The sequence below is a fragment of the Mesorhizobium sp. GW821-FHT07A06 genome, from assembly GCF_059419085.1.
The window spans coordinates 915,584-1,029,206 of record NZ_JBWKRC010000001.1; the positions used below are offsets into that span (position 1 = coordinate 915,584).

Consider the following 113,623-nt stretch of genomic DNA (forward strand, 5'->3'; position numbering starts at 1 on the left):
ACACAGGGCACTGGGTCTCCATCCTTGGTGGCGACGAACAACTGGTCAGCGCTGTCAAATAGTCTGGTCGGCTCCGCCGCGCCCCTGGGCATGAACCTCGGCCCGATCCTTTCGTGCCGGTCTTCCATGGTGCCAGCAAGTGGTGATAACCACGAAAGCTGATTGAATCTGGCATCCGCAGGCGCATGGACTTTCTGACACTTCTCAATTCCGCGCCTCTGCTGGTGGCCCTGGTCAAGGCCGCGCTGCCGCAGGCCGTCGCCACGACGATGGTGTTCGGCCAGTGGTTCGCGTCTGCGCCGCCGTGCCGCGATCTCGCCTTCGAGGCGACCAGCTATCTGGTCTGCGAGGTGGACCCGAAACTCTATTCGATCGAACTGTTCTGGAAGGATCCGGCCGGCAAGCCCTTCCAATCGCTGCACAATCTCGACAACGCCCAGCGCGCGGCCGGCCGCACCATGCTGTTTGCCATCAACGCCGGCATGTATCACCCAGATCTCAGGCCGGTTGGTCTCTATGTCGAGCGTGGCCAGGAAATGGCCGGTGTGAAGACGGGATCGGGGAGCGGCAATTTTTCGCTGCAACCGAACGGCATCTTCTACATCAGCGGCGGCAAGGCCGCGGTTCGCGCGACTTGGGATTTCGTCAGGAAGCGGCCGTCCACCGAATATGCGACGCAATCGGGACCGATGCTGGTGATCGACGGCCAGCTGCATCCGAAGTTCCAGTCCGACGGCACCTCGCGCAAGACCCGCGACGGTGTCGGGGTGCGCAAGGATGGTGTCGCGGTCTTTGCCATTTCGAACGGCACGGTAAATTTCCATGCATTCGCCCGGCTGTTTCGCGATGCGCTAGGCTGCGACAATGCGCTTTTTCTCGACGGCACGATTTCGAGCCTGTTCGCGCCTGCCATCGGCCGCAGCGACGATTACTGGAATCTGGGGCCGATGATCGGCGTGTTCAGGAAACGTGGCTAGGCTTAGACGGTTCGCCTGCTTCGCAGCTTGAGGGCAATCACCGCCATGATGATCAGGACAACGACGCCGATCGCCGCCAACCCGAACAGGCTGGTCGCATCGAGTTCGGGGATGCTGCCGGCGCCCTTGGCCACCAGCCATCCTGGCGACAGCACGACCGGAGCCCAGATGATCGCCGACAGGATGTTGGCGATCTGGAAGCGGCGCCGGTGCATGCCCATCATGCCCGCGACCAGCGGCACCGTTGCGCGGACTGGGCCGAAGAAGCGGCCGATGAAAACCGCCGCGAAACCATAACGATGGAAGAACAGCCGCGCCCTGGCGACCTCGCGGCGATAGCGGTTGAGCGGCCATTTATGGACGACGCCGCGCCCCAGCCATCTGCCGAGGAGATAGGAGATGGTGTCGCCGAGCGCCGCCCCGATCATCGCCGCCAGGAGAACGGGCAAAGGCTGGACGATGCCGGCCCCGACCAGGCCGCCGACGATGATAAGCACCGTGGTGCCCGGCAACAGGATGCCGACCAGCACCAGCGACTCGCCAAAAGCCAGCAGCCCGACCACGAGGCCGGCCCACGCCTGATGGTTCTCGATGAAAAAAACGCTCTGGTCGATGAACGACTGCACGCAAGCTCCTGTTAAAAATGTTTCAGCTGCCGCTGTCGAGCAGGCTCCTGAGTTCGCCGAGCTTGTCGTTGACGAGCCAGCCGTAATAATTCTCGACCGGCAGCTTGCGGCCCTTGCCGCTGGTGAGCGCCGCGCGCAGATCCGCCGCCCGCTGCCGGGGCTGGCCGACATTGTAGAGCGTGGCCGTGATGCCTGGATTGCTCGATATGTCGAAGCCCTGTTCCTTGTAGGCGTCGATGGCGTCACGCACGATCGCGGCGATGTAAACGATGCTGCGGTCGGGATCCATGACATCGCGATAGATGGCCTGCGGATGATCCGGTGTGAGCTTGTCGTAGCCGCTGACCTTGTTGACCAGGTCGGTGACCTCCAGCGCGGTCAGCGGGCTGATCTGGCCGAGGCCGAATGTCTGGCCGGCGAAGAAGGGCTGGAAAAACGCCTGCTGGAAGGTCATCGCGTCATAGGTGACGCCGTCGACCGTCTTGCCGCGGAAATGGTCGACCCAGACCCTGTCGCGGCAGCTCCACAGGGCGGCACTGTCCCGGGCCCCGGCGCAGGCCGCGAACTCCGGCCGCTGGACAAAGCTCTGCACCGGCACGCCCTTGTAGCGGAAGGAGAAATCGAGGCCGGAATAGGACAGCGCTTTCACATAGTAGGTCTGGACCGAGCCGACGGCGGTCACGTTGTAGGTGTGTTCGCCGACCAGCGCGCCGACGATATGGATGGGGTCGATATCGTAAGCCGCGGCCGCCTGCTTGATATGCGCCACCAGTTTCTTCTCGCGCTTCAGGAGCGCGACGATCTTCTCGTATTTTTCCGCGTAGGTGGTCTTGAAGGCGCGGGTCCGCGTCGCCGATGCATCCGGGATCGGCGGTTGCGTCTCGGAGCGATTGCCGGCGGGGACGACGACCAGCCCGCCGGCATGCGCTGACCCGGCCAAGGGCACGCCTCCGCAGGAAAGCGCCGCGAGCAGGAGGATCGGGAGAAGCCGCTGCAACACAGTCATCGGGTGCCTTTTTCAAATAGCGGGAAATGCCGGCGCGAGAGCCGCCTCCCGTCTCAACAGCCACATCATGGCGCTGTCAAGGCTTGGCCGGCCGTCGCTGGCGAGTGTCTGAAACGGGTCACAGTCATGGTAAAAACTTGATTCAAACTTTATTGGTAATTTCTCGTTCATAACTAGCGCTGGTTGTCCGTGGGCCGTCGCCCTCGGTCTGTTGTGTTTTGAGTACAGGTCCAGATGCGGTTACCAGGCGTCATCAGTTTCGTGATCGCATCGCTGTGCCTTGCCGGCTGTTCGTCGACATCGGGCATGGACGCGCTCGACATGCAGAAGCCGTCGAATGAAACCACCAGTTCGGTGGTGCGGCCAAGCGCGCCGATCGCATCCGTTCCCGCAACCAAGGCCGGCAAAGCGCGCAAGCTGGCCGAGGCGGCGCCGGCGCAAGACACTGATCGGCCCTTCGGCCTGGCGGAAGAAGAGACGGTGGCGTTTCCGGCGCCCGAATTGCCGGACAATGTCGATCCACCCATCGAGCCCGCGGCTCTGGTCTCGCCGCCAAGGCTGTTGTCGCGGGCAGCACCGCCGATGCTTGCCGGGCCGGTCACGCGCTACGGTTTTCGCGATGCCAAGCCGATCAATTTCGGCCGCTCCTCGCCCCGTCACCTTGCCGTGCACGGGGTCGACGTCTCGCGCTGGCAGGGCGACGTGAACTGGGAAAAGCTGCGCGCCCAGGGCGCCAACTTCGCCTACATCAAGGCGACCGATGGTGGCGACCATCTTGATCCGATGTTCATGAAGAACTGGCGCAATGCCGACGCCGCCGGGCTGAAGCGTGGTGCCTATCATTTCTTCTACTGGTGCCGCACCGCCGGCGAACAGGCCGACTGGTTCATCCGCAACGTGCCGAAGGTGGATGGCGCCTTGCCGCCGGTGATCGACGTCGAATGGAACGGCGATTCCAGCTGCAAGCGGCGCCCGTCACGCGAAAAGGTGCTGGAGAAGATGCAGGTGTTCATGGACAAGCTGGAGCGTCACTACGGCCAGCGTCCCATCATCTACACCGCGCCGGATTTCTATCGCGACAATCTGCAGGGCGCTTTCCTTGACTACCCGTTCTGGCTGCGCGCGGTGGCACGGCACCCGTCCAAGGTCTATCCCGGCCGCAAATGGCTGTTCTGGCAGTATTCCGGCTCGGGCCTGTCCCATGGCGTGACCGGCCGCATCGACCTCAACGTCTTCCACGGCGACGAGCGGCAATGGCGCGCCTGGGCTGGCGGCGGCGGTCGTCAGATGATGGCCGACGCGGACTAATGCATGTCGCCCAAAAGTGAACTCGGTTTTGGGAGAACGACATGCATAAGACAAAGACCTAAAGCGCGTCGCATGAATCCGTTCCGGTGCGACGCGCTTTAGGGGTTCGCGTCGCCTTCGCTCTGGTGCTGCCGCCTACTGGAGCTGGTTGCTCCCCGCATTCTTGTCCTCGCTCAGCCGCAACTTTCTCCTCAACGCCATGATCTCGGCAATCGCGGCATCGATCATGGTGAGAAGTGTGAGCGTATCGTGCTGGGTTGGATCGGCTCTGACGTAGGCGAGTTGGTTGACGATGTCGGTGTCGTCCTCGGGGTCGTCGCTCATGGCCACTTTCCGGTTGCTATCTACCAGACGTTCTCATTCGATCCGATCCGCCGTCAAATTGAACCTATATCACTTCGTCGTGTGGATGGCCGCGGAACGCCCATCCGCCTGGTCCGATCCCCTAACCCTATCTCGCGCGACGGCGACGCGATTCGTCGAAAGTGGCAAAGGCCAGGACCCCGGAAAATGACGCGAAGCTGAGCAGGACTGCTGTGACAACCATGAGGTCGTAGGTCGACATGTTCGTTCTCCTTGGGATGATATCCGAAGAGACAGCACTGGCGATGCATCTGCGTTGATCTGGATCAACTTGCAGGGGCCGTGCGCGGAACGAGGTGATTGTGGCAGAGTCGGTGGCCGGGAGAGGCGAGGTGCATATAGCCCCTCATCCTCGGCTCTTCATGGGGGCTGCTGTCTAGGATGGAGCCGAGTGCTCGTTGATCATCGCCTCGATGTTGTATCCGTCGGGGTCCAGCACGAAGCAGGCGTAGTAATTCTCCGCATAGTTTGGACGGGGGCCGGGTACGCCATTGTCTTCGGCGCCGGCCGCCAGCGCCGACTGATGGAACGCATCGACCTCTGCCTTGCTGCCGACGCGGAAAGCGACGTGCAGATGGGTAAGCGGCGGCGTCTCGCCGGTCCGCTGGATCTCGAACAGGCAGCCATTGCCGACATCGAAGGCCCAGAACACGCCCTCCTTGCCGAAGGACAGGGAATATCCCAAGGGCGCGAAAGCGCGTTCATAGAAGAGCTTGCTCTTTTCCAGGTCGCTCACTTCGATGGTGATGTGATCGATCATGTTGTGGTTCCGCCTAGTATGTAATGCGGGCAGGATGACGGTCGCCGTGGCCGATGTCGAGGACCGGATGCTCGAGAACGGCCGCGGGGCGGTGATGCGTCTGGAAGCCTGTGTTCGCGTCATGGCGATCGATGACCGAGACGCCGGCGGACGCGCCGAGCTGTCTGCATTCGCAGGGCAGGTCGCTTCGGCGCCTTTGCGAATAAACGAGACATTGCCGCCGCCGTGCTGTCTAGTGCCGGTTCCTGCAATCCGGGGGGATCAGGGTGGAGCTGGAACTCAAATTTCTACTGATCGGATTTGCCGGCGTGGTCGCTGGCAGTCTGTCGCTCATCACCTTCGTGAAGTGGCGAGAGGTGCGACTCCGCCTGGGCGAAAGAACTGAACGCGCTGGCCAACCCCGACGAGGTTCCAGAACCGCCCTGTGGCGACTGGGGCGAAATGCCTGATGGCATCCAGTATTTCGAGGTGCCGGCGGGTGAGGGGCGGAAAGTGCTGTTGTCCGGGTGGGGCAGGACGGGCCGCTGTTTGATGAGCAGACGTTGCGGGCGTTGCCGGCGAATTGAATGACCTTTCCAGCCAAGGGGGAGGTTGCGAAAACGCCGTCATCATAACCGACCTTGATCGACAGCAGGCGCTCAAAAGGTCACGAGATCCGTGTGGCCGAAACCTTTCGAGTAGTCGAGCACGGAGATGACGGAAGGCACCACACGGAAAATACGCACCTGCTCCGGCGTCGGCATCGCGAATGGCATCGAGGCTTGTGGCGGATATTTCATCGGCATCATCCTCAAAACCTTCTCGGCCTCGGCCCTGTCCGTGACCGGCTGTGCCCGTGCCGCCATGGAAAGGCCAGTGATCTCCATCACCTGAGGCGCGTCGTGATCGATGGTCAGCGACACGCGATCGTCCCGCGCCAGATTCGCCGCCTTCTGGCTGTCGAGCCCGCAAAGAAAGTAGAGGGAAAGGCCGTCATTGACGTAACCCACGGTGGTCGCCTGGGGCCAGCCGTCCGGCCTCAGTGTTGCGACCGTCATGATGCGGTGCTGATCAAGGAGCGTCTGAATCTTGTCTCTGCTCTCTGCGTCCATCGCTCGTCTCCAAGGCCGTTCCTGACGGTGACGATAGGGAGGCGTGGATCGCCTGGCCTTGACGCACATCAAACGTATGGAGGAAAGACGCCGCTCTGCCCGGCGGACTGAGCCTCGCCTTATGCCACCCGGCGTCAAGCGCTACACGTTCAGCCCCGACGCCGCCTACGCGAAAGAACTGAAAGCACTTGCCGACCCCAACGAGGTTCCCGAGCCGCGCTACGGCGCCTGTAGCGAAATGCCTGACGGCATCCAATATTTCGAGGTGTCGGCGGGTGAGGGGCGGAAGGTGCTGTTTGTCCGGGTGGGCAGGGCGAGCCGTTGTTTGACGAGCAGACATTGCGGGTGGAGTAGGCGGGAGAATAGAGGCGCACGGCTAGCGCCAACTGACCCCCAAAATAAATCGGCCCGATCTTTTAATCGGGCCGATTATGTTGAGCTTTTTTTTGGTGCGCCACGCAAAGTTGTGTACCTGACCCCTTCGGATCTAATTGAAATTGCAGGCATATTTTTTAGGAAGATATTCCACACCCAAAGTTGTGTACCTGCCAGACCCAAAGTTGTATACCTGAGTGGGCGCTACAGGTTTTCCTGGGCGGTTTTCGGCCTTCAAGATCAAGTCCGGCGCGTTTCGGCCGGAGAAGTCTATCTCGGGTCGGACGAGGTATTCCTGGGGAACCAAGGCGCCGCCTCCGACACTGTCTATCGATCTGCGCGAGCGCCCAGAGTTAGGAAGACTTGCTCACATGAGAAGCGGTTGACGCCTTGGTAGCCTCACTCGATCCTTTCCAGATGGCATTTCTCTGGATGGGTTTCGGATGTCGCGGTACGTCATAATCAGCACAGGTAAATTACCTTCAGAAGCGGCCTTTGAGGTGGCCCGCGAGGCAGGACTGGTGAAGAACGGCGACTTGCCAGACCCGGCGCGTCAACATGTCCGCGACACGAACAAGCTCTTCGATGCATTCCAGGATGCGGCCAATGCCTTCCTTCAGGACTGGGACACCGGACATCCAGAGGACGGCGCGAGGTCTGTCGACGCGCTAGACCCGCTCTTTAGGCGCCTTGCAGAGTGGGCGGATACCCTGAACCTTCAGTGCTGGGCTTTAGAGCCTGGGCCCTATGACTACAAAGCGATGAAGAAGCATCCATTATGGAAGGATGTCTTCGTCAATCAGGGACGGTTCTCGGCATCGTTTATGAGAATCAATCACGCAGTCAACAGACTCAAGCACCATGGCGGCGAGCTCATGCCGATACGAGTCGAGACGCCGGGCGGCCGAGCCTTTGCGCATTACGCGGTCAGAATACTCAAAGGAGATATCTTTGTTCCCGATCGCCTCAGAGGGACGACGCAGTACGAAAACGGCATCATCTCCCACGAACTCAAAGAGATATTCTTCCTAGTGCACTATCTGTCGAGCCGAATTGCCGAGAAGCTTGCCTCCAAAAATGGATTCCGTCTTCTCGACCTGCCCACATCCCGTCAAAGGGTCGACATGGGGGCAGTAGGAAAACTCTTCGACATCCCGGACTTGTTTTTCGACACCTCCAAACAAGTTTATGGCAACACTTACTATGTCTTGGATGACAAAAGGAGCAGGGTCACGCAGGACCGGAGGCGAGCAGCCGGGCAGGCGCCTTCGTTCCGGGTCAGCTTCACCCACAAATCGGTGGCAAAGGGGGACAAAATCTTCATTCCTTATGCCAACGACCCTCGCAGATACGAATCCTGAGTACGACAGTCGGAGGATGAATCCCGTGATGACCCGACGACTTGTGCACACGGTCAGTGGATACGACGGAGAAGGCTCGATCACATTCGACTTATCCCATTCACCATGATGTTCTGCGGCTCCTAGGCGGGCAGGACGCCCTCTGTTAACCGTATCCTCCTCTGCTTCTTGCGAGATCCTCCGGAGCCGGCTACTCGACTAGGGCAGAACTGTCGGCTCGGCCCTATTGTGAGTTAAGGGGCAGGAGACCAAGGCACATGAATCCTCGCACATTCCATTAGGAATTCTGCAGGTATACAACTTTGGCTTCCAGGTACACAACTTTGAGTGTGGCACCATTTTTTGGTGCGCCACCCAAAGTTCTATACCTGCCCCCTCTGGAAGCCATTGAAATCATTGGTACATTTTTTAGGAAGATATTCCACACCCAAAGTTGTGTACCTGCCAGACCCAAAGTTTTATACCTGAGTGAGCGGTGCAGGTTTTTCTGGGGGCTTTCTGACCTTCAGGGACAGTGCGGTCGCCGTTTCGGTCGAAGGTTATTTCAAGCCGGACGAGGTATTCGAACTCGCACGGCGCTGTCCCGTAGAGCGTACGGCCATCGTGTTCACCCAGTCTTGGGATGATCCAGCCCCCGCGACGGGCCTTGGGTGCTGCAGGTAAGCCGGTCTTCCTAAATCGATTCTGTTTCGCTCCCGCAGGAGCGGGGTGCAGAAGTGTGAAGTCGCACGTGCTCTCCCCATTCTCACGCACCCACGCCTGGATTTCAGGCTCGCAGCTATCAGGGAAGGCGACCTTACCAGGCACCTTGCAATAGGAGGTCCCAGCTAGTCATAGCCGCTTCCTTTGCTCACTTTCCGCCGGGCGCTTAACTTCCGGTCAAGTCCAAATGTCTTACATCCGGGGAAATAGGAATCCAAAATGATGGCACCAAATCAATAGAGTCGATCGAACGCCTACTCAGCAGTCATTTCTGGGCTTGAAATCTGGTGCTCAAGAGATTGCTTCGGCCGGATCTCGGGACTTTTCCTAAGCGAAGCCGACGCTGTGGCCGCCGCCGATTTCTATAGCGCGCAGATCACGGTCACCCAGGGCGACGAACCGAATACAGGACTATGGATATTCCAAGCCGTGTATGTCGTGGCTTATCCGAACGGTACGGTTGTGACGCAGCAACGATTCACGGCCGTCGATCCACAGACCGAGGAAATCATCGAGCAAGTCTATGAGACGTTGCAGGAGCTGACATTCCAATTGATGGGCCGTCCGGCGCCGTGAGGCCTGATTGGATATCTGAACTGCTCCGGAACTGGTCTGCCGGCCTCCTTCGTGACGAAGGCCCTCACGTATGTCGGGTGTTCTTTATTCAGCAGGCTGCCCTTGCCGTGAACCATTTCGTGCAGCCTCGCCGAAGCTAGCCACGACTGCGCCTCCTCAAGGACGCGGACTGCCTCAGGGATTTCCGAGGAACGCATTCTTTCGCCGCTGAACTTAATCATCCTCTCCACGGAATCGGGCATGCCGATTTCCATGAAGAGCTTTATTGTCGGCAGTAGGTCCTGTTCGACGTTCGGAAGGCGGTGGAATTTGGTCATCTCTGTTACCCTGACAGTCTTTTCGATGAATGAATCTTGAGCGCGGAAACCTGCCGGCGCAATCGCGGTTTCAAAGATTAGAACTGCGGCGAGAGCGAACGGCCCTCGGCTATCTCGACCTCGAATTGCCTAAGGAGGGCCTCTTTCCGCTTTTCGTTCGCGACCTTGTCAGCTTTCGGGGCCGCAACAGGACGGCTCAGATCGGCGTCGGCGAAGCTTTGCCCCTTGCTGTAGGGCGATCCCGCCGGGGCGGCCAAGACCCTGTAGACGAGAACCGGAAGGACCGTCTCACCGCAGAGCCGCCTGATGTCCGGAGGCAGGGTAACTTCCACAAGAGTCCGACCGAACATGACGCCATGCCTATCAGCGTTGGGCTCTGGCAGGCGTTGGATGATCACATCCAGTTCGCCGGAAAGCGTGCCGACGATGACGGAGTATTCGTTGTGAGAACCCTTTACATCGAGTTCCCAGATGTTCGGGTTGCCCTCCACCCAATCCGGTCTGCGGCGGAAGTCTACAAGAAAGCCCGGGCCGCGTTTGGTGCCCTGTTCCCCCAATGCCTCCCGTTCTTGCCGGAAGGCTTCCTGCTTTCGGTTTCTCATGTCGGGTCTCCCGCTATCCGGGAGACAGGTTCGGGGGCGCTCTTGCAACAATCAAATGTGGTCGCACGCCAGTGCAGTCCAGGCGCGCCGAAGAAGACAAACATCAAGGTTGCGCAGCATCGCACAGTGGATGCAGCTCGGGACGAGCTGCATCCAGACGCCTAACGTCGTCCGCGGAGGTCTTCCTTTAGCAGGATGCCGATGGGTTTCCCGGTCGCGGTTCCGTCGGATGTCACGAGCATTGCCGTGGGCTTGCTTTTCGACGGGACATTTCGCTCGAAGAACCTAGCGCCGGCCTCCGAAACCGTTGTGCCTGAAGTGACAGCGATGGTCCGATGACGTGACCCCGCGCGCTCGATCATCTGCGTCAACGGCGCGTCCAGATCGACGATGCCTTGATCAGTCCAACTCGCCAGCCACCGCGCGATGTCGGGTTGGCCGAAGAGGGTAATCTCGCCATTCTGCCTCAGGATGCCCAAAGTGTCTGAGTTTGACAGCGGCCCAAGAATTTCCCTGATGGCGACTGATGGATCTGTCGCTTCCAAAACTGGATGCAGCATGCCGTTGATGGATTGGTCACCGGGTGCCTTCCAAGTTCCTGGCATCTGCTTGAAGACACTCTGGAAGGTGGAGAAGTGCTGAAGCCAGGTTTTTGTCGTCGTGCACCGGAGTCCCGTGAGTCTCAGTATCTCAGCATGGATGTCCTGGAGATCGGCGAGCTGGAAGATCGGTTCGTGGTGGGCGACCCGATTCCGAAAGTCCTTAATCCGCATGACACCGCTCCAGATTGAGCGGCGAGTGACCCTGGGATCATTTGAAAAAACGGTATGAACGGTACCATGCCACTGTGATTCAAATTGGGGACCCAGCAGACGAGCCCAGAAATCAAAGGACATGTTCGCGATCACGTCGTTGGTGGTGATGCGCCCGTAAGATGCGATATCCTGCGCGTCTGGGATTGCCCGAAGTTGCGTGACCTCCCGCCGAGGCAGCGTTTTGGAGAGGAGCTGCCGCTTGCTTTTGTTAAGAAGGTCCCGGATTCCGGGGTCGGACTTTTCAAGCCGGTCAATGGTTGGCTGATCGAACGCCCACTCCTCAGGAGCGCCTCCCCGGTGTAGATGCTCGACTACGGCGTTTCTGAGGGTGACCTCGAGAACTTGGAGCGGGTACTGAAATGCCTTTGCTAAGCGGGCATTCCAGAGGTACCACTGCATCGTAAAGTGGAACTTGTGTCCGCTTCGGGTTAGATATTTCCCTAGCCGAGGCTCAGTCAGCGATTTCCGGATCGCGGCCTCTTGGGCGTGGGCATAGTCGAATGCGGATTGACTTTCAGCCATCGGTCCTACATTATCCTTTCAATTGCGTATCCCTGCCGCCTCTGTCCGTCCCTGACGGTTATGCGCTGCGGTGAGCACTAGGAAACCCCCGGACCTGACGTCGCGTCGGCCGGGGGTTCTGCTTTTCTGGAGAGGAGTACAGAATTGGCCCTCCGCACGTCCGCCTTTTCCTTCCTGATCATTTTCAGAACTGCTGCCTTATCGTAGACCCAAGCGTCCGCACTTTGGGCCTCGAAATGCTCGACGGATTGTCTGTCGTAGAAGAACGCGCCGACCGTTTCCGGGAGCAGCGTAGGAACGATTCCGGCGAGCCTAAGAAGGGCACGGACTTGCTTGTGATGCATCAAAGCCTTTTGGCAGAGCTCGCCAAGCGAAACGAAGCGCGCCCTGAACGTCTCCGCGCTCTCCAGTGAAACGACCGGGATCATCCGCCTCGCGTCAGGGCTGAATTCCTCAACCAGCGTCAGGTAGTCCGACGCGATCAACGCGTTCACGACGCGATCATGCGTCCCCGGAAGGAAAGCTTCTGTCTCCTCCTTGGTAAGATTTGTGCGCGTCTCGCGCGAACGCACGATCCGCGTCATCTCGTCGGCGTCCAGCAGCAGTGCCATGTAGTCCATCCTGCCAACAAGCCTGCCTTTCCAGCTCAGCTTCCCCGTGAAGACCATGTCGAGAAGGTCTGGAATGCCGCAGGAGGACGCACGCCGCGCGCCGATAACATTGACCTGGCGCTCGGTTGGCTCTGACACTTCGCAGGCGCCGTCGAAAAGGCGGAGCCGAAGCTCTTCGACTGCTTCTGTTGAAAAACGTCGCTTCGCATTCCTTCGAGAGCCTGTATCTGCCAATGCAGAAAGGTGTCCGCCGGCGACCAACGCCTTCAGGTGCAGGCGGGGAACGCCGAGAAGCTTCTCGACCTGCGGAGCAGTGATCGCATCCTTGAGCTCCGAAACGACACGATGGACCTCGTCGGACGTGACGAGGATGCGATGGTCCATGACCCCGGATCGCTCTCCCGCGCCGTCGACGCCCATCCGTTTGAACAGCCGACGGATGGTGAGGGCATGCACGCCGGAGTCACGGGCCGCGGTGCGAACCGTGTGGACCTTGCGGCCGCCCGCTGGTTCTCCGAGCACGTCGGTCCCAGGTTCGATCGGCATGGTCTCCAGGGCGAACCTACGCACAGCGTCGCGTAGCTTGGCGTAGGCCGGATCGTCCACTGTCTTTTGGAGCAGCCCGTATGCATAGCCGTAAGTGTCCCGCGGACCCCAGAAACCGCGCGTCGAAGACTGCGCGTCGTTGAGCCTTCCGAGAAACGTGCGAAGGGATACCTCACCGGCGCTGGCAATGCGGAATCCTTCATCGGCGGCCGCGGCCCAGTCGGAGGCGATGAACTGCGCGACCTTGACCTTGGGCTCATGCAGCGACGAAACGCCGAGGGCCTCGCAGAATGGCCCCGACACGGACAGCGGGAGGTCGTCAAGCCAATTCTCCTCAGACCGAACTCCGCGCAGCCGATTCTGAAGCCAAGCCTGGAAAGGGGAGGCGCGCGCAGGGATCGCCGCGTCAGCAATCTGGTGAAGGCTCGGAATCAGCCCATGCATCGTGCCGCTGAAATCGAATGGAGCGAAGGGCGTTCGGATGGGGTTCGTCGCGGTAAGAAGGACATTGTGGCGGTCGCAGGACCGAAAATGAGACAGGGTCCATTGAAGCCGGAGCCACGGTCTACTGGACGACGGACCATCATAGTGATCCATGTCTTCCCGTGCGCAGCGGGCACAGAACCGGAAATACGTCCGGTTGACCGCAAGCCGGACGACTGTCTCGTCGGCTACCTCGTAAAATCTGCCGCTCTTGGGAATAGGCGTAAATCTCAACAGGGTTTCCGGGTCTGCCCGACCAAGCGTGGCGATGTCTCGCACTGCCGACGGGACACCCTTGTCGAGGCTCCGCTGATGGATGCTCATGTCGCGGAGGAGATCCTTCAGCGAGCGGCCATTCAGGGCCGCCAGGCGGGACGCGAAGCCCGCCGCCGGTTCCTGAGCCTCGAGCGGATAGGCAAACGCAAGCGGTTCGAGAATCCGCCCGTTCGTTCTCATGATCAGTGGTCCTCGATCATGAATAGGCCGGGCTCCAATCGAATCCAGTCGTCTACGAGGAAGGGGTTCATTTCGTCATGGCCACGGGCCTGGGAATGTTCGATGTAGGCTAGGGCGAAATGATCTCGTGTCAGAATGGCAGCGTTTTGCGGCGCCGCTTGCTCAATTGCGGCAAGGATCACCTGAGCGATGCGTCCGTACCGATACCTGGCCGCATGCGCGATACGGTCCGGGAGGTCGCTTTCCAGCACCTTGCTGGGGTTCAGCCCGGCCGCTTCGCACATAGCGGCCACGACATTGAGGATGAGGATGCGCTCCTCTGGAAGAACAACATCCGGCAGGTGCAAGTGCCGCGCTCGCCGCTCGATCTGCTCGTCAAGCTTCGCGAGGGAGGTGATGCTCGGCATGCCGGACATGATAAAGCTGACAGGCCAGGGCGTGTAGTTCATGACGCCCTTGAGCGCCTTCCTGACGGAGTCCCGCTCCTTGTCGGATTCGGTCAGTTTCAACAGGTGCTGCGTTTCGTCGATATGAATGACAAGAACCTTCCGCAGATGGAGCTGCTCGGGGAGGATGTCCCACACCTCGCCTTGCTCGTACTTGCGGGTGATCTTGTAACCCGCCTTCCGCAGGATATTCAGCCCCAGGAACTTGAGGGTCGAAGGCCCCATCAGCGTAAGGGAAATCACGGGTTCGATGGTGCCATACGACTTCTTGATCGGGGCCAGCGTGAGGTTTTCCTCAAGCATGCGCTCCACCAAGGTGGTTTTTCCCGCGCCGCTTTCGCCGGTGACGAACAGGATGCGGCCGTCGTCTCTCCGATTGTTTTTCTTCGCTAGCATCATCGCGACAAAGCGGGAGAGAGTCTTTTTGGCGACGTCGTCCCGTCCGCAGCGCACGTAAACGCTCTTCGCGCGTTCCAGCATCTCCTTGACGCGTTTGTCCTTCTCGCTCAGTCGGCCCTCGATCGTATCGAGAAAGTCGTCGTCGGACATGGCATCGTCCCAGTCCGTCGGGAGCGTACCGCCGGCACGCTCGTGATCTGCACGGAGCCCCTGATCGGCAAGTTGACGCGTCATTCGTCGTCTCCGTCGTAAAGGTTCATGCTTCCGCCGAACGGCTTCGGCTTTGGTGAGCTTTGTTCGTGGGGCGATTCCGGAGACGGGAGGGCCTTCTGCCCGGCATCGACACGGCGTCGTGTCGAGAGCGCGACGATTGTACCCAAACCGTCGCCCTCGGGTTCCTCGGCCGCATGTTCAACAGACCCAAGTCCTGCCCTGCCGGAGAACGCGATCCGAGCTTCGATCAGATCCAGCGTCTTTTCCGTGATTTCGTGGGTCGCGATGGCGGCCCTCCTGCGGACGTTTTCGGCCAGATCTAGGAAGTGCCGATGGGCATCGATGCGGATCGTTCGCCCTGCTGCCTGCTCGGCTTTAACGAACTCGCGGACCGCCTGCTTCGCCAGGAGCGTTTCAGCGAGCGTCTTCCCGTTGCCTGTGCCATCCACACTGGGAACCGTGAGGAACGCATGGTCTTCGGGGACACCTTTGATCCGCCCCCTGAACTCCTTGGGAATCCGGACGAATACGTAGCCGAGGTCCTCAGGCTCGATGATGACGTCGACCTTCCTCTGACCCAAGAGAGCGAAGAGACGGGCAAGTTCCAGCGAGTTGTATGAAATTCCCAGGAACTCGACGCCGTGCTTGCTGATGCTGCGGTCTTTGCGTCGCAGCCCGAAGGCAATTGCCAGTTGTTGCGCAGCCGGCGCAGGCGGCAGGCCAGCTTTTTCAAGCTCCATCCATTTGCCGTACGGCGTCCGGCCCTCGAGGCCACGATGAGGGCGGAGATGGTAATAGTCGACGATGAACACGATCAGGGTCTTGTAGAATTCTCCGACCGTCAACGCCGCGAGCTGTTCCGCCGAATAGTCTCCCCGTTCGACAACGTTCGCGAACGCTCGTCCAGCGAAGTAGCGGCAAAGACGCTTCATGTAGCGGAAAAAGGCTTCGACCGTGCCGCGCATACGGGGGTCTTGCTCCGGGATCAAACGACCAACGTTGGCACGTGCCGCTGCGTCATCGAATTCGCTGCCGTACGCCGGTCCCCCGTCAGTCGCCACATAGGTGGGGCGGCCATGCATATGCCAAGAAGCTTTTGCTCCCGCCGCAGCCGCTAGTTCGGTCTTGTCGACCATGACCGATCTGAGCGCGGGCTTCGTCGTTGCAGTCGAGGGACTGTTGATGGAGAGGTTGAAGCCTACGATGCATCGGGAAGCGCAGTCGATGGCCGCAGTGAACGCCATCCTGACGCGCGGCACGAGGCTCCGCTGCTTGGGCGTCAGGGCCTTCCAGATCGCGGACCGCTCGATGAGTGTGTGGAGGTCAACTTCCCAGTCGTCCATTTCGACCCGGCCCAACGCCGTGGTGACCAAAAGCCCCTTGCCGACCGGCGTGTATTTCCGAAGAGCGTAGTCACTGTCCTCACGGCCGGCGTCGACCATAAAGGGATCGAGCGCATGAATCCTGCGACGAATGGCGTTGTGGCTGGCGTAGACAGGCTGGTGATCCGGGAACCTCTTGTTGATTTCGTGGAAGGCCAGCTCAACGTTCTCGCAGATGTCCGCCATCTTGGGCTTCAGGATGCTGGCGAATTTTTGGACTTCGACTGCAATCACCTCGGCGGCGCGCGGATCGAGCTGGTTCCGATTTCCGCTGTTCGAATAGCGCGGACGGAAGCTGTTCATGCGGCAGTTCCCCGCTACGAACTGTGCCATCCAATTCTTTAGAGAAGCAGGGCTTGGGTAGTCGAACGCCTTGCGCACCTCTCCAGGGAGCCGTCGGCCGGGCCGCCTCCGTTCCTGGAATGTGTCGAGGTACCAGCGATCCATGCGGTCAGCGCTCTCCTCAATGAAACGCGCGCAGTCGTCGAGAGTGCGGCGAGGCCGCCAACGCCCTTCGACATTTGCCGCGGCGTCCAAGAAACGAACGCACCACTCCTTCTTCCAGGCGACGGTCTTGAGATCCGCTTCCGAAAGATCGCTGAGGTCGGAGTCGTCGAACCGTACCCGCAGGATGCCGAGGGCCTTAGAATAGTAGCCTTCGTCGATGCGAATGCGCTTCGAACGGATCAGGCCGTTGATCTCCTTGTCCGTCTTTACGACGAAGAAGTCCTCGGCGATCAGGTCGCCGGTCACGGGCTGCAGCACGTGCGAGTCCTTGACTTTGCGCTCGACCCTAAAGGACTGACCGTCGATGACGAGCCTGTCGTGGCGGCCAAATAGGTGAGATCTTTCGTAGCTTCCCGCCAACACCGCCGGATTCATCAGTTTCAAGCACGCCCCCATTCTCTTGTTTTCCTTTGCCTTTACTGGGTTCCCGTAAGGATTGAATTAACGGAGTACTTCGCGCGCCGCGATATTGACGAGGAGTGCATTGCTAGCCAGCCGGACGTTTGCCGGAACCTTCAGGAGTCCTTTCTGGACAAGGGTCACGGCGGCGCGTCGCCCGCGGTCGCCCAAGCCTGTTGCCCGGACAATGTGCGAGAGCAGGACGCGCGCGGGAAGCCCTTGCAGCGCGGCGGCCACGAGCGCCTGGCCTTCGAAGTCGAAGTCGGACGCATACGCCAAGATTTCCTTGGCGTTCTCGATCTGCGTCAGCGTCAGGTCCTTCTCGGTCAGGATCCGGAACTCGTCGGCGAACCGGTCGCCCTGCTGTTCAGAGGTGAGCCGGAGCGTTTCTCGGAGGTCGTCATCCACGTCCTGCTCGTACTTGACGGCGTAGGCGATCCTGCTTGATGCCGTTTGCTGCACGAAGTCGAAGTAGTGTTTTCGCTTCTCGCCGTGCTGGATGTACTCCGCTTTCTGCTGTTCGCGGACTTCCACGGTTTGGGGCAGGGTGACGAGGACCATAAGTACGGACTCTTCCAGGCCGCTGTCGAACCGAATGGTCCTGCAACGGAATGGATCGACCACGGCGCCCACCTTGGAGCCGCGCTTCCTTGGTCGCGGAACCCGGTTGGCCACGCTGTCCTCGACATCTACCGCTGGGGCGTTCCGGCCCCAATCACGTGGAGCGGCATCGGTATAGACCAGCCCCCAGACGAGCTGCGGATCTTGGCCACCTGATGGTTGGCGAGCGTGTCAGAACGGAAGTCGAACGCGGTGGCGGACGCCTTCAAAGCTTCGGCGAGCAGGAGGTTGTGGCAGCGCATGTTCGTTTCCCTTTGCGACAACTGCAGCGCATCGCCGACAGGCGATGAAATGCATCGATAGGCCGAGCAGGAGACGGGAAGGTTTCGGACAGCAGGCGGGAACGAAGCCAACCTTTCGGTCGCGGACCCGTTCACGCGTGCCGTCGCGGGTAACCCCCACGTCATCCATCGATCAGGGAAGGGTCGAAAAGCCGGATTTGAATCCCCGGCGGAACATACCGGGGCCTCAGCCCTGAGCTTCGCGGACTTCCCGCACAGCTATCGATATGCACTTCATTGTTATTCTCGTTCGGTCCTCTGTGCCCGGTGTTAGTCGGGGAAGGCCGCATTTACCCGGGAGGTCCTGCGATATAGTGAACAGGACTCGTAAAATTGTTCAGATCTGAAGAATCCGATCGCAGTCCGGTAACCATTTGCCGATGCCAAGGCTGGCAAGACGGCGTCGGCGGAATAAGGATTCAGCCAAAGCTTCGCTAGCCGATGGATCGAAGGCCCTGCGGCGGCGTAGATGCGATTCCTGGAATGAATCTAGATGGGGTTGACGACATGACGCTTTCGGTCACCGCGAACATGCTTCCCAACAACAAAGCAACCAAGCTCACTAATGTTACCTGCGTCTACTGTGGCTGCGAGGAAACCGCCGAGAGCCTGCTCACCGACGAGCACGTGGTTGGTCGCCGGTTCGTGCCCAAGGGCTCCTTTGCAACCGGGTGGTCGTTGATCGTGCGTTCCTGCACAGGCTGCAACGGCGAGAAGGCTGACCTTGAGGACGAGATTTCGGCAATTACGTTGCTTCCCGATCTTGGCACAGTGCACGAAAGAACGGACTTGGCAGAGATCGCCGCAAGAAAAGCGGCCAAATCGCGAAGTCGGCGAACGAAGAAGATGATCGGGGACAGCTACGAAGAGAGCAGGATTGAGGGCAAGCTGATGTCAGTCGCCGACGTCAGTTTCGGCTTCGTGGCTCCGCCCCAACTCGTTCCTGAGCGCGTACGTCGATTAGCTTGGTTTCATATCCAAGGCTTCTTTTATTTGATCACCTATGACGAGGCGAAACAGGCGGGAAGTTTTCTCCCAGGCGAGTACCGCTGGGTAAACGATGCTCGGCGCCCCGACTGGGGCAACCCGCTTCAGCGCAGCTTCGCCGACCTCACCGCAGGCTGGAATACGCGAGTCGAAGGCGAGGGGGCAGACGGGTACTTTAAGATCGCTATCCGCCGGGACCCATCTGGCGCCGAGACCTGGTCGTTTGCCTTGGAGTGGAACCGATGCCTGCGGAGCATCGGCTTCTTCGGAGATATTGATGCAGCCCAACGTCACGTCGATGGGCTGCATCCGCTTCAGTTCAAACGAATCGATGCAACTCGAAGAATGCGCCTGGAGACAGCGCTTGAAGAGAGTGAAGATCACTTATTCAAAAGAAATATTGTCGAATAGCGAGCGTGGTTTGGATAAGCTTGATCTGGATTTCATGAGCTTGTTGGTGATCGCGCGGCTCCGCGAGAACATTGTCTGCCTGACGCCAAGAATCCGATCTTCACCGTCAGATTTCCGCCGAATCCATGGCCTTGCGCGCAGCTGGCGCGCTGGCCTGCATAGGACAGGCTGAGCATCGCGGCGGGCCGATGGAGAGATCAAGCCCGATCATGGGCCAGCAGAATCTGGCCATCCCAAGGGGGTTGGAAGAGGATCGCGTCGGGTCACAGGCGGCCGGCGTCGAGAGACGCAGCAAGAAGGTGGCGGAGTCCGTTCGCGTCGGGCTGCGCTTGCGATCGTGTGAAGAGCGAGAAGCGATAACCCAGCTGTTCCTTGACAACGGACCCGATCCAGATTTTCGTCAGATGGCCGTTTCGCAGATCAATGTCGCTCGCCCACATGCGAAGTGCGAACTGGACCCGCCAAATTCGCCATGCGGATGGGAAGCGCGAGGCTCGGTAAGCGCCCGCGCTCCATGTAGGGCGATGTCGGAAGGTCCATCGGACCAGGCGCGGCGTGAACCAAGCGAGAGCGCCGGCCAAGCGGCATTTGCAAGCCCAATTTCGGGACCGTGATCATCGGCCACACGAACATTGGGAACAAGCGCAAGGCGAAGATCGGTCAGAATCTCGGCACCGTGCGTACGGAGGACCGCGCCTCGGACTTTGGTGGCGCTGGACGAAAGCTTCGTGGCGAAGATAGGGTCACCCTCGATGAAACCGTATTTTCGGTGCGGCACCGCAAGACTCTCATTTGACATATCTGAACGCCGGCAGAAGGACAACCGAGCGGCCGCTTCCCACCTCATCCATGCCAAGAGTGACCTCGGTGCCCGCCCATTTGCTGCGTATCGTTCTCGCCATCGCCATGATCGCGTGAGCCGTTAGAGGGCCGTCTTGCGTGCGGCCAATTTGTCTTCGCGCCGACGGCGTTCAGCGAGAATCTGTCGGCGTCTGTGGTCGGTGAATTTCCGCCATTGTCGGATTTCGACCGTCGTGCGGAAGCACCCGACACACAGGTCGGCCTTGCGGTCGAATTTGCAGATATCGAGACAAGGCGATTCCAGAGCCACGGCTTATGCCTTCGTGGGTTCGGGTTTGAGTTCGGGCGCCACCGCGACCGTCTTTTCGGGCGTCGGCAAGAGGCGGGCCGAGTTGAGGATGAACACCAGTTCCGAGACGACATGGATGCCAGCGGCGAGCAACGGATTGAGGAATCCGAAAGCGGCAAGCGCGATGCCTAGCGCATCGACGCCGATGGTGCCTGCGAAGTTCTGCCAAATGATGCCTCGCGTTCGTCTGGCGACCTTGAGCGTTTCGACGAAGCGCGCAAGGTCGTTGCCAAGCAGGACGACGTCTGCGCTCTCCTGCGCCACGTCGGTACCCGAGCCCATGGCGACGCCAACGCTGGCTTCAGCAAGCGCCGGTGCGTCATTCACGCCATCGCCCACCATGGCAACGATGCGCTTTTGCGCCACCAGCGCCTGGATGCGGGTGAGCTTGTCCTCTGGCAGCAGTTCCGCCTCGATCTCCTTGATGCCTAGCGCTCCGCCGACGGCGGCTGCGATAGGGCGTGCGTCTCCTGTAAGCAGGACGGTTTTGATACCCATCCGGTGCAAAGCATCAATCGCGCGCTTGGCTTCAGGCCGGACGGTGTCAGCCACCGCAATCGAGCCAAGCAGCCGTCCGTCGCGGGCGGCAAAAACCTCGGAACCGCCCGCAACGTTCTGGCCGGAGGCCGGTACCCCGATCCCGTTGTCCGTCATCCAGGCCCGGTTGCCGACGAGGATAGCGCTTCCGCCCACGTAGGTCGCGATGCCACGGCCCGGTGTGTAGGCGAAACTTGTCGGCTCGACAATCTCGCGTCCCTGGCTGCGGGCGTAGGCAACGATCGCTTTGCCGAGCGGATGCTCGGAGCGAAGCTCTGCCGCCGCGGCGGCGCCGAGAAGTTCATCGTCGGTCGTGCCGGGAGAAGGCACGACCTGCTGTACCTCCGGGCGGCCGAAGGTCAGCGTGCCGGTCTTGTCTAGCACGACGGTATCGACCTTGCCCAAGGTCTCGAGGTGCACGCCGCCTTTGACGATAGCGCCCAGGCGCGCGGATCGGCCGATGCCCCCGAGAATGGCAAGTGGCGTGCCCGCGGCAATGCCGCAGGCGCCAGCGACGATGATGACCGAGATCGTTGAGTAGATGTCGCGTGTGATCAGGAATGTCAGGACGGCGGCGCCGAGCGCGAAATAGACGAGGTAGCCGGCCAGGCGGTCGGCGAGACGCTGCACCGGGGCGCGTGATTTCTCGGCCCGTTCGACCGCCTCGATGATCTTGCCGTAGCTCGTGTCACGGCCGATCCGCTCTGCGGCGACCTCCAATGCGCCGGACTGGTTGATGGAGCCGGCGAAGACTTGGGTGCCCGCCGTCTTCTCGACTGGCATGGATTCGCCAGTGATGCGGGACTCGTCGACGAAGGAATGACCGGATAGCACCGCCCCGTCGACCGGGATTCTTCCGCCGGGCGCCACAAGTATGGCGTCGCCAACCGACAGTTCCTCCGCAGGGACGGACCGGATCGAGCCGGATCGGCGGACCGAGACCTCGCGCGGCAGGAATTCGAGCAGGTCGCTGATCGCCTTGCGGCCACGGCCGACGGTCAATCCTTCCAGCACCTCGGCCACAAGAACGAACAAGGTGATGACCAGCGCCGTGAAGAACTCGCCGATAGCGGCCGCCGCAGCGATGGCGATCGTCATCGACAGCTCCATGGTCATGCGGCGCTCGACGACGTTCTCGAAGGCCTCCTTGAGGATCGGCCAGCCGCCGATCAGAAGGCCGGCGACGCCGATGATGCTGACCGCCGGGAACGGCTCCCAGATGCGGAACCACACTGCGGCCGCCGCAACCGCGACAAGGGCGATACGTGCGGCCTCCGTCCATTCAAAGGGGTGGTCGTGGTCATGCCCGTGTTCATGGTCTTCGTGGTCATGCTCATGGGGATCATGATCGTGATGAGCAGGCGCGGGGGCTGGGGCGACGGTGCGAGCTTCTGCATTGTCGGCCAGCGTCCGGCGATGGGTGGCGTCCTGGGTAGCCATGACGGCGAACTCCGTTGTTACTTAAGGTAGGCGCGCACGACATCGATGAGTTCGGCGGCGCCTTCATTGCGTTCCTCCTGCGCCAGGTCGCCGTCAGCGACGTGCAGCAGGATGTGATCCTCGACCACTTCGGCCATCAGGCCGTTGATGGCGCCGCGCACGCCGGCGATCAGTTGCAGCACGTCGGCGCAGCCCTTTTCGTCTTCGAGTGCCCGCTCGACGGCCTCCATCTGCCCGCGGATGCGGCGCACGCGGTTGATGAGCTTCGTTTTCTTCCGGGTCGTGTGCGACATACGGGTCTCCTCTCTACAATCAGCGTAATATAGGGGGGTATACTATATAGATCAAGTGCGACCCAACCGTTGCGCGACGCATGAGGCGCTCGTCCATGCTTCTGAATCGATTTCAGTTGATCCCGTCGACGGCCGTCACAAGAACGAGCTGCGAGCTGCTGATTCCCACTGCCCCGCTATCGACGATGTTCAGGTCCGCCCAGTTGAGCACCGCGACCATCCCGGTGGAATAGGCAGACGTTGGCTCGCTGCGATCGGCGCCGTGACGGCGAAGAGAAAAGACGCCGTCATCATCGAGGCTCCTGCAAGATGTTCGTAAACCTGCCCGCATCCCACTCTGTCGAGAGAGCCGACACGCGCGGCGATCACGATCCCAGTCATAGGACCACCGATTGCAGCCCGGCTGCTCCCACTGGGTCGTTGAAGCGCAACTGGGCCAGCAACCCCTTGCCGTCCGGACCGCTGTCCAGCACCAAGCGCGCGCCATGCCGTTCGGCGATGCGCTGGACGATCGACAACCCCAAGCCGCTGCCCGGGATATTTTGGTTGCTGCCGCGGTAGAACCGTTCCAGCACGTGCGCCCGTTCGGCCTCCGGAATGCCAGGGCCATTGTCGCATACTTCGAGCACGACTTCATTTCCTTTCCGTCGCACGGCGACGTCAACCGTGCCATAAGCCGAGGTATAGCGGATCGCGTTGTCGACCAGGTTGTTAAGCAGAATGCGCAGCATTTCCGTGCCACCCAGGACCACGACCTTGTCCTGCGTGACGAGGCCGAGGTCTATATGTTTGGCTTCAGCCAGCCGGATCTGGTCCAAGATCACCGACTTGCACAGAGCCGAAAGCTCGACCGACTGCGACGCGGCGGCTTGCTCTTGTGGTTCGAGCCGGGCCAGCGTCAGCAATTGCTGCGCCAGATGGGTGAGCCGGGTAACGCCGGCTTCCAACTGCGCTAGCGCCTCCTGGCGTTCTTCTTCAGCGTCGGCACTTTGCGCCAACTGCGTCTGTATCCTAAGTGCCATCATCGGCGTGCGCAGCTCGTGCGCGGCGTCGGCGATGAAGTCCTTTTGCATTGTAAATGCCCGATTCAGCCGCCGTAGCAAGTCGTTGAGGCCGTCCACCAGCGGCTTGACCTCGTTCGGCAGCACGTCATGAGCGATAGGCGCCAAGCTTTCGGCGTCGCGCCGCGACAACTCGCCGGCGATCCGGCGCAGCGGTTTCAGCCCGCGGCCGATGCCGAACCAAAGAAACAATGCTACCACTGGCAGCAGCGACAGCACTGGCCAGAAGAGATGTACCGACAGTCCGGCTAGCTCCTCCCAGCGTGCGTCCTGCGCCTGCCCGACGCGGATCAGCCGATCACCACGCTGGTCGACGAAGGTATGCCAAGTCTGGCCATTGAACGAGACATCGCTCAGCCCGGACCGCCCCGGCGGCGGCAGTGACAGCGTTGCGTCGGTGGTGAAATCCAGCTTGCCACCACGCCATACCTCCAGCAGCACCTCGTCGGCTTTTTCCTCGTCGAGTTGTTCACTGTGCTTGCCGTCATTGACCAACGACACGCGGACGCCATTGGCCACGTCGACGTGCTCGGCAATATAGCGCATCTGGTCGTTGAGAAGGTCGCCCAGCTCGAGAAAGGCTCCCCAGTAGGTGCCAACGCTCGCCAAGATCCCGGCAAGGAAAGTCACCGGCAGCATCCACAACAGCAAGCGCCGCCGCAGCGAGCCCATGAACCACAGGCGCAAGCGGCGATACCGCATGCTCATGCGTCCTCCCCTATACGATAGCCGACGCCACGCACGGTGCGGATCACTTCGGCGCCAAGTTTCTTACGCAGGTTGTAGATGTGTACCTCGATCGCGTTGCTGCCGACGTCCTTGTCCCAGCCGTACAAACGGTCCTCCAGCTGCTCGCGCGAGAGCACCGCGCCTGGTTCGCGCATCAACACATGGAGCAATCCAAATTCCTTGGCCGACACGCTGGTCGGCTCATCGCGCAACCACAAAAGATGGCGCGCTACGTCGAGCCGCAGTGGGCCGGCACGCAGTTCGATCTGAGCGCGGCCTGCCTGACGACGGCTGACGGCGTGAATGCGCGCTATCAGTTCTTCGAGCGCGAACGGCTTGACAAGATAGTCGTCCGCGCCGCTGTCCAGCCCGCTCACTCGATCCGCCAGTGCGTCCCGCGCAGTGATGATGATGGCTGGCAGCGTCTCATCGCGCAGACGCAATGCCTTCAGAACGTTCATCCCGTTCTGCTGGGGCAGGCCGAGATCGAGCAGCAGCAGCGCGTAGGGAGTGGTTTCCAGTGCGAGCAGGGCCGAGTTACCGTCCTGTACCCAATCCACCGTAAATCCTTTCTTGCGCAGCCCCTGCTGAAGGCCGCTGCCGATCATTGGATCGTCTTCCGCTAGTAGCAAGCGCACGTATTTTTCCGCCTGTTGATTGACCACTTGCATCAGGGCCGAACCAGTGCTCGGGGCTATTCTAGTCCTTATTTTCCGACATCGCGATTTTCGGACATCGCGCCCGTTTGCCCATCGATCTTGACCTTAATGTGCCGTTCACCATGCACGATGGCGCCTTTCTACTCCCGCAGATTATCCTCGGCAGTCAGCTTGATCGACGCGGTCTTACCGCCAGCACCAGCCTATGCTTGGCCCCATGGAGGCATATTGTGCGATCCAAGATGAAGTCTGGCTGAAAAAATGACCCAGCTGGCCAATCATCATCGGGGCAGGGCGCCTGCGAGGACTTTTCAGGTGGGCTTAAGCAAGCCTTTGATAAACCTGTATCCGGATCGCTGGAACAGCCTGTTCTCAATCTTCGAGAGGTCAACATTTGGAAGCCCTGAACCAATCGCTTTTTCCGCTGGTCAAAACCAGTGCGCATCCGCCGGCCCTGCAAAGCACCCTCCCAGTCGGCTGATTGACGGCATTCCGCAGATCTTTGACCCGGCTGCGGCTGTATAGGAGCAGCACCAAGCGAGGTGCGGCGGGATCGCCATGTTGTTTAATTGCAACGAGGTTGAGGGCTGTGGGCCGGCCGACCGCCAGGTGCCGCTGCGGGTCAACACTCCGTCCGTGCCGACGCGGCAACTGAAACTCGACGCGAGCGTCTAGGAACAGCAGGCGATCGGCCAACTCGAAACCATCCGGGGCCGCTAGATGGCGTCGCGCCGCCCACCCATCTAACAAGAAAGTTACCCAAGCATGAGCACATTCCGTAAACCGCTGCTCTTCGCGCTCGCGTCGGCCGGCGTCACCGCACTGGCGATCTGGGGCCTCCCATACCAGTCGGCGCAGAGCGCGGCGTCGCCGGCTGCTGCCCCGGCCAGCCGAGCCAGCAGGGAAGGCGGGCAGACCATCGTTACGCTGGACGAGGCGACGCAGAAGCTCAGCGGGATCGAGAGCGACGTCCTGACAGCGACGAACCAGCAGGCCGAACACTTGGCTTACGGCAGCGTGCTCGATCTGCAGCTCTTGATCGACCTGCGTGCGCGCTACCTCACCGCGGCCGCCGATGTCGCCAGCGCGCAGGCGGCCGTCGACGCCTCGGGCCAGGATGCCGAACGTAACCGTGTGCTGTTTCAAGACCACATGAGCGTGTCGCAGAAGACCATGCAGGCGGCGAAGGCGGCCTGGTCGGCCGACCAGGCCAAGTTGCAGGCGGCCCAGGCCAACGTGCAAGCAGTACGTGCGAGCGCACTGCAGCAGTTCGGTGCGCCGCTGGCCTCGCTGATCGCTGGCACGGATACGGCGCTCACCGTGCTCCTGGAGCGGCAAGACATGGTGCTGCGGATGGCATTGCCGATCGATAGCGGAACCACGGCACCCGAGCAAATAGCGTTCAGTGGCGGCGCATATGGTCGGATCGCCGCCAGCCTGGTCTCGGCGTCACCGCAAAGCGATCCGATCGCGGAAGGCCCAACCTTTTTGTACCGCGCACCTGCCAGCCTGCCAGTTGGCAGCAAGGTGATCGCCTACCTGCCGTCTGGTCAGCAGACGGCCTTGGGAGTGGTCATCCCCGAGCCGGCGGTCTTATGGTTCGGCGGCCAGCCGTGGGCCTATGTACGGCAGGGCAAGGACCAGTTCGTGCGCCGCCTTGTGTCCGACAAGTCGCCTCACGATGGTGGCTACTTTGTCGACGCCGGCTTCAAGCCCGGCGAACGGGTGGTGACGCGCGGCGCGCAACTGTTGCTGTCAGAGGAGCAGCGCCCACCGATCAGCTCGGCGGCCGCCTGCAAAGACCCCGAGTGTGACGACTAACCGGACCCGGGCCCTATCATGTTGAACTCCACCATTCGCTTTGCCATTCGCTTCCGCGGCGTGGTAATCGCGCTGGCCTGCCTGTTGGCCGGCTACGGTATCTATACATTGACGCAGGCGCGCCAGGATGTTTTTCCCGAGTTCGCGCCGCCGTTAGCTGTGGTCCAAACCGAAGCGCCCGGTCTCACCTCGGAACAAGTCGAGGCGCTGGTCACCCAGCCGATAGAGAACGCAATGGGTGGCACGCTCGGCCTCGCCAGCATGCGCTCCAAGTCGCTGCAGGGGCTATCGATGGTGACGCTCACCTTCCAGGATGGCGCCGATATCTATAGGGCCCGGCAACTGGCGGCCGAACGGCTCAATGCGCTGAGTGGGGCGTTGCCGCACGGCGTCAAACCGCCAGCGCTCCTGCCGCTGACGTCTTCGACCAACGTGACCCTGGTTGCGGGCCTGACTTCCGATCGCCTTTCGCTGCTAGAGCTGCGGACGCTGGCGGACTGGACCGTCAAGCCGCAGTTGCTGCGTGTGCCTGGCGTCGCCGACGTGATCGTGTTCGGCGGCGACGTCAAGCAGTTCCAGATCCAGGCCGACCCAAACAAGCTGGTGCAGCACGGCGTGGCGCTGCAGGATCTGCTGAATGTAGCGCAGCGCGCGACAGGGGTACGTGGCGCCGGCTATGTAGAGAACGCCAACCAGCGCATCGTGCTAAGCACAGAAGGCCAGGCGCTGACGCCGGAGCAGCTGTCGCAGGTGGTGCTGCGCTACCAGAACGGCGTCGCGCTGCGATTAGCCGACGTCGCCAACGTGGCGATCGGAGCGGCGCCGGCAGTCGGCGCAGCGTCGATCGACGGCAAGCCGGCGGTTTCGCTGATGGTGGAAAGCCAGTACGGCGCAGACATGATGTCGGTGTCGCGCCGGGTCGAACAGACACTGAGCGCGCTTCAGCCGGCGCTGGCCGCCCAACAGGTGACACTGCATTCTGATATCTTCCGGCCGGCTGGTTTCATCGAGACTGCCATCGGCCATCTTCGCACCGCGCTGGTCCTTGGCGGCGTCTTGGTGGTCGGCGTGCTGTTTCTGTTCCTGTTCAACGTACGCACCGCGCTCATCTCGGCCACGGCTATCCCGCTGTCATTGCTGACCACGGTGATCGTGCTCTCTCACTTTGGGGTCAGCCTCAATACGATGACGCTCGGCGGGCTGGCGATCGCGCTCGGCGAGGTGGTGGACGACGCGGTTGTCGACGTCGAGAACATATTCCGCCGCCTACGCCAGAACCAACAACTGGCCAAACCGCTACCTCCGGCGCAGGTGGTGCTGAGCGCCTCGCTTGAGGTTCGCAGCGCTGTGGTCTACGCGACGCTGATCGTAGCCTTGGTGTTCTTGCCAGTGCTGTCGCTCTCGGGTGTCGCCGGCAAGCTTTTCGCGCCACTAGGCCTCTCGTATATCCTGGCAATCCTGGCCTCGTTGCTAGTGGCGTTGACGGTGACTCCGGCGCTCGCATTCATGCTGCTGACGGGCAAGCCGCTAAAGGAGGAAGAACCGAAGCTGGTGCAGGCGCTGAAGGCGCGCTATCTCGCTTTGCTATCGTCCATCGAGTCGCACTACCGAACCATCATTTGGACGATTGGGGTGCTGTGCGTCGGCGCGCTCGGCGCGCTGCCGTTCTTCGGCGGCAATTTCATCCCGGAGCTCAAGGAAGGCCACTACCTGGTGCATATGGCGCTCGCGCCTGGCTCGTCGCTGGCCGAGTCGATGCGAATAGGCAACCAAGTGACCGCCGCGCTGCACCAGATTCCGGGCATCCGCCTGGTGGCCCAGCGTGCTGGCCGAGCCAGCGAGGTGGTCGATCCCACCGGCGTCAACATCAGTGAGTTCGAGGTCGACCTGAAGCCGCTGTCGCCGGGCGAGCACCGGCGTACGCTGTTCGACATCCAGCAGACGCTGGCCAGCTTCCCCGGACTGATCACTTCGGTCAACACGTTCCTGGCTGAGCGCATTGACGAGAGCATCTCCGGCGTGACCGCGCCGGTAGTGATCAATGTGTTCGGCCCGGACCTCGACGTGATTGACAGCAAGGCGGCCGAAATCGCCCAGTTGGTCGGCCAGATTCCGGGCGCGATCGGCGTCCGTGTCGAATCCGCGCAGCACGTGCCTCAGCTGACGATGCGGCTGAAGCCAGAGCAGCTGACCCGCTGGGGCTTTACCCCGGTCGACGTGCTGGAGGCGATCCAGACTGCGTACGAGGGCGTGGCTGCCAGCCAGGTCTACGTGGGCAACCAGGTGTATGACGTCAACGTGTCGTTGGCGCCGGCGGCGCACCGGGATCTGGCGGCGATCGGCTCGTTGTTGCTGCGCAGCCCGGCAGGCGTGACGGTGCCGCTTAGCCAGCTGGCCGACATCAGCCAGACCACCAGCCGATATCAAATCCTGCACACCGATGGTCAACGTCTGCAAACGGTGACGTCGGCGGTGCGCGGCCGCGCGGTGAGTGACTTCGTCAACGAAGCCCAGCAGCGCATCGACAAGGAAGTCAGCCTGCCTAAAGGCACCTATTTGCTGTTTGCCGGCGAGGAACAGGCGCGCGCACAGTCGCAGCAGGATCTGCTGATCTATACCGTGGCAGCCAATGTCGGCATCGTGCTGCTGTTGTTCCTGGCGCTGAAGAGCGTGCGGGCACTGCTCCTTGTGCTGGTCAACCTGCCGTTCGCGCTGGTCGGTGGGGTGCTTATGGTACTGACGAGCGGCGGCGACCTGTCGCTCGGTTCGCTGGTCGGCTTCATCACTCTGTTCGGCATCACGCTGCGCAACTCGATCATGTTGATCTCTCACTACGAGCACCTGGTGAACAGGGAAGGGATGGTGTGGGGGCCAGATGCCGCGCGCAAGGGCGCAGCCGAAAGGCTGGTGCCGATCCTGATGACGGCGGTAGTTACCGCCCTCGGCCTACTACCGCTGGCCTGGGCCAGTGGCGCGGCCGGCAACGAGATCGAGGGGCCAATGGCGATCGTGATCCTCGGCGGGCTGGTGACCTCGACCGTGCTGAACTTGCTGGTGCTGCCAACAATGGCTTTGCACTTCGGCCGCTTCCGCAAGCGGGTGGAAGAGTTTCCGCTCGGGGCTGCGGAAGTCGTGATGGGGTGACACGGTCACCAACTCGTACGGGTCACTCCGGCTGGGAAGGGAAGTGAACAATAGGCATCGGTCAGTTGGTTTCACATCAAAGAGTTCACTTCGCGGTTTCTCGACGTGGCTGCTCCGTGCGCCCCGATGGAAGCGCGCCGACGGCCACCGTCGTGCGGAGAAAGTCGAGATTGGAGTAGTTCGGACTTGAAGTGATGGAGCAACGCAACACAACATTGATGCGGCATCTGGGGTTCGGCTTCCTGGCGACCGCCCTGTTGGTGGCATTGGTCGCGTCGGCTCGGCCACAGACCCGGGCAGGCTCGCGCGCCGCTTCACTGCGCCTCAACAAGCAGCAATATGCAGGACAGTTGCTACCTGCCAATTTCATCCTTCAAAGCCATGACGAGCTTTCGAGCGGTGACTTTCGAAAGAGATTTGTCACCTTCAATTTGACCAACGCACGGCATGCCGGGTTCTCGGCCAAGGAATTCAACACGATTGTTTCGTCCGGAGTTCGTGTCTCCTGCGAGAAATATGGCGACCAGAGTCATTATCGAGGCGGGGCCGGCTGGTTTATCGGCAGCAAGAGCTGTCTCGTCGCTAACGCTCATGTCGTCATAGATGAGAAGGATCGAATCCTTCTCCATGAAAAAGCGAAAAGTGGCAGCAGCACCTGTTTCTTCACCACGTTCCCCGAACTGAGCTCAACGCCACCTGTATTGGCACACCATCCGATCAATCCTCTCGAGACCTCCTACAGCCTGGGCCAGCGATCTTCGGCAAAAACCTCCATTGCTGATGATCGGGCCGTGTTCCAGCCTGTAGACCGTCCCAAGGGCATGAAATACCTCGACCCGGATCTCGATCACCCGGATCTGGCCGAAGGCTCCCAGCTGTACATGATAACGGTAAAGCCGCCGATGGACTTCGGGATCGAGGCTGCCGGGCCCATAATCATGGAAAAGATTACGGTAAAGATGATGCTCCATCCGGGGGATGGTTTGAGCGTTATTTTTACGGACGGGGACAATTTCCCTGGGACATCCGGTTCGATCATTGTTCGGCATAACGCGCAAGGCAGGCTGGTTGCCGCAGGGCTGCATGTCGCTGGACGTGGTCCGAATCCGGGGGAGCCGCCGAAGGAATGGAGCCTGGAGAATACTACTGCGGACATCGTCACCGACGGGTCGTTCTTTGCGGCACCAATCTCGTTGGAAGCATTTCCGGATGGCTGTGGATTGACGCGATCCTCAGCCAATTGAACGCGGACACCCTAGATCACGTCGCCATGCTGCGTGGAAAATAAGCGGCCCGCACGGTCAACGGTAAGCCAAGCCAATCAGAGCAGCCCGGCAGCGGTCAAGAGATCCGTCACTTTCTTGCTGTTCAAATGCGACGGCTCGACTTTCGGAGCCTGCAAGTCCTTTAGCGGAACTAGAGCCGGATTGCTGTCGGCGCCGCCGCCGACGGCATATTCGAATGACGTGCCGGTCTTAAGGTCGTCCTGGCCACCCTTGCCGGTGATCCATTTCAGGAAGGCCTGTGCCTCCTTGGGATGCTTACTCGAAGCTAGGACACCACCGCCGGAAATGCTGACGAACGCGCCTGGATCCTGATTCTTGAAATAGAGCAACCCGACGTTCTTGCTATTCTCGCCCGTCTTCGCCTGATCGCCGTAGTAGTAATAGTGAAAGATCACCGCACCTTCGATCTGACCGGAATTGACCGCCTTCATGGCGGCGCTGTTGCCGCGGTATGTGGTGACGTTGGTCTTCATCGCCTTCAGCCATTGCGCTGTATCGGCTTCGCCCTTGATCTCGAGCAGGGCCCCGACGATCGACTGGAAATCGGCCCCTGACGGAGAAGCGGCCCACCGACCCTTCCAGCTCGTGTCGGCTAGATCTAGCAGCGACTTCGGCAGCTTGTCGGCAGTCAGCCTGGTTTTGTCGTAAGCAAAGACGGTGCTGCGCGCGGCAATACCGACCCAATGACCGTTGGCGGGCCGGAATTCCTCCGGCACCTGCGCCAGAGTGGCTGCATCGACTGGCGCGAAAAGGCCGGCCGCGTCGACCAGCGCGATGGCGGGTGAGTTCTCGGTCAGAAACACATCGGCCGGCGAGGCAGCGCCTTCGCCGACGATCTGGTTGGCGAATTCAGGGTCTTCGCCGTTACGTATGGTGACCTTGATGCCGGTATCCTTGGTGAAGCCTTTCACCCATTCGTTGGTAAGGCTCTCGTGTTGCGCATTGTAGACAATGATCTCGCCGCTTGCGTCCTGGGCTATGGCGTGCCCGACAACCAAGAGAGAGGAAAGCGCCATGGCGCTCGCGAACAGTGACAGTGCAGATTTCATACCAATCTCCGACCCCTTAAGCGCCCGCAATTAGCAATACTTGAATGTCCTTGTCAACATATGAGAGCAGCAATTGAGAACGCAAAGATCGGTCGTCAATCGCCTGCACATTGCATCAGCGTGGGCAGGCGGACGCTACCCGTGTCTGCAATCCAGGAAGGCGACAATGGCCTTGCCGTCCGTGAAGAACGGATTTCCTATGGCATTTTTGCCTGTCATCGGCTCGGTCACGACCGCCTCATCTATCTTCCCGGCGCACTTCGGCTGAAGGAGGACGGCGCGCAACGCATCCCGCTCCTTGTCGATGTCCGGATCCACCTGATGGATAAGCAGACCTCTTCCGCTTTTGGTCTTGGCCTCCTTGTCGAAATGAACCGTGCCAAGCCAAACCGAATTGCCGGAGACGCGAAAGTCCGTGTCCCACAAATGGAGGTGGTGTCGCTCACGCGGCGAGCCGCCAGAGTCCACATGTTGAAAGCCCCGTTGATTGGGCTGCCCGTTCCAGAATGTCGGAAGCCCCGGCGCACGCGGAGGAGGCCGGTTGCGAAGCTCCGCGACAAGCAAGTGCCAGCTGCTTAAGATCGAAATCTTGTCCGTCGGTTCCCATCCGGCCTGACCAAAGGCGTTCTCGAGATCAGCCTCGCTCCCTATCAGGATGACATTGATTGGCTCCATCGGCCTTCCGGTTATGTCTTCGCTGAACCGCGGGGCCAAGGCGAACATCGCCGCCGGGAAGTTCGTTTCGGGCAGGTCGATCGGCGCGTTCCTGGGCGGGCTTTTGTCGACAAACGGGTGCATGTAATTGAACGCGGCTACGATGCCCGCCCAGGCTACGACGAGACATACCGCCATGGCTCTTGGCCAGGCACCCGTGGGGCAGGAAGTGCCATCGGCGGCCGACGCTCGCGCAACGCTGAAAAAGGTGATTGTCGCTGTGAGCCAGGCTGCGCCCAGGCCAAAGCTTGCGATCACGTCGGATGGCCAATGGACTCCGAGATAGATTCGCGAAAAGCCGATGGCCAATACGGTGGCTATCGTCATGGCTGCGATTGCGGCCTTCGCTTTCCATGTCTCCACTCGATCGATCGCGAACCATCCGACCAGGCCGTAGAAACATATCGCCACAAAGGCGTGACCGCTCGGAAAGCTCGGGCCTTGAGCTGGGATCAAGGCATTGACGAGATCGGGACGGGCACGGCCAAAGCCCACCTTTCCCAACTGCACAAGAATTTCGCCGCCGCCAATCGAGATGAGCAGCGCCAGAATCCAGAGCCATCGGCGAGTGAGCGCAAGATAAAGGACAAGCAAGCTGGCGCCAGCGGTGACGATCTGCCAGTTTCCCAGATAGGTCAGGAAGAGCATACCCTTGTTCAGGCCGGGCGTGCGATACATTTGAACCAAGGATAGCAGGCGCAGATCGGCGAGAACGACGGCCTCGTTGGCGATCAAATCCTGAACAACCGAGAGGAAAAAGAACAGGCAGGCGGACGCCAGCGCTGCGCCAACGGTCAGGCGCAGGCCAAATGGTTCGGAGGTGAATCGCTTGGCAAGCCAGCCCCAAAAACGCGGGTGGGATGCGATGTGGCGCTGAAGTGCCGGATTTGTCTGGATTGCCTTTCGGATGGACTGAAGCATTGTGTTCGCCAGGTGCCGCATTGAGCCCACTCCGTTGCAATTTGCTGGAACACCGTGTGTTGCAGCGAGCCTTTAAGTGGCATGGTTTTTCAAGGGAGGCGCGAGCACTCGCAAAGAGCGCGGCCTTATGCGGTAGAGCAATGGAGGTATCGCCTCGACAGTTTCGCCGTCCATCGCGATGCGCAGGTGTCGGCGGCGCGCACTGACCTCCAGATTTTGAACCCGGAAGAGCTCGACATCGCGGACTGGGTCGATCAACCCGAGCGCGGCCTTGAACGGGAGCAGCGCGAGCCCCAGCCAGGACTGCTGCCTCACTACGTAGACACACAGCTCTCCGGACGTAAGACTGTCGCGATGGCCAAGCGCGCGCAGATCGTAGAAATTGTTGCCAACGAACACGCAAAGCGTCTTCTGGCTTCGCTCGTTGCCGATAGAAATCCGTACCCTCTTCCAAGATGAAGCCCTGAGCGTCCGGATAAGCGCCGGGCCGAGAGCGGCAAGCTTTCCCACGCCCAGCCGCTTCTGCTCGGCGGTTCGTTCGGCGACGAGAAACGGATAAACGCCGATGGACGAATTGTTGAGGAAGACCCGGCCGTTCACCTCCGCGACATCGATCTGCTCGACATGGCCGGCGGCGATGATGTCCATGGCCGCGCCCAGATCATTCGACAAACCGAGATCCCTGGCGAAATGATTGAGGGTACCGAGCGGCAGAACGCCCATCACGACATCCGTTCCCACTACCGCCGACGCTGCGGAGCCGAGGGTGCCATCGCCGCCGCCGACCACCAGGGTCCTTGGTTTGCCGCCGGGTGATTTCGCCGAGACGAAGCTGTGGGCCATCTCCGCGATCTGGCTCCCGCCCGCCATTCGCACCTCGGCTTCCAATCCGCGCGCTTGCAACCCGTGTCGAACGAATGCTTCGACATCGTAGTTGGCGCGCTGAATGGTACCGGCGCTTGCGTTGAGGAGGACCAGGACTGTCATGTGCGCGCCATTTGAGAAAGGGTGAGAAGATCCCTTGGTTGCAGTTCTGTGGCCGTCTCACTGCCCAAAGCGCCGCGTCCGCTGCTGGAACGACCGGATCGCGCGCAAGAAGTCGATCTTGCGGAACGCCGGCCAGTACACGTCCGTGAAGTAGAATTCGGAGTGCACACTCTGCCAAAGCAGAAATCCGGATAAACGCACCTCGCCGCTGGTGCGGATGATGAGGTCTGGATCGGGTAGATCAGCCGCGTAAAGGTGGCGAGCAATGGCTTCGGGGGTGACGCGCTCAATGATGTTCGGCAACGCGATCCCCTGAGCCGCCTCGTCTCGAAGCAGCGAGCGGACTGCGTCGGCGATCTCTTCGCGCCCGCCGTAAGCGACCGCAATCGTCAGCGTCAGGGAATCGTATTGCGCAGTCGCCGCTTCCGCCATTCGAATGACCGCGATGACCGATGCCGGTAGGATATCAAGTCTGCCGATCGCCCGCACCCGGATACGTTGTCGATGCGTGAGTGGATCGCTGGCAAGAGCGGCGATCTTGGACTCGACTGCCGCGAGAATTCCAGAAATTTCCTCGGGCGAGCGTTTGAGGTTCTCCGTGGAGAATACCCAGAGCGTGACAGCAGGGATCTGCAACTCGGCGCACCAACTAAGCACGTCGTCGAGCTTCTCGGCGCCACGCCGATAAATCTCGTTGAAATCTTGCAATCCTCGTTGACGTCCATGGCGCCTGTTGCCGTCCAGGATGAAACCGACATGGCGTGGGAATACCCGTCCGCGAATCTGACGTAGCAGCCGACGCTCGTAGACCCAGTACAGCAGCTTAGCAAATCGCCACCTGCCACTACTTTCCTCGGACCTGGCATTTTGCTCCGCGGCGGTCATGTGCGGGTTATCCACCTTTCTCTGCTGGACCGTACCCCACAGCCAAGGGATCCCAACGTAGCTCCTGTCGCACCGCCCGACCGAGCCCAATCAATCAACCGGGCAGCATCATTGAAACTACCGTTTGGCAGAACCGTTCGGCAGTGTTCCGCCATCTTGATCAACTTGAATGCTTCTGTCGAAGGCCAGCAGAACCTGGCCATCCCAAATGTGGGTCGAACTCCGATCGGGCCGAGGTACGAGGCGGCCAGCGTCGAGAGACGCAGCCAGCAGGTTGCGGGGCGCGTTCGCATCGGGCTGCGCCTGCGCCACCGTGAAGAGCGGGAAGCGGTTACCCAGCCGTTCCTCGACAACCGACCCGATCCAGAGTTCCGTCAGGTGGCCATTTCGCAAATCAATGTCGGTGGCCCACATCCGGAGCACTAAACGTGAGCTGGTGCCGCCTACCTCGTCATTGGGATGGACCAGTGTTAGGCTCGGTAGGCGTCCGCGCTCCATATAGGGCGACGTTGGAAGTTCCATCGGACCAGGGTGCGGCGTGAACCACGCGAGAGCGCCGGCCAACGTCCATGGAGATGGCGCGCGCCAGCCTTTTTGCGCCAAATCTGCTTCGAGACGTTCCAGGCTTCCGGCCCATTGGAATGTCAGCGGTTCCTCGATCTCGCCTGCGAGATCGATCCGTTGCACAGGCATTTGCTGCCAATCCCGCGCCCACCAATCCGCCGTGAGGATCGACGGTGCCTCGTATTGGACTGCGTAACGCTCCATGTCCTTGGTGTGGTTGCGATAGACATGATATCCGCCTGCGACGACCAGGCCGGCGCAGGCCACCGCTAGGAGACCTCCGGCGCCTTTTTCGGACGGTTGATGATGCAAGTAGGCGATGCAGAGCAGGGCCAGCCATGCCGTCGCGAAGGCCAATCCGCCCGCCACGTCGGAGAACCAGTGGGCACCGAGGTAGAGCCGGGAGAAGGCGATCAAGGCCACCAAAACGGCCGCAGCTAGCGCAACCGGGAGACCCCAAGTTGGCCGGACGCGCCGAGCGATCAGGAAAGCCAGAAAACCATACAGGACGGCGTTCTCCGTGCTGTGGCCACTGGGAAAAGAAAAATCGCTCCAACCGGAATAGAGGTTCTCGGTCGGACGCGCGCGATGGAGGGCAACCTTGATGCCCGTGTTGATGGCTGCCGCGCCGCCGATGGCGGCCACCCAGTAAGCGGCGGTGCGCCAGGCGCGCGTCCAGGCCAGCCACAGGAACACGAGGACGGCAATCGCAATCACCACCGTCGTGTCGCCGAGTTCCGTGAAGCCGACCATCAAGGAATCGCCCAACGGCGTCCGGAGATCCTGAAGAATTTGATAGACTGCGGCATCGGTGCGTACCAGCGGATCGCCGCTGACGACATCCTCGAGGATGCCGAAGAAGATCCAGGCGGCGGCGACGAGCAACAGTGCCAGCGCCGCGAGGATTTTCGTTTCCTTCTGGGCCGGATCGAGCAAGGAACGGATTTGGCGCATCGCCCAGGTATCCCCAGTATCCGCCCAGCCTCGCAGCTGCTCCACATTGGCCAGAAGGAGGGGAATGCCCCGGCGTACCGTGTGACGCACAACCCAAACGATGACCCACAGGATAATAATCAGGGCGATAAGGAGCACCGCGAGCCGGCCCGCGGCAGCGCCGGCAACGCTGAAATATGCGCCGACGAACACACCAGGCAGGATGTGCGACGGCGCCCAGACGAATGCCGAGAGAATGTTGGCGTAATAAAATCGGCGGGCCGGCATTCGCAACATGCCTGCCACGAGCGGGATGAAGGCGCGGACGCCTGGCGTGAAGCGCGCCAGAAAGACGCTCTTGCCGCCGTGCCGCTCGAAGAACGCCTCGCTGCGGGCGATGAGTTCGGGATAACGGTTCAACGGCCACCGCAGAAGGATTTCATGGTGGTAACGGTGGCCAAGCCAGAAAGACAGCCCGTCGCCGACGATCGCGCCCAGAAAGGCTGCAATCAACATCGGCCAGAGCATCAGCACGCCGCTCGGGACAAGAGCGGCGAGGCCAACGATGATGGCCGTTCCCGGAACGATCGCGCCGATGACCGGAATGGACTCCGACAGGGCCAGCAGAAAGATCGCGGCATAGGCCAGATGCGGATGCGAAGCGATGTAGTCTGTGAGCGCCGAGAAAAAGGACATTTATGGTCCCCCGTTTTGTCGGAAGCTCCGGAGCGCCCGGCGAAGGCTTTGTACTGGGGAGGGGCTCATTGGGAGTTCGCTCCCTTGATCAGTCCCGGCGGCTTTGCGAAATCTTCGTGAATGAGCTGCTCCGAGCCCGGAATGAACCTCCCGTTGTGGTCGTAGCGAAGCGCCACGACGGCGTCGAAGACGCCTTCGGGCCAGTAGCCGTCGGGCAGGACCGCGTGCGGGTCGCCGCCCAGCGCCTCAATGATCTGCGGCAACGTGCCGTGATGCCAGGCAATAAGCACGGACTTTCCGTGGGCTTCGTTCGTCAAGGCGTGAACAAGGCCTGCGATATCCTTGTTGCTGAATCTCAGATCCAGAGGAATCCCAAGCGCCTGGCTCAAGGGCGTAAGCGTCAGACGCTCGCGCGCACTGTTTTTGGAATCTGCGGTCGCTATCAGCGTATCAGGGCGAAATGCTGCACCATTCAGCGTGAGATGTTGAAAATATCCGACATAGGCCTGCGCGCGTGCCTCCCCCGCAGGCGATAGCCCAGTCCCGCTGTCGGGCTTTTCGGCATGACGTATGATCAGCACCGTCGCATCCGCGAGTCCCGCCATTTTAGCTTCGAGAGCGGCGCTGGCGGATACCGGAGTCACGGGCGACATGACCAGCAAGAGATAGGCAAGGGCAAGCAAGCGGGAGCGATTGATCCGGTTCGGTGAAAAGGATTCGTGCGCCATTTTTGAGCCCTCTGGGTTTTTGAGCTGCGGCATCTGCCCGACATCACGGTTTCCACCGACGCCCACTTACAGAATTCCGGTCACCCATCGATCGATGCGGGTGTCCTCCCGATAAGCGATCCGGACCAGCCCGGCGGCGACAAGCGCGGTCGCGACACCGCCCAGGATGTCGCTAACGTAATGGGTCCCGACATAGACACGGGAAATCACGACGAGCAGGGCGGCCGCGAAGAACCACAATGCCTTTTGGACACGGGTGCTGAAAGCATAGCTGAAGACGATGGCAAAGCTGGCGGTGGCATGATCCGAAGGAAACGACGGATCGGCGCTACGCGCGATCAGCAGGTGTGACACGCCGGCGTCGTAGGGGCGTATGCGATGGACCAGAAGCAGAATGATCTGGTTGAGAGCCAGCCCAAGCAGGAACGACAGGCCGCAGGCAACCGCAACATGCCTTTCGGAGCGACCGCCGCCACCCCACCACCAGGACGCCACCACGGCCAAGATCAACAGTGGCACGCCCACCTGTGTGACGGCGATCATGAGCAAATCGATCAGGTTGTTGTGTCCTGAAGGGTTGTTGATCCAGCCCGTCACCTGCGCATCCAGATTTTCCATTCCATCACCATTCCATTTCGAAAAGAAACCGCGAGAGACGGCCCACTTTCAGGACGCCTCCCGCTTACCCAACCGCGTTCGAACAGGGAGCAGGCCTACCAAGGTCAACACGGTGAAGACAGCGCCTGCAAGGAAAGTGCCTTGCGGCCCGGTCGCATCCCAGAGAGCCCCTGCGACCACGCTTGCGATGAGGAGCGCCAACCCGGTGACGAGGTTGAACATGCCGAAGGCGGTCCCGCGCAATTCCGCCGGGGCCGCATCGGCTATCAACGTCGCCAGCAATCCTTGGGTGAAGCCCATGTGCAGCCCCCAGAGGACCACTCCGAGCACAAGTCCGATTGTCCCCGGCGCAAAAGCGAGAACCAGATCGGCTGCGAGGAGCAGAAACAGACCAACGATCAGGATTGTCAGGCGGTTCACACGATCAGACAGCACTCCGACAGGATAGGCCGACATGAAGTAGGCGAGGCTCATGATCACTAGGACCATCGGGGCCAGCACCATCGGCAGACCGATGGATTGCGCACGCAAAATGAGGAATGCTTCGCTGAACCGAGCAAGAGTGAAAACCGTCGCAATCGCCACGACCCACCAATAGGTCGCCCCCAGATGGCGTAGCTCGTCGCGATGCAGCGGCATGCGGACACGGCGCTGCTCCTTCGGGCGCTCCGGTTCTTTCACGGCGACGAGGAGCAGTCCGACGGACAGGAATGCCGGGATGATGGCAAACCAGAATACCGTCTTAAAATGAAAAGCTGTCAGCCACATCAAGCCAATGGCAATGAGAGGCCCGAGAAACGAACCGATCGTGTCGAGCGACTGGCGCAGGCCAAAACTTGCTCCGCGCAGATGCGGCGGGGCAATGTCGGCGACAAGCGCGTCCCGCGGCGCGCCGCGAATGCCTTTGCCGACACGGTCGATGAAACGCGCCGCGATGAGCCAGTCGATCGAGGACGCCAATGGGAAGATCGGCCTGGTGAAGGCCGCCAGGCCATAACCGAGCACGGCGAGGAGTTTGCGCTTGCCGAGCCAGTCGCTCAATGCTCCGGAAAAGACCTTGGTGATCGAGGCGGTCGCTTCGGCGATGCCCTCGATGACGCCGACGGTAAGGGCCGAAGTGCCAAGCACCGTCACCATGTAGATGGGCAGCAGCGCGTGGATCATCTCCGATGAGATGTCCATCAGCATCGAGACAAAACCGAGGACCCAAATGCCGGCCGGAATCCGCTGCCTGGATGTGGGGCGTTCCATGATCTCGGTTGTCATCGCGCCTGTTCCGTCATACTGACCGCTCACCTCACCGATTTTCGTCGTGTGCGTCGAAGACCCGTTGAGCGTAACTGTCGAGCAACGCCTCGCAGGCCCGCAGCCGTTCGGCTGCTTCATCCGCAAGTGATGCACCGTAGAAATCGAGCTTCTTGATCTTCTCCAGCCAGCCTTGGAGCTTCTTCAGATCGGTGTCTTCTTCTTCGAGCTCGGCATAGGTGAACTTGTTGATCGTGATCTCCTTGGCGATCTCGACCTCGAAGCCGGCGCACCGCCCGAGAAACTCGCGGTACTGGTCGTCGCGATCCGCCTTGAAGCGGGCGACCACCTTGTCCTCTTGAGCGCGATCAAGGGCGACCGTCTCCAGGATGACGGATTCGCCGCCCATCTTGGAAACATCGTTCTCCAGCATTTTCAGCCGGCGCACATGATCGTCGGTCTTCGGCAGCAGGCAGACACCGTTCTGCAGGTAAATCGCGCCCATGCCCTTCAGCCGCCGCCATAGCGCAACGCGCTTGGTGCCGGGCTCTGGAGGCACTTTGTATGTCAAAAGAAGCCACGTCAGGACAACCATCGCATCAGCATGATGTAACGGCCGTAACAAGTCAACGACAACGACGACGCCTTGAGCAACCTATTTGAGGCGTTTTGGAATCCCGTGAGGCCCGACGCATCAGATACCCGTTCTATCGTTCGCAAGCCCATATTACCACGTCGCAAAGAGGCCAACTGCGGCCACGGCCATGACCGCAGTGGCAAGCCAGCCGACAATTTTGAGCCCTGTCGGCAGCTGAAAGTCTCCCATTGCCGCGCGCTTGCTCGAGAGATGCATCATCATACCCATGACTGGCACAGCCACGACGCCATTGATAACCGCGCTCCAGAACAGAGCCTTTATCGGATCGATCGGGGTGAAATTAAGGGCGATCCCGACCAGGGTCGCCACAGCGATCGTGCTGTAGAAGGCTTTAGCCCGGTGCGGTTTTTTGGCTAATCCCACGTTCCAGCCGAGCGTCTCTCCCAACGCATAGGCGGACGATCCGGCGAGCACGGGCAAGGCCAGCAAGCCTGTGCCAATTATTCCAAGCGCAAAGACGAAGAACGCAAACTGGCCGGCGATCGGACGAAGCGCTTCGGCCGCCTGCGAAGAGGTCTGAATGTCGGTCACACCGTTGGCATTGAGCGTGGCCGCCGTTGTCACGATAATGAAAAGGGCGACGGCGTTGGAGATGGCCATGCCAAAATAGGTATCGATGCGGATGCGTGTCAGTTCTTCCGGCGCCTGTCTGGGAGCGACTTTGAGCGGCGATGCCTCCTTGCGCTCCTTGACCTCCTCTACCTCTTGTCCGGCCTGCCAGAAAAAAGATAGGGACTGATCGTCGTCCCAAGGATGGCTACGACGGAGGTGATATATTGGCCCTCAAAACTGATGTGAGGCACAATGAGGTTGTAGCCGACCGTCGCCCAGGGGACTTTCGCCACGAAGGCCACGGCGACATACGCCAGAAGTGACAGCGTCAGCCACTTCAGTACAGACACATAGCGGGAGTAACGGGAAAAGATTTCAAGCAGGACGGTCACGACGCCAAACGCCGCAACGTAAAGCAGCTGCGGCCCGCCAATAATTAGCTTTAGCGCAGCTCCCATTGCTCCCAGGTCGGCGCCGATGTTGATGATATTGGCGACCATGAGCAACGAAACGATGGAAATTCCGACGCTGGCCGGATAGTGCTTTCGCAGATTGCCCGCGATACCTCGACCGGTGACACGGCCGATCCTGGCGCTGATCTCCTGGATAGCGCACATCAGAGGCCAGCTGAACAACATGACCCAGCCCATGCCGTAACCGAACTGGGCACCGACCTGAGAATACGTTGCAATGCCGCTTGGATCGTCGTCCGAGGCTCCGGTGATCAGGCCGGGTCCAAGGATGCTGAGCAGTCCCGGCTTGGATGGCCCGACAACCGGGTTTGCTGCATTTGCGTCCACGATTAAACCCCGCCCAATGTAAAAATCCGCCAGCTAACGTGCGGATTGCTAAAGGTCCCGATCTAAGATCGGCGGTGGTAATATTTACTGAATATGAGGCCGATGCTGAGGAGGGTCGCGCCGACTACGAAGACAGTCTTCTGAAGAGGTGACGGTTATTATTCAGACCCCAAAGAAAATTGATCGCACTTGTGCTCATCCAAACCAGCCAAACGTAAGGCTAACCATTAACACCGCGACCAGGATTGAGAGCGGCACAGCGACGAACAGCCCTGCCTCTAAAAATCGTGATTCCCTGTCGTTGAACATTGGTGTGCCTTATGCATCCTCCGTTGAAACTAGGAAGCTGCAAACCCCCGCTTCGGTTCCGCGCGCCTACCTTACAAATTAGTATGAATGGTATGGCCGCCCCCCTTGAACAGATGATGGAAGGGCAGGGCTACCAGGTTTTGACAAGTGGTCGAGAGAAGCCTCAATTCACCGCGGGCCCCTCTCCGGTGAATGTTCGGCCCGAATGCCGGAAATGCTCTCTAAAGTCTCAGTAGCGCGATCAATTAGTCCTTCCTGAACTCCATCTGAACGCCGCCTTCAGCATCGGTTCGAACGGCAGCTCCTAAAAAGAAGCCGTTCAACTCGCGGTCCCGTCCGCCAAAGGAGACGCTCTCATGATCCGCAATTCTTTCATCGCAACCGCGCTCGCCGCTCTTGTCGGTATTGCCGCCGCCGCCCCGGCCATGGCCAACGACGTGAGCATCGAGCAATATGGCTGGTCGAACTCGGCTGGCGGCGCCCAGAACGGCTTCAAGAACCGTATCCGGGTCTACCAGAACGGCCGCTTCAACACAGTGATCGGCCAGCAGCGTGGGCGCCACAACCTTTCGGCCATCGGCCAGCAAGGGGTCGGCAACTACGGCGCCACCTATCAGAACGGCAACCGCAACGTGGCCGGCGTCGGCCAGTTCGGCTCCAACCACACCACCATCCTGACTCAGGACGGCAACGGCAACATCGCTGCCGGCGTGCAGGTGGGCCACGGCTGCGATGCCAACGTCAGCCAGGGCGGCAGCGGCAACGTCGCCGCTTTCGTCCAGGCCTGCCCATAAACACGGCAACGGCCGGGCGGCCGTGGAAAGAGTCCGAGGCCACCCAACGAACGCCAAGGAGACGAACCATGCCACACATCGTCAAGCATCCCCGCCGCGTCATGGCCGCACTCGCCCTGGTTCTGATCCCGGTCGGCGCGCAGGCGGCCATGGCCACCGCCGACCAGTCCATTGGTCCGGTGCGCTGCGAGATCCGCGTCACGCCGGAAGGCGACATGGTCTTGCTTGAGGCGCTCGCCCATGCCGACAGAAACGTGAGCGGCACCTATTCCTTCCATATAGAAAGTGCCGGTCGCACCGGCGGCACCAATATCGAGCAGGGCGGCGCTTTCAGCGCTACACTTGGCAAGCCGGCGACGCTCGGCGTCGTCACGCTTGGCGCGAAAGGCGCCGTCTACGACGCCAGGCTCGAGATTACGGTCGATGGCAAGAACATCGGCTGCGCCGAACGGGTTGGTGGCGCAACCTGATCGCATCGCCATATCTACGAAAGAAGGGCGTCGGCATTCGGCGCCCTTTTCCATGTGCGCCAGGCCAGGGGAAAATGACTGAACGACAGCTGAACGAGGGATTCCAAGAGTGTTCAGCCACGAAATGAGAAGGTTGGCCATAGGCTGAGGCAATCGGAAATGGAGACCAAGATGACGCTCAACATGTTCAAGACCCTTACCGCCGCTCTCGTTGCCGGCGGAGTCGGCCAAGCGGCGTTGTCCGCACCGGCCTACGCAGGGAGCTGGGTTTCGGTGACATTTGCTCCTGACAACACCCGCGACGCCGGGGCCTTGTCTACTGGATTGCGCTTCTATTCGCTGTATCGCGGCCTGCATGGTGCCAGCATCCGTCAGTCCGGACACGGAAACGCAGCAGGAATTAGCCAGAACGGTCGCGGCAATCTGGGCATCATCCAACAGGAGGGCAACGGTCACTCCGCCACCCTGCGGCAAAACGGCAATGACAACGCCTACGGCATTTTCCAGTTCGGAAGGAATACCAACGCCAACGTCGCGCAGAACGGCAATGGCGGTGGCGGCGCCACCTTTAGCTACGGTTGGTAGCAGGCGAAGACCGATCGAGACTCGGGCCCGGAGATAATCGTTGCGCGTCGCCAGCGGCTCGCTTGCACGGTAGCCATTCAGCGCCGACCTCAAGAGCGGCTATCCAACTTGGAGCACGAAGGCGCGCCTGTTGAAGCCCTCGGAATTGCTCGAACGGGGGTTATAGCTTTTGCGGATTCTTGGTGCGCTTCATCCATGCCGCGCAAGCGCGATTGGGCGCAAACGCGTCGAGCAGTCCAGCAAAGTCTTGTCGGAAAAGAGACATTTGCCGCAATAGCATTTCAATGATGTGTCGATTTGTGAAGCGACATCCTAATATTCGCCATTATTTAGGAGTCACTTATGTGTCGTTAGAATCCGCACCTGATCGCAAACGACGGTCGGGGCAAATGAGTAGGGAAGGATAATTCCATGAGCTTCAAAACTGCGTGTTTCGGCGCACTTGCGTTCACCATTGTGGGCGGCGCGGCGCTTGCCGGCGCGCTCGACGAACCCAAGATGATGGCGCCGTTCTTCACCGATGCAAGCATGAAGACGATGAAGCCGGACGCCGATATGAAAAAGGCCTGGGCCGGCATGGCCAAGGCCGATCAGGACAAGATGATGAAGGAATGCAACGACGCGGCAATGAGCAAGCCGCATGCTCAGTTCTGCGAGAAACTCAAGGCACTCGGCGGCTCCAAATAAGCCACGGCATTCTCTAACAGTTTGGTGGCGGGCTATGTCCCGCCACCATCACGTAAGGTCGATTTTTTTCTGACGTCCGTTCGACACCGTTTAATAGATCATCGCCTCATTTGGCGGCACTGGGCTGCTCGACCGGGCTCTTCGTCCTCGCGAGGTCGGTCGCGCTCAGGAAGACCTGATCTCCGATCTGCACCAGCCTGTTGGCGATTTGTAAAATCATTTTACCGATCGCTGATTTCAGCCTCCGGATAAGTCGAAACATCCTAATAGCGGCTCGATCATGCTGAACACCCAAAAGCTTCGAAATTCAATCTACCGGATTGTGACAAGGCGCTGCACAGGGAGGACGCTAGGAAGATGAAGGACCGTGAAGACTTCTTGGCGTGGGTGAAGACCTCGCTGTACCAAGCCGAGCTTGCCCTCCACAATGGTGACCCGGCGCCACGCCGGGCGCTCTGGTCCGATCGTGATCCGGTCAGCGTTCTCGGTGCGTGGCGCAACGCCAACGGTCAAGCCGAGGTTGATGACCTCTTCGCCTATCTGGGAAAGAGCTTCTCGAACTGCGCGTCCTTCGTCTTCGAGGTGCAGGCGTACGACGTGATCGGCGATATGGCCTACACAACTGGACTAGAGCGCACGTCCGTCTCGGTCGACGGTAAGCCGCGCACATACACGTTGCGCGTCACTCAGGTCTATCGCCGGGAGGACGGCCAGTGGAGGGTCGTCCACCGCCATGGCGACACCGTGACCGAATGATGGCAGATGGCTTCCCATGGTGCTGGAGGTCTGACGAGGTCTTGGGTTTGGCCAGTGGCGCGACGTCGACCATGCCGCGTTAGGCTGGGCAGCCCTCAAGGATGGAAATGGGTCCCCGAATCTGAATCACTCGCTCAAGGCGCAGCCCAGCGGCGCCGAACAAGCTTGCGTATTGGGCCTGCGTTCTCTCCAGGCCGCCAGTCACGGCGAGCATGACCACGTCGATACCCTTGATCTGGTTCGGTTCGTCACCTGGCGGCACGAGGGTTTCGGCCACAAGCACCTTCCCGTTCGGCAGCATTGCCTTGCGGCAATTTCGCAGGATCTCCGCAGCACGCCCATCGTCCCAATCGTGAACGACCTTCTTGATGACGTAGGCATCACCGGTGGGAACGCTTTCAAAAAAATTGCCGGCGACAAATTCGGTACGCGGCAGGTCGCCTCCGGCACCCTGGCGTGCTGCCGTGACGCCTGAAGACAGATCGAAAAGCACGCCGCTCAAATGAGGGTTGCGGGCCAGGATCGCAGAGAGAAGCTGACCATGCCCGCCGCCAACGTCGACGATGCGCGTGAACGGCTTGAAGTCATAAGCTTCGGCAACGGGCTCGTTACTGCCTTGGCTCAAGGCGACCATGGCGCGCTGAAACAAGGCAGGCCTGCTCCGGGTGTTCCGACAGCCAGTCAAACCTTGGGCTCCCGAACACCTTGTCGAAGGCCGGCTTTCCGGTGCCGACAGAATGCAGGAGCTGCTCGAAGGCAAGATAGGCCTCGCTGTTAATCATACGGACGAAGTCACGGGGACCCTGCCGATCGGAGCGCAGCACCGCACCAACCTCCGTCAACTCGAAATGACGGGGCAGTACTTCCCTGAACACCCCTTCAGGCGAGAGAAGTCGCATTACACGGTAAAGCGAGTCAGCATCTGATTGAGTGGCAGCCGCTAGTTCATCCACCGACCGCTCGCTGGCAGCCAGGAGATCGGGGATGCCGAGTTCGACAATGACGCGCAGCGCCTGTGACACTGCGAATCAGAATCCTAGCCTCATGATCTGTTGCGAAGGATTGACCATGGCTTGTCCCCGATATGCGCGTAGTTTAGCAGGCTCTGAATGATGAGTCCTGCATGCCCTGCTTGGATGTCGGGTAGTCGGAGCCAGTTACGCTCAGGACTTCTGTTACCGTCGCCGTGTCCGATACGCCGATAGCCACGTCCACATGCAGGGCGACGCCCGATCCGGCGCACCTGCAGATCGCATCGTGCCGGGGTAACCGAAAAGCGCTTTTTGGACGGAATTGTGCCGCAAAGCCGCGCGAGATTCTGCTTGGCACTGTCCGCGGAATATTTCCGTCTCTGCAGCGTTGTTGTTCGTATGGATGGCGGATTGTAATGCGGACGCCCCAAAAGCTCCTCGGTTTCCTTGTCGCGCTCGCTGTTTTTGCGGTCTGTTTCGCGACGGGGGCGCTCGCGCAAAGTGAAAAGCGCCTGGCCTTTGTCATCGGCAATGCCGGCTATCAATCCGGCGAGTTGACGACGCCCGCAAACGACGCAGGCCTGATCGCACAGACATTGCAGGCGGCCGGGTTCGATGTTGTCGGTGCGCGCGATGTCGACCAGGAATCGTTACGCGGCTCATTCCGTGATTTCTTAGGCAAAGTCTCGGCCGCCGGTCCTGATGCGGTCGTCTTTGTCTATCTCGCTGGCCATGGCGTGCAGTTCGAAGGCGAGAACTATTTCCTGCCGGTTGACGCCCGGATTTCGAACGCAGCCGACGTGCCGATAGCGGCGGTGCGGGTTTCCGATCTCACCAAGCCACTGGCCGCGCTGCCGACGAAGGTCAACATTATCGTGCTCGATGCGGCGCGACCGAATTCCTTCGCACAGTCGAATCAGCCACTTGCCGGCGGCCTCGCGCTGGTCGATCCCGACCCGAACATGCTCATCGCCTTCAATGCCGCTCCTGGCACGGTCGCGCCGGAGGGCAAGGGCCCGTACGGCGCCTATGCCCAGGCGCTCGCCGAGATGATGCGCGAAGGTGGCCTACAACTGGGCGACGTGTTCGACCGGACGCGGTTGCGCGTCAACGAAGTGACTGCAGGAGCGGAAGTTCCCTGGAACGCCTCGAAGATCACCGAGCCGTTCGTCTTCTTCGATCGTTCTCCGGATGCTCCTGCGCCCCAGGTTTCGGAGTCGGAGAGCCACACGATGCGGACCAAGCCGATCCGCGACTTCGACGCGCGCGACGCTTACGTCGCCGCCCTCGATCGCGATACGATGCGCGGCTACGAGGATTTTCTCGGCGCCTATCCGCACGACCCGATGGCCAAGCGCGTGCGCGCAATCCTGGCGGCGCGGCGCGAGGCGATCACCTGGCGCCAGACCTGGCTCAGGGATACCCCGGAAGCCTACTGGTCCTACCTCGATCGCTATCCGCACGGGCCGCACGCCTGGGATGCCCGTCGCCGGCTGGAGCATTTCGATGCCGCGCTGGAGCCGCCGGAGGATTTTACCGTCTATGACTACGACGTGCCGCCGCCGCCGGAGGAAGAGATCATCTACGTCGACCGGCCCGTGCTCTATTTCGACGACCCCGAGTTCGACTTCGATCCGCCGCCGCCGGTCGCGGTGATCTTCCTGCCGCCGCCTCCGCCGGATTTCATCGTGTTGGCGCCCCCGCAGCCGGCAGTCGATATCTTCGTTCTGCCGGTGCCGGTCTTCGTGCCGGTGCCGGTGTGGGTCAACCCACCGCACAACATTGTGCCGCCGCGCGACAACATCGTCTTCAACAACATCCACAACACCACGATCATCAACAACACGACGATCAACAACGAGACCAACAGTCAGACCGGGCAGGGCAATGGCAACGCGCCGGGCGGTCTCACCACGGGCCAGAAGATGACAGGCGCCGCAGTGGGCATGGGCACCGCCGCACTCGCCGCCAAGGTCGCGCTGCCGCCGCTGCTGCAGAAGAAAGCCGCCCAGTCCAACCAGAATCCGGGCGGACTGCCAGCCAAGCTCGGCCAGGGTGCGACGCAGGGTCAGCAGCCCGGCGGTCGAGCGACACCGCTGTCGAAAAAGTTGCCGGCTGACAGGCTGACCGGTCACGCTTTGCCCGGAGCAAATGGCAGGGCGCTGCCGCTCGTCAACGGTAAGCCGCCGGTGCTCAACAGCCAGACTTTGCCCAATAACGACAAGTCCAAGAAGTTGCTGGGCAAGCAAGGCACGGCAGGCGGCAACAACCAACAAGCTACCGGAAATCCCGGCGTCTCTGCTACGGGACAGGGCATGCGCCAGCAGAACGAAACCGGGAAGGGGAAGGGCAAGCTCCGCAGGCTTCCAACCGTCAACGGCGCGCCGGCAGGGAACGGTCTGAGCGCCCAGGAGAGGTTCAAAAAGAACAATCCGACGGTGTTCCCCGACCAGAACAACGGCAAACCCAGGAAGCTGGTGCGCAAGGAACTGTCGCCTGGCCCGGCTGTGGTCATAAGCCCGAACGGACAGGGCTCCGCGAACGGGAACGACAAGGGCAAGAAGTTCCGGAAGTTGCCGAACGCCGATGGCGGTTCCGGTGGCGGTGACGTCAACGTCCAGCGAAACTTCAAGGTCAACAAGCCGAATGGGAATGCGCAGCGCCAACTCAAGCAGGAAAAGCCGAACGTCCAGGTGTTCTCCAAGCCGCAGAGGCCGGAGTTCCATGCGCAGCCGAAACCCCAATTCCAAGAACGGCGTCTGCCGCAGCAGCCCAAGCCGGAGTTCCATGCGCAGCCGAAGCCCCAGATGCAAGAGCGACTTATGCCACAGCAGCCCAAGCCTCAGCCGCAGCCAGGTAAGAAGCCGTCCTGCGGGCATCCCGGCGAGCCTGCCTGCGGCAAGTAGGAGCGTGGAAGGCAGGGGCGCCGCACCCACGCGAGGTGGATCGGTGAGGGCTCGAGATGGGCGGGACAGTCCGCCTTATGATCTGGTTCGCGAGGGCAAGACGGACAAGGAGCTTGTCTCCTCCCATTCGTCGGACGCGTTCCCCCTCTGGAGCTTTTGGCATTCATAATAGGTTGGGCGATCTATCCGCCCATGACGCCGAAAGCCTTGCCGAGGGTTCCTTCGATGACAGTAATCCGGTCCATGAGGCTCTCTTGTTCGGCGATGCCGCCGCCCCAGGGCCCGCAGACGCCAACGGCATGGACCTCGTCGAGATAGGTCATGGCTCAGGTCGACTACTTGCGGTATTTCTCGCAGACATTCAGCCTGTGAGGATCACCGTCTTCCTCACAATTGTAGCCGCATTCATAATCGCCGCTGCCGTTGATCTGAACCTCATTCATCTTTTCTTTTGCATTTTCCAGGCAGTACGACGCGCTTTTAAAACGCGGCGTCACAATGAATTTTGTGCGGTCGGTTCGATTCGGATAGACAATCGCAGACCAGCGGCCTGGGCTGTCATCACAGCCCGACATAGCGAGCACTGCCATCGCAAGCGCCAGCAACGTTCGCATCAGCCAAAGCCCTCCCTGAGCCGCTTTTAGGATCGCGCCGGCGAGGGCTGGTCGTCAATCCCAGCGGGCCTTCGCTGGGTTCGTTTGCGGCATTAAAAGCACCTGGTCTCATCGTGCCTGTCCGCCCCTCGCTGGTGTGGCCAAATTGGCCACTCGACACCGTGCCTCCCTGTTTCGAAATGCAAATCACTCCGGCCCTTAGGCGACTTATCAAGCCCCGCCGCACGAATGATTTGAGTCCCAGAGCTCCCACTTCACTTTGCTCCGCAGGCCGAAACCGAAGTACTCGCGGCCACGGTCATCCCCTTTGGGGCAGTCACGGGGGATGTAAACCAGGCACATCACGACGGGATCGCCAACCTTGGAGGCCGCAAGGCCGGCCCGATCGAGTGACCTGCTGGACATGTCGTTACTGAAAGTCGTGAAGCTTCCGTCATCCGCGTTGGTGGTCAATGCGGTGATGTGAACCGAGACGCATTGGCCCAACTGCTTCGGCACTTCCGTTCCGGTGCTGTCTGGCTCTTTTGTTCCGTAGTTGATGGCTTTCTTCCCGATCAATCCATCCACGTAGGAATCGACCCAGCGGGGGGCTATCGGCTCCATAGGTCTCAAGAGCGTTGGACATCGCCAGCGCGATGCAGGGCACGTCTTTCCCGCAGGCATTTCTGGCCTCAACCAGACCCTTGGCTATCGCGAGCTTACTTCTATCATACTCAGGCTCGAACTTCTCAAATGCCTTGTTTATGAGCAGGTCCATCTCCGACAGTTTGGGATCGGAACAGATAGTTTTCTCGCTCACCGATGCCGCTTTTTTGCAGTCGAACGATGGCCCCTTAGCTTGCGCTCCCGCAGTCATCCAAACTGTTGCGAGTACACCAAAACCCAAGATTCTAACCAGTTGAGTCATTGTCCCTCCCACTATTGCACCGAGACTGTGAATCGGCATGGCATCGGGCCTTCGCCGTCCCTATGATATCAACGAATTGGGATGGTGCGTTCGCCTTCGACGATGCGCGCTGACCCCTTAGTGACAATCCTTCAATATTTCCTTCGCATTCGCCGAAATGATGTTTGCGCGATCGGCGAGGATGAGCTCGCAGGATGACTCCACACCTTGATATCGATCGGTTTCATCGCCTGTTTTATAATCGTCATCAGGCCCTGTGAGAATTGAGCCTAGAAGCTTCACATCTTTGGCGGTAACGCAGCCGCCGCCGTGCACGCAATAGGTTCCTGCGTCCGGCCAGTATTGCGTAATGCCCTCGATCAACTCGCCTTTTTTCGTGCTCACGACAGGATTCTCCGGATCCTCTTTGGCGGCGCCATCTCTAATTGCGACTCCCCAACCTTCTCGGATGAACTTCATGTGACACTTGCCCCGTGCCCACCAATAATTGTAGTCGTGTCGCATAGCAGCGGTACATTCTGCTTTGGTCAGCTCGTCTTGTGGTTTAACGAGCCACGGGTATCTGGTCGTAAGCTCTTCGGCATAGGCAGCTATCACAAATAGCCCGACGCCAATAACAGCCAGCAAAAGCTTCTGAATTTGTCGATCAGTCATATCAATTCGCGCCTCTCACTCCCAGCGGAAGGAACAGGTGCGCCGTCATTGAGCTGCGCCCTTCGCCTGCAGGCGCGCGGAGCGTAACTCGCGAAGTCATGAAGAGGAAGGCAAGTTTTCTACAGCGTGACCGCGATTGGCGCCGTGCCGTGTTTTTATGTGTGCTCGGCCTGAGTGGCCGGAGTGATTTGCATTTCGAAACAGGCACTCAACAGTCCGGCCTTTTATTGAACTTATGAGCCCAGTACGACTACGCCACTTGGCGCGCTCGCGCAGTCTTGCGGCGCTGAGCCGAGTCCCGTGCTTCATAACTCCGTTATGGCGGTTCCTTACACGGCGACGGGTATTGTATCTTCTTTGCTCGTAGCCTTTGGACTGTTCGCTGGCTAATCGGTCGCAAACGCCGCTTGGCGCGAAGAGCGATGGCCGAAGCAACTCTAGCCGCTAGACGTCATGTTCCGAGGCGGAGAACGGTGGCCCGCCCTTTCGTGCGATTAAAAGACGAGGGTTGCTCGGATGGGCCGAGCCGATCCTCACGCACGGAGAGCGAGCCATGGGAGAGTATAGCGAAGCATTTGTCGCGTTTGATGTAGCCAAGAAGAAGCACGCGGTTGCGATCGCGGAGGGCGGCCGCACCGGCGAGGTCCGGTTCGTCGGCGAGGTCGAGAATAGTCCGGCGGCGATAGAGCGGACGATCAAGAAGCTGGGAAAAAAGTATGATCGACTGCACGTCTGCTTCGAGGCTGGGCCGACGGGATATGGGTTGTGCCGGCAGGTTCGCGATCTTGGTCACGACTGCATGGTGGTTGCGCCGGCCCTGATCCCGAAGCGGCCGGGCGAGCGCGTCAAGACCAACCGGCGGGACGCGGTCACGCTGGCGCGACTGCATCGGGCGGGCGAACTGATCGGGGTGTGGGTGCCGGACGTAGTCCACGAGGCTGTCCGCGATCTCGTCCGGGCCCGCGAAGCCGCAGCCGACGACCTGCGCCGCAAACGTCAGCAGCTGCTCTCATTCCTTCTGCGCCATGGGCGGATCTACGAGGGCGGCGGTCATTGGACATTGGCGCACCGGCGCTGGCTTGCCCACCAGAGCTTCGAGCATACCGCGCAGCAGATCGTGTTCCAGGAGAAGATCGACGCGATCGAGGACGCGGCTCAGCGACTACACCGCCTGGATGAGCAGTTGCGCGCCGTCGTGCCAACTTGGTCCATGGCGCGGGTCGTCGAGGCCTATCAGGCCATGCGCGGCGCCTCGTTCCTGGTCGCAGTGATATTTGCGGCCGAGATTGGGGATGTGCGTCGCTTCGATACGCCGCCGCAGTTGATGGCCTTTCTCGGCCTTGTCCCGGGGGAGCGCTCGACCGGTGACACGGTTCGCCGGTCGAGCCTTACGCTCGCCGGCAATCGACGCGCCCGCCGCGCCCTGGTCGAAGCGGCATGGACTTACCGCTATCCTGCCAGGGTCAGTGAGACCCTGAGGGTGCGGCTCGAGGGGCTGCCCAAGGCCGTCCGCGATATTGCCTGGAAGGGGCAGCTCCGGCTCTGCGCCCGCTATCGTCGCCTCAGCGCCACCGGCAAGAAGCCGCCGGTGGTCGTGGCTGCGATCGCACGCGAGATGGCCGCCTTCTTGTGGGCCATCGGTCGGGAGGTCGCGCCGTCATAGCCGGTCTCGACCCACCCCGCTGCACAGTGTTGGGGGTGGGGCCACGGTGGGGAACTCCCGTCGCTAGTTATGTGGCCGAGCCGATGCGCCCGACGCCCGCCCTCTAGACCGAGGACAGCCCCGAGACGAAGACACGGAAGGCCGGTACCCAACCCGCGGATGAGAGTCTGATCAACCGTCGTCTCTGAGCTCCACCCCCAGCCCTGTGCAGCTTCAGCCGATCCGACTGCTTCGCAAACCTGCCAAGCAGGCGAGCCTTCTTGCCGTCAACCTTGACAGGGAACATGAGAGACTAGATGAAACGGTGGCCTGTGCCATCTGATCTGGTCGACGCTAGAGGCGCGCGATGATGAAGTACCAATGCATGTTCCGGCAACTTTCAGGTGGTGGGCGAGCAGGGCGGTTTCAGACGATCCCTCACAGACAAATCGGCATGCCTTGAGAATGGGGGCGATTTCAGGGATGCAATCGGTGCTGAGGTGCCTTGCATCGACCCTCGTGGGGGACGTTTCATGTCCGCCCAGGAAGGCCATGCGCCTTTGCGGCCTGCAACGAAGAGACGGTATTTCCTCATGGACGTAGGCGGCCCTCAGCGATCGAGCCGCATAGCGCTCACGACCTTCCGGTGTTTTTCGTCAGTCAGAAATGCGTCGTGAGCCGAGTGAGCCACGCGGGCGAGACGTCGACCAGGAACGTCTCCAGCCTCTTGTCAAAGCCGGTCAGGATAAAAAATCCAATAGCGAAGAGCAGGCTGCCCAGCATCGCCTTGCCGCCTTGACCGGCGCGCAGGAGCTTGTCGCGCCATCGGAACATCACGTCTCGAGAGACAAGGCCCAGAAGGAGCAGAGGCAGGGCTGCGCCCACGCCAAAGGCGGCCATCACGGTCGCCACCTGACCGAGATCCTTGCCTTGAGCCGCAAGGACCGATGCAGCGCCAAGTGTCGGACCGACGCAAGGGCTCCAGACGGTGCCGAGCAGCAGGCCGACAGCGAACTGGCCCTTCAAGCCGGTTGCGGCGAAACCACCGAAGCGGCGATCGGCCCAGTCGCTGACAGGTCCCCCTGCGACGGCCAGTTGAGCCTGTAGACGGGGGAGCATGAGGACCAACCCGAGCGCCAGCAAGAGCAGCGCGGCAATGCCCCGGAAGACGCCTGCATCCAGTCCAATCGAGAACCCGATCGTTGCGACAAACAGCCCAATAGCGACGAATGAGATGGCGAGGCCCGTCGCCAACGCCGCCGGCCCCAATCTGTGCTGGGAGACCGCGGCGCCGAGAACCAGCGGCAAGAGCGGCAGGACGCACGGCGATAGCGTCGAGAGGATGCCAGCCAGGAGCGCGAACAGGCTGCTGCCAATTGCCATCACGCCGCCCTCAGTTCGTCACGGTCGACCGGACCAGGGCCGCGATCGAGCCAGGGTCGGTGTCGCCGATCGAGCGGGCGGTCTCGGTCGTGCCGCTGAACGCGATCAGGGTGCTTTGGCTCTGCGCGTGGAATTCCCGGACCACAGATTTCTGGCTGTCGAAATCGACCGCGAAAATCACCAGGTCCTTGTTCGCCGGCTGCTCGGCAAGCGCGTCGATGATCGGCTTTTGGGCTTTGCAGGTTGGGCACCAAGGCGCTGAAATATCCACGAGGATGCGCGCGCCGCGCCGCTGCGCCGCTTCGAAGCTTGCCGAATCGAAGGTCTTCCGTTCTGCCGCGCTCGCTACCGATGTCACCACCCACGAAGCCAATGAGCCGGCAAGCACGGAAGTAAGAAACAGTCGTCGTTGCATGATTATCTCCTGGTTGTGGGGTGGGATCTGCAGCCTTAAAACGAGGCAGCGCCCTCGTCTGAGGAACAAGAGAGAAACTCGCCTGGAAGCTTTCGCCGATGGGTACATTTTTGTTACCGCCCGGGCTTCAATCTCGGGCCGACAATGTCCTCGGTGCGACCCACCGGAACATTCTCCGACCGAACAGCCCTCCCAGCCCGACAAGCAGGACCACGGTGCCGACATTCCACATCAGAATCATCACGCTGGCATCCATGGCGTGAAACAGCGACAGGGCCGTCGCTGTTATCGCGGCGACGGCCAGGCTGCCCATCAAGGTCGCAGCCGTCGGCCGGAGCGGAGCCGCGTGGCGCAGCATCACGAGCATCGCCAGCGACAAAGGCAGACTGGTCAGGACCAGGGTCGCGAAGCAGTTCGCCGCTTCTCCAAAGCCGACGCCGTCGGGGCCGATACTGATCCATTGGACAAGGCACTGATAGCCAATGTTCGACAGCCAAGTGACCAGGGTCGGCATGGGAAGAAGAAGCCAAAGCCGCGATCGGTCCGGCAGGCTGACCAGGAAGGCTGCAACCGCCGCAAAAATGCCTGTCAAAAGCGAGGCCGCCATGCTGACGGCAAAGGCAGGCTCACGAAGACGCTGAATGAGGTCGGGATGAATTTCCTGACTGATGGCGAGCAATGTCAGCACCACAGCCGCGAGCAAAAGCCAGCAGGCCGCGCGGATCGCTGGCGGCCGCAAGCGCCGGACCGGGGTGACGTTCGCGGCAAGTGATGCGATGAGATCGGTTGTCTTGATCACGTGTTGCTCCGATCGGTCAGCATTTTCCGAAGGCTTACCAAAGCGCGGTGTGTCGCGACCTTGAGAGATGCAATGGACATTCCGCTTGCCGTCGCGGCCTCCATCAACGACATCTCCTTGAGCTTGAGCAGCCGGATGGCCTGCCGTTGCATCGGAGGGAGACCGTCAATGGCGCCCTCCAGTCGACGCCGATCCGATCTCTCTTCTATGTTCGCTTGAGGGTCGAGAAAGGTTTCGTGCTCCTCGGTGAGAGGTCTTTCGCGGGCTCTCATGCGACCCTGACGGCGTAGCCGATCGACAAAACGGCGGTTTGCAATCGCAACCAGCCACGGTCCGAACGGCCGAGCTGGATCATAGGTATGTCGAATGGAATGCACGGTCAGCAGCACGTCTTGGACGGCGTCTTCGATGTCGCCTTGATCGCTATGCCGTCGAGCCGCAAGTGAGCGAAGATAGGGCGTTATCTGCTCAAGGAGCCGAAGATAGGCGGCTGCGTCACCGTCCTGGGCGCGCGCCATAAGAATGGTCCAATCGATTTCAGGGATAGCTGGCTCCGCTTGACCGCCGCTGCCTGCGGCGTCGCCGTTGGGCCGCTCCTGGTGCTCATTTCGCACCACGAGTTTGAGCGGTGGCACTCTGCCGCGCGGCTCCTGGGTCATCTGCGCACTCGCTGTGCGGAAGCGGCCGCGAAGTTTGCCGTCTGACGGTCAAGGCGTCGTCCAATCGAGCGAGCCATCAAGCGACTCCTGGAGGCGTCTGTGGGCGGCGAAGCCTGTCGATCAGATGGTCGAATGACAGTAGCCCAGGACCGAGGGCGATGATGGCGATTGCCATGGATGCCCAAGGCAGATGGAAGTTCGCCCAACCGTCTGGGACAACGAGCTGGATCACACCCGTCATGGCGAGGAGGGCGAACGCGGCGAACCGCGTCGCAAGGCCCAGCACCAGCAGGATGGGCAGTGTGATCTCAGCCATGCCGACAAGATGGGCGATCACGTCCGGCGCCGGAAAATCATAGAGATCGCCGAAGATATGGAGCTTGAACTCCTCCTCGAAGAGATAGGCCGCGCTTGGCGACAACGATAGAAAACCGTCCCAGCGGGTGAGGCCGGATCGAAAGAACGGGACGGCGAGCGCGATGCGAAGGACCGGCGGCGCCACCACAAAGGCCACGCTGGCGAGCCCGGCGGCGATATTTCGAACGATCCGTTCGATGTCAGCGAGGTAGGACTGCGTTTTGGCCACGGTCATGTTCGCCTCGCCGAGCTTTGCGCGGCCGTTTCCGGCGCGGGACGGCAGCCAACAAGGACACCTGACTGCACGAGCCACGCAAGATTGACCAACAGGTCGAAGCGGCAGTCGGCCGCCATTGCTGTCTTCAGCGCAGCAAGCACCGACATCCCGTCAACGAGCGCTTGCACGAAATCCATACCGCCCTCCGGCAGCAGCCGGACCTCGACATCGGCCATCGGCCGAGCGATGAGTACGTCCTCGCCGACAGCAAGGTCGACAGGCGCCGGGACCCCGTCTGCGACGTTCATCCGCCAGATCGTCGAAGCTGGGAATTGCGATCGGACGAGACGAACCGAAGGGTGAAGAAGAAGACGAACCTCCGGAAACCGATCTGGCTCGATCGTCGCCAGCACCGAAGGATCGAGGGGCGCGGCCTCGGGTGCATGGTAAGCCTCCGTCCACGCGCGCTCGAGGCGGGCGACGTCAGTCAGGTAGGGAAGCGCCGCCACTGGTGCGAAGTCATGTATGAAGTCGGGGAAACTGACCCCGTAATCGAGAAGAATCGGCGAGCTCGGCGGCTCTGCAACCACATAGCTGCGCGCCATCGCCTGGAAGAACTCTGTGCCGACGATGCGGCAAACTGCTGGGAATGCCGCCTTCAACGTGTCGATCAGGCCGGCCACGACATTGTTGCGGTAGACAGCAAACCGCCGTGCGCTGGGCTCGCCGTCAGGCCCGACGAGGCCGGGCGGGGCTGGCAACTCTGGATCGAGCAGCGCCGCGGCGAATTCCCGTTGCCGTTCAGCAAGCTGCGGCATGGTGCCATTCCATCGGCTGCGCGGCGAGCATGATTGCTTCGGCGCGTTCAGCCTCCGCCTTGAGCACTGGCCAGGTAGGCACATCTGCGTCCCATTCGATCAGCGCCGGCACGGGGCCGGTGCGCTTCACCGCATGCTCAAAGAGGCCCCAGACGATCTGATCCACGCGGCGATCATGCGTATCAACGAGCAGTGGCCGCCCTTTGTCGTCGGCCTCCTTCGCATAGCCCGCAAGATGGATCTCTTGCACGTGGGCGAGGGGATAGGCATCGACATAGGCTATGGGGTCCCATTCCTGGTTGGTCGATGCGACGTAGACATTGTTAACGTCAAGAAGGAGACCGCAACCTGTTCGCCGCACAGTTTCGGCAATGAAGTCGATTTCCGAATAGGTGCTCTCCGTGAAGGCGAGATAGGTCGACGGGTTCTCCAGCAACATCTGAAGCCCGAGCGTGTCCTGAATCTGGTCGATATGCTCGCAAACACGGCCGAGCGTCTCGCAGGTGTAGGGCACCGGCAGCAGATCGTTGAGGAAGCCTGTGTCGTGCGATGACCATGCCAGGTGTTCCGAGAACAGGCCGGGGCGGTAACGTTCGATCAGTGCCTTGATGCGTTGAAGGTGGTCTCTATCGAGCGGCCGGTCGGCCCCGATCGACAAACCGACGCCATGGAGCGACACCGGATAGCGGTCACGGATGGCAGACAGGTAGCGGTGCGGCGGACCGCCGGCGCCCATATAGTTTTCCGCATGGACTTCGAAAAAGCCGATGTCGGGCCTGGTCTCGACAATCGTGCGGTAGTGCTCCGCTTTGAGGCCGACACCAGAACGCGAGGGAACAATATCCTGGGTGGCAGACAGCGATCTGTTGGGCATGGCGACCTCTAGCCGTGAAGATGGTCCGGACGAGCGCGATGAATGCCCGCCCGGCTTGGCTTGTCTCAAGCTTTTGGCGTCAGGCTTCCTGTGCCTTGCGGCGTGTGCATGGTCGTGCACGTGCCCTTGGGCTCGAGCTTGAAAGCATTCCCCTGGTAGTCGACCGTGCTTGTCCCGGCGCAGGTGGTGCCAGCACCGGCGTAGCAGTCGTTATGGCCCTTGAGGGCCACGCCGAAACACTTCTCCATCTTGCCGGATTTGACTTCCTTTTCGGTCATCTTCCGCATCTTCATCATCTCGGCCTTGCTCATCGGCTTCATCATGTCCTCCGCGCTAGCGGAAGAAATGGCAATCGAACCGAGGGCCGTAGCGAACGCGCCGGCGACCAGAGCGGATAGCATGCGATTGGACATTTCTGTTCCTCCGATTGTGGGTTGGCAGTTCGACAATACGCAGTCGCCCCTGTGAGGGCCGATCGCGGCTCGTCTGACAGGAAGTTCGTTTGGGAAGTGAAAAGGTTACTATGGAACCAAGGGGCGTGCCGCGAGGAGCTTGGTGAGCGCACTGGTGTCGCGAGTGGCAGGCACCCTCGGCGTCTAGTCGGCGCTGAATGTCGTGTTTGGCCACTGCGTGCGACCGTGACCGGAATCCCGTCTTCGGTTTTACGGTTCGATGGGCTCGCGCGTGAAGGCAACAGCTCGTGAAGAGACGTCAACCAGGATTGGTTACGGTGACGAGATCTTTGCCTCGCTGGCATTGCGATGACGAGGGGCGCCTACGGGCCGCATCTCGAACAGCGCATCGATGATTGGACATTCCGGAACCTGATCCGCGGTGCATCGCGCAGCCATATCCGACATCACGCGTTCCAGGCGTCGCAGGTCGGCGATCTTTTGGCGAATATCCCTGAGATGCCCGACGGTGAGCGCATGCACCTCGCCGCACGTGTAGGCGTGCCCATCGACCAGGTGAAGCAGGCCACGCAGCTCGTCGAGGCTGAAGCCAAGTTCCCGACCCCGGCGGACGAAATGCAGACGCCTTACATGTTCCGCTTCGTAGATCCGGTAGCCGCCTGCGCTGCGCGCGGGCGACGGCATGACGCCGATCTTCTCGTAGTAGCGGATCGTCTCGATGTTCACGCCGCTGCGCTCTGACAGAACTCCGATGGAGAGTCCGTCGGTCATCTTCATCATTGGCCTCGCAAACACGTGATGAATTCACGCTTGACCCTGTAGTCACTACAGACAGTAGGGTCACCATAGACCAACTTTGGGAGGAGCGAATTCAATGACAGTCCGGGACGAGACATCGGTGCCGCCTGGCATGGTCATGACATCGGCGCGAAAGCGCTTTGACGGCGCGGCATTGCTGTCTATTGGCGGCATTCTGGCGGCGCTTGGCGCGGCAAGCTGTTGCGTGGTGCCGTTCGCCCTGTTTCTTGCCGGCATCAGTGGGGCGTGGATCGGCAATCTGACCGCGCTTGAGCCCTACCAGCCAATCTTCGCTGCGGTTTCGTTGGGCTTTATCGGTTTCGGGGCCTGGCGTGTTTATCGGAAACCCGAAGTCGCCTGCGGCGACGGCTACTGCGCCACGCCGCGTTCGGATCGGATCGCAAAGATCGGCCTCTGGACCGCAGGCGTCATGGTCGTGGTCGCGGTCGGCTTCCCGTACGCCGTCCGTTATTTCCTCGTTTCCTGAGAATCCTACCGATGACCTCACTTGAAAGGATTTTAGCAATGAAACCTTACCTCGGCGCCATTCTCGGGCTCGGCCTGTTGTTCTCGCCAATCGCCGCCCAGGCAGCAGAGGCCAAGGTCGTGCTCGCCGTTCACCACGCTGGCTGCGTGTTGTGCGGTCCGATCGTCAAAAGTACGTTGGAGCACGTCAACGGGGTGTCCTCGGTGTCGGTCAGTCAGCCCGATGAAATGGCCGACGTAACAGCTGTGGTGACCTATAACGACGGGCAGACCTCGCCCCAGACGCTGATCAAGGCCACCACCGCTCAGGGCTATCCTGCCGACATTTCGAAAAGGACGAGTGGCTGATGTGCACTAGTCGATCGCCATCGGGGTCTCAGGCTGGCTCTATCGACGCAACCGTTCCACCTGTTCGTCCGCCGCTGATTGCTGCGAGGGGGGCAACAACTCACGAAAGTTGAAGTCATGAGCGACTGCTGCACGCCAGGCGCAAACAATAGAAACGGCCGCTACGACCTCGTGGTCGTCGGGACCGGCTCGGCCGGCTTCTCGGCCGCAATCACGGCCGCCGAGCAAGGCGCGCAAGTGGCTCTCGTCGGGCACGGCATGATCGGCGGCACCTGCGTAAACATTGGCTGCGTACCCTCGAAAACTCTGATCCGTGTTACGGAAGCCGTCCATCGTGCCAATACCGCGCCAGTTCGGTTTGCTGGCATTGAAAGCGGAGCGCGCGTGGTGGATTGGGCCGCACAGATCGCCCAGAAGGACGCTCTGGTTGCCGGCCTGCGCCAGGCGAAATACGCTGACCTCCTGCCGGAATACAACAATTTGGTCTACCGGGAAGGTCGGGCGCGGCTCGTCGACGGCGGCGTCGATGTGGAGGGGCAGCACCTCGCCTCGGAGCGCATCGTTATTGCAACGGGCGCGCGGCCGGCGCTGCCAGACATTCCAGGCGTTGAGGCCGTTGCAGCTCTCGACAGTACGACAGCATTGTCCCTGACCCACCTGCCGCGTTCGATGATCGTGATCGGCGGCGGCTATATCGGGGCCGAACTCGCCCAAACCTTCGCACGCGCTGGTGTCGCGGTGACGCTCGTCTTTCGAAGTCGGCTTCTGCCAGAAGCCGAACCGGAGATCGGGCGGGCGCTGGCGGGCTGTCTGGCCGATGAATGGATCACGGTCGTCAGCGGCGTGACCTACGAGTCCGTTCGCGGAACCGAAGATGGCGGTGTGGCGCTCGCGATTACCCGGAACGGCCGTCCGGACATATTACCGCTGAACGAATCCTCGTGGCGACGGGGCGAACGCCGAACACCGAAGGTCTTGGACTTTTCGAGGCGGGTGTCACGCAAACATCTTTCGGCGCAATCGTCGTCGACGATCGTATGCGCACGTCGAAGACAGGTGTCTATGCTGCCGGCGACGTGACGGGGAAGGACCAGTTCGTCTACATGGCGGCTTATGGCGCGAAACTTGCGGCCAAGAATGCTCTGAACGGCAACAGCCTCCGCTATGACAACGCCGCGATGCCGGCCGTGGTGTTTACCGATCCGCAGGTTGCGAGCGTCGGTTTGACCGAGGCGCGAGCCCGTGCTGCCGGGCACGTTGTGCGGACCTCGGTGCTCTCGCTCGACAATTTGCCGCGCGCGCTCGCGGCTCGCGATACAAGGGGGCTGATCAAGCTCGTTGCGGATGGGACTACCCGCAAGCTGCTTGGCGCGCATATTCTCGCGCCGGAGGGTGCCGACAGCATTCAGACGGCGGCCCTGGCCATCCGCTGCGGCCTCACGATCGATGACCTGTCGGAGACGATCTTCCCCTACCTGACCACCGTCGAGGGCCTGAAGCTCGCAGCTCAGGCGTTCGACAGGGACGTGAAGAAACTGTCCTGCTGCGCAGGGTAACGGGAACACGGCCCAAAAAGTGCCGACCGGAGGGAACCATGACAGTGACGCCGAAAGTCCCCGCGCCGGAGGAGTACTGGCAGGGCTTGGAAACCCATCTGCGGCACTTCTCACCTGAGGAACAACGCGCCGCAGTCGCATTATACCGCGAACTTGCAAAGGGTCGCGCGGTCGATGCCGCGCAGTTGGGCCGGGCGCTCGGAATCTCTGGCGCGAGGAGCCATGCGCTTCTCCAGCGCGACTCCATCAAGCCTTTCGTCTACTTTGACGATCAGGGACGCGTACTCGGCTTTGGCGGGCTGGCGACGGCGCCGATGCATCATCGCTTCGAGGTAGACGGTCGCACTCTATCGACTTGGTGTGCCTGGGACAGTCTGTTTATTCCCGAAATCCTCGACCGTCCGGCACGCGTCACGTCATCCGATCCGGAAAGCGGCGAGGTCCTGCGCCTTGTCGTGACGCCAGACAGGATCGAATCCGTCGCGCCCGACAAAGCCGTTATCTCCTTCGTTCTGCCCGATGCGGAGGTTTTCGGCATGTCCGCCGCCAATGTGATGGCGAAGTTTTGCCATTTCATCTTCTATTTCGCGTCGCGCTCATCCGGTGACCGCTGGGTCGCCAAGCACCCAGGTACATTTCTGTATTCTCTTGACGATGCCTTCGCCCTGGCAAAGCGGCTCAACACCAGAAACTTCGGGCCGGAGTTGGCGCGACTGGCATAAGGTGCGGCGCGAATATTCCGGCTTCAGTTCCTTTGCCGTCACTGCGGATCGATCGATGTGACGGCGATCTCGGACGGTCGCGCCAGCGACGATCATCAACGGGCGCAGGTCAAAGCGGATATAGCAAAGGCGTCTTTCGCCGCCTCTGTCAGTCATCCCCACCGTCGTCCCACCCGTTGTCGTATTGAGGTGGATATTCCGGGTAGTATTGTGGCGGATATGCCGGCACGATCTGAACGATCGGTCCCCGATGCTTATACCATCCACGGTGCAAACCACGGTCGTGATGATTGCGATAGACGTGCCGGTAATAACCCTGGTGCCTATGAATGCTGCGAGGGCGGACACAATATCCATCACGGGTAAGGTAAGCGCATGTGACGCGCGCCTGTTGAACCAGACTACTGGCCGCAGGTGGCTTGTTCATTATCACTGGCGCTGCCTGGGCACCAAATGCCATAGCGCACAATGCGCTCGCTAAAGCGAGGGCCGTCAGTTTCACTCGATTCTCCATCGTCATGGGATTAACTGGATCAACTTGGGCAGTGGGAAATCAATTTGTCTGTCCGTCCCAGCAGGTGCCGATGGCTTCTACGGCTCGTCGCGTGTCTCGCGGCCGTTGCCCAGGCAACGAGCCGCGTAGCGCTTTCACCTGGGCAACGCCGTCGTCGATCCTCAGACCGCGCCGTCGATTGCCGTCGCCAGCCCGGTGGCGCCGCCTGCATACGCTGCGATCGCCGTCGACAGAGACGGATTGGTCGCCGCCAACTTGGCATTTACGGCTCCGATGATGGCCGCTGAAAGCGGTTTGTTCGCCGCTGTCTTCAGCGCAGCTGCGAGTTGCGCCAGTGTCGGCGGGGTGGTGCCCTTCTGCGGCGTCAGGAAGCTTCCGAGAAGGTTGCCGTAGGCTTCCACCTTGCCAATCTCCGACTTGGGCGAGGCATGAGCCAGCGCCTTCGGCGAGGCATGGAAGAAGCCGTTTAGGGCTCCAAGGTCGCTGGCGGAAATGCCGCTTGACGGATTGGATTTGTCAGCAGCGTTGGCCGCGCTCTTTCCGCCGGCGTTTCCGTTTCCGTTACCATTGCCGCTCTTGGCCATGGCGGGAGAGAAAACAAGACCAGCAGCGACTATCGCCGCGGCGGTCGATCGAATGAAATTTTGCCGGGTGGGCATGGTCCGCATTTCATATTCCTAATTTAGATTCACCCACTCCCGCGCGGAACCTATCACAAGTGCCCGTCAAGCACCGCGCGCAACGCAATCACATATGGGAATCTGCTTAGCCCTTGTCGCCACGGGGCTTTTTGCGCCCAGTCATCCTGTATGTGAGACGCTGCAACGGAATGTTACCCGCCGTGATTGCTGATCCGCGAGGCCCGACTGGTGCACGACGGCACGCTCGATCGCATTCATCACGCGCTCCATGTAGAGTGCCGAGAGCAAGACGAACGCGAAGCCAGCCCCACCGCTGCGATCATCGACAAGCGCATCTACGCCTATGACCACTTCTCCCTTTTTCAACCGAACTCAAGAGTCCACTCGGTTCAGACCGACCACTGCCTACTGACTTCCCAGCCGAGGCAGGCCTGCTCAGGATCGCGCTCGCCCAGTTTGGAGAACGGACTCGATGGTTGATTCGGGAATGCGGGCTTCCTTGAGCGATCGGCGGAGGATGGTCGCTGCCAGTGGGTGGTGTGCGGCTTGGGCGGCAAATCGCTCGAGGGATTCGAGGGAGGTGAAATCGCTCAAGGCGAACTCGCGGAGGACGGGGTCGGTGGCGATCTGCTCGTAAGAGAGGCCGAGCAAGCCGGAGACGGGGTCGCCGGGAGGCTGGGGTCGCCCGGGGACGTCTCCGACAGAATGCGCATAGTGGTTGGCAAAGTCGCGCATGGTCTTGTCGAGGAGGGCGATGGCGGCCGCTTCCTGGTCGAAGAAGGTCTGGGGTACGTAGGTGAGCTGCCCTATGACAGGGATGCGCTGGGCGGTATGGAGCACCTGGCCGCTGCCCAGGGTTTCCTCGACGACAACATAGACGACGTAGTTGCGGTCGGCGGGGTGGTTCCGGAGGGTGACGGTCATCTGGTCGGCTTCCCAGTCAAGGGTGTAGTCGAGATGAATCAGGTTTTGTGCAGCTTTGCGGTGTTGTCCGGTGGCGGGCTCGACGGAATCGATCCATCCGAGGAGATCCAAGAATGAGACCTGGTCGTGCAGGGAGATGTCATCGTGGAGCAGATGAAGAGCGGATGACGGGGAAGGCTGCGGGCCGGAAGGAAGCGAAGCGGGAGCGGTGGGTGTGGCGGGAGAGGCGCTGGATTCCCAGCCCAGGCCGCGGAGGGAGACGAGGTTCTTTGCCCCGATGCGATCGACAATCGGTCGACCCAACGGTTTCACCGGCACCCACCAATCGTGAGTGATGGCCTGGAGCGCCGCGGTGCCGCTGGCATTGCGCGGGCTGGCGATGGAGACTCCTTCGGAGATCAAGATCTGATCGAGCGGCAGGCCAGTGGAGGTGACGAGGGTCTTGCAGCCGGGGTGGGCAGCATCGTCGACGTAATCCGTCTGGTGGAAGATGCCATAGTCTTGCTCGTTCCAGCGGGTGCCGCCGGGGGAGAAGCTCACGTAGAGGGTGCGGAGCCAGACTTTGTAGTTCAGCTTGCGATCGCGGCCGAGCGGTTGGGTGGTGAGGAAAACGGTGCCTTTGTATTCCTGGGGCTCCTGCTGCGCAGGGGAGGAGATGACGCCAGTCATCAAGATGGGCTCGCTCTTTACCGCAACCGGAACAGCGGTGCCAGGCTTGCGCTGGAGCAAGGCATCTGCGCGGACGGTTTGGCTGGCGCTGGGGTCGGTGGCCTCATTGCGCAAGACGGCGACGAGGTGGACGAGATTGAGATATCCGCTGCTATAAAGAAGATCCGCATAATCCAGCTCAGCCTGGGCATTAGCCGCGGTGGCGCACTCTTCGGGATTGGTAATGCGATAGCGGGTGCGGGTAGCCGCCGGCTGATTCGGCGGCTCCCAGCCGAGACTCGCGATCGGTTCTTGATAACTCTCCAGCTTGGCGGGTGGTGTCCAGCGAACATTGAGCAATCCCTGTTTGGCGTATTGATCGCCGGGAAGCTGGATGTGGCCGGCGCGGAAGCCAGGTGTGAAATACGTGTCGCTATAGACGCGCAAATCCATTGCGCCGACGGAGAAACGGGTGGAGCCCGCCTTGAGGAAAGGGGGGATGCCGATGGCGGAAAGATCGATCACTTCCTCGGGGCCGAGGCCCCAAGGGATGCCGCCGCCGGCGCCGTGCTGGAAATCCGCAGTGGTGTAGAGCGTGCGGGAGAGGCCTTCGGCGCGCATGTTTTCGACGAGGACTTCGAGGGCGGCGGCAAAATCCCAGAGGTCTTCGCGGTGCTCGCGGGTCGAGCGAAATTCGGGAGCCAGCCCGCGCAGGACGGTAAGATAGGAGGTGACGGCAAACGCGCTGAGCGGGACCATCAGCGAATGATTGAAGACATTAGCGCCGGGGGCGGGCATGAGTGCGCGCACCTGTGCGCCAGTCCGCGGGAAGGTGTGAAGCCAAGACTGAAGAAATGGCCAGACCGCGTTGTATTCGTTCGGGCTGAAACTGGCGAGCCAGGTGCTGGCATCGAGGAGATTTCGGACAGCGATGCCGGCGTCATTGACCTGGGTGCGCATGTCCTGCTGGCGCAGGAGGAGAACGGACGCATCGGGCGGCGTGTTCTTGAGTTCGTAGACGTAGTTGGCGAAGGCGGCGACAGCGGCGGAGATGAGGCTGCGCTGGCCGCGCAGGTCGCGCTGCGTGATCTGAGTTTCCAACGATGTTATCTGGCGAACCAGATCATCGAAGCGGCGATTGATGAGGACCTCGAGGGGGGAGGGGCCATCTTTGAACAGCCCGAGCAACAAGGTGAGGACGGCCAAGGCCGCGCCGACGATTGGAACCACACTGCCGATGACGCTGGCGACAGCCCCGATGGCCTGGAGAGCATTGATGAGATTTTCCTTGTCCGACGCCAACATGCCAATGGCGTCCAGGACCTTGTCGAATTTCTCGCGGCTCTTCGGGTCGTCCTCGTCCGGAAGGGCTTTGGCGAGGCCGCTGAACGTCTTTGCCAGGGTATCGAAGTTGACGGGGAGCCCACCGCCCGGGGTGCCATACACAGGCTTGCCCGGCACGGGACCGTGGGACAGCACACCGTTGCTGTCCATGTAAAGACCACCACCCAAATTCACGCTGAATTCGGCCATGACGAAGACTTATCCGACATACCCCCGATAGTCCATCTGGAGGGCCCGAAAACGCCGCGACAGCTCCATCGACTCTTCGAAGAATGCGAACGCTTCCGCCGGGTCTTCGGCAATTATCCTGACGTAGTCATCACTGTGCGAAAAGGTCTCGCGTGCGAACCTGCCGATCGCGATAAAGCAGGCAGCCGCATTCGAGCGGCTGATACAGCCATTTGTTCGCGTCGAGCGACACAGAGTTTGCCTGATCGAAGTCGAGGAACTTCTCAGGCACGGCAATGGCCGCAAGCCCTCCATATGCGCCATCGACGTGGAGCCAGAGAGCTTCACGCATTGGGATATCGGCGATTTCCGGACGCGGATCGATAGCGCCGATATTGACGGTGCCGACCCGTTGCCACGATCTCGATCGGCTTGTTTCCCGCCTTTCGGTCGGCAGTGACGGCCGCCTCAAGCACATCCGTCCGCATCCGCATGCCGTCATCGACGGGGATCAGGCGAAGGTTGGCGCGACCGACGCCCAGCTGCGCTACCGCCTTGGGAATCGACATGTGAACCTGCTCCGAAGCATAGACCGTGCACGGACGCGCGCCTGCTTCAAGTTCGTCTTCACGCCGATCTTGCGGCACCCTCTCGCTTATCACTACGGTCCTTTTGGCAGGCATCGTCCTTGCCCAAGTCAACCCCGTCGACGGCGCTCTTGTTGTAGAAAAAGGCTCAGGCCGGATCGGTCGAGCCACCTTCGCGGGTCGCCCACTCGGCCAAACACGGCGTCCTTGGCTCGATCAGATTGGCTAGTTTGCGGCCACCCAATGGCACACCAAAAAAGGCAGCTCGGGAGGATCACCATGCATCTGTCGAACGAGAGCATCATTGTCATATTGGTAGTCGGACTTGTCGCGGGATGGTTGGCCGGGAAGATCGTGCGGGGAGCCGGCTTTGGTCTGATCGGAGACATAGCAATCGGGATCATCGGCGCGTTCATCGGTGACTGGCTGCTGCCTCGTGTAGGCATTCATCTTGGGAGCGGAACGATCAGCTTGATCATCAACGCCACTGTCGGCGCAATTGTACTTCTCCTGATCATCCGGTTGGTTGCCGGTGGCGGTCGTTTCGGCGGTGGATGGAGCGGTCGATTTGGTCGTCGGTGGCGGTAGCCCGGGGTTGCCTATTCCTATTGACCGAGATCATCCCATATATTCACTTGCGCTAATATAAAAGTGACGTAACGTTAGTCCCCCGCATCTTTGGGAATGCGCAACCGTGGGGAATTCCAATGAGAGTGGCAATATTTTGCGTGGCGATCGTGATCGGTGTGACTGGTATCGCTGTTGCCAAGGAGAAGAAGGTGGTGGTGAGTGACGCTGCAGCCCTGTGCTCTACCAAGCATTCGGCCAAGAAGCCGGTGCCAGAGCTGGACTGCAGTTTAACCGGAACGGCCAAATTGCCGGATGGAGCAACGCCGGAAAAGCCGCGCCTCGGATACGACACCAATCCGTGGATCCCAATTGGCTTTTAGAGCGGGGTGGCCTAGCCGCCGGCTCAGCGAGTCCGATAGCGATACCAAGGCCGATCGCAAGGCCTGTGGGCACCTTGCCTGCAAGGTCCAGGGCAATGGCGCGGAACGGGCTCCAAGCGTCCTACGCGTGTCCACCGCACCGCATCCGCCCTTTAGCAGAGCAACATTGAAGGAGCCTGCCTTCAGGATGGACAGGTTTTTGAGCCTTTGGGCCGGCCAGGCGCTCGGTACTCAGTCCATATTGAGCGGTTGCAGATACGCCTCTAGATTGCCTCCGCGCAAAGCGCTTGGGAAATTTGGGGGGCGAACCGCCTATGCCTGTCATGATCGATCTCTTGTTTTGGCTGCACCTCATGGCTTTGGCGATGGGAATTGGCGGCGGCATAGCCATGTCGCAAGTCGGCCCGCGCCTGGTAGCGGCGACGCCGGACCAGCGTGCGCCTTGGTGGCCGCTGGCCACGGCCTACAGTCGGATCGCGGGCACAGGCCTAATCCTGCTCCTGATCACTGGGCCGCTCCTGGTGTGGCTGAGGTACGGCGGCATCGAGGGTCTGAACGGCTGGTTTAAGCTCAAGATGGCGCTCGTCGCCGTCATAGTGCTGACCGTCGGCCTGAGCATGCGGGGCATGGCGCGGCTGAGGCGCGGCGACGAAGGTGGCGGCAAGCTGATGAAGGTGGCGGGACCCCTGACAACGCTGACCGCGGCAGCGATCACCTTGGCCGCTGTTTTCAGCTTCCACTGATCTCCGGTGAGGCTGGGGGGTAGCTTCGCTTCACCGAGACAGCCGACCCTCATCGTCAATAAGAGTCAGGCGCGAGGGTCGTCCGCAGTTGCACAGGCGCGTGTTCAGCCTTTGGAGCTATCTCAGCCCTGCGATGCATAACCCCTCGATGTACAGGGCCCTATCCCATTCGTGTACGATAGGGTGATATTTCTCGATCCACTCAACGGAAAGGGAGGGATGCAGCCGCAGAGCCTGCGAAAGCGCTTGGCCAGCGAGGGCACGGTCGCCCGCCATGCCCGCCGACGCCGCGAGCGTACGCCAGGCGGTCCCGAAATGGGGCCGAAGCTCCACCGCCCGGCGCTCGTATTCCGCCGCCTCGGCGAAGCGTTTAGCCACGAAATGGCACAGCCCGGCCGTCGAGAGGTTCGCCGCCTGCATGAAGTCTCGGGGGCTAAGCCGCTCTGCGATAGCAAGGTGGTGCAGGCCGTCATCAGGCATGCCGCCATAGCCATAGGTGCATCCCAGGAATACGTGAGCGAAGGCAAAGCTCGGGTTGAGGACAATCGCCTCGGTCAGTGCTGCCACAGCCTGGTCGAAATGACGCGATGCCATGTGCACAAAACCCGCGGCGAAGTGCGTCCAGGGGTCTTCCGGGTCGCTGCGGATCGCCCGTTGGGCCATAGCGCGGGCCGTCGGAAGAGCGTCTGCAGGGTCGGCCAGTCCGAGCATCACGCGCGCTGCGAGCGCCCAAGCAAGCAGGCAGTTCGCACGGGGATAGTCGGGGTCGATGTCTGTGGCCTTAGTCAGCAGCCGCTCGGCGAGCTCAAGCTCCGCGGCGGAACCCCATGTCCAGACATAGGGCATCGCCTTCATCGCGAAGCCCCAGGCGTTAAGACTGCCAGGCGCCCGGCTCTGGAAACGTTCGTGCTCGGCTGCATAGAGCCTCGGCTCAATCGCGCCGATCACGCTTTGCGCTATCTGGTCCTGGAGTGCGAAGAAATCCGCCATCTCCACATCGTAGCGTTCAGCCCATATCTGGCCCCCGTTATAGGCGTCGCTCGCCCTGGCAGTTATCCTCAGACGCTGTCCGGAGCGGCGTACGCTTCCATCGAGCACATAGCGGACGCCGAGCTCGCGCCCGACCTGCTTCACGTCCACTGCCTTGGCGCCATATGTGAAGGATGAATTGCGGGCGGAGACAAACAGCCAGCGCAAGCGCGCAAGACGCGTGATGATGTCTTCCGCAAGGCCGTCACCGAAATATTGCTGATGGACGTCGTCGCTGAGGTTGGCGAACGGGAGGACGGCAATGGAAGGGCCGGGCTCGACCGCCTCGCGATGATGGGTAGCGCCGTCTAGCCTCTCGATCTCCCCGGTGAAACGATAGCCGACCCGAGGAACCGTCGCTATCCAGTCCTCGCCGTCGGCGGTGGGGCCGAGAAGTTTTCTGAGCGATGCGATCTGCACCGACAGGTTACCCTCCTCGACCGCCGTCCCTGGCCATGCCGCATCGATCAGATCTGATTTGGTGAGCACTTCGCCGGGCCGCTTCACCAATGCCTCAAGCAAGAGCAGCGCGCGATAACCGACGGGAACCGGAAGCTTTTGCCGAAGCAGCGTTCCTGTCTCAGCATTGAGGACGAAAGAACCGAAGACGAAACGACATCCTTGCATACGACGAATTTTATAGTCGCCTTGAGACTTTTTGTAACTCTTAAGCTGAGCTTAGGGACGCCGCGCGCCGATTCCTTCAACGTCGTTCGAGCCACGTCAGGAGGAGACAATGAGTGCAAGTGTTAAATCGACGGCCCGCTCCGATCTCGAACGCGCCAAGAAGGACGCCTATGACCCGATCTTCAGGCGCATCGCCGTCCCGAGCTTTGCCAGCCTTTCCGAGGAGCGACAGCACCGCAAAGAGCGCCTCGCAGGCGGTTTCCGCATCTTCGCCGCGCTCGGCTTCAGTGAAGGCGTCGCAGGCCACATCACCGCGCGCGATCCAGAGTTCACCGACACGTTCTGGGTCAATCCCTTCGGAATGCATTTTGGGCAAATCAGGGCCCGCGACCTGATCCGGGTTGACCGCGAGGGCAACGTGGTCGAGGGCGAAAGCCCGGTCAATATCTCCGCCTTCGCCATCCACGCAGCAATTCACGAGGCCCGCCCGGAGGTTGTCGCCGCGGCGCATGCCCATTCTATCTATGGTAAGGCCTGGTCTGCGGTCGGCCGCCTGCTCGATCCGATTACCCAGGATGCCTGCGCCTTTTACGAGGACCACATTTTCTACGACGATGCGCGAGTGCTCATTACAGAGGCGAGCGAAGGTGTCGAACTCGCGCGCTGCCTCGGTCCGCACAAGGCTGCGATTCTGCGTAACCACGGCCTGCTAACCGTCGGCCAGACGATCGAGGAGGCTGTCTGGTGGTTCGTCGCGATGGAGCGCTGCTGTCAGGCGCAGTTTCTTGCCGAGTCGGTCGGCCAGCCGCTTCAGATCGACCGCTCGAACGCTCGCGCCGCCCGGGCTGTGAACGGAACTCCCTTCACCGGGTGGTTCCAGTGCCAGCCGCTATGGGACCAAGTCGTGAGAATACAGCCGGACCTGCTGAAGTAGCTACGGCAAATCCGTGAGAGGCCAAATGATGTCCGCGAACACCGCGTGCGACAACAATACGTCAGCGACCATGGCGCTGCTTCACATGGCTGCCGGAGGATGGATCGGCCAGTCGGTGCATGTCGCCGCGAAGCTTGGGATTGCGGATATTCTGGAGAGCGGACCCAAAACTCCATCTGAGATCGCAACGACTACGGGGTCCCACCCTGAGGCTCTCCATCGGCTCCTGCGGACGTTGGCGAGTCTGGGCATCTTTGCGGAGGATGAGGAGGGCCGTTTCGGCCTTACTGCGCTCGCCGATGGGTTGCGGTCACAGGCGCCCGTTTCCCTGCGTACCTTTGCGATCATGCTGGGCGAGGAGGTGCTTTGGCGCCCTTGGGGCGCGCTTCACCATGCCGTGCAGACCGGTGAAGCGGCCTTCGCTCATGTTTTTGGCGGAGGACTGTACGGATACCTCAGCACGCACCCGGCAGCAGCGGCCATTTTCGACGCGGCAATCACCGATCGCGCCCGCCAGGAGAATAGGGCGGTCGTCGATGCCTACGACTGGTGGCCGGAAACGATCGTAGATGTCGGAGGTGGGCAGGGTTCGCTGCTCGCCATGATCCTAGCTCAGGCCCCGAACGCCCGTGGCGTGCTCTTCGAGACGCCATGTGGTCGAAGGCGCGAAAACAATGATCGAGAAGGCTGGCCTCGCGCACAGATGTGCGGTGGTCGGCGGCGACTTTTTTCAAAGCGTGCCCACAGCGGGCGATCTCTACCTGATGCGGCGTGTGATGCACGGCTGGAGCGATGAAAGTGTAATTGTCATCCTGCGGAATTGCCGCAAGGCCACGAGGCAAAACAGCCGACTTCTCATCGTCGAGGATGTCCTTGCTCGGGGAAATGCGCTGTCCTGGGGAAAAATGCTGGATCTGCAACAGCTAGTTATGAGTGCCGGAGGACGCGAGCGGACCGAAGAGGAATATGCGCGTCTGCTTGCCGCAGCGGGGTTCAAGCTGGAACGCGTGACCCCGACGTCCTCGACGGCGAGCCTCATCGAGGCGGTCCCCGTTGTGGAAGCCAACTGATCCATCGTTGCTATTGGTCCGCACTCCGTCCGATCCGGACTTCCAAGGTGGTTCCGTGGAACGGCAGCGGCCAGCTAAGTGTGAAGCCCGGCGTTTGACTGGCACGATTGGGTCGATTGGGCGATCGTCCTCCGCCTTCGGCCATTCCCGTGGCCGCGCCTGTGCATCATTTCGTGCTGAAGGAACTGCTGCTCGAACGCGTGCTAGGCAGCAATAGGCGCACCCCGGGGGATTGCCGCATTAGCCCGGTTCATTCAGGGCAGCAACAAGACCTAGATCAGCAGCAGGCCCTTCATGTTGGAATGGCCTTTCCGCCCGATGATGATGTGGTCGTGCACCGCGATGCCCAGCCGCTTGCCCGCGTCGATGATCTCTTTCGTCATCTCGATGTCGGCGCGCGATGGCGTCTGGTCGCCGGAGGGATGCGGTGAGGCTACGAAAGGGTGGCGGCGTAGACAGCGGCGGTCAAAGGCGAAGCTTGCCTCCTGTTGGCGGTTGTGGCGCTGAGATGTCGAGCCGCTTCCTCATTCTTGTGAGAGGAACAACTGCGCCGCCGCGCGAGTCTTCCACCCGTTCAATGGGTCGATATCCGCAAGCCAGGTAGAGCGGTTCACCCGACAACGTGGCCATCAACTCGATTTCCCGAAAGCCCGCGTTGTGCGCTGCCTCCTCACACAGCTTCATGATCAGCCGCCCTACGCCATGGCGGGTAAAGTTCGGGTGAGTGTACATCGCTCTCACGCGAGCCGCGTCCTTCGCAGGGTCAAGCAGAGCAGCATCGCGACCGGTGGTACTGTCGCCACCATAAAGTGTCGCGCGGCGGCTCCATCCGCCACAGCCAGCCAGGGCACCGTCGATCTCGATGACAAAGTAGGTGCCGTCTTCGATCAGCTGGCTATCCAATCCCATGATCGCGCGACTTGAAGCGATCTGCTCGCTGCTCAAGAACGGTTTTTGGTTCTCCGAGATGGCCGCATCCATCAGCGTTTTGAGGTTGGCCAAATCACTGTGGCTTGCAAGTCGATACCTGAGTTGCTTTTGTCCCATTTCCCCACACCGGCTTGTTGGGTTATCGACTGGCCGTGCGTTCCTTCGTTCGCATGTTTCGCTGATATTAGCAGGGTTGCATATATCTTAGCCAGCCGGCGCCGACCGCCTCAACGCCCCGCCGGTCAGGCCCAGCGGCCTTCCGCTGCCAGTCCCGCTCGCAACCAAGCCGCTGGGCCGCCGGTTAACGCCGTTGCCCTGGTGTCTGCGAGATGTCATCGAAAGTCGGTCTCCAGTCGCGATTGCGTGCCTGCCGCTGGCTCTCATAGTCGTCGACCGGTTAAAAACTAACCATGTTTGTTAATCCGCAAGAAATTAGCTGTTGCTAATTTACGATCAACAGTCGGGGCTTGAAAAAATGGAACTGGTAGCCAAATTTCTGCGTGACGAATCCGGCGCAACAGCCATAGAGTATGGTTTGATCGCGGCGCTCATTGCCCTGGGAATTGTGGTTGGAGCGGGCTCGTTAGGCAACGCGATTAATGCCGAGTTCACGACGATTGGCACCACCCTAAACAACGCTCCGTAACCGTCCGGGCGATCTCCTAGAAGGGGTTTGATCCCCGCCTTCGGTGTTCTGGCTTGACCGGGCTTTCCTTTAGCTCCCAGGGGCGAGCTTCGAGCGGATTTCTTTGACGGCGCCCAAGCGGCGACAATCGCGCACCAAGGTTACCATTTCAAGGGGGGCTAGAGGCTACCGAGCGGCAGGGAAAGAATGGCCGGTGCTGGGATGCTTGGGTTAGAAGCGACAGGCACCGGCCATCGCGGGATAAGGCTTCGATTGTGATCGTCCCCCGCATTGCCTAAGTTATAGGCATATTAGCGAATACTCAACTAAGACTGAAGTCTCTACTTAGCTACCCAGCTGTACGGGGCAAAACCGGTCCTGTCCCGTTCCACTGGATGAAGGCGACTTCCTTGCCGCCCGATCGAGGCGGTTCGCTATTATCTGGCTTTGCGTGTGGCCGACAAAGGCCTGATTTAAGCGCCCAACGCTGCGGCCGGCGTGCCCTTCAACATAAGCGGTCAGCCCACGGGCTTCTATCCGCTGGGCGACGAGGTGGGCGCCACAAGATGAGCGCTTCTACGAGGTCGGACCGCTCGCAACGGTCGGGATCGTGTGTGGCCGATCGACAGTCACACGTTCATGGGCAGGCGGAACGCTGCCAGTTCCCTGCGTCGACTGTACACCGCCACGCCTGAGGTCGACTACCTGAAGGGCGGCATGCCGAACTGAGCCTGAGCCCAAGCGTGGCATGCTTTGTATCGGGTTCTGGACGGCCGCCGGTCTGTCCCACCGTTCCTCGCAACAGATTGGATAGGGGTAGCGAGCTTTCCAGGTTGCTGGCGGCAGTTGACGCCTTCAATTTTGTTCTATATTTGTTCCCGTCACCATGAAACAGGCATCGCTCCTCATACGCTGATCGCGCACCAACGCTGCACCTCGCAGCGGCCGATCATTCTTGCGTATGCGTAGGAGCGTCCCGTGACCGCCCACCCTGAAATCGAAACCGACCAACTCGCGTCAGTCCGCGCCGATGCCGCGTGTCTTCATTTTCATCCACGCGGAACCGTTCGTTGTGTCGGCGCGCCTCTGTTCAGGAACCAAGCCGCGCGTGACCTCGGATGCCTGCTCGACGTCGACCCGGCGGTGGTCGAATGGTCATGCCTCCCGCTCGTCCTGCATCGAGAGGGCGACAGCCACGTCCCGGATTTCCTTGTCGTCCAGGAGGAGGGGACTTCGATCGTCGATGCAGTGTCGGCAAGTGGTCGTCTGGAGCCATGGATCGAGGATGCTGCCGCTCAGGCGGGTTATCGATATGATCTCCAATCGACGATCATTGCAGGGCACAGGCTGGCCAATTCCATGGATCTGCTTCGGTACGCCCGTTGGCAGTGTCCGCTGGGCGACCGAGTCCGCGTGCTAGCGGCGTTGGACGAGCACGGCTCCCTCACCATCGCCGAATGCCTGACTGCCTTCCATGAGACAGTCCCGATAGCAGGACTTTCCTCGCTGGTCCTGCGCCGCTTCGTCGAGATCGATCTCGACGAAGCCAGGATCGGGCCCGAGACAGCCGTTCGCCGCATTCGCGGCTGAATGCGGCTTCCGAACATCGCTGCTGCGCCGCCAAGCGCGCAAAACCATTAAGTCAGTCAGGGCATCCAATGAAACGCATGTCGAAAGCGCTGAGCATCAAGCTCGCCTCGAGCGCGACGCGGTTCGCCGCTTATTGCTCGGTAATGCGTGCACTCCGGTATCAACGGGACTTCCTGTCGGGAGGACCGGCCGTGATCGTCCTGATCGCACCGAGGGAAGAGGACGTGGAAATTTACGAGGGCGCGTCCAAATTCCCGGCGCAGGGGGAATCGCTCATCACCGGAAGGGTGTACGGTCGCGACCGGACGCTCGTCATGGCGGTCAAACCGGAGGGACGGAAAAAGTCCGAACGGTTCGACCTACTCGGGATCATGGGTTCCAACGACCGCATCATCGTCGTTACGCATGCCCGCGACCTTCTCCAGGAAAATGTCGACGCGGTTGCAGATGCAGTACTGGTGCTTCCAGCCCTTCAGCCCCGATATCTCAAAGCGGCCGCCCGTTTCTGTCGCGGTCAGATCCTGTCCGACGAGGACGCCTCATTCCTGGCGACGGTCCCGCTGCACGTTCTCGCCGCGATCTGGCGCAAGGGCAGGGGGCTGGACAAGGTCCTGCAAGCGGCTCGCGCCACCACCCTGACCGCTCCAAAGACGAGCCTAGGGCAGGGACCGACACTGGACGATCTCCATGGACTGGGCGCCGCTGCCCACTGGGGAAGGGAGCTTGCCGTCGACTTGAAGGACTGGCGCGCAGGCAAGATTGGGTGGTCGGAAGTCGACAGGGGAATCCTGCTGAGCGGGCCGCCGGGATCGGGCAAGACGATGTTCGCGGCGGCGCTCGCGCGAACCTGTGGCGTCCATCTTGTCTTGGGTTCGCTGGCACGCTGGCAGGCAATGGGCCATTTGGGAGATCTTTTGAAGGCTATGAGAGGCGCGTTCGCGGAAGGCATGAAGAATGCGCCTTCAATCGTGTTCATTGACGAAATCGATTCCGTTGGGGACAGGAAAACCTTCTCCGGGCACAACGCACAATATAGCCGCGAGGTCGTCAACGGCCTGCTGGAATGCCTCGATGGATCCGGTGGCCGGGAAGGCGTCGTCGTGGTCGGGGCGACGAACTTCCCCCACATGCTGGATGCGGCGCTGACCCGTCCGGGCCGCCTAGACAGGCATGTGAACATTCCGCTGCCGGACATGGCGGGACGACAAGGAATTCTCGGTTGGCATCTCGCCGAGGCGTCGTCTGCTCTGGACCTGACTTCCGTCGCCGCTCGCACGAACGGTTGGACGGGGGCGGCCCTGGAACAACTCACCAGGCAGGCGCGTCGCCGTGCACGCCGTGCGCGACGCGACCTCGAAACCGCGGACTTGCTCGCCGAGTTGCCCGAGCTGGTGCCCCTCCCTGAAGCCATGCTGTGGCGAAACGCGATCCACGAGGCCGGTCACGTTGTCGTCGGCCTGACGCTGGGCGTCGGCGATTTCAGGAGCGTGGAGATCATCGACACCTTCGATCCCACAGGCGAAACCACACAGCGGGGAGGAGGGGCGCGTTTCGACGAGCAGGTCTTTCCGGAGCGGACCAAAAGGGGATTCCTCGACCGGATCGCCGTCGCGCTCGCAGGACTGGCAGCCGAGGAGGTTGTGTTCGGCTCGAGGTCTGCCGGAGGAGGGGGAAGGAAAGGTTCGGACCTTCACATCGCCACCGTGACCGCTCTGCAGGTGGAGGCCGCTTACGGGCTGGGTGCAGGATTCACGTTCCTGTCCGGGGCTAGCGAGGAGGAACTGCTGGTGACGCTGCACATGAACGGCGGCCTGCAGGCCAGGGTGGAAAACGTCCTTGCCGCGGAATTTCGTCGCGCGAAGGCGCTCGTTGAGGGGATGAGACCTGAGCTTGAAAACATTGCGGCGGCGCTGCTTCGTGATCGACGTCTGTCGGCAGAAACTGTCGAGGAGCTAATTTCGCGCCAGCCACGGCTCAAACTGCGCGACGGATCCGGGAGCGAAACTACGGCATTATGAATGCGATTGCCGCGTTCACGATCTGCGACATAGCCGGATTTCCGATGTCACCCGTTTCAGACATCGCCACCTCCAATCGCCCGTCTCCGAAGGCTTTTCGACTGCTTTCGTCGTGCCTTTTCTGGTCATGCCGACGACTTCTGGCGAGGTTTGGCTGCAAGTTCGTCTGGGCGTGAACCGAAGACGGCAAAGGCATCGGCTTCGACCCCCTTGCACCACGGGTCTCCTGTGCTCGACAGCCTTGCCACATCCTCCGGCGTGAGCCCCACCACCGAAGGATTGAAGCCAAGCGCTTCACCGTGGGACCGCAACGCCTCCTGGATTTCTTGGAGCGCGCTTTCCAGCTTTTCGGAAGATGAAACCACAGCGATGTCGAGATCGCTGTCTGGACGGTCCTCGCCCCTCGCCACGCTGCCGTAAATCCAGGCCGCGAGTACGTTCGGCCGAACTGCGGAAACCGCGTCAGCGACTACGGCGCGAATGTTGGAATGCTGGAGCGCCTCCTGCTCAAAGAGGGCTTCCAGTGCTGCCGCCAGTGGATGTTTATCGTTGACCGATAGAGGCGGGTCCTGCTCGTCCCCTCTGAAGATACGATGCCGATCCCTTCCAAGGTCCCGAGAGCAGACCAGACGCTTGCCCTTGCAAGCCCGCTGCGATCTGCAAGCAGTGGAGACGAAAGCAAGCCGCCATGCCCCGACAGCTTCCGGAGCAGCCTGACGTTTGCGTCGGTGCCGAGAATGATGGTCAGTGGATAGCGCAAGGCGCTTTGAGCGGTCGAGCGTGCCATGACACTGGTTCCTCCTGTTCTGGAACTGACAGCACGGTCAGCGTGGGATATCAAAGCGAATGTTTTGTTATCTAAACGAATGTTTTGTTATCTTGCATAACCGTCGCTACGTCGATTCAAGAAAATGATCGTGGCCATCTGGATCTCGGTGAACAGCATCAAGGGCAAATGGAGCATCTGGGTCACGATTCATGTTCAAAATAATGAAAGTCACAGAAACTAGGACCAGCGCAACGTCGCAGGAATGTGCGGAACTCATTATTCGGGCGGGCTGGCACCGGCTGCAGGCAAAGACGGCGCGGCAAGGACTCTACCCATTGTCCTTCAGGTGGAGGCGGACATTCTAGCGATCGCGATCGCCAATCCAAATCGCGTTCGAGTGGCCGCCCTCACGCGCTGCAGGTCGAACTGCTCAGCGAGCTTTTCTATGATCTGATCATCGGAAAGCCTTACGCGCAAATACGGCGACGCCAAGCTGGCAAGTTCGGCGAGCGGCGTGTCGGCATGGGATCGACTTCCATCAGCCGACACCCGGAATGGCACCGGGCGATTCGTCGCCGATCCTTCCGGCCAGAACACGTCCCGTTCCTCCTCACGAGATCGGGGAAAGCGCGCGTCTACGGCGTCGGTCACCATCTTCTGTATGATTGAACCCGTCCGCTCCATGCCATGTGCTCTCGCGATCCGGATGGCAAGAATATCGCCGTACAGCGGACCTTCGGTCTGAATGACATGCGCAATCAGCTGTCGAAGCATTGGGCGATAGCTAGCCTCGTAAAAGCGGTCATGATCCGGCATCAGCCCTGCAACACCGAAATCGGTGACGCTATAAACCCCTTCCGTTTGATTGACTGGCGGCTTGGAGGTAGCAGCCTTCGCATCACGCGACATCGCCGGGGAGAAGGGAGAGGGCTGTCCCGACGGCTTCTGCCCGACCTCGGCGCCGATACGATCTACGACGCTGCAGATGCGATCCAGATACAGCCTCTTTTCCACCGGGTCGGTGCCGGACCTCTGGTAGTGAGGGACGCGAGTGAACCAGTCGTCGGGGTCGGTGATCCTCTGGCGGACGAACGTTTCGATCATGGCTTCGCGAAGGATGGAACGATGCGGCTCCCAATTGGAGGCCGACGGTCGGATGACCTTTTCCCTGAACGCCGTCAAAGCTTCGTACGCCTGGTCAACGGTCAAGCTGCCGCTCCCCTCAAATGTGTCGGCGCCGTCCTCGGTTCCGGCCTGCACGTCGGAAATCGCGTGCTCCGCTATAGAGTCAAACAGGGCTTGGCCATCGATGTCATCGGCGGTTTCAGTTTCTGGCCGCTCCGCGATCCTGACTTCAATCGCTGGCAAATACGTGGGGCCAAGTCGATAGTCCTCGAACGCTGACATTGGCTTAGTCCGCAGTTCCTCCAGCCGCTTGAGGAGCTTTTCAGTCTGAGCGTCCGGGTTGTCAAACCAATCGGTCGACCAGACCCGAAGGATGTTCCAGCCAAGGCCCCGTAGCACCTCTTCGCGCAACCTGTCGCGGTCACGCGCACTCTTGCTTGAGTGATACTGAGCTCCATCGCACTCAATGCCTGCGAGAAACATTTCCGGGTGGTCCGGATGCCTTATTCCCAAGTCTATCTTGAATCCCGAAACCCCCACCTGCATGTCCACAGTATGGCCACGAGCGCGAAGGCGATTGGCCACCTCGGTTTCAAATTCACTGTCGGCCTCTCCGCCGATCAGCTGGACCGCTGCGCGTCCCTCGGTTTCCGTATATTCGAGGTATCGCTTCAAAACGTGGACGCCCTCCTTGCTGGTTTCCGTCGGTCTGACGTCTTCGGAGCCAAACGAAGCGAAGAGACCGATGCGAATCCGGGCCCGGGAAAAGAGGACGTTGAGACGACGATGGCCTTGCTTGCTGTTAATCGGGCCGAAGCGCTGCCGCATGACAGTCGCGCCGGCTTCCTTGCCGTAAGTCATCGATATGAAGATGAAGTCTCGTTCGTCGCCCTGAACGTTCTCCAAGTTCTTCACGAACAAAGGTTCGCCCTTCTTCCCGGCTTTCTCCCGATACGTCTCGACGAGTTCATCATCGCCCGACATGCGTCGCAGGGTTTCCTCAATGAGGTCTCTCTGGTCCGTGTTGAGCGCGACAATACCCAGGGTGGGAAGCGACTCCTCATCGCTGTTTGAGAAGTGTCGCATGAACTCTATCGCCTCTTCAGCGACGCGCTCGGCTTCGGCGACATTCCGCCTGGCCTTGTATTCCCCATTGACGCGAAGCAGGTCGATAGAGAAAGAGCCGGGTTTTGCGGCAGGGAACGTGACGAGGCTGCCCTCGTAAAAGTTGTCGTTAGAAAACCGGATCAGGCTCTCGCAACGGCTGCGATAATGCCATTTCAGGCGCCTGACCTCGCCGAATACCTTCTGGCATCGTTCAAGGATCGACTCGTCATCGATCTCGTCCGCATCTTCGTCGTCCGTGGCCGGATTGTCGCTCGAACGTTCAAAAAAGCTGGTCGGCGGAAGCTGTTTCGGATCCCCGACTACTACGATCTGCCGCGCACGCAACATGGCGCCCAACGCATCTTCCGGCTTCATTTGGGACGCCTCGTCAATGACGAGTAGGTCAAATTCAAATCTTCCTTGCGGGAGAAATTTCGAAAGCGAGAGGGGCGACATCATGAAACAGGGCTTCAGGGCCCTGACAGCTTCGCCAGCCCTTCCCATTAGCCCGCGAACTGGCGTGAAGCGTTTCTGTTTCGGAAACTCGTTTGCCAGAAGGCTCATTTGCGTCCACGTCTTCACCGATCCGTTGCGGAGGCCGTTCGGCGGCTGCCTCGAGAGCAGACGCGCCCGGACGGTCTCGCGGTCGCCAAGGATCTTCTGTCTGTCACGCTCTGCAAACGTTTTTCGTTTCGCATCGAGTTCGTTCCCGGTACGGTTTGCCAGTGACGAAGAGAAACGCCGGGCACCTTGGGCGCGAAGTCGGGAAGCGACCGCGTCAAATACGGCCGGAAGCCGCGAAGGCGGGACCAGCAGCCCATCCGTCTTGAGAAGGAAATCGACGAGGCCTGCTTCATCGAGTTCGGCCCGGGCGTTGCGAAGGGAGATGAATTCCGAAAGTTCTTCTCTGTGTTCGAGGAGGCTCTCAAGATGCGGGGTCATGGACCGCAGATCGAAGGCGTCCATGCCACTGACCCCGAATCCATCGAGACGCTTGGCCGAATGGCTTAGCTGGCCTGTAACCCGGTCATAGGACTCCGCCATCTGGCGTAGTCGATCGCGCCAAGCCCGGGCGTCTTTGGAGATAAGTCCTTCAAGGATCGGGTCTGGCAGTCGTGCCGATTTGACCGCTCGAACGTATTCCATGGCGCGTTCAGCTTGCGCAATCCCGTCACTGTCAGGCGCCAACGAGCGCACCGCGACAGCGAATGGAGACCTGTCGACCGCGATCAGCGCGCGCGAAAGCCGCGTCCTGGCGGCATCGATCGCGGCAAGGGTCGAGAGCGAAAGCGTGGAAGACGACAGCTGGTCGTCTGGATCGAGTCCGAGAACACGTTCAAAAGCCTCCAGATCCTTTGCGCACTGTTCCGCAGCGTGCCCGATCGGATGCCCGTCAATCAATTGATCGAACAGTGCGCGTCCGGTCCTATATGGATCCGCTGTCCGCGAAAGCTTTGCGAAGGCGAAGATGGACTCTGCGTTTAGCGCGACAATGGTTCTGCCAACCCGATTTCCGTCGGAAAGTTCGGACAGCTTGTTTTCCAAGGCATCGCGTAGCTTGATCCCTTGATCGATCGCTGCGAACGGCGTCGCCATCCCGGCCCACGCTTTGCCGATCGCAGGTCCAGCGTCGCGACGGGATGCGAACGCCTCGAGCGATTGGACATGTCTCGAAATTCGCTCAAGCATGTCGATGGAGTTTGGTTCTGCCGGAAGCCGGAGCCGCTCCAACATTGCGCCCGCGGCTTTGACGTCTCCGCGGATCGCGCTGAAGAGCCTGCCGATCCCGGTCTTTCGCAATGCAGCGCCGGCTTCGTCAAGTTCCCGTGAGTCCGGCCATTTGGGTTCGGTGAACGCTCTTACCGCTCGGCGAAGTTCCAGCTCTTCGCGAGAAAGCGCGTTCCAGTCATCAAATAGCTGGCCGAAAATAGACGTATCGATCTGGACCACGCCGACCCATTGCAGGTGCTCGGGGTCGGCGCTCTCGGTAACCTCTAGAGCCGCTGCAACGGCGTCGAGAGCGTGAACGGGGGCGGAGCCTCCCAAGCCTAGCAATTCCATTGCTTGGCCCATCGATTCAAGGGCGTCGAGGAACCCCTTGTTCCTGTGGATCGTGCGGTAGGCATGGGCCCGCAGGCCAACGGGGTTAAGCTCGGCAAGGCCTTGAGCCGGCAGCGCGGAGACGATCTCACGGGCCCGATCAAGAGTCGGCGCTTCGAGATCTCCTGCCGACGGCAAGTCGTCGACTGCCTGAACTGCCGAAAGGTACGAGGATTGAAGTGACAATCCATGCTGCAAGCCATCGAGATCGATGGCGGCGATCATGGCTATCGTCGAAGGGCTCGACGGCTCCGGTATGATTTTGTCGGCGGCCGACACCGCATCTCCATCCTCGCCGGAAAGAATGCCGAGATCCTCGTGTCGATCCATGAATTTCGCCAATTCCGCCGTTGCATCTCGAAGGCTTTGGATTGCCGCAAGAAACTGATCGCGCTCGTACGCAGGCAGGTGGCCCGGAGGGGTCGCGCTCCATGGTGACGTCGACGGGTGCCCATAGGAATCATGGAACGCCTGGGCGCTCGCCGCGAAGATCTCCAATTTGCCTCGGACGTCACGCAGGTTGCGCGGATCACCCAGCAGATCGTCCGGCATATGCACGTCGTTGAAAAAGTCACCAAGATCGGCGTTTACAGAACGTCCTCGGATCGACTTCCAGATCAGTTCGAACGGGGTCGCCCCGTCGTCGGCTTCGGAGTGCAGGTCGTTCAGGTATTCAGAGATCTGGGCTCGTGCGAAGGCCCACGTCGTGTCCTCCTGCGCCATACCTGCCCTAGCGGACCTCCCGACGCCGATTTCGTATCGACGGGCGAGGCTTTGGACCACAGCCTTGGGAGACGATCTGTCGGAGTGCAGCTCCAGGCAGAACTCGCCTACTCCGGACTTGTCGAGCCGCCGTTTGACAACGTCGAGCGCTGCCTGCTTCTCGGCCAGGAAAAGGACTGTCTTCCCAGCGGCCAAGGCGTTCGCGATGATGTTCGTGATAGTCTGAGACTTCCCAGTCCCCGGTGGCCCTTGGATCACCAAATTCTTTTGCCGCATCACGTCGACCAGCGCGCTGTGTTGCGAGGCGTCGGCATCCTGGATCAGGATCGGCGCGGATTTCTCGATTTCCGGATCGTCGATGCGGTAATCTTCGGGAGTGTGGAACATGGCCCCGTCACCGTCGGCGCCGTGCTCGAAACCGCTCAGGAGGGAGCCGACAAGAGGATGTGCGGCAGGGTGGGTTTGCCACTTGTCAGGCTTGGTGTCCTCGTAGATTGCTATCCGGCTAAAGGCGAAATGGCCGAGGACGAGCCAGCGTCGAACTCGCCATCTTTTCAAGCCTTCGATGCTTGCCTCGACCTTGGCCAGATAGTTTTCGACGGATCCTCCGTCATCGGCATCGCCGAAATCCGGAAGGTCTCTCCCAAATTTCGTTTCCAGGAATTTCTGAAGGCTGATGTTTGTTTCCGCAGCGCCTTCGCGCGCCGCAACTTCATAGACGTGCTTTCCTCGCACCTTCAGCCGTTCGATCTTGACAGGGAGAAGGAGGAGGGGCGCGTAGATCGGCTTGTCGGAGGCATCGCTGTCGTACCATTCCAGGAATCCGAAAGCCAAAAAGAGCGTCGACAGGCCCGCTTCCTGTTCGGCGAGCCGAGCCTCTGCGGAGATTTTCTCCATTAAAGCCTCAAGCTCGTCGGGATATTTCAACGTCTGGAGAAAGCGGTCGGAGTGCGTCTTCTTCGTGCCCGCCGGTTGGAGCTCGGTACTAGGGTCTATGCCGAGCAACCGCGCATGTTCGTTGCGATTGACGTCCGCGCGCTTGGGTCGAGGCGGGAGTCCAAGTTGGGAGCGCACGCGGTCGCGGAGGTCCCTCTCGAGCCGTTCAACAGCCATTTCATCATCGGTTGCGCTGGCGACCAAGTTGTCCAGCGCAGTCAGGAAATCGATGTCGGAAACCTTTGCGTGCTCGAACGCGTCAACGAACTCCTCGGCCTTCTCTTCTGGCGGGAGGCCCTCGGGTTCATCGAGATGGAGAATCCTGAACGAGCCGTCGTCATCGACGAGTTTCGAGTATGCTTCTTCAAGCACCTCATCGACGATCTGCAACTGGCGTTTTGAGCGGGCGCTGATCGAGTAATTCAGCATCCGATTTTTCTTGGTCAAATCCAGAAGCTTTAGTCGCAGCAGCTCGTAGATACTGCCAAGCCTGTCCAATTCGCCGCGATCAAGCATCCCAAACCTGTCGTTCATTTCCGCCTGACGGACGACGTCCACCCCGGAAACGTTGGTATCACACATGCGATTGGGAAGTGACCCCGGAATCCTTGTTTCGCACTGCGAAGATGCGACGTCAGTTTCACCGAGCTGCAATTGTGTTTGCATGCCGTCGCGCCCATCAGGCGTTGGACAGAACCTTGCCGTTCCGGCCTGCTTGCGGGCTGCTGCCACATTTCTCTGGAGCTGCCCGGCGCGATGCGTCGAGCGGTGCTCCAGTTCTCGCCACAACAGCTCGAGCGCAGGGCCATCGGACCGCATCTCTTTGAAAATGCGTTCGAGTTCATCGATTCTTTTCGATTGGTACGGTCGGGCGGGCATGATGCATATGGTTCGGTGTTACAGGCCAATTCATTCTCAAAATTGTTTCCGGCTATCAAGCGCGAGGGAGGTACCGACAATCGCCTCAGGGCGACATTTCCCAGAACAATCCCTGGTCATACGCGAAGCCCGTTTCGATCTGCAAACAGGTGACAGATTCTGTGGTCCTCCTCTGCCTCAACTCATGTAGATCGTCATTATTGTTGTCGACACCGGTTTCTTTGCTTAAGAGGCCACGCACGGGCTGACCATGGGAAAGTGGGCAAGGGGTAAAGAGTTGACGAAGGCGTTTGACGGGCTCAACCGGATCTTGGAAAAGGTTCGTGAGACGAGCCATGATTTTGTGGTCACGACTGAAATATTTCCGAACCTGGACGTAGACAGAGTCGCACGTGACATGAAGCTCGCGGAAGAAGGGCAGACCCGCGGCGCGGCCAACCAGCCCTCGAAGAGCTCGAAATCACTTGACGACGTCGAACTGGCGATCGTCAGCAAGGTCCAGGACGCCAGGAGTACGGCGTACAATAACCTGGAGGACCAACTCCATTCGTTCGCCGGCAGGCTCGGCGGCCTGGACTTCGAAGGGCAGTTTTCCGACATCCACAAAGCAAACGCCGAAGGCGTTTCCAACTTCAAGGCGGAGGTCGTCAGAGGACGCAACGAACTCCATGGATTGCGACGGGCGTTGAACGCTGCCGAAGAAGACTATGCCGATTTCCGCAAGCGACACGGGATCTCGCGCGCCCCGCGGCTGTCAGAGGGCCACGTATGGTTTTTCAAGGTGTCGTTCCTGTCCTTCCTCTTTCTCGTCGAGTCGATCATGAACGGCGTCTTCCTCGCAAAGGGAAGCGATATGGGAATCGTCGGGGGCGTGACCGAGGCCATGAGCTTCTCGTTCCTCAATATCGGGATCGCTTTGGTTTTCGCCCTATTTTGCGTCAGCCTCACTGTCCACCGGTCCACGATCCTGAAGCTTCTCGGATACCTTTCCATCGCTGGCTATGCTGGGCTTGCTGTCGCGTTGAACCTGGGGCTTGCCCACTACCGGGAGGTGGCTGGCAGCATCCTCGAAGACGCTGGACTTATCGTTATGGATAGAATCCGGCATGACCCGCTCGGCCTGGTGGACATCAAATCCTGGCTGCTCTTTGGCATCGGCCTGATGTTTTCGATCTTTGCCTTCATCGACGGCTGGTACCTGAAAGACCCGTATCTCGGATATGCCGCGGTGTACAAAAGGCTACTTGCGGCGCGCACGACTTACGCGACCCGCCAGGAAGACCTGATCGAAGAACTGCTCGCCGTACGGGACGACCACAATGAGAAGGTCGACGAAATCATAAGGGGCCTCAGCAGCCGCCGCCGAGACCACAATGCGATCATCGCCCATCGGGCGAAGCTGCTCTCCTTGTTTGTCCAGTACCAAGAGCAGCTCGAACGGACTGCAAACGTGCTGCTCAAACGCTATCGGGAAGCCAATGCCAAGGCACGGACGGAAGCTGCTCCGAAGTACTTCGACGGCGCTTACAAGCTGGACCGTATTCAACCCACAAAAGCAGGGGAGAGCGAACTTACGGATAAAGACGTCGCCGAGTCCATACGCAAGGCACAGGCAGACCTATCCGACCAGATCAGAAAGATCGCCGCGGTGTGCGACGACGGCATCGACCAGTACCGCGAACTGGACAAGCTGCATCCGGAGACGGCCCCCAATGGCTAGGACGAGAAGGAGAAAAAACCGCAAACAGGGCCGATTGGGCGCTGTTGTGGCCGGCATATGCTTGCTCGCCCTCTCCGGGGCATTGATTGGTGGATTAGGATACCTCTACGCGAAGGCCAATTCCCAAACGAAGCTGGCCAAGGAAACCTTGTGTCCGCTTGACGGCCCCGTGGCGGTAAACGTGTTCTTGGTCGATACGACCGATCCGATCTCCGACACGACACTGCTCGATATCAAGAATAGGTTCCAAAAGACCGTGTCGGCGATCCCGGTCGGCGGATTACTCGAGATTTTTGGCCTCACGGAGAACCCGGGCGAACTCGTCAAGATGTTTGACGGCTGCAATCCCGGTGACGGCTCCACTGTCGATCAATGGACCAACAATCCCGCCAGGCGCCAACGCCAATGGGAAGAGGCCTTCAACAAGCCGTTGGAGAAGGTCTCGGAGAGCATCCCCAATGGCCAATCCGGCAATCAGTCGCCGATCATGGCGGCCATTCAGCAAATCAAGCTCACGGTTTTCGACAGATTTTCGAAACCCGGCGCTGCGAAACAGTTGATCGTAGCCTCCGACATGATCGAACACACGAAGCTGTACTCCCAGTACAAGTCAGGCGTCAGCTACGGAGCGTATCTGAACAGTCCGGCGAATGCTAAATACCGAACGACGCTGGACGGGGTTGACGTTGCGATCTGGTATGTCGATCGCGCGGCCAAACCCTTTGACGGGCGCGATCATCTGGAATTCTGGGCTAAGTGGGTCGTAGAAAATCGTGGCAACTTTCTGCCGTCGCCACGACTGGAGGGAATGAATTGAACCGCCACACAGTCGGCGAAGAGTTTTCGACCGGTCTTCTCCGGAACCTGCCGCTTTATGCCTTCGCCGCGTTTACCCTCACCGGTTGCATCTTCATCGCGGTCTCGAAGCTGTGGGGGGTGAATCCGTTCGTTTCCATGACGGTCCCGATCGTGCTGATGATCGGATATTTGTCGCTGTCCTGGTTTTCGGGGCGAATCCGGCTCCACGAAGAGCAGACCGGCGACAACCTCTATTACATGGGCTTCCTGTTCACGCTGTCGAGTTTGGGCGTTTCCCTATATCAATTCACCTCAGTGTCTTCGACAGACGACGTCATCCGGAACTTCGGCATCGCGATCACGTCCACGATCTTCGGAATCGCTCTTCGCATCCTCTACAATCAGACGCGGAGAGACGTTCTCGATGTCGAGAGGGCGACACGCCATGAATTGGCGACCATGACGCGACGCGTACGCTCGGAGATGGAAAGCGCCACGCGCGAATTTGCCGACTTCCGTCGGGTGAGCAATCAGATGATCAGCGAAGGGTTCGACGAGATCGTCAGGCATGCCGACGATACTGGGGAGCAACTCAAAGGAGCTTTGGAAAAGATGGCGAACGAAGCCATCAAGCCAGTTCAGGACGCGTCAGCCAAACTCAGCGCCGCGATCAACAACAGCTTTGGTCAGATTGCATCCAAGCTCTCCGAAATCGCGGAAAAGGTCGATAACTCCGGTGACGTGTTCGAGAAGGCCAACAGCGGGATGGCCAGTTCGACGTCTCAACTCGGGAGCCAGGTCGACGCCGTGGCCAGGAAACTCGAAGCGGTCATGATACCCGAAGCCGTCCTGAAGAACGAACTTGGTCCGCTTGTCAGGGAGCTCGGCAAAATCGTCGTCGACTACGGCGCCAGGACCGAGGCCCTCAGCAAAGATCAGGCTCACCGCATGGACCTGATCACCAATGCCGCCGCGAAAATCGTGGAGACAAGTGGGCGGTCGCTTCAGATCATGGAGAAGTCGGTGGAGGCGTCCGCTCTGTTCCAGCGGAGCACAGACAGCCTTGCTCGCCATGTCCAACAGCAGAATGCAGACATGCAGAAGCTCTTGGAAAAGATGCTCGAAAAGATGCTCTTCGAAACGCGCGCGGTCTCGAAACCCGGTGTATTCGAACCTCTATCCGATGGCGTGGCTGCCGCGTCAAACGGTGCCGTCCACCATTTCGGCGACGGCTTAGTGGCGACTCCGCTTCTTGATGACATTGTCGCCGAGGCTGCCCCCGCCGAAGTTCAAGCGGCGCAGCCGAACGGTCGGGATGCGTCCGAAACGGCAGGGGATGCAGTTTCCCCCGTGGATAGAACTGTCGAGAGCGAGCCTGACAGCAAGCGGTGGTGGAACCGCCGTTGAGCACCCAGGGAACGTCAGTCTCAAGCGAGCAAAGAGGCTATGGCCGCGGCCTTATTCTCGGTCTCACCATGGCCGAGTCCATGCTGCTGCTCGTCTTCTGCCTCTTGTTGGCAGCGGGTGCGATCATCTCAAGAGAGCGGTCCACTTCTGAACGCATCAAAGCGGACAAGCTGGCGGTCGAGGTTGAACTTCAGAAGCAGAAAGACTCGAACGTTCTGCTCGCAGAAAAACTCGAGGTCTTCCGAAAGACAGTTGCTGGCAGCGACGAACTCGAAAAGGAATGGCGCGAACTGGAACTCGCAAAAAAGACGGTGGACCAGATATTGGAGTCCGGTCTCACTCTCGAAGAGGTCAAGAAACAAGCGCCCATCCTTCGGGAACTCAGCAAGAATGAACTGACCCTCTCAGAGGCGAGGGAAGGAGCCGATGTCGTCAAGAAGCTTCGGGAGCAAGGGATTTCGGCAAACGACGTGGCGGAACTTGTACCCGCGGCAGGACGGCTCCGGGATTCCGGGCTGACTGCCAACGATATCGAAAAGCTTGCCCCGGCGATCAAAGTGCTCCGAGACAAGGTCGTCGTCTTGCCCTCGAAGCAGACGCCGGAAGAGCAACTGCTTGAGGTCATTCGCAAGGCTAAGGAATCTGAAGGCAACGCAAAGCCCCACGAATGGCCGCCGATTATCAGTCTCAGCGAAACGAACGGATACTTCTTCAAGTCGGGCAGCGCGGAACTCAGCCCGAGCTTTGACGCGGCCCTACGAGAAAACACCGCCGGACAGATTGCGGATATAGCCGCGAAATATGCGGTTGACGTCGTGGAGGTCATCGGGCACACCGATGAGCAGAAGATCTCACGCCTTGGATCAAACCTTGACGCCGAGCTTCAAGAGGTACTCGGCGGCGCTGCCCCCGTCGGCATGCTGCACCCTGCGGACAATGCGGGTCTGGGGCTCGCGCGCGCGATTGCCGTAGCAAAAGTCCTGAAAAGCGTCCCGGCTCTCCAGGCGGTTACCATTCTGCCCATGTCGGGGGCCCAACTGATCCTTCCCGACGACACCCTGACCAACGGAACCCAAGCAGGTGACGTGAAATCGCGGCGTCGCATAGAGATCCGGGTCAGGAAACGCAATTCGCCGTCGACAACGGAGGTCGGCGCGAAGATTCAGTGACGCAACAGCAGCACGGGTTAGACGGTTTCGACGATCAGCGAAGGGCGGGTCGCCACCCTGCAGCCAATGCTTCGGCCTCGGAACAAAACCATCGCTCGCCTTTGCTCAGCGTGATTTGGGTCCTGTCGTAGTGTTCTTGCCCGGGCGCGTGATAGATACGCTCGCCCGACGAATTGATATTGCCTTTGATGTCGCATCCGTCTGAACCGGACGAAACGCCGACAAGCGGTACGATCGGCGCTGTCGTACCCTTGCCATGCCGGCGATCCGCCCTCCATTCCCACGGGCGTTCAAACGCGCCGATCCATATCCCTTTGCCTTCGGCCTTTGCCGTCTCCTGCAGTTCGGCGTAGGCGCCTTTGCTGTAAAGCGGCCAGTCAAGAGCCCAGCCGTCCCTGACGAGTGCAGCCTGAACGCTTTCTCCGTCCGCTCGGAAGCAGTTCCCGACGAAACGGCCGTAGCGGTCACGGGCTACGAATACACATCGGGTGGGGGACGAGGCGGCCAGAAATTGGTCCACCGCTTCGGCAGCCTTTGCGCCGCATAGGTATGCCTTGCCGTTCCCGTCTGTACAGGTTTGAGACGACTCGGGCGCGTCGATGCCATTAAAGCGGATGCGCTTACCGTGGATTTCGATTGTGTCACCGTCGATGACGGAAGCACGGCCGACTAAATACTCCTGGACCGCAGTTTTGCCCTGCGCGTAGGAGACGAGGCCAGGACTAATGCCTGAGATGAAGCTGAACCCGAAATATCCCGCAGCGCCAACAACTGCGAGCGCAGCTGCGATCGCCCAAAGTCCGCTTCCCTTCGAGCGCTGTGGGGAACGTCGCGTTACCGACTTGGCTTTGCGCCGTCGCTTAAGTTGACCAAGATGATCCATTTGCCGCCCCCGATGCATTGAACAATGCCCCAAAACCGCACTTTTCGCCATATGCGATGGGGAAGCTCGGTTAACCGACCGCGCCAGGGTTGGGACGCTGAATAACTTCTCGCAGCGGGTTCGTGAAGGCCACATAAAACCAACGGGCCGGATCTGGTCGGGCACAGGGCACGCTGGTATTTGGGAGCGACCACCGTCAACCTTTCGCTCCTAGCTGAGGAGGCGTGGTTGGATGGAGCGCCGAGCCGCTGTATCAGTTGTTGTTTTGGAAGACGAGGCGCATGTCGCGGTGCTATATCGACGCGGACACGCGTCATAGGACAGGACAGAGCCCGGCGACGGCCACTCGGTTTACCGATATCCAACCCCGGATATGTAGTCGCGAAGTAGCTCGTCTTCGTTCTCCGATTCGGACAGCAGAGCCTGCAGCGCTTCCCGCGCGTAAATGATGCCGAGCGGCCTGCGTGCCTCGTCGAGGATCGGAACACGCTGCAGGCCGCGTTCCTTCATCAATGACCAGACATCGAGCAGCGCTTCCTGTGTCCGACAATAGGTGACGTCGCGCGTCATGATGCTGTCCACCCTTGCCGTGCAGCCTAAACCGATGCACCGGCTGATCTGACCAACGATGTCTGTCTTCGTCAAAACACCGACCATGTCGCCGTGATCGCACACGACGATGAGATCGGTATGCGGCTTGGACATCAGCGCGGCTGCCTCCCTAACCGGTGCTCCTGCTTCGATCACGGCCAGGCGCTCGAGCGCGCGCGGCAGTATATTCTTGACGATCATCGTGCCAACTCCTGCTACCTTCAACGCCGATTGAACGGCGCGGTTACGACGGCGACCGCAAGAAGCGATCAAATCGGCATCCGGAAGCCGTAGAATTCGTGGTCCTCATTGTAGCCGCCGTGGCCGGCGCCGAGATCGGCGAAGTCGTGGACGAACTCGATTGCCGTAACCCACTTGACCATTTTGAAACCCAACTCGTTCTCGCAGCGTAGCCGCAATGGTGCACCATGCAGGACGCTGACCGGTGCGCCGTTCATTTCGTAGGCGAGAATCGTCAGCGCATGGCGCATGTTCTCGATCTTATGTACATCTTAGTAGCGCCCACCATCGGCGCCGTCCGCGAGGGAGTAGACGACGGCGTAACGGGCCTCCTCCGTCGGCTTCACCAAGTCGAGAATGACGTGCATGGGAACGCCGCCCCATTCGGCGACGCCGGACCAGCCCTGGATGCAGAAATGCGTCGTAATCTGCTCCTGCTTCGCCATCGCCCTGAGGTCGGCCAGCGAGAACTCCCGCGGTATCTCGACGAGACCGTCGATCCGCAGCCTGTAGCCTGCGAAGTTCTCCGCCACGAGGTCATCGAACTCTCTGGAGTTCGGCATCGTGCCGTTGGGCCAGAAGTAAGGCGAGATGTCCTTCTTGGTTAGCTGCGAGCGGGGGTCCCAGCCTTCGGCCAGCCCCATGAGCCAGCCGATCATGAATGCACCCGTGCGCTGCACCAATTGCGGATTGTGAGAGGCGAGACGACGAGCCAAGCAGCGATCAAGATGGCCATCGCAAGGAGAAACAGCGGAAATCCTGTCCACGACGCATCGTCGACACCGGCAAACATATGATATGTGTTCTGCCGGATTCCAGTGACGAGAACCATGGCACCATGCGCCAGGATGAAGCCGACGAACCAGGCGAACGAGATGAAGTGAACCGACCGCATGGCCTGCCGGTTGAACAACCGGCCGAACCATCCAAGCGCATTGGAAATCGCGGGGCTCTGCATAAGGCCGGTGAAGATCGAGACAGGCGCCGCTACGAACACCGTGATGAAATAGCTGACCTGCTGGAGGCCATTGTAGCGGGTCCAGCCTTCATCGGCTGGAAAATTCAGCAAAGCATATTGAATTGCGGTCGAGAGCGCTGCGGGAAAGACCTCCCAGGTAACAGGCACAAGCCTGCGCCACTGGTCGGTTGAAAGCAGCAGAGCGTAGAAGGCGACACCGTTGATCAGCCACAATAGGTTGACCGAGAAGTGCCACCAGCGCGACAGGCCAAGTGCGTGGCGCAGTCCGGGAATGCCCAACCATGTCGGCAGGGTGACGGAATCGTCCTTGGCGGTCCAGACGCGGCTCTTCGGGACTGGAATCTGGAATCGGAACCAGTCGCTTCCCGGCGTACAGTCGCGATTCCAATAGAGCCGTGGGTGATCGGCCAGGATCTGCAGGCCGGCCCGTATGATGAACAGCATGAAAAACATATTAAGGAAATGCTGTAGTTGCAGCCACCAAGGGAATCCGGAATCGACTGACAGCGCCGATTGCGCGATGCCGCGACGGCTCTGGATGAACCCAGCTACGCTTGGCTGATCGCGCAGGCTTTGCGCCAGCGCGATCAGGCAGAGTAGCGCCGCAGCCCCGATGGGCAGCGCCCATAGCGTATTGAAGCGCCGGCCGATCCGGATACGCGGCGCGATCCCATGTTGTGGCGGCATCCAGTGATTGAGACGGACGCGATCATCAGCATTGCTGAGCTTGGCGCGGAGCGGCTCCGGCGACGAAGATTGGGGGTTCCTTGGCATCGGCAAGCGCTTTCTGGCGTCCATCGCGCCTGGCGTGGGGCGTCAGTCGCGGAACTTTGTGAGCGCCGAACCTTTGTGGAAGGCGACGTGTTCGGTCTTGCTACTTTTGATCTCGTATTGCGGCGCTTCCGCGTTCGCACGGCGCGCGTAGCCTTTGACTTCGAAGTCGCTCGTATGCTTACGAACGATCGTGCCGCTGACGCGCCCGGCCTCTGATTTCCAGCTCACATGATCGCCAATTTCGAATTTGTCTCCCATGATCCCTCCGATCGATATTGGCGCTGCCGATCATCTAAGCGGTTCAAACCGAGTTTTCGCACCCGCGAGACAGACTCTCTAGAGTTTGCTGATCTCTCGCCAACTCAACCCAAAAGCTGATCTTTTCAACTCGCCAAACGTCGGGGTGTCGACATGCGCGACACGGCACCTGTGGAATCCGATACTAGACGAACATCATGACTACGATCGCGCCGATGACGATCAGGACAAGGCCGCCGATCAGCATCGGCAACAGACTGTTGTCTGGGTCGATACCGGACTCAAACTGCTTTGTTATCGGCTTATCGCTCTTCTTTAGTTCAGCCATGGCTCGTCTCCGTGCGAGAAAAATCGGCATGCGTCCGGTAGAGGACAGCGCCTGCGTAGGTGACTGGGACGTGTCTGCTCCGTCCTCAAATTGATCCGGCGACGAGATAGTGCGGCTCTTGATCCTTCGCGGCGAAACATTTTGTCTCCGATCGAAAGGAGAGGTCGACCTTACCCACCGCCTCGCGCTGCGCTGGAAGCTTGGAGCGGTGACGGCCTGCCGAGGAAATGTTGAGGCATCAGTACGACGTCAGCCAACGTGTAACGATCGAGGATGCTCTGGAAGGAGGCTATCGCTTCGCCAAACATACTTGAAAGCTTGCAGGAGCCTGTGAGCACGCATTGGTTTCCGGTGGCAAAGCACTCGACAACCGCGAAATCCGGCTCGGTCAGCCTTATGACATCGCCGATCCGGATCATCTCGGGCCGGAGCCCCAGAACAAGGCCGCCAGAACGGCCGCGGACCGCCTTCAGGTAGCCGCCGCGCGTCAAGGTATTGGCGACTTTGTTGAGGTGTGTCTTCGACACCTTGAAGGTGCGGGCGGTCTCCTCGATCGTGATCAGGCGATCGCCAGTGGAGGCCGCGTACATCAGCATCCTCAAAGCATAGTCTGAGAAATTTGTCAGCCTCACTGGCAGTTCCTCTCTCGGATTGGTCTGCGGTTATGGCAACCACTCTCAAACCAATTCGGCATCACAGGTCTTTCTCGACAATCGGTTCGATGCCAATTGTGGTCTCGCCACGACTGAAGGCGACAGCAAGGCGGAAACTGTGAGCGATGCGCAGCGCGCGATCCATGAACAACGTCGCAACCTCAGGTGGACAGATGCGATGCACCGTGGCGCGAAACAACTTTAACCAGCGACGGAAATGCACCTCGCCAAGGCCGGCTATCGCTAGATGCGGTGGCAGGGGCCGCCCTTCATATCGGGCCGTTCGCAGCAGAGTCGCGGACCAGAAGTCACACATCTTTGCCAGATGACGCGGCCACTCGTCAGCCTGTATCCTCTGGTGGAAGATGGGGCCAAGAAGCTCATCGCGGCGAATCTCGTCATAGAAGCCGTGAACCACACCATGGATCATGGTCTCGTCAAGCACATCCGGCAACGGGACGCCGTCGACGATGATCATTCTCTTGCTCAGACTGTTCCCGCTCATGTGCGCGCTTCCATCTCAAGGCTAGGCTGGCTTTTGGCATTGGTGACAGACAGTCCAAGCTGCCGACTGCAGGGGTTCCTTGAAAGTGCTGGCCGACTGCCGATACGAATGGCTTGCCTCGTGCGAGGCACCAATAGTGCGCATCGTTGCAACCGCGTCTTGGGATGAGGATCGATGGCTTGCATTGTCATGGCATCTTGGCTTGGGCTCGACTGAGCATCTCAACTAAAACATATATTGTCAATCTATGTTTTAGGAACGTCGATCATGCGGTGGGTGACGATGCATTGGCAGGTCTTCTGCTGAACCGCACTCAGCTGAAGCCCGAGGCTTGTTCGGAGGCCTCACAGGAAAAGCCACCGGTTGGCCAATCCGTGTGTCGCGCCATCGTGAAGGCCATGCCGCAATGCTTTGGCAGGGAAGCTTGAACCCGATCGGAGGTCACTTTCCACACGACGCCAGCAGCGTACGTCAGCGACTATGCGTCCAGGCATTGCCCGGCCGCCTAGGCATGAAGCCCGGCCTGGCCAGCGTGCGAACTGGAGAAAATGGTCGGACGCAGGCCAGCATCGAGTATCGCCAACACCTCGCCGGCTGACTGTGCCTGTCGCAGCCCCTCTCGGGTCCGAGGCGCCCGAAGCACCCGGCACACCTGTGAAAGAGAGGGAAGGAAGGCGGAAACGGCGGAGCGCGGCCAGAGTAACGTGTATACGATATCGACGGGATAGTCGTCTGGTCCGTCGAAATCGACAGGCGGAGCCAGCCGTGTGAAAGACGCGACAGGCGAAGAGATCATGTCGAAGGAGGCGTGTGGGATCGCCACGCCGCGGCCGATGCCCGTCGAGCCGAGGAACTCGCGGTGCAAAAGACTGCGGAGAACCATCTGCTCGTCCAGCCCGGATCTGCGTGCGATTCTCACGGCGATCCTTGACAAGGCCGAATGCTTTCCCTTTGTGGCGAGGTCAAGCAAAATGTCTTCTTCCGACAACGACAAGAAGTGGGAGATCATCACAGTCGCCTCTAAGCTGATCCAAACGCGGTTGCGAACGAGCGTTCGCCTGCATCGCGCACGCAAGACAGCAGTTCCATTTTGGATTGGATTTTGGCTGTCCCGGACGCGAGGCCAGAGTCTTTTCGCGTCCGGGCTAGAGGCCTGCTTCAATGCGTTGCGGCTCTCGACGAGAATTTAGCAGGATGATATTCATGACAACTGACATGTAGTGGAAGGTTTTTCGAAATCAAGCGGCGACCAAAGCGGCGGTCGCTTCACGGCTATTATGAATTATAAGGTATAGCGGAGCTCGACCATTAGGGCTTCCAGCGTTCGGGAGCCATCGCACATGAATTTGGCATCCCGGCAAACCACTTATCCCGTTCGCTCAGGGGACCACAACATCTTGATGTAGCAGAATTGATGGCGGGCAACCTGAAATGTGCTCCGCAGCGCCTTGGCGATGCCGAGTAGCGGCACGACACCGCTCACAGCGGCATCGTTCGGTAATGATGTCACGATTCGGGTTAGGCAGTCACGACCGCCATGCGGCGGCTTCAGATTATTCGGCGGCGATCGCCATGGCCCTGCCTTTGTGGGCGGAGTCAGCAGCCTGGGCAGTTTCGCTTAGGGATTTGGATAGCGGCGGCTTGTCCGGCGCTCATCGCCGGGCCGCCGCGGCGCCAGCACTGGCCGCGCTAGACTTTTTTCAGGCGTATGTACCCGCGAGGCTCCTCGAATTCCCTCACGCCGCTGGGGAACCCGTCGGAATAGGTCTGCGAGAAGGTATAGGCGACCTGCAGGGACTGCTCCGTGTGCGGTGCGCAGCGGACCCGTGAGACCAGCCCGTGACATCAGGCACGACGCTCAGTCGGCGGCGAACCTCCTCGACCCGTCTCACGGCCTCGGCAGGCGTGTCGAAGACGACGCTCGCCGGAATGCGCAAGACCGTGTAGGCCTCCGCATGAATGACCTCGTCCCGTGCGGCATCCCGGGCCATGGCGTCCGGGCTGCCGTGCCACGTCGCCCCGTCGCCCCGTCGATTTCGACCACGAGTTTGTCGTCGATGAGGAAATCTCCCCGGAATTGTCTCCATGCCGAGCTGCGCCCGATGCGCAGTTGGCCAAGCCCGATCTGGGTCCGTAGCTGGATGCCGTCTCCCGCGATGCAACCGGGACCGGCCGTCATCGCGTAAGCGGAAACCATGGCGTCGAAGAAGGCCTCCTCCGCGGGCGACTCGCAGCTCCAGCGCATGTCCTCGACGGTAATCGGCTTGTTGAGGCGGGCCTCGGATTCCGCCTCCTGCCTCTTGCGTTCCGGCTCATCGCGAATGTCGCTGTAGACCGTCCAAGCGATTAAACCGCCCACGGCGAGAAGCGGCCAGAAGACGAGCCCGAGAAGCATGAGGACAGCGGCCAGAAGGCCGCGCTGGAAATAGGTCATGAAATTTCCCTTGCATGTGTCGCGGGACCAGATGTCTACAGTGGATCGGCCATCCCGTCTGCGCAATCCTTGTCTGCTCAGGGCCGGGCCGTCCGCGCCCGCTCCCGGCGAACGCCACGGCCTGTTCCGGGAGTCGGCCCTCCAATCGGCACATCGGCGATGACCGGGTGAGCAACAGCCCGATCTCTTCTGATATCGCGCATGCCCAGCCTGGCTGGCCGCCAGGCAGATCCACAGCGCACTTCCCTTGCCGATGGGACATAGGGAGGCGAGAGGCTCGTCAGCTACGAATCCCATATATGTTTACCGCCTGAGCGAACGGGATAACCGATCTCGGCAGTCCGCATTCCAGGACCTTCGCAATCGAAGGTGTGAAGAGAATTCGTCGATCGTAAACCGGACTAAACATGCCAAAAAGGACCTGTGTGCAGAAAAAATGCACTGAAACACCAGTTAATTTCGTTTGACGAACGTGGGTGTCTCATACTTGCTGAGCGGGCCCGAACAGCCGTGTCGCCCATGAAAATCGGATTACAAGTCTTCCAATTTTTCGGTCACCGGGGCTTCTACTTGAACAAGGAGTTTGCCGTGATTAAGACACTCGTCCTCGTAGTTGCCCTGACAACGGGTAGTTCAGTTTTCGCCATGGCGGCGAATGATGTCACCAAATCTCCGCCAGCTGCTCCTTACCAACAGGTCAGCAAGCTTGTGAAATTGCCCGACTTCCTACCAGGCATGGGCCAACTCTTCGTTGATCCGGCTAGATTGCCAGCGGGGCCGTTCCTTGCCTATGACCACGACGGCAAGCTTGTCAGCACCATCTACATGCTGCCGATCAAGGATCTCAATCCGGACAAACGTTTTGACAACCTCGCGGCCCCGGGCGGAAATGTCGACCACGTCGATGTCTACTACAATGCCGGCCATCCAGGCGTCGAAGTCCCGCATGCCCACGTCGTGCTCTGGCATGTCTCGGTTGCTGACGAAGCGCGGGTCGCCAAATGACGCTCACGCGTCGTGAGATGCTGGGAAAGGGCGGCGGGCTTGCCGCCTCCCTTTCCCTATTCCCGTCGACCACATGGGCCAGCAGGGCGGTGGACATCGGGATGCAAGGGCGCGACGAGGGCTCGCACGTCTGGTTCGACCCAATCGGCATTCTGATCAAACCAGGTCAGACGGTCCGCTGGACCAATCTCAATCCTGGCAATTCGCACACGACGACGGCGTACAATCCGACAAACTTCGGGCGATCGCTTCGCATGCCCAGGACGGCAAAATCTTGGGATTCCGACTACCTCCTGCCGAGCGAAAGCTTTTCGATCACCTTCACTGAACAGGGGGTCTACGACTATTATTGCATTCCGCATGAGCACGCTGGAATGGTCGGCCGGATCATTGTCGGCGGACCCGAGACGAATGGCTGGACTGAACTTGCCGGAGCGAATGGCGATCTCCCAGAGGAGGCCCTCAAGGCGTTTCCGACGGTCGAAGACATCATGGCGAAAGGGATCGTCGGGCGCGCTTAGGCCATGCATGAGACATACTACTGTCGGCGACAGGAGGACTGAATTCGACGATGCGAGTGGAAGCGCGAGTTTCCTGACCATCGCCAGTTATCGATCGATTGGGGACGACCTTCATGACAGGCAATATTTTTTCGTACGAAACTCCAGCACGCTCCAAGATGGAGCACTGCGAGAGCGCTCATGTATCGGACATGCCGATCGACGTCCTAACTGCTGCCCAACAACGTGAGCGTGCGACACATCGGCTTGCCGCTTTGGGCGAGATGACTGGCGGTATTGCCCATGATTTCAGGAATCTCTTGGCAGTAATCGAATCCGGCCTGAGGCTTGCGGAGAGACGAGCCGACCAGCCCGAAAGTGTGCGGGCCTACATTGCCGCCGCACGGGAAGGAATCGACCGAGGGATCGAATTGACGTCGCAGCTGCTCGCTTTCGCAAAGCATCAGGAACTCGATGCCCACGCTGGCGACTTGAACGAGTTCCTCAGCTCTTTCGAGCCCTTCCTCAGGTATGGCGCGGGACCGGACATCAGAGTGAAGCTCGAACTTGGTTCTGGTATCCCGCAGTGTCTGATTGATCCCGCATTTTTCGACGCAGCGGTGCTTAATCTCGTCATCAATGCGCGTGATGCCATGCCAAATGGCGGCGAGATCCAGGTCACTACCGGCCGATTGGTACAGACGAACGCATCGCCTGATCCGCCAGGGCCGGGAACCTATGCGTGCGTTCGCGTGAAAGATCACGGTTGCGGCATGCCTCCGGAGGTCTTGCAAAAGGCATTCGATCCCTTCTTCACGACGAAGGGCGAGAAGGGTACAGGGATAGGACTGTCGCACGTGCAGGCATTGGCGAAGATGGTTGGTGGCCAGATCCGGGTTGCGAGCGAGCAAGGCGTCGGAACGACAGTCGACCTCCTATTCCCATCAATCGAACAGGCTATTTAAGCGTCGAAAAGGAATCCTGCGATTTGATGTCGCGTGCGACGGAATGCAGTCCGGCAAGAGCGGGACCTACGACGCTTTCGTCCGCGCTTGCGGATTGCACCGCGTACACCGGATAGGAGAATTGCGGCATCTCAGGCACAAGATGCAGCCGGCCGGCTGTTATGTGAGGCTGCACAGAACTCATCCTGAAATATCCGGAGCCGCCAGTCGCAAGAACATAGTTCAGTGCGAGCGGACCGAGATCGAAAGAAAGATCTGGCGCAGCACTCGGGAAATTCATCCCATGGTGAAGTCCAAAATCCGGCCCCCAATCCATATAAACATAATCGGATTCGTCCAGCAGGCGCGCTTCGGAATTGGTTGTCACGAGGACGAGTTTTTCCTCCAGCAGCAGATCGATCTTCAAACCCGGTCTGTGCGGGGGCGCGTACATGATAGCTAAGTCGACCATTCCCGACGCGACTTGATTGATCAAATCCTGCGGCACATCGACGTGTACGCGCAGTGCAATATCCTGAAGCGAGCCGCGCATCCATCGGACCCAATCGAGCAGAAGCGGTTGCGCAAGGCTGACTTCGCTGCCTACCGTCAGAACAGCCCGGCGTCCCGGGGGCACAGCAACTTGGTGAAGGGTGCGTTGCCACAACTGGACGAACATCGGAGCATGGCGCAGGAACTGTTCACCGGCCGGAGTGAGCGAAGCCCCGCCTTTATGCCGGACAAAAAGCGACCGGCCCAGCTGCTGCTCGAGACTGCGGATACGCGCGCTAACGGTCGTCTGCGCGACGTTGAGCCGCTCCGAAGCCCGAATGAAACTTCCGGTCGAAACGATCTCGATGAAGGTACGGGCGAGTTCGATATCCACGAGTATGATAGCATAAAAATTGCCTTCAAATGTCAATCAAATTCGTTTGTCAAATAGATCGTACTGCTAATAGGCTTCCTTACAAATCCACCAAGCCTAGCGCTGGATGCTGCGCAGCGCCGGTTGGAGCGAGCGCAGGCTCTCTCCACCTCCCCATCGTTTTGCCTGCAGCGTCACAGGAGGAATCATGTCGAGGGAAGAAAAGAGCCAAGGCGACGTGGGTCGGCGCGATTTTCTGAAGCTGTTCGGCGCGGCTGGAGCTGCCGGAGCGGCGGCGAGCACCCTGCCGCTTGGGGCATCCGCATCTGCGGACGAAGTCATGGCTGCAACCACTGACACAAAACATCACCACGTGATCGCCGCCACCGAACCTCATGTTGGTGGCTCTGGGTATGAATTCTTCAATGTGGACGAATCCGCCTTCATCGAAGCGGCGGTCGATACGCTCCTTCCAAGCGATTCAACAGGCCCCGGCGCCAAGGAACTCGGCGTTGCGACTTACATCGACCGGCAGATGGCCGGTGGATACGGCAAAGGTGACCGCCTGTATCTGGAAGGGCCATTTGGCGAGGGTACACCCGAGCAGGGCTATCAATTACCCATGACGCCATCGGAACTGATCCGGGCCGGCATCGCCGACGTCAATGCCTTCGTGCAGAAAAACCACAAGAGCACCTTCGACGGCCTTTCGGCAAAAGATCGCGCCGAGGTGCTCGCCGATCTCGAGAGCGGGAAGGTGGAGCTCCCAACCGTGCCCACCGCGACCTTCTTTGGACTGCTGCTTCAGCTGACGATCGAGGGCTATTTCGCCGACCCAATGTATGGCGGCAACAAGGACAGGGCGACCTGGAAGATGATCGGGTTCCCAGGCGCAGACGCCATGTACATGGACAAGATCGGACCCTTTCGGAACAGGCCCTACAAGGCTGAACCCAAAGGCATCCAGGACCTCATCTAGCCGACGGAAAAGGAGACTATGACATGGCCACCAAACTCAACGCTGTTGATGTCCTGATTGTCGGCCTTGGATGGACAGGCGGCATCATCGCCAAGGAGCTCGCGTCGACGAAGCTGAAAATCGTCGCCCTTGAGCGGGGAGGCCCGCGTGACACCAATCCGAACTTTATCGACCCGCAGATCCATGACGAACTGCGCTACGCCGCCCGCTACGACCTCATGCAGAACGTGCGGCGGGAAACTATCACCTTCCGCAACAATGAATCGCAAACGGCGCTGCCGATGCGACAGCTCGGCTCGTTCCTGCCTGGCCAGGGTGTGGGCGGCGCAGGCGTGCACTGGAACGGCGTCACCTGGCGATGGCTCGAGTGGGATCATCAGGCGCGCACCAGGACGATCGACAAATACGGCGAAAAGATTATCCCTTCGGACATGCATTTGCAGGACTGGCCGATCACCTATGACGATCTGGAGCCCTATTACGACAAGTTCGAGAAGACATGCGGTACTTCGGGCAGGGCCGGCAATCTCAACGGTCGGAAGGTCGATGGAGGCAATATCTTCGAGGGGGCGCGCAAGGACGAGTATCCCAATCCGCCGATGATTGCCGCGCAGAGCATGGTGATGTTCGACAAGGCCGCCCGCAATCTCGGCTACCACCCTTTTCCCAATCCTTCGTCAAACGCGTCGCGGGATTACGTCAATCCCGATGGCGTGGCCTTCGGCCAGTGTCACTATTGTGGCTTCTGTGAGCGTTTCGGCTGTGAGGCGAATGCCAAGGCGAGCCCGCACTTCACCGTCATCCCGCTGGCGTTGACGAATCCGAATTTCGAACTGCGCACCAACTCGATCGTGCTGAAGGTCAATCTCGACTCGACCCGCAAGAAGGCAGTCAGCGTCACCTATCTCGACGCACGCGGGCGGGAATTCGAACAGCCTGCCGACGTCATCATTCTCTCAGCCTATGCGCTCGGCAACGTCAACCTGCTGCTGCATTCTGGGATCGGCGTGCCTTATGACCCGGCAACGGGAAAAGGTGTGGTCGGCCGCAACTATGCCTATCAGTGCGGTGGAGGGGCTACGGCCTTCTTCGACAAGGAAACCATCCTGAATCGCTTCATGGGCGCAGGCGCGCTCGGCACGACCATGGACGATTTCAACGGCGACAACTACGATTTCGTGAAGGCCGGCTACATCGGCGGCGGCGGCATCAGCTGCGGCAACTCGGGCGCCCGGCCCATCCAGTCGCATCCAACACCGCATGGCACTCCGCGTTGGGGCTCTGAGTGGAAAAAGGCAGTGGTCGACAACTATGACCACGCGGCCAGCGTTGGCAATCAAGGCGCCGTGATGGCCTACCGACAGAATTATCTCAGCCTCGATCCGACCTACACCGACGTTTTTGGGCGTCCGCTTATGCGGATGACGTTCGACTTCCAGGACAATGAGGTAAAGCAGATGAACGGTCAGGCTGACATCTGCGTGAAGATCGCCAAGGAGATGGGTGCGACCAAGGTCGATCGGAGCATTCCCCCCGTGCCCTATTCGATCGTGCCCTATCAGAGCACGCACAACACAGGCGGGGCAGTCTTCGGAGCTGACCCGAGCACCAGCGTTTTGAACAAATATCTTCAGGTCTGGGATGTTCCGAACGTATTCGTCACCGGCGCTTGCGTGTTTCCGCAGAACGCCGGGAAGAACCCGACCGGACCGGTAGGCGCTCTTGCCTACTGGGCGGTGGACGCGATCAAGAACCAGTATCTGAAGAACCCCGGCCCACTGGTTCCCTCCTGAGGCAACGCCTGGCGGATCCGCGGTTCGGATCCGGCAGGCAGGCTGTGTTTCGAACCCCATATTGCGGGAGGGGCCGGTTCGGCCGGAACCGGCCCCTCCGCTCATTGAAAGAAGCAACCATGAAATCGACCATGCTTGGATTGATGACCGCAATTCTCATTGCAGTCGGCTCGGCCCATGCGCAGGACTTGTCCCCCGGCAACGCCGAAGCCGGCGCCGTCGTCTTCAGGAGGTGCATGGCCTGCCATCAGGTCGGCCCCGACGCAAAGAACGGAGTGGGTCCGGTTCTAAATGGGGTAGTCGGCCGAGCGGCCGGCGCGTATCCGGACTACAGCTATTCCGCAGCGAACAAGAATTCGGGTCTGACCTGGGATGAACCGACGCTGACGACCTATCTGCACGCGCCGCGCAAACTGATGCCCGGCACAAAGATGACATTCGCCGGTCTCAGCAAGGATCAGGAGATCGCCGATGTGATCGCCTATCTGAAACAGTTCAACGCTCAGGGCCAGAAGGTCGGCCCCTGAGTCAGGTGGGGCGACCTGTCCCTGGCGCAAAGCACAACCTTGATGAAATTTCTCCTGCACAAGGATTTGGGGCATTCCACGATCCATCAGATCGGCGACTACCTGCGCAGCCATGGCGCCGGCCATCACTGGATCGAGCGGTATCGCGGCGACATTTTCGTATTTGTGTCGGATGCAGCCGACGAGGCAATCCTTAGAAGCGAATTCTCCGGCCTTCTCGATGCTGTCGGCGACGCAGAGACGGACAGGACACGACGTCGATGAGCGAAAAAATCTTCAACGAGAGAGTAAAATTGAAACGGGCATATGAGAGCCCTGCTGCCGACGATGGCAGGCGAGTGTTGGTTGACCGGCTTTGGCCGCGCGGGGTCAACAAGATCGAAGCCGCCATCGACCATTGGGTGAAGGAGCTCGCCCCAAGCACCGAGCTTCGGAAATGGTTCGGACACGATCCAGCCCGCTGGGAGGAATTCCGCCGGCGATATGCGGCGGAAATCCATGAGCATCGCGATGAACTCGACCGACTGCGCGACATGATACGGCAGGGCGCCGTCACACTCGTCTACTCGGCCCATGACGAGGCCCACAACGATGCCGTCGTCCTCAGAGAGATTTTGCTGAGACATCGATAGAGACGCCACGTCGCTCCTGCACTTCCATTGCCTTCAAAGACATTGGGCGCGCGATCACAACAGCGAGAGCAAATCACCTTTCCGGAAACCAAACTAAAGAAACCCCGTCAAATCGTTGGACGTATTCACGTTGCGGAGAAAGACAATGAAGTTCTTTATCGATACAGCCGATATTTCTGAAATTCACGAGCTTGCTGCTGCTGGTTTTCTCGACGGGGTGACCACGAACCCGTCCCTTATCGCAAAGACCGGCCGACCGATCAGAGATGTAATCAAGGAGATTTGCCGGACAATCGAGGGCCCGGTTTCAGCGGAGGTCACCGCGACCGACTTCGACGGCATGATCGCTGAGGGAGTGCGTTTGGCCAGCATTGCCGCCAATGTGGCCGTCAAAGTGCCATCCACCTGGGATGGGTTCAGGGCTTGCCGGGCCCTCAGTCAGCTCGGACACAAGGTCAATGTCACGCTGTGCTTTTCAGCCAACCAGGCGCTGCTCGCAGCCAAGGCAGGCGCTACCTTCATTTCGCCGTTCGTCGGCAGGCTCGACGATCTCGGTCTGGACGGCATGGAAGCAATCCGAGAAATCCGCACGATCTATGACAATGACAAATCTTTCACAACGGAAATCCTCGCATCTTCAATCCGCACCCCTCTCCATGTCAAACACGCGGCGATGGCAGGCGCCGATATCGCGACCGTACCACCAGCAGTGCTCAGAAATCTCGCCAAACATCCGCTCACCGACAGGGGCCTCGAGTCCTTTCTCGCCGACTGGGGTAAGACGGGGCAAGCGATCCTGTAATTGCGCGCAATTGCTAAAGAAGGCCATCATAAAAGCTGCACTCAATTACCGATTAAATTCGTTTGCATGATACCGGCGATGGCGGGAAGCTGCTGTGTGAAAACCTCTCAGCCCAATCCGTGACGTGGTCGGAATATTTGGCGCAAATGGTGCTGAGAATCTGAAGGCGCGCTAGCCAGGCGGAAGGTATCCCGAAGCAGCGGGGATTGCCGCTTCGCCGTACGAGCGATTTTGACACCGGATCGCCAAGGGAGAAGAAAATGACTGAAGGCCATACCAAATCAGTCGGACCGGATCTGGCCCAGGGCATCGCGTTGTCCGACATTCCTGATGGCGGAAAGCTTGTCGGTCGATGTGGCGACGACCAGGTGCTGCTGGTGCGCCGCGGAACCGAGGTGTTCGCGGTCAGTGCGACATGCACACATTACGGCGGGCCGCTCGCTGACGGTCTCGTGGTGGAGGATACCGTCCGGTGTCCCTGGCACCACGCGTGCTTCGATCTGCGAACGGGCGAAGCGTTGCGCGCTCCTGCCTTCAATCCTCTAGCCTGCTGGGTCGTCGAACAGCGGGATGGTCGGATATTCGTCGGCGAGAAAGTCAAACGGACAGCTCCGAAACCACGCACCGGAGGCTCCGGCCAGGTCCCCAAGAAAATCGTCATTGTCGGCGGCGGCGCGGCGGGTTTCGCAGCGGCCGAAATGCTGCGGCGGGAGCAGTACCAGGGCAGCATCGTCATGATCAGCGACGACTATGCGCCGCCCGTCGACCGGCCCAGCCTCTCCAAGGACTACCTCGCCGGAAAGGCCCCGGAGGATTGGATTCCGCTCCGCGGCGAGAAGTTCTATTCAAAGAACAACATCGACCTGCGTCTCAATGTGAAGACCGTTGACATCGATCTGCGGTCCCGCGAGGTCGTCCTCGCTGATGAAGGAAGGATTCCTTACCACAGGCTGCTGCTTGCGACCGGAGCCGAACCCGTTCGCCTGACCATACCCGGCGCCGACCAGCCACACGTTCACACGCTGCGTTCGTTTGCGGATTGCAAGGCGATCATCGAGCGAGCCTCGACTGCGCGCCGCGCTATTGTGCTTGGCGCCAGTTTCATTGGCTTGGAAGTGGCCGCGGCCCTGCGCGCGCGCAATATCGAAGTTCACGTCGTGGCGCCGGATAAACGGCCCATGGAACGGGTCCTCGGTCCGCAAATGGGCGACTTCATCCGCGCACTCCATGAGGAGAACGGCGTCGTATTCCACCTTGAGAACACGCCGACCAGCATCGACGGCAAGAAGGTGAAACTTAGCAGCGGTGGTACGCTGGCGGCGGATTTCGTAGTCGTCGGCATCGGCGTGCGGCCGCGCACCGGATTTGCCGAAACGGCGGGGCTGGTCGTTGACCACGGCGTTGTCGTGGACGCTTTTCTGGAAACGAGCGAGCCAGGGATATTCGCGGCCGGCGACATTGCGCGGTGGCCTGATCCCCACAGTGGCGAGAACATTCGGCTCGAGCATTGGGTGGTTGCAGAGAGGCAGGGGCAAACAGCGGCCCTCAACATGCTTGGCCATCGGGAGAAATTCGCGGCCGTGCCGTTCTTCTGGACTCAGCATTACGATGTTCCCATCAACTATGTCGGCCATGCCGGGCAATGGGATGAGATCGCGGTCGATGGAGACATCACAGCCAAGGATTGCCTGCTCCGCTTCAAGCGCGAAGGACGTACGCTGGCTGTTGCTTCGATCTTCCGCGACATCGAGAGTCTCGAGGCGGAGACGGAAATGGAGCGCCACATGGCAACCTAGCAAGCGCTCTTGGGCACCGCGAGAACGCAACCAACATGGCGCAGCGGTGCGTCGTCGTGACCGAAAGGAGTTCGACTTATGTCCACAATGCAACAGGAACTTATCAACGATGTGCGCACGGTTGCGCCCGCTCAGCATTCTTCAAAGATCGTCGAGTTCGCCAAGGAGGTTGCCGGGGAAGCGTCCGATGAGACGCCGACTTCGGTTGATATCTTCTCGGACAGCGGCCACTGGTACTGCCGGGTCCGTCGCGGCGATGAAAAGACTCGGCCGATGGGTCCCTATACCAAACAACAGGCTGAGCGGATCCAGGAGGCTCGGAGAATGTTGATCGCCAAAAGAGGTACCGCTCGGATCATGTTCGAGTAGCGCGAGGACCTGCACGATCACGCCGGCCGGCGCACTTCTCACGACAGTGATCGTTCATCATCGAGATTTTTGAAACGTTGCATGTAGCCCTTCGGCATTTGAGGTTGCCGCATTGTGAAGCCGCGTTTTGCGGCAGGACGTCTTTTGACGTTTTCCCCCTAGCCGGGCTGGCATCATCTCCAACCGTGGAAGGAAAGCCCAATGGGTTACAAGTCAATCGTTCTCAATCTCGACATCGACGGAATGGTCACTCCTGTAATCAAGCTTGGTGTCGAACTGGCCCAGCGCTTCGATGCGCGCCTGATAGGTGTCTCGGCTGCCGACGTTCCTCCGCCCGTCGTGATGGAAGGAGGAGTGGCCTTCGAAGGCGAGAGCATGACGCACCAGCGGAAGAACATCGAGCGACGAATTGAGGACCTCCGCGCGGAGTTCGAAGCTCTTGCTGGCGCAACGGTTGATACGGAATGGCGTGGGGCTGTGGGCAATCCGACCCGCTTGCTGATCGAGGCGGCCCGCGCGGCCGATCTCATCGTCACGGCCTCGCCCGAGGGCGCGTTTTCTGGCAACGTTCATCGTTCCACCGACCTCGGCAACCTGATCCTTCAAGCAGGACGGCCTGTCTTTGTCGCCTCGACCAACCAGGAAAATTTCCGCATCAACAAGGTTCTTGTCGGATGGAAGGACACGCGTGAAGCCAGGCGTGCGGTGACTGATGCTATTCCCTTTTTGCAAATGGCTCAGGAGGTTCGTGTCATTACGATCGACAATGATGCAACCGATGAAACCTGGAACGGCCTGGACGATGTTGTTGCCTTGCTTTCCTTTCACGGCGTAAAGGCGAAGGCGGACGTTTTTCCGGAAAAATCCGATGGCGGAACGATCGCCGATGTGGCCCACGCGATGCATGCGGATCTGATCATATCCGGCGCCTACGGCCACAGCAGGTTCAGAGAGCGGATCTTCGGCGGTGCTACCCGCTCACTGCTTGAAAACGATCGACTGAACCGAGTCATGTCGAATTGATCATGATACTCGAACAGTGGATGCGCATCGTCACAAGCTGGCGCATCAGCGGATGCCGCCCGGCGCTCGGGGTTGGCCGCCGACCAACTGTGATGAGCCTGTCAGGCTGGCTGATCGGATGAGCACATACTTGTTATTCGCCGTCCGTGGCGATCAACATCCAATTCCGCTTCGTTGACTGGGTTTCACGGGCGAACGTCCACGTATCGATTGCCCCAACGATCTGCTCGGGGTCGCCGGCGACGATCGCATCGCTGGCCGAGCGTGTAACGCTGACCACGTCGGAAACGTATCGAACAACAACCTCAGCGGTGCCGTCCTCCTCAAGAGTATCGACGACCTTCGCTTCGCTGGTGCCGATGAAGGTGAGATGCAGCTTCTCCTCGCGATCCCGGCGTCCGGCAATGGCTCGCTCGAAGGTATCAAGCACTTCCGGCCCGACAAGGCGCTTCAACGTCTCGATGTCACTGTCCGCATAGGCCCGCAGGATAGTTTCATAGGCTGTCTTGGCGCCGGCCAGAAACGCGGCGACGTCGAAATCCGGGTCGATCTTTCGAATCCCATCCGAGGAGGTGTCGCCGGAGGACGTGCCTTCGTCACTGCCAGTCCGTTGGTCCGTCGGTGCATCGTCCCGCTTGGCCTTGTCGTTGTCTGAGCGCGGCAGAAGTTGGCCCCAACTGCCCAACAATGCCCAATAGAACGCGATGATCGCCACAAGCAGGATCTGGATATTTGGATCTGTGGTCTCGTTCATGTCGTTCTCCCGACAAAATGTCGAAGTGACAGCAGGCGCTGATTTGGAACAGGAGGCGAAGCTAGAGAATGCGCGGCAGCTTCTCCCACTGATGGAAGGGCGGCGGTGATGGCAGTTGCCATTCGAGCGTGGTCGCCCCTTCGCCCCATGGATTGGCGCCGGCCTGGCTTCTGTGGCTGAAAGCTTCCGCCACCGTGATGAAGAAGACGACAAGTCCGGCCGTTGAAATGTAGGACCCGATCGACGAGATGAAATTCCAGCCGGCAAATGCGTCGGGGTAGTCGGCATAGCGTCGCGGCATGCCGGCCATGCCGAGAAAATGCTGCGGGAAGAAGACGAGGTTGACGCCGATGAACATTAGCCAGAAATGCAGCTTGCCCAGCGTTTCGCTATACATGTAGCCGGTCATCTTCGGGAACCAGTAATAGAAGCCGGCGAAGATGGCGAAGACCGCGCCCAAAGACAGCACATAGTGGAAGTGAGCTATCACAAAATAGGTGTCGTGCAACGAGCGGTCGATGCCGGGGCTGGCGACCATGATCCCGGTGACGCCGCCAATGGTGAAGAGCAGGACGAAGCCGAGAGCCCACAGCATCGGCGTCTTGAACTCGATAGATCCTCCCCACATGGTCGCCAGCCACGAAAACACCTTCACCCCGGTTGGAACGGCGATGACCATCGACGCGAAGGCGAAGTAGCGCTGGGTGTCGGCGGACAGACCGACCGTATACATGTGATGCGCCCAAACGACAAAGCCGATCGCGCCGATCGCCACCATCGCATATGCCATGCCGATATAGCCGAAGATCGGCTTCTTGGCGAAGGTCGAGATGACGTGGCTGATGATGCCGAAGCCGGGCAGGATCATGATGTAGACTTCGGGATGGCCGAAGAACCAGAATAGGTGCTGGTAGAGGATCGGATCGCCGCCGCCTTCGGGCGTAAAGAAAGTCGTGCCGAAGTTGCGGTCCGTGAGCAGCATCGTGATCGCGCCCGCAAGCACGGGCAGCGACATGAGAAGCATGAAGGCGGTGACCAGCATTGACCAGGCGAACAAAGGCATCTTGTGCATCGTCATGCCGGGTGCGCGCATGTTGAAAATGGTCGTAATGAAGTTGATCGCACCGAGGATCGATGACGCTCCTGCAAGGTGGATGGAAAGGATGACGAGGTCGACGGCAGGGCCGGGCTGGCCTGAGGTCGACAGTGGCGGATAGAGCGTCCAGCCGCCACCATGGCCGAGCGTGCCGGGCGCTCCTGGAACGAACATCGAGGTGATGAAGAGGATAAACGACATCACCAACAGCCAGAAGGAAATGTTGTTCATGCGCGGAAAAGCCATGTCGGGCGCGCCGATCATGATCGGCACCATCCAGTTGCCGAACCCACCGATCAACGCTGGCATGAGGACGAAGAAGATCATTACCAGCCCATGGGCACTGACGACAACGTTGTAGACAGCGGGGTCGGCGAATATCTGCAGTCCCGGTTCCTGAAGCTCCATCCGGATCAGCACCGAGAGCGCGGTGCCGAGTACTCCTGCCATAATCGAGAAGATCAGATAGAGCGTCCCGATGTCCTTGTGGTTGGTGGAGAACAGCCACCTGACAAGAAACCGGGGCCTGTGATCCTCCAAGGTCGTGGCCGGACTAGACATGATGTGCCTCCTGCTTTTCACTGCTGGCAGGCAAGACGGTCTCAACGATGGACGGCATCTGCGATCCGCCGTCACGAGGGGATTGAGCCTGGCCTGCAATCGTTCATTCGTCCGTGACGATCACGTCCATCGGAATGTCGTGTGGCTGCGGATAGATGGTCTGGATCCTGCTGCCGGCGTAACCGACGCCGACGACGTAGGGTCGTGTCGACATCGCTGCCAACGTCCTGTCAAAGAAGCCGCCGCCATAACCCAAGCGGTAGTTAGCCTGGTCGAAACCGACGACGGGTGCGATGACCACATCCGGTTGGACAGCTGGTCCGTGGGAAGGGACAAGAATATTCCAGACGCCGCGTTCGAGCGGGTCTCCCGGCCCCCAGATACGAAACTCCAGCGGCCAGCCCTTTTTAATGACGACCGGCAGGGCGATCCGTCCGCCGCGCTCGATGACCTTTATCGCCCAGTTGCGCAGATCGGGCTCACCGCGGAATGGCCAGTAGCCGC

105 protein-coding genes and 6 pseudogenes (2 of these 111 cut by a window edge) are annotated in these 113,623 nt (G+C 60.2%); 45 read left to right on the top strand and 66 right to left on the bottom strand.

Annotated elements, in window-relative coordinates:
• A protein-coding gene (locus AC07SZ_RS04665; protein ID WP_494913444.1) for a transglutaminase-like cysteine peptidase crosses the window boundary here: on the top strand, positions 1–62 show its end. It extends 565 nt beyond the left edge of the window; the window shows 62 of its 627 coding nt (coding positions 566–627); the start codon falls outside the window, past its left edge; its stop codon occupies positions 60–62.
• A gap of 123 nt (positions 63–185) precedes the next feature.
• Positions 186–977 carry a phosphodiester glycosidase family protein gene (locus tag AC07SZ_RS04670; protein WP_172373962.1) on the top strand — a complete coding sequence of 264 codons (792 nt, stop codon included), beginning with the start codon at positions 186–188 and terminating at the stop codon, positions 975–977.
• Between the two features lie 2 nt (positions 978–979).
• Here the strand turns inward: AC07SZ_RS04670 and AC07SZ_RS04675 are convergent, their stop codons facing one another.
• Both AC07SZ_RS04675 and AC07SZ_RS04680 read right to left on the bottom strand, forming a co-directional pair.
• A complete protein-coding gene (locus AC07SZ_RS04675; protein WP_056562099.1) occupies positions 980–1,603 on the bottom strand; it encodes a DedA family protein in 624 nt (207 codons plus the stop codon).
• 22 nt (positions 1,604–1,625) lie between these two features.
• A complete protein-coding gene (locus AC07SZ_RS04680) occupies positions 1,626–2,609 on the bottom strand; it encodes a DUF1402 family protein (RefSeq protein ID WP_056562096.1) in 984 nt (327 codons plus the stop codon).
• A 234-nt stretch (positions 2,610–2,843) separates the two neighbouring features.
• Here AC07SZ_RS04680 and AC07SZ_RS04685 point away from each other — a divergent pair, with 234 nt between their 5' ends.
• The gene (locus tag AC07SZ_RS04685; protein WP_056562093.1) at positions 2,844–3,917 is read left to right on the top strand and encodes a glycoside hydrolase family 25 protein; all 1,074 of its coding nucleotides are present in this window, start codon (positions 2,844–2,846) and stop codon (positions 3,915–3,917) included.
• A gap of 135 nt (positions 3,918–4,052) precedes the next feature.
• Here AC07SZ_RS04685 and AC07SZ_RS04690 read toward each other — a convergent pair whose 3' ends face one another.
• The 3 genes from AC07SZ_RS04690 to AC07SZ_RS04700 all read right to left on the bottom strand — a co-directional run bounded on the left by AC07SZ_RS04690 (position 4,053) and on the right by AC07SZ_RS04700 (position 6,131).
• A complete protein-coding gene (locus AC07SZ_RS04690) occupies positions 4,053–4,241 on the bottom strand; it encodes a hypothetical protein (protein ID WP_056562090.1) in 189 nt (62 codons plus the stop codon).
• A 415-nt stretch (positions 4,242–4,656) separates the two neighbouring features.
• On the bottom strand, positions 4,657–5,040 hold the full coding sequence (locus AC07SZ_RS04695; protein ID WP_056562087.1) for a VOC family protein: 384 nt from the start codon (positions 5,038–5,040) through the stop codon (positions 4,657–4,659).
• Positions 5,041–5,678: 638 nt separating this feature from the next.
• Positions 5,679–6,131, bottom strand: a complete 453-nt coding sequence (locus AC07SZ_RS04700; protein WP_056562084.1) for a pyridoxamine 5'-phosphate oxidase family protein — start codon at positions 6,129–6,131, stop codon at positions 5,679–5,681.
• 818 nt (positions 6,132–6,949) lie between these two features.
• Here AC07SZ_RS04700 and AC07SZ_RS04705 point away from each other — a divergent pair.
• Entirely contained in the window at positions 6,950–7,867 is a 918-nt protein-coding gene (locus AC07SZ_RS04705; protein ID WP_494913447.1) for a hypothetical protein, read from the top strand.
• A gap of 1,047 nt (positions 7,868–8,914) precedes the next feature.
• Positions 8,915–9,145, top strand: a complete 231-nt coding sequence (locus tag AC07SZ_RS04710; protein ID WP_494913448.1) for a hypothetical protein — start codon at positions 8,915–8,917, stop codon at positions 9,143–9,145.
• Between the two features lie 394 nt (positions 9,146–9,539).
• On the opposite strand, the gene AC07SZ_RS04715 is transcribed toward AC07SZ_RS04710, so the two are convergent.
• The 6 genes from AC07SZ_RS04715 to AC07SZ_RS04740 all read right to left on the bottom strand — a co-directional run bounded on the left by AC07SZ_RS04715 (position 9,540) and on the right by AC07SZ_RS04740 (position 17,404).
• Positions 9,540–10,064 carry a hypothetical protein gene (locus tag AC07SZ_RS04715; protein WP_494913450.1) on the bottom strand — a complete coding sequence of 175 codons (525 nt, stop codon included), beginning with the start codon at positions 10,062–10,064 and terminating at the stop codon, positions 9,540–9,542.
• 161 nt (positions 10,065–10,225) lie between these two features.
• Positions 10,226–11,401 (bottom strand): hypothetical protein, encoded by a 1,176-nt coding sequence (locus AC07SZ_RS04720; RefSeq protein WP_494913451.1) that lies wholly within the window; start codon positions 11,399–11,401, stop codon positions 10,226–10,228.
• Positions 11,402–11,478: 77 nt separating this feature from the next.
• Positions 11,479–13,497 carry a TniQ family protein gene (locus tag AC07SZ_RS04725; RefSeq protein ID WP_494913453.1) on the bottom strand — a complete coding sequence of 673 codons (2,019 nt, stop codon included), beginning with the start codon at positions 13,495–13,497 and terminating at the stop codon, positions 11,479–11,481.
• 2 nt (positions 13,498–13,499) lie between these two features.
• On the bottom strand, positions 13,500–14,576 hold the full coding sequence (locus AC07SZ_RS04730; RefSeq protein WP_494913455.1) for an ATP-binding protein: 1,077 nt from the start codon (positions 14,574–14,576) through the stop codon (positions 13,500–13,502).
• On the bottom strand, positions 14,573–16,819 hold the full coding sequence (locus AC07SZ_RS04735; RefSeq protein WP_494913639.1) for a TnsB C-terminal domain-containing protein: 2,247 nt from the start codon (positions 16,817–16,819) through the stop codon (positions 14,573–14,575). Before AC07SZ_RS04735 ends, AC07SZ_RS04730 begins: the two co-directional genes overlap by 4 nt.
• A 66-nt stretch (positions 16,820–16,885) precedes the next feature.
• Positions 16,886–17,404 carry a PDDEXK family nuclease gene (locus AC07SZ_RS04740; protein WP_494913457.1) on the bottom strand — a complete coding sequence of 173 codons (519 nt, stop codon included), beginning with the start codon at positions 17,402–17,404 and terminating at the stop codon, positions 16,886–16,888.
• Positions 17,405–18,252: 848 nt separating this feature from the next.
• Between AC07SZ_RS04740 and AC07SZ_RS04745 the strand changes: the two genes are divergently transcribed.
• On the top strand, positions 18,253–19,143 hold the full coding sequence (locus AC07SZ_RS04745; protein WP_494913458.1) for a hypothetical protein: 891 nt from the start codon (positions 18,253–18,255) through the stop codon (positions 19,141–19,143).
• Positions 19,144–20,065: 922 nt separating this feature from the next.
• On the opposite strand, the gene AC07SZ_RS04750 is transcribed toward AC07SZ_RS04745, so the two are convergent.
• From AC07SZ_RS04750 to AC07SZ_RS04770, 5 genes are all read right to left on the bottom strand, one after another.
• Positions 20,066–20,254 carry a DUF1289 domain-containing protein gene (locus AC07SZ_RS04750; protein ID WP_494913459.1) on the bottom strand — a complete coding sequence of 63 codons (189 nt, stop codon included), beginning with the start codon at positions 20,252–20,254 and terminating at the stop codon, positions 20,066–20,068.
• Between the two features lie 3 nt (positions 20,255–20,257).
• Positions 20,258–22,270 carry a heavy metal translocating P-type ATPase gene (locus tag AC07SZ_RS04755; protein WP_494913461.1) on the bottom strand — a complete coding sequence of 671 codons (2,013 nt, stop codon included), beginning with the start codon at positions 22,268–22,270 and terminating at the stop codon, positions 20,258–20,260.
• Positions 22,271–22,287: 17 nt separating this feature from the next.
• Positions 22,288–22,563, bottom strand: coding sequence for a metal/formaldehyde-sensitive transcriptional repressor (locus AC07SZ_RS04760; protein WP_494913462.1), 276 nt, complete (start codon positions 22,561–22,563; stop codon positions 22,288–22,290).
• Between the two features lie 377 nt (positions 22,564–22,940).
• Complete coding sequence (locus AC07SZ_RS04765; protein ID WP_494913463.1) at positions 22,941–24,332, bottom strand: ATP-binding protein; 1,392 nt, start codon at positions 24,330–24,332, stop codon at positions 22,941–22,943.
• A complete protein-coding gene (locus AC07SZ_RS04770) occupies positions 24,329–25,024 on the bottom strand; it encodes a response regulator (RefSeq protein ID WP_494913465.1) in 696 nt (231 codons plus the stop codon). Before AC07SZ_RS04770 ends, AC07SZ_RS04765 begins: the two co-directional genes overlap by 4 nt.
• Before the next feature lie 753 nt (positions 25,025–25,777).
• Here AC07SZ_RS04770 and AC07SZ_RS04775 point away from each other — a divergent pair.
• The 3 genes from AC07SZ_RS04775 to AC07SZ_RS04785 all read left to right on the top strand — a co-directional run bounded on the left by AC07SZ_RS04775 (position 25,778) and on the right by AC07SZ_RS04785 (position 31,221).
• Positions 25,778–26,833, top strand: coding sequence for an efflux RND transporter periplasmic adaptor subunit (locus AC07SZ_RS04775; protein WP_494913466.1), 1,056 nt, complete (start codon positions 25,778–25,780; stop codon positions 26,831–26,833).
• 18 nt (positions 26,834–26,851) lie between these two features.
• On the top strand, positions 26,852–29,977 hold the full coding sequence (locus AC07SZ_RS04780) for an efflux RND transporter permease subunit (protein WP_494913467.1): 3,126 nt from the start codon (positions 26,852–26,854) through the stop codon (positions 29,975–29,977).
• Positions 29,978–30,171: 194 nt separating this feature from the next.
• The gene (locus AC07SZ_RS04785) at positions 30,172–31,221 is read left to right on the top strand and encodes a S1 family serine peptidase (protein ID WP_494913468.1); all 1,050 of its coding nucleotides are present in this window, start codon (positions 30,172–30,174) and stop codon (positions 31,219–31,221) included.
• A 77-nt stretch (positions 31,222–31,298) separates the two neighbouring features.
• On the opposite strand, the gene AC07SZ_RS04790 is transcribed toward AC07SZ_RS04785, so the two are convergent.
• The 11 genes from AC07SZ_RS04790 to AC07SZ_RS04840 form a co-directional block, all read right to left on the bottom strand.
• Entirely contained in the window at positions 31,299–32,312 is a 1,014-nt protein-coding gene (locus tag AC07SZ_RS04790; RefSeq protein WP_494913469.1) for an iron ABC transporter substrate-binding protein, read from the bottom strand.
• A 135-nt stretch (positions 32,313–32,447) separates the two neighbouring features.
• Positions 32,448–33,947, bottom strand: a complete 1,500-nt coding sequence (locus tag AC07SZ_RS04795; protein ID WP_494913470.1) for an LssY C-terminal domain-containing protein — start codon at positions 33,945–33,947, stop codon at positions 32,448–32,450.
• A gap of 72 nt (positions 33,948–34,019) precedes the next feature.
• Positions 34,020–34,934, bottom strand: a complete 915-nt coding sequence (locus AC07SZ_RS04800) for a diacylglycerol/lipid kinase family protein (protein WP_494913471.1) — start codon at positions 34,932–34,934, stop codon at positions 34,020–34,022.
• A gap of 57 nt (positions 34,935–34,991) precedes the next feature.
• Positions 34,992–35,819, bottom strand: a complete 828-nt coding sequence (gene uppS, locus AC07SZ_RS04805) for a polyprenyl diphosphate synthase (RefSeq protein ID WP_494913473.1) — start codon at positions 35,817–35,819, stop codon at positions 34,992–34,994.
• Positions 35,820–35,936: 117 nt separating this feature from the next.
• Positions 35,937–38,012 carry a bifunctional DedA family/phosphatase PAP2 family protein gene (locus AC07SZ_RS04810; RefSeq protein WP_494913475.1) on the bottom strand — a complete coding sequence of 692 codons (2,076 nt, stop codon included), beginning with the start codon at positions 38,010–38,012 and terminating at the stop codon, positions 35,937–35,939.
• Between the two features lie 65 nt (positions 38,013–38,077).
• Positions 38,078–38,806 carry a hypothetical protein gene (locus AC07SZ_RS04815; RefSeq protein WP_494913476.1) on the bottom strand — a complete coding sequence of 243 codons (729 nt, stop codon included), beginning with the start codon at positions 38,804–38,806 and terminating at the stop codon, positions 38,078–38,080.
• Positions 38,807–39,358, bottom strand: coding sequence for a phosphatase PAP2 family protein (locus tag AC07SZ_RS04820; protein ID WP_494913478.1), 552 nt, complete (start codon positions 39,356–39,358; stop codon positions 38,807–38,809).
• A gap of 48 nt (positions 39,359–39,406) precedes the next feature.
• Positions 39,407–40,624, bottom strand: a complete 1,218-nt coding sequence (locus AC07SZ_RS04825) for an MFS transporter (RefSeq protein ID WP_494913640.1) — start codon at positions 40,622–40,624, stop codon at positions 39,407–39,409.
• A 31-nt stretch (positions 40,625–40,655) separates the two neighbouring features.
• Positions 40,656–41,198, bottom strand: coding sequence for a Chromate resistance protein ChrB (locus tag AC07SZ_RS04830; protein ID WP_494913479.1), 543 nt, complete (start codon positions 41,196–41,198; stop codon positions 40,656–40,658).
• Positions 41,199–41,330: 132 nt separating this feature from the next.
• Complete coding sequence (locus tag AC07SZ_RS04835) at positions 41,331–42,038, bottom strand: NRAMP family divalent metal transporter (RefSeq protein WP_494913642.1); 708 nt, start codon at positions 42,036–42,038, stop codon at positions 41,331–41,333.
• Positions 41,960–42,613 carry an NRAMP family divalent metal transporter gene (locus tag AC07SZ_RS04840; RefSeq protein WP_494913481.1) on the bottom strand — a complete coding sequence of 218 codons (654 nt, stop codon included), beginning with the start codon at positions 42,611–42,613 and terminating at the stop codon, positions 41,960–41,962. The genes AC07SZ_RS04835 and AC07SZ_RS04840 overlap by 79 nt, the downstream gene beginning before the upstream one ends.
• Before the next feature lie 665 nt (positions 42,614–43,278).
• Between AC07SZ_RS04840 and AC07SZ_RS04845 the strand changes: the two genes are divergently transcribed.
• The 5 genes from AC07SZ_RS04845 (at position 43,279) to AC07SZ_RS04865 (ending at position 46,214) form a co-directional block, all read left to right on the top strand.
• Positions 43,279–43,716: a curlin gene (locus tag AC07SZ_RS04845; protein ID WP_494913483.1), complete on the top strand. Its 438-nt coding sequence runs from the start codon at positions 43,279–43,281 to the stop codon at positions 43,714–43,716.
• Positions 43,717–43,784: 68 nt separating this feature from the next.
• Entirely contained in the window at positions 43,785–44,186 is a 402-nt protein-coding gene (csgH, locus tag AC07SZ_RS04850) for a curli-like amyloid fiber formation chaperone CsgH (RefSeq protein ID WP_494913485.1), read from the top strand.
• Positions 44,187–44,357: 171 nt separating this feature from the next.
• The gene (locus AC07SZ_RS04855; protein WP_494913487.1) at positions 44,358–44,771 is read left to right on the top strand and encodes a curlin; all 414 of its coding nucleotides are present in this window, start codon (positions 44,358–44,360) and stop codon (positions 44,769–44,771) included.
• Positions 44,772–45,182: 411 nt separating this feature from the next.
• Positions 45,183–45,458: a hypothetical protein gene (locus AC07SZ_RS04860; protein ID WP_258585468.1), complete on the top strand. Its 276-nt coding sequence runs from the start codon at positions 45,183–45,185 to the stop codon at positions 45,456–45,458.
• A gap of 357 nt (positions 45,459–45,815) precedes the next feature.
• On the top strand, positions 45,816–46,214 hold the full coding sequence (locus AC07SZ_RS04865) for a YybH family protein (RefSeq protein ID WP_494913489.1): 399 nt from the start codon (positions 45,816–45,818) through the stop codon (positions 46,212–46,214).
• Positions 46,215–46,293: 79 nt separating this feature from the next.
• Here the strand turns inward: AC07SZ_RS04865 and AC07SZ_RS04870 are convergent, their stop codons facing one another.
• Together AC07SZ_RS04870 and AC07SZ_RS04875 are read right to left on the bottom strand one after the other, a co-directional pair.
• On the bottom strand, positions 46,294–46,863 hold the full coding sequence (locus tag AC07SZ_RS04870; RefSeq protein WP_494913491.1) for a methyltransferase: 570 nt from the start codon (positions 46,861–46,863) through the stop codon (positions 46,294–46,296).
• On the bottom strand, positions 46,823–47,236 hold the full coding sequence (locus AC07SZ_RS04875) for a methyltransferase family protein (RefSeq protein ID WP_494913492.1): 414 nt from the start codon (positions 47,234–47,236) through the stop codon (positions 46,823–46,825). Before AC07SZ_RS04875 ends, AC07SZ_RS04870 begins: the two co-directional genes overlap by 41 nt.
• Before the next feature lie 365 nt (positions 47,237–47,601).
• Here AC07SZ_RS04875 and AC07SZ_RS04880 point away from each other — a divergent pair, with 365 nt between their 5' ends.
• Positions 47,602–50,091 (top strand): caspase family protein, encoded by a 2,490-nt coding sequence (locus tag AC07SZ_RS04880; RefSeq protein WP_494913493.1) that lies wholly within the window; start codon positions 47,602–47,604, stop codon positions 50,089–50,091.
• 185 nt (positions 50,092–50,276) lie between these two features.
• Here the strand turns inward: AC07SZ_RS04880 and AC07SZ_RS04885 are convergent.
• The 4 genes and pseudogenes from AC07SZ_RS04885 to AC07SZ_RS04900 all read right to left on the bottom strand — a co-directional run.
• Positions 50,277–50,417, bottom strand: a pseudogene (locus AC07SZ_RS04885) (aminotransferase class I/II-fold pyridoxal phosphate-dependent enzyme); the annotation flags it as partial.
• Between the two features lie 9 nt (positions 50,418–50,426).
• Complete coding sequence (locus tag AC07SZ_RS04890; protein WP_494913495.1) at positions 50,427–50,705, bottom strand: hypothetical protein; 279 nt, start codon at positions 50,703–50,705, stop codon at positions 50,427–50,429.
• 210 nt (positions 50,706–50,915) lie between these two features.
• On the bottom strand, positions 50,916–51,272 hold the full coding sequence (locus AC07SZ_RS04895) for a hypothetical protein (RefSeq protein WP_494913496.1): 357 nt from the start codon (positions 51,270–51,272) through the stop codon (positions 50,916–50,918).
• Positions 51,273–51,729: 457 nt separating this feature from the next.
• On the bottom strand, positions 51,730–52,266 hold the full coding sequence (locus tag AC07SZ_RS04900) for a hypothetical protein (protein WP_494913498.1): 537 nt from the start codon (positions 52,264–52,266) through the stop codon (positions 51,730–51,732).
• Between the two features lie 553 nt (positions 52,267–52,819).
• Here AC07SZ_RS04900 and AC07SZ_RS04905 point away from each other — a divergent pair.
• A complete protein-coding gene (locus AC07SZ_RS04905; RefSeq protein ID WP_494913500.1) occupies positions 52,820–53,929 on the top strand; it encodes an IS110 family RNA-guided transposase in 1,110 nt (369 codons plus the stop codon).
• Positions 53,930–54,568: 639 nt separating this feature from the next.
• On the opposite strand, the gene AC07SZ_RS04910 is transcribed toward AC07SZ_RS04905, so the two are convergent.
• The 9 genes from AC07SZ_RS04910 to AC07SZ_RS04950 form a co-directional block, all read right to left on the bottom strand.
• The gene (locus AC07SZ_RS04910; protein WP_494913502.1) at positions 54,569–55,291 is read right to left on the bottom strand and encodes a cytochrome c biogenesis CcdA family protein; all 723 of its coding nucleotides are present in this window, start codon (positions 55,289–55,291) and stop codon (positions 54,569–54,571) included.
• Positions 55,292–55,301: 10 nt separating this feature from the next.
• Positions 55,302–55,775 carry a thioredoxin family protein gene (locus tag AC07SZ_RS04915; RefSeq protein WP_494913504.1) on the bottom strand — a complete coding sequence of 158 codons (474 nt, stop codon included), beginning with the start codon at positions 55,773–55,775 and terminating at the stop codon, positions 55,302–55,304.
• A 58-nt stretch (positions 55,776–55,833) separates the two neighbouring features.
• Positions 55,834–56,505, bottom strand: a complete 672-nt coding sequence (locus AC07SZ_RS04920) for an NrsF family protein (RefSeq protein ID WP_494913505.1) — start codon at positions 56,503–56,505, stop codon at positions 55,834–55,836.
• The gene (locus AC07SZ_RS04925; RefSeq protein WP_494913506.1) at positions 56,502–57,164 is read right to left on the bottom strand and encodes a sigma-70 family RNA polymerase sigma factor; all 663 of its coding nucleotides are present in this window, start codon (positions 57,162–57,164) and stop codon (positions 56,502–56,504) included. The genes AC07SZ_RS04920 and AC07SZ_RS04925 overlap by 4 nt, the downstream gene beginning before the upstream one ends.
• A 76-nt stretch (positions 57,165–57,240) precedes the next feature.
• Positions 57,241–57,756 carry a DoxX family protein gene (locus tag AC07SZ_RS04930; RefSeq protein WP_494913507.1) on the bottom strand — a complete coding sequence of 172 codons (516 nt, stop codon included), beginning with the start codon at positions 57,754–57,756 and terminating at the stop codon, positions 57,241–57,243.
• Complete coding sequence (locus AC07SZ_RS04935; RefSeq protein ID WP_494913509.1) at positions 57,753–58,556, bottom strand: HvfC/BufC N-terminal domain-containing protein; 804 nt, start codon at positions 58,554–58,556, stop codon at positions 57,753–57,755. Before AC07SZ_RS04935 ends, AC07SZ_RS04930 begins: the two co-directional genes overlap by 4 nt.
• Positions 58,540–59,430: an MNIO family bufferin maturase gene (bufB, locus tag AC07SZ_RS04940; RefSeq protein WP_494913510.1), complete on the bottom strand. Its 891-nt coding sequence runs from the start codon at positions 59,428–59,430 to the stop codon at positions 58,540–58,542. Before bufB ends, AC07SZ_RS04935 begins: the two co-directional genes overlap by 17 nt.
• A gap of 65 nt (positions 59,431–59,495) precedes the next feature.
• Positions 59,496–59,843: a BufA1 family periplasmic bufferin-type metallophore gene (locus AC07SZ_RS04945; RefSeq protein WP_494913511.1), complete on the bottom strand. Its 348-nt coding sequence runs from the start codon at positions 59,841–59,843 to the stop codon at positions 59,496–59,498.
• A 312-nt stretch (positions 59,844–60,155) separates the two neighbouring features.
• Positions 60,156–60,620, bottom strand: a complete 465-nt coding sequence (locus AC07SZ_RS04950; protein WP_494913512.1) for a MerR family transcriptional regulator — start codon at positions 60,618–60,620, stop codon at positions 60,156–60,158.
• Positions 60,621–60,759: 139 nt separating this feature from the next.
• Between AC07SZ_RS04950 and AC07SZ_RS04955 the strand changes: the two genes are divergently transcribed.
• The 4 genes and pseudogenes from AC07SZ_RS04955 (at position 60,760) to merB (ending at position 63,753) form a co-directional block, all read left to right on the top strand.
• Complete coding sequence (locus AC07SZ_RS04955; RefSeq protein WP_494913643.1) at positions 60,760–61,128, top strand: mercuric transporter MerT family protein; 369 nt, start codon at positions 60,760–60,762, stop codon at positions 61,126–61,128.
• Positions 61,129–61,166: 38 nt separating this feature from the next.
• A complete protein-coding gene (locus AC07SZ_RS04960) occupies positions 61,167–61,475 on the top strand; it encodes a heavy-metal-associated domain-containing protein (RefSeq protein WP_494913514.1) in 309 nt (102 codons plus the stop codon).
• A gap of 117 nt (positions 61,476–61,592) precedes the next feature.
• A pseudogene (gene merA, locus AC07SZ_RS04965) lies at positions 61,593–63,031 on the top strand (mercury(II) reductase).
• Positions 63,032–63,069: 38 nt separating this feature from the next.
• Entirely contained in the window at positions 63,070–63,753 is a 684-nt protein-coding gene (gene merB, locus AC07SZ_RS04970) for an organomercurial lyase (RefSeq protein ID WP_494913515.1), read from the top strand.
• Between the two features lie 675 nt (positions 63,754–64,428).
• Here the strand turns inward: merB and AC07SZ_RS04975 are convergent.
• Positions 64,429–64,935, bottom strand: a complete 507-nt coding sequence (locus AC07SZ_RS04975) for a hypothetical protein (RefSeq protein WP_494913517.1) — start codon at positions 64,933–64,935, stop codon at positions 64,429–64,431.
• Between the two features lie 207 nt (positions 64,936–65,142).
• Between AC07SZ_RS04975 and AC07SZ_RS04980 the strand changes: the two are divergent.
• Positions 65,143–65,241 (top strand): annotated as a pseudogene (locus tag AC07SZ_RS04980) (IS5/IS1182 family transposase); the annotation flags it as partial.
• A 102-nt stretch (positions 65,242–65,343) separates the two neighbouring features.
• Here the strand turns inward: AC07SZ_RS04980 and AC07SZ_RS04985 are convergent.
• The 3 genes from AC07SZ_RS04985 to AC07SZ_RS04995 form a co-directional block, all read right to left on the bottom strand.
• Entirely contained in the window at positions 65,344–68,013 is a 2,670-nt protein-coding gene (locus tag AC07SZ_RS04985; RefSeq protein WP_494913519.1) for a hypothetical protein, read from the bottom strand.
• Between the two features lie 130 nt (positions 68,014–68,143).
• Positions 68,144–68,344 carry a pyridoxal-dependent decarboxylase gene (locus AC07SZ_RS04990; RefSeq protein WP_494913520.1) on the bottom strand — a complete coding sequence of 67 codons (201 nt, stop codon included), beginning with the start codon at positions 68,342–68,344 and terminating at the stop codon, positions 68,144–68,146.
• On the bottom strand, positions 68,337–68,675 hold the full coding sequence (locus AC07SZ_RS04995; RefSeq protein WP_494913522.1) for a pyridoxal-dependent decarboxylase: 339 nt from the start codon (positions 68,673–68,675) through the stop codon (positions 68,337–68,339). Before AC07SZ_RS04995 ends, AC07SZ_RS04990 begins: the two co-directional genes overlap by 8 nt.
• A gap of 183 nt (positions 68,676–68,858) precedes the next feature.
• On the opposite strand from AC07SZ_RS04995, the gene AC07SZ_RS05000 reads away from it, so the two are divergent.
• The 3 genes from AC07SZ_RS05000 to AC07SZ_RS05010 all read left to right on the top strand — a co-directional run bounded on the left by AC07SZ_RS05000 (position 68,859) and on the right by AC07SZ_RS05010 (position 70,272).
• Positions 68,859–69,167: a GlsB/YeaQ/YmgE family stress response membrane protein gene (locus AC07SZ_RS05000; protein WP_494913523.1), complete on the top strand. Its 309-nt coding sequence runs from the start codon at positions 68,859–68,861 to the stop codon at positions 69,165–69,167.
• A 140-nt stretch (positions 69,168–69,307) separates the two neighbouring features.
• Positions 69,308–69,529, top strand: coding sequence for a hypothetical protein (locus AC07SZ_RS05005; protein ID WP_494913524.1), 222 nt, complete (start codon positions 69,308–69,310; stop codon positions 69,527–69,529).
• 314 nt (positions 69,530–69,843) lie between these two features.
• Positions 69,844–70,272 (top strand): hypothetical protein, encoded by a 429-nt coding sequence (locus AC07SZ_RS05010; RefSeq protein WP_494913525.1) that lies wholly within the window; start codon positions 69,844–69,846, stop codon positions 70,270–70,272.
• 117 nt (positions 70,273–70,389) lie between these two features.
• Here the strand turns inward: AC07SZ_RS05010 and AC07SZ_RS05015 are convergent, their stop codons facing one another.
• A complete protein-coding gene (locus AC07SZ_RS05015) occupies positions 70,390–71,928 on the bottom strand; it encodes a winged helix-turn-helix domain-containing tetratricopeptide repeat protein (protein WP_494913526.1) in 1,539 nt (512 codons plus the stop codon).
• Between the two features lie 109 nt (positions 71,929–72,037).
• On the opposite strand from AC07SZ_RS05015, the gene AC07SZ_RS05020 reads away from it, so the two are divergent.
• Positions 72,038–72,862 carry a class II aldolase/adducin family protein gene (locus AC07SZ_RS05020; RefSeq protein WP_494913527.1) on the top strand — a complete coding sequence of 275 codons (825 nt, stop codon included), beginning with the start codon at positions 72,038–72,040 and terminating at the stop codon, positions 72,860–72,862.
• Between the two features lie 85 nt (positions 72,863–72,947).
• Positions 72,948–73,932, top strand: a pseudogene (locus AC07SZ_RS05025) (methyltransferase).
• 272 nt (positions 73,933–74,204) lie between these two features.
• Here the strand turns inward: AC07SZ_RS05025 and AC07SZ_RS05030 are convergent.
• Both AC07SZ_RS05030 and AC07SZ_RS05035 read right to left on the bottom strand, forming a co-directional pair.
• A pseudogene (locus AC07SZ_RS05030) lies at positions 74,205–74,357 on the bottom strand (JAB domain-containing protein); the annotation flags it as partial.
• 40 nt (positions 74,358–74,397) lie between these two features.
• Positions 74,398–74,979, bottom strand: coding sequence for a GNAT family N-acetyltransferase (locus tag AC07SZ_RS05035; protein WP_494913529.1), 582 nt, complete (start codon positions 74,977–74,979; stop codon positions 74,398–74,400).
• Positions 74,980–75,337: 358 nt separating this feature from the next.
• Here AC07SZ_RS05035 and AC07SZ_RS05040 point away from each other — a divergent pair, with 358 nt between their 5' ends.
• The 3 genes from AC07SZ_RS05040 to AC07SZ_RS05050 all read left to right on the top strand — a co-directional run bounded on the left by AC07SZ_RS05040 (position 75,338) and on the right by AC07SZ_RS05050 (position 79,095).
• Positions 75,338–75,508 carry a Flp family type IVb pilin gene (locus AC07SZ_RS05040; protein ID WP_494913530.1) on the top strand — a complete coding sequence of 57 codons (171 nt, stop codon included), beginning with the start codon at positions 75,338–75,340 and terminating at the stop codon, positions 75,506–75,508.
• A 957-nt stretch (positions 75,509–76,465) separates the two neighbouring features.
• On the top strand, positions 76,466–77,077 hold the full coding sequence (locus tag AC07SZ_RS05045; RefSeq protein ID WP_494913532.1) for a hypothetical protein: 612 nt from the start codon (positions 76,466–76,468) through the stop codon (positions 77,075–77,077).
• Positions 77,078–77,145: 68 nt separating this feature from the next.
• On the top strand, positions 77,146–79,095 hold the full coding sequence (locus AC07SZ_RS05050; RefSeq protein WP_494913534.1) for an AAA family ATPase: 1,950 nt from the start codon (positions 77,146–77,148) through the stop codon (positions 79,093–79,095).
• 125 nt (positions 79,096–79,220) lie between these two features.
• Here the strand turns inward: AC07SZ_RS05050 and AC07SZ_RS05055 are convergent, their stop codons facing one another.
• The 3 genes from AC07SZ_RS05055 to AC07SZ_RS05065 all read right to left on the bottom strand — a co-directional run bounded on the left by AC07SZ_RS05055 (position 79,221) and on the right by AC07SZ_RS05065 (position 86,734).
• Positions 79,221–79,631: a nucleotidyltransferase domain-containing protein gene (locus AC07SZ_RS05055; protein ID WP_494913644.1), complete on the bottom strand. Its 411-nt coding sequence runs from the start codon at positions 79,629–79,631 to the stop codon at positions 79,221–79,223.
• A complete protein-coding gene (locus tag AC07SZ_RS05060; protein ID WP_494913535.1) occupies positions 79,565–79,882 on the bottom strand; it encodes a helix-turn-helix domain-containing protein in 318 nt (105 codons plus the stop codon). Before AC07SZ_RS05060 ends, AC07SZ_RS05055 begins: the two co-directional genes overlap by 67 nt.
• Before the next feature lie 324 nt (positions 79,883–80,206).
• Positions 80,207–86,734 carry a DUF3320 domain-containing protein gene (locus tag AC07SZ_RS05065; RefSeq protein WP_494913537.1) on the bottom strand — a complete coding sequence of 2,176 codons (6,528 nt, stop codon included), beginning with the start codon at positions 86,732–86,734 and terminating at the stop codon, positions 80,207–80,209.
• A 277-nt stretch (positions 86,735–87,011) separates the two neighbouring features.
• On the opposite strand from AC07SZ_RS05065, the gene AC07SZ_RS05070 reads away from it, so the two are divergent.
• Genes AC07SZ_RS05070 through AC07SZ_RS05085 form a run of 4 tightly spaced genes read left to right on the top strand, consistent with a single transcriptional unit; the run spans position 87,012 to position 91,828 of the window.
• Positions 87,012–88,454: a hypothetical protein gene (locus tag AC07SZ_RS05070; RefSeq protein ID WP_494913538.1), complete on the top strand. Its 1,443-nt coding sequence runs from the start codon at positions 87,012–87,014 to the stop codon at positions 88,452–88,454.
• Positions 88,447–89,271 carry a hypothetical protein gene (locus AC07SZ_RS05075; RefSeq protein WP_494913540.1) on the top strand — a complete coding sequence of 275 codons (825 nt, stop codon included), beginning with the start codon at positions 88,447–88,449 and terminating at the stop codon, positions 89,269–89,271. The genes AC07SZ_RS05070 and AC07SZ_RS05075 overlap by 8 nt, the downstream gene beginning before the upstream one ends.
• On the top strand, positions 89,268–90,659 hold the full coding sequence (locus AC07SZ_RS05080; protein WP_494913542.1) for a hypothetical protein: 1,392 nt from the start codon (positions 89,268–89,270) through the stop codon (positions 90,657–90,659). The genes AC07SZ_RS05075 and AC07SZ_RS05080 overlap by 4 nt, the downstream gene beginning before the upstream one ends.
• Positions 90,656–91,828 carry an OmpA family protein gene (locus AC07SZ_RS05085; RefSeq protein ID WP_162258887.1) on the top strand — a complete coding sequence of 391 codons (1,173 nt, stop codon included), beginning with the start codon at positions 90,656–90,658 and terminating at the stop codon, positions 91,826–91,828. The genes AC07SZ_RS05080 and AC07SZ_RS05085 overlap by 4 nt, the downstream gene beginning before the upstream one ends.
• Positions 91,829–91,862: 34 nt before the next feature.
• Here the strand turns inward: AC07SZ_RS05085 and AC07SZ_RS05090 are convergent, their stop codons facing one another.
• The 10 genes and pseudogenes from AC07SZ_RS05090 to AC07SZ_RS05135 form a co-directional block, all read right to left on the bottom strand.
• On the bottom strand, positions 91,863–92,711 hold the full coding sequence (locus AC07SZ_RS05090; RefSeq protein ID WP_494913543.1) for a thermonuclease family protein: 849 nt from the start codon (positions 92,709–92,711) through the stop codon (positions 91,863–91,865).
• 351 nt (positions 92,712–93,062) lie between these two features.
• A complete protein-coding gene (locus AC07SZ_RS05095; RefSeq protein WP_494913544.1) occupies positions 93,063–93,503 on the bottom strand; it encodes a CBS domain-containing protein in 441 nt (146 codons plus the stop codon).
• 68 nt (positions 93,504–93,571) lie between these two features.
• Positions 93,572–94,201: pseudogene (locus AC07SZ_RS05100) on the bottom strand (molybdopterin-dependent oxidoreductase).
• The gene (locus AC07SZ_RS05105) at positions 94,198–95,208 is read right to left on the bottom strand and encodes a cytochrome b/b6 domain-containing protein (protein WP_494913545.1); all 1,011 of its coding nucleotides are present in this window, start codon (positions 95,206–95,208) and stop codon (positions 94,198–94,200) included. Before AC07SZ_RS05105 ends, AC07SZ_RS05100 begins: the two are co-directional and overlap by 4 nt.
• Before the next feature lie 129 nt (positions 95,209–95,337).
• Complete coding sequence (locus tag AC07SZ_RS05110; RefSeq protein WP_494913547.1) at positions 95,338–95,553, bottom strand: hypervirulence associated TUDOR domain-containing protein; 216 nt, start codon at positions 95,551–95,553, stop codon at positions 95,338–95,340.
• Positions 95,554–95,737: 184 nt separating this feature from the next.
• Positions 95,738–95,881 (bottom strand): hypothetical protein, encoded by a 144-nt coding sequence (locus tag AC07SZ_RS05115; RefSeq protein ID WP_494913548.1) that lies wholly within the window; start codon positions 95,879–95,881, stop codon positions 95,738–95,740.
• A 170-nt stretch (positions 95,882–96,051) separates the two neighbouring features.
• The gene (locus AC07SZ_RS05120) at positions 96,052–96,513 is read right to left on the bottom strand and encodes an RrF2 family transcriptional regulator (RefSeq protein WP_494913549.1); all 462 of its coding nucleotides are present in this window, start codon (positions 96,511–96,513) and stop codon (positions 96,052–96,054) included.
• A 61-nt stretch (positions 96,514–96,574) separates the two neighbouring features.
• Positions 96,575–97,012: a group III truncated hemoglobin gene (locus AC07SZ_RS05125; RefSeq protein WP_494913550.1), complete on the bottom strand. Its 438-nt coding sequence runs from the start codon at positions 97,010–97,012 to the stop codon at positions 96,575–96,577.
• A gap of 532 nt (positions 97,013–97,544) precedes the next feature.
• Positions 97,545–98,048: a PTS sugar transporter subunit IIA gene (locus AC07SZ_RS05130; RefSeq protein ID WP_494913551.1), complete on the bottom strand. Its 504-nt coding sequence runs from the start codon at positions 98,046–98,048 to the stop codon at positions 97,545–97,547.
• 879 nt (positions 98,049–98,927) lie between these two features.
• Positions 98,928–99,473 (bottom strand): hypothetical protein, encoded by a 546-nt coding sequence (locus AC07SZ_RS05135; RefSeq protein ID WP_494913552.1) that lies wholly within the window; start codon positions 99,471–99,473, stop codon positions 98,928–98,930.
• A 645-nt stretch (positions 99,474–100,118) separates the two neighbouring features.
• Between AC07SZ_RS05135 and AC07SZ_RS05140 the strand changes: the two genes are divergently transcribed.
• From AC07SZ_RS05140 to AC07SZ_RS05150, 3 genes are all read left to right on the top strand, one after another.
• Positions 100,119–100,478 carry a DUF5602 domain-containing protein gene (locus AC07SZ_RS05140; protein ID WP_494913645.1) on the top strand — a complete coding sequence of 120 codons (360 nt, stop codon included), beginning with the start codon at positions 100,119–100,121 and terminating at the stop codon, positions 100,476–100,478.
• A complete protein-coding gene (locus tag AC07SZ_RS05145; RefSeq protein WP_494913554.1) occupies positions 100,475–100,999 on the top strand; it encodes a plastocyanin/azurin family copper-binding protein in 525 nt (174 codons plus the stop codon). The genes AC07SZ_RS05140 and AC07SZ_RS05145 overlap by 4 nt, the downstream gene beginning before the upstream one ends.
• Before the next feature lie 113 nt (positions 101,000–101,112).
• Positions 101,113–101,943 (top strand): ATP-binding protein, encoded by an 831-nt coding sequence (locus AC07SZ_RS05150; RefSeq protein ID WP_494913556.1) that lies wholly within the window; start codon positions 101,113–101,115, stop codon positions 101,941–101,943.
• On the opposite strand, the gene AC07SZ_RS05155 is transcribed toward AC07SZ_RS05150, so the two are convergent.
• Positions 101,936–102,844, bottom strand: a complete 909-nt coding sequence (locus AC07SZ_RS05155; protein ID WP_494913558.1) for a LysR family transcriptional regulator — start codon at positions 102,842–102,844, stop codon at positions 101,936–101,938. The genes AC07SZ_RS05150 and AC07SZ_RS05155 overlap by 8 nt on opposite strands.
• Before the next feature lie 151 nt (positions 102,845–102,995).
• Here AC07SZ_RS05155 and AC07SZ_RS05160 point away from each other — a divergent pair, with 151 nt between their 5' ends.
• The 9 genes from AC07SZ_RS05160 to AC07SZ_RS05200 all read left to right on the top strand — a co-directional run bounded on the left by AC07SZ_RS05160 (position 102,996) and on the right by AC07SZ_RS05200 (position 110,708).
• Complete coding sequence (locus AC07SZ_RS05160) at positions 102,996–103,766, top strand: gluconate 2-dehydrogenase subunit 3 family protein (RefSeq protein WP_494913560.1); 771 nt, start codon at positions 102,996–102,998, stop codon at positions 103,764–103,766.
• Positions 103,767–103,789: 23 nt separating this feature from the next.
• Positions 103,790–105,559, top strand: a complete 1,770-nt coding sequence (locus AC07SZ_RS05165) for a GMC family oxidoreductase (protein WP_494913562.1) — start codon at positions 103,790–103,792, stop codon at positions 105,557–105,559.
• 119 nt (positions 105,560–105,678) lie between these two features.
• A complete protein-coding gene (locus AC07SZ_RS05170) occupies positions 105,679–106,086 on the top strand; it encodes a c-type cytochrome (protein ID WP_494913563.1) in 408 nt (135 codons plus the stop codon).
• Positions 106,087–106,128: 42 nt separating this feature from the next.
• Positions 106,129–106,350 (top strand): hypothetical protein, encoded by a 222-nt coding sequence (locus AC07SZ_RS05175; RefSeq protein ID WP_494913564.1) that lies wholly within the window; start codon positions 106,129–106,131, stop codon positions 106,348–106,350.
• Positions 106,347–106,718: a DUF488 domain-containing protein gene (locus AC07SZ_RS05180; protein ID WP_494913565.1), complete on the top strand. Its 372-nt coding sequence runs from the start codon at positions 106,347–106,349 to the stop codon at positions 106,716–106,718. The genes AC07SZ_RS05175 and AC07SZ_RS05180 overlap by 4 nt, the downstream gene beginning before the upstream one ends.
• Positions 106,719–106,863: 145 nt before the next feature.
• The gene (gene fsa / locus AC07SZ_RS05185) at positions 106,864–107,520 is read left to right on the top strand and encodes a fructose-6-phosphate aldolase (protein ID WP_494913566.1); all 657 of its coding nucleotides are present in this window, start codon (positions 106,864–106,866) and stop codon (positions 107,518–107,520) included.
• Positions 107,521–107,780: 260 nt separating this feature from the next.
• Positions 107,781–109,316: an FAD-dependent oxidoreductase gene (locus tag AC07SZ_RS05190; RefSeq protein WP_494913568.1), complete on the top strand. Its 1,536-nt coding sequence runs from the start codon at positions 107,781–107,783 to the stop codon at positions 109,314–109,316.
• Between the two features lie 78 nt (positions 109,317–109,394).
• Entirely contained in the window at positions 109,395–109,685 is a 291-nt protein-coding gene (locus AC07SZ_RS05195) for a hypothetical protein (protein WP_494913570.1), read from the top strand.
• 201 nt (positions 109,686–109,886) lie between these two features.
• On the top strand, positions 109,887–110,708 hold the full coding sequence (locus tag AC07SZ_RS05200) for a universal stress protein (protein WP_494913572.1): 822 nt from the start codon (positions 109,887–109,889) through the stop codon (positions 110,706–110,708).
• Between the two features lie 133 nt (positions 110,709–110,841).
• On the opposite strand, the gene AC07SZ_RS05205 is transcribed toward AC07SZ_RS05200, so the two are convergent.
• The 3 genes from AC07SZ_RS05205 to AC07SZ_RS05215 form a co-directional block, all read right to left on the bottom strand.
• Entirely contained in the window at positions 110,842–111,423 is a 582-nt protein-coding gene (locus tag AC07SZ_RS05205) for a Tim44/TimA family putative adaptor protein (RefSeq protein ID WP_494913574.1), read from the bottom strand.
• A gap of 100 nt (positions 111,424–111,523) precedes the next feature.
• Positions 111,524–113,119 (bottom strand): cytochrome c oxidase subunit I, encoded by a 1,596-nt coding sequence (gene ctaD, locus AC07SZ_RS05210; RefSeq protein WP_494913575.1) that lies wholly within the window; start codon positions 113,117–113,119, stop codon positions 111,524–111,526.
• Between the two features lie 103 nt (positions 113,120–113,222).
• Positions 113,223–113,623, bottom strand: partial view of a 5-formyltetrahydrofolate cyclo-ligase gene (locus tag AC07SZ_RS05215; protein WP_494913577.1) — the 3' portion only. It continues 262 nt past the right edge of the window; only the last 401 of its 663 coding nucleotides appear in the window; its start codon lies off the right edge, out of view — the gene reads right to left on this strand; its stop codon occupies positions 113,223–113,225.

What these genes read in the sequence shown, in the direction of transcription:
- AC07SZ_RS04670 (WP_172373962.1), top strand. Translation starts at nt 186, where the DNA reads ATGGACTTTCTGACACTTCTCAATTCCGCGCCTCTGCTGGTGGCCCTG.
- AC07SZ_RS04680 (WP_056562096.1), bottom strand. Translation starts at nt 2,609, where the DNA reads ATGACTGTGTTGCAGCGGCTTCTCCCGATCCTCCTGCTCGCGGCGCTT.
- AC07SZ_RS04685 (WP_056562093.1), top strand. Translation starts at nt 2,844, where the DNA reads ATGCGGTTACCAGGCGTCATCAGTTTCGTGATCGCATCGCTGTGCCTT.
- AC07SZ_RS04690 (WP_056562090.1), bottom strand. Translation starts at nt 4,241, where the DNA reads ATGAGCGACGACCCCGAGGACGACACCGACATCGTCAACCAACTCGCC.
- AC07SZ_RS04695 (WP_056562087.1), bottom strand. Translation starts at nt 5,040, where the DNA reads ATGATCGATCACATCACCATCGAAGTGAGCGACCTGGAAAAGAGCAAG.
- AC07SZ_RS04700 (WP_056562084.1), bottom strand. Translation starts at nt 6,131, where the DNA reads ATGGACGCAGAGAGCAGAGACAAGATTCAGACGCTCCTTGATCAGCAC.
- AC07SZ_RS04705 (WP_494913447.1), top strand. Translation starts at nt 6,950, where the DNA reads ATGTCGCGGTACGTCATAATCAGCACAGGTAAATTACCTTCAGAAGCG.
- AC07SZ_RS04715 (WP_494913450.1), bottom strand. Translation starts at nt 10,064, where the DNA reads ATGAGAAACCGAAAGCAGGAAGCCTTCCGGCAAGAACGGGAGGCATTG.
- AC07SZ_RS04720 (WP_494913451.1), bottom strand. Translation starts at nt 11,401, where the DNA reads ATGGCTGAAAGTCAATCCGCATTCGACTATGCCCACGCCCAAGAGGCC.
- AC07SZ_RS04725 (WP_494913453.1), bottom strand. Translation starts at nt 13,497, where the DNA reads ATGAGAACGAACGGGCGGATTCTCGAACCGCTTGCGTTTGCCTATCCG.
- AC07SZ_RS04730 (WP_494913455.1), bottom strand. Translation starts at nt 14,576, where the DNA reads ATGACGCGTCAACTTGCCGATCAGGGGCTCCGTGCAGATCACGAGCGT.
- AC07SZ_RS04735 (WP_494913639.1), bottom strand. Translation starts at nt 16,819, where the DNA reads ATGAATCCGGCGGTGTTGGCGGGAAGCTACGAAAGATCTCACCTATTT.
- AC07SZ_RS04740 (WP_494913457.1), bottom strand. Translation starts at nt 17,404, where the DNA reads ATGGTCCTCGTCACCCTGCCCCAAACCGTGGAAGTCCGCGAACAGCAG.
- AC07SZ_RS04745 (WP_494913458.1), top strand. Translation starts at nt 18,253, where the DNA reads ATGACGCTTTCGGTCACCGCGAACATGCTTCCCAACAACAAAGCAACC.
- AC07SZ_RS04755 (WP_494913461.1), bottom strand. Translation starts at nt 22,270, where the DNA reads ATGGCTACCCAGGACGCCACCCATCGCCGGACGCTGGCCGACAATGCA.
- AC07SZ_RS04760 (WP_494913462.1), bottom strand. Translation starts at nt 22,563, where the DNA reads ATGTCGCACACGACCCGGAAGAAAACGAAGCTCATCAACCGCGTGCGC.
- AC07SZ_RS04765 (WP_494913463.1), bottom strand. Translation starts at nt 24,332, where the DNA reads ATGAGCATGCGGTATCGCCGCTTGCGCCTGTGGTTCATGGGCTCGCTG.
- AC07SZ_RS04770 (WP_494913465.1), bottom strand. Translation starts at nt 25,024, where the DNA reads ATGCAAGTGGTCAATCAACAGGCGGAAAAATACGTGCGCTTGCTACTA.
- AC07SZ_RS04775 (WP_494913466.1), top strand. Translation starts at nt 25,778, where the DNA reads ATGAGCACATTCCGTAAACCGCTGCTCTTCGCGCTCGCGTCGGCCGGC.
- AC07SZ_RS04780 (WP_494913467.1), top strand. Translation starts at nt 26,852, where the DNA reads ATGTTGAACTCCACCATTCGCTTTGCCATTCGCTTCCGCGGCGTGGTA.
- AC07SZ_RS04785 (WP_494913468.1), top strand. Translation starts at nt 30,172, where the DNA reads ATGGAGCAACGCAACACAACATTGATGCGGCATCTGGGGTTCGGCTTC.
- AC07SZ_RS04790 (WP_494913469.1), bottom strand. Translation starts at nt 32,312, where the DNA reads ATGAAATCTGCACTGTCACTGTTCGCGAGCGCCATGGCGCTTTCCTCT.
- AC07SZ_RS04795 (WP_494913470.1), bottom strand. Translation starts at nt 33,947, where the DNA reads ATGCTTCAGTCCATCCGAAAGGCAATCCAGACAAATCCGGCACTTCAG.
- AC07SZ_RS04800 (WP_494913471.1), bottom strand. Translation starts at nt 34,934, where the DNA reads ATGACAGTCCTGGTCCTCCTCAACGCAAGCGCCGGTACCATTCAGCGC.
- uppS (WP_494913473.1), bottom strand. Translation starts at nt 35,819, where the DNA reads ATGACCGCCGCGGAGCAAAATGCCAGGTCCGAGGAAAGTAGTGGCAGG.
- AC07SZ_RS04810 (WP_494913475.1), bottom strand. Translation starts at nt 38,012, where the DNA reads ATGTCCTTTTTCTCGGCGCTCACAGACTACATCGCTTCGCATCCGCAT.
- AC07SZ_RS04820 (WP_494913478.1), bottom strand. Translation starts at nt 39,358, where the DNA reads ATGGAAAATCTGGATGCGCAGGTGACGGGCTGGATCAACAACCCTTCA.
- AC07SZ_RS04825 (WP_494913640.1), bottom strand. Translation starts at nt 40,624, where the DNA reads ATGACAACCGAGATCATGGAACGCCCCACATCCAGGCAGCGGATTCCG.
- AC07SZ_RS04830 (WP_494913479.1), bottom strand. Translation starts at nt 41,198, where the DNA reads ATGGTTGTCCTGACGTGGCTTCTTTTGACATACAAAGTGCCTCCAGAG.
- AC07SZ_RS04845 (WP_494913483.1), top strand. Translation starts at nt 43,279, where the DNA reads ATGATCCGCAATTCTTTCATCGCAACCGCGCTCGCCGCTCTTGTCGGT.
- csgH (WP_494913485.1), top strand. Translation starts at nt 43,785, where the DNA reads ATGCCACACATCGTCAAGCATCCCCGCCGCGTCATGGCCGCACTCGCC.
- AC07SZ_RS04855 (WP_494913487.1), top strand. Translation starts at nt 44,358, where the DNA reads ATGACGCTCAACATGTTCAAGACCCTTACCGCCGCTCTCGTTGCCGGC.
- AC07SZ_RS04860 (WP_258585468.1), top strand. Translation starts at nt 45,183, where the DNA reads ATGAGCTTCAAAACTGCGTGTTTCGGCGCACTTGCGTTCACCATTGTG.
- AC07SZ_RS04865 (WP_494913489.1), top strand. Translation starts at nt 45,816, where the DNA reads ATGAAGGACCGTGAAGACTTCTTGGCGTGGGTGAAGACCTCGCTGTAC.
- AC07SZ_RS04880 (WP_494913493.1), top strand. Translation starts at nt 47,602, where the DNA reads ATGCGGACGCCCCAAAAGCTCCTCGGTTTCCTTGTCGCGCTCGCTGTT.
- AC07SZ_RS04890 (WP_494913495.1), bottom strand. Translation starts at nt 50,705, where the DNA reads ATGCGAACGTTGCTGGCGCTTGCGATGGCAGTGCTCGCTATGTCGGGC.
- AC07SZ_RS04900 (WP_494913498.1), bottom strand. Translation starts at nt 52,266, where the DNA reads ATGACTGATCGACAAATTCAGAAGCTTTTGCTGGCTGTTATTGGCGTC.
- AC07SZ_RS04905 (WP_494913500.1), top strand. Translation starts at nt 52,820, where the DNA reads ATGGGAGAGTATAGCGAAGCATTTGTCGCGTTTGATGTAGCCAAGAAG.
- AC07SZ_RS04910 (WP_494913502.1), bottom strand. Translation starts at nt 55,291, where the DNA reads ATGGCAATTGGCAGCAGCCTGTTCGCGCTCCTGGCTGGCATCCTCTCG.
- AC07SZ_RS04925 (WP_494913506.1), bottom strand. Translation starts at nt 57,164, where the DNA reads ATGACCCAGGAGCCGCGCGGCAGAGTGCCACCGCTCAAACTCGTGGTG.
- AC07SZ_RS04930 (WP_494913507.1), bottom strand. Translation starts at nt 57,756, where the DNA reads ATGACCGTGGCCAAAACGCAGTCCTACCTCGCTGACATCGAACGGATC.
- AC07SZ_RS04935 (WP_494913509.1), bottom strand. Translation starts at nt 58,556, where the DNA reads ATGCCGCAGCTTGCTGAACGGCAACGGGAATTCGCCGCGGCGCTGCTC.
- bufB (WP_494913510.1), bottom strand. Translation starts at nt 59,430, where the DNA reads ATGCCCAACAGATCGCTGTCTGCCACCCAGGATATTGTTCCCTCGCGT.
- AC07SZ_RS04945 (WP_494913511.1), bottom strand. Translation starts at nt 59,843, where the DNA reads ATGTCCAATCGCATGCTATCCGCTCTGGTCGCCGGCGCGTTCGCTACG.
- AC07SZ_RS04950 (WP_494913512.1), bottom strand. Translation starts at nt 60,620, where the DNA reads ATGAAGATGACCGACGGACTCTCCATCGGAGTTCTGTCAGAGCGCAGC.
- AC07SZ_RS04955 (WP_494913643.1), top strand. Translation starts at nt 60,760, where the DNA reads ATGACATCGGCGCGAAAGCGCTTTGACGGCGCGGCATTGCTGTCTATT.
- AC07SZ_RS04960 (WP_494913514.1), top strand. Translation starts at nt 61,167, where the DNA reads ATGAAACCTTACCTCGGCGCCATTCTCGGGCTCGGCCTGTTGTTCTCG.
- merB (WP_494913515.1), top strand. Translation starts at nt 63,070, where the DNA reads ATGACAGTGACGCCGAAAGTCCCCGCGCCGGAGGAGTACTGGCAGGGC.
- AC07SZ_RS04975 (WP_494913517.1), bottom strand. Translation starts at nt 64,935, where the DNA reads ATGCGGACCATGCCCACCCGGCAAAATTTCATTCGATCGACCGCCGCG.
- AC07SZ_RS04985 (WP_494913519.1), bottom strand. Translation starts at nt 68,013, where the DNA reads ATGGCCGAATTCAGCGTGAATTTGGGTGGTGGTCTTTACATGGACAGC.
- AC07SZ_RS04990 (WP_494913520.1), bottom strand. Translation starts at nt 68,344, where the DNA reads ATGCGTGAAGCTCTCTGGCTCCACGTCGATGGCGCATATGGAGGGCTT.
- AC07SZ_RS04995 (WP_494913522.1), bottom strand. Translation starts at nt 68,675, where the DNA reads ATGCCTGCCAAAAGGACCGTAGTGATAAGCGAGAGGGTGCCGCAAGAT.
- AC07SZ_RS05000 (WP_494913523.1), top strand. Translation starts at nt 68,859, where the DNA reads ATGCATCTGTCGAACGAGAGCATCATTGTCATATTGGTAGTCGGACTT.
- AC07SZ_RS05010 (WP_494913525.1), top strand. Translation starts at nt 69,844, where the DNA reads ATGCCTGTCATGATCGATCTCTTGTTTTGGCTGCACCTCATGGCTTTG.
- AC07SZ_RS05015 (WP_494913526.1), bottom strand. Translation starts at nt 71,928, where the DNA reads ATGCAAGGATGTCGTTTCGTCTTCGGTTCTTTCGTCCTCAATGCTGAG.
- AC07SZ_RS05020 (WP_494913527.1), top strand. Translation starts at nt 72,038, where the DNA reads ATGAGTGCAAGTGTTAAATCGACGGCCCGCTCCGATCTCGAACGCGCC.
- AC07SZ_RS05035 (WP_494913529.1), bottom strand. Translation starts at nt 74,979, where the DNA reads ATGGGACAAAAGCAACTCAGGTATCGACTTGCAAGCCACAGTGATTTG.
- AC07SZ_RS05040 (WP_494913530.1), top strand. Translation starts at nt 75,338, where the DNA reads ATGGAACTGGTAGCCAAATTTCTGCGTGACGAATCCGGCGCAACAGCC.
- AC07SZ_RS05050 (WP_494913534.1), top strand. Translation starts at nt 77,146, where the DNA reads ATGAAACGCATGTCGAAAGCGCTGAGCATCAAGCTCGCCTCGAGCGCG.
- AC07SZ_RS05060 (WP_494913535.1), bottom strand. Translation starts at nt 79,882, where the DNA reads ATGGCACGCTCGACCGCTCAAAGCGCCTTGCGCTATCCACTGACCATC.
- AC07SZ_RS05065 (WP_494913537.1), bottom strand. Translation starts at nt 86,734, where the DNA reads ATGCCCGCCCGACCGTACCAATCGAAAAGAATCGATGAACTCGAACGC.
- AC07SZ_RS05075 (WP_494913540.1), top strand. Translation starts at nt 88,447, where the DNA reads ATGGCTAGGACGAGAAGGAGAAAAAACCGCAAACAGGGCCGATTGGGC.
- AC07SZ_RS05090 (WP_494913543.1), bottom strand. Translation starts at nt 92,711, where the DNA reads ATGGATCATCTTGGTCAACTTAAGCGACGGCGCAAAGCCAAGTCGGTA.
- AC07SZ_RS05095 (WP_494913544.1), bottom strand. Translation starts at nt 93,503, where the DNA reads ATGATCGTCAAGAATATACTGCCGCGCGCGCTCGAGCGCCTGGCCGTG.
- AC07SZ_RS05105 (WP_494913545.1), bottom strand. Translation starts at nt 95,208, where the DNA reads ATGCCGCCACAACATGGGATCGCGCCGCGTATCCGGATCGGCCGGCGC.
- AC07SZ_RS05110 (WP_494913547.1), bottom strand. Translation starts at nt 95,553, where the DNA reads ATGGGAGACAAATTCGAAATTGGCGATCATGTGAGCTGGAAATCAGAG.
- AC07SZ_RS05115 (WP_494913548.1), bottom strand. Translation starts at nt 95,881, where the DNA reads ATGGCTGAACTAAAGAAGAGCGATAAGCCGATAACAAAGCAGTTTGAG.
- AC07SZ_RS05125 (WP_494913550.1), bottom strand. Translation starts at nt 97,012, where the DNA reads ATGATCATCGTCGACGGCGTCCCGTTGCCGGATGTGCTTGACGAGACC.
- AC07SZ_RS05130 (WP_494913551.1), bottom strand. Translation starts at nt 98,048, where the DNA reads ATGATCTCCCACTTCTTGTCGTTGTCGGAAGAAGACATTTTGCTTGAC.
- AC07SZ_RS05135 (WP_494913552.1), bottom strand. Translation starts at nt 99,473, where the DNA reads ATGACCTATTTCCAGCGCGGCCTTCTGGCCGCTGTCCTCATGCTTCTC.
- AC07SZ_RS05140 (WP_494913645.1), top strand. Translation starts at nt 100,119, where the DNA reads ATGGCGGCGAATGATGTCACCAAATCTCCGCCAGCTGCTCCTTACCAA.
- AC07SZ_RS05145 (WP_494913554.1), top strand. Translation starts at nt 100,475, where the DNA reads ATGACGCTCACGCGTCGTGAGATGCTGGGAAAGGGCGGCGGGCTTGCC.
- AC07SZ_RS05150 (WP_494913556.1), top strand. Translation starts at nt 101,113, where the DNA reads ATGACAGGCAATATTTTTTCGTACGAAACTCCAGCACGCTCCAAGATG.
- AC07SZ_RS05160 (WP_494913560.1), top strand. Translation starts at nt 102,996, where the DNA reads ATGTCGAGGGAAGAAAAGAGCCAAGGCGACGTGGGTCGGCGCGATTTT.
- AC07SZ_RS05165 (WP_494913562.1), top strand. Translation starts at nt 103,790, where the DNA reads ATGGCCACCAAACTCAACGCTGTTGATGTCCTGATTGTCGGCCTTGGA.
- AC07SZ_RS05170 (WP_494913563.1), top strand. Translation starts at nt 105,679, where the DNA reads ATGAAATCGACCATGCTTGGATTGATGACCGCAATTCTCATTGCAGTC.
- AC07SZ_RS05175 (WP_494913564.1), top strand. Translation starts at nt 106,129, where the DNA reads ATGAAATTTCTCCTGCACAAGGATTTGGGGCATTCCACGATCCATCAG.
- AC07SZ_RS05180 (WP_494913565.1), top strand. Translation starts at nt 106,347, where the DNA reads ATGAGCGAAAAAATCTTCAACGAGAGAGTAAAATTGAAACGGGCATAT.
- fsa (WP_494913566.1), top strand. Translation starts at nt 106,864, where the DNA reads ATGAAGTTCTTTATCGATACAGCCGATATTTCTGAAATTCACGAGCTT.
- AC07SZ_RS05190 (WP_494913568.1), top strand. Translation starts at nt 107,781, where the DNA reads ATGACTGAAGGCCATACCAAATCAGTCGGACCGGATCTGGCCCAGGGC.
- AC07SZ_RS05195 (WP_494913570.1), top strand. Translation starts at nt 109,395, where the DNA reads ATGTCCACAATGCAACAGGAACTTATCAACGATGTGCGCACGGTTGCG.
- AC07SZ_RS05200 (WP_494913572.1), top strand. Translation starts at nt 109,887, where the DNA reads ATGGGTTACAAGTCAATCGTTCTCAATCTCGACATCGACGGAATGGTC.
- ctaD (WP_494913575.1), bottom strand. Translation starts at nt 113,119, where the DNA reads ATGTCTAGTCCGGCCACGACCTTGGAGGATCACAGGCCCCGGTTTCTT.